The organism is Streptomyces sp. NPDC045968, from assembly GCF_056430475.1.
Genome location: NZ_JBWKLF010000016.1, coordinates 1 through 89,888, shown reverse-complemented (window position 1 = coordinate 89,888; position 89,888 = coordinate 1). Strand labels below are relative to the sequence as shown.

The 89,888-nt window shown below is 70.6% G+C and carries 93 protein-coding genes and 4 pseudogenes; 51 read left to right on the top strand and 46 right to left on the bottom strand.

The features are described from left to right. Positions 1-131 precede the first annotated feature (131 nt). Positions 132-1,457, bottom strand: a complete 1,326-nt coding sequence (locus tag AC07FA_RS32610) for an MDR family MFS transporter (RefSeq protein WP_479079949.1) — start codon at positions 1,455-1,457, stop codon at positions 132-134. Positions 1,458-1,659: 202 nt separating this feature from the next. Between AC07FA_RS32610 and AC07FA_RS32605 the strand changes: the two genes are divergently transcribed. Next, a complete protein-coding gene (locus AC07FA_RS32605) occupies positions 1,660-2,421 on the top strand; it encodes a phosphoglyceromutase (RefSeq protein WP_479079948.1) in 762 nt (253 codons plus the stop codon). Between the two features lie 99 nt (positions 2,422-2,520). Here the strand turns inward: AC07FA_RS32605 and AC07FA_RS32600 are convergent, their stop codons facing one another. The 6 genes and pseudogenes from AC07FA_RS32600 to AC07FA_RS32575 all read right to left on the bottom strand — a co-directional run bounded on the left by AC07FA_RS32600 (position 2,521) and on the right by AC07FA_RS32575 (position 7,466). Then, on the bottom strand, positions 2,521-2,700 hold the full coding sequence (locus tag AC07FA_RS32600) for a hypothetical protein (protein WP_479079947.1): 180 nt from the start codon (positions 2,698-2,700) through the stop codon (positions 2,521-2,523). A gap of 440 nt (positions 2,701-3,140) precedes the next feature. Further along, positions 3,141-4,378 (bottom strand): annotated as a pseudogene (locus AC07FA_RS32595) (tyrosine-type recombinase/integrase). Next, positions 4,378-4,578: a helix-turn-helix transcriptional regulator gene (locus tag AC07FA_RS32590; RefSeq protein ID WP_479079946.1), complete on the bottom strand. Its 201-nt coding sequence runs from the start codon at positions 4,576-4,578 to the stop codon at positions 4,378-4,380. Before AC07FA_RS32590 ends, AC07FA_RS32595 begins: the two are co-directional and overlap by 1 nt. 2 nt (positions 4,579-4,580) lie before the next feature. After that, a pseudogene (locus tag AC07FA_RS32585) lies at positions 4,581-4,943 on the bottom strand (replication initiator); the annotation flags it as partial. Between the two features lie 302 nt (positions 4,944-5,245). Further along, positions 5,246-5,656: a hypothetical protein gene (locus AC07FA_RS32580; protein ID WP_479079945.1), complete on the bottom strand. Its 411-nt coding sequence runs from the start codon at positions 5,654-5,656 to the stop codon at positions 5,246-5,248. A gap of 220 nt (positions 5,657-5,876) precedes the next feature. Continuing rightward, positions 5,877-7,466 carry an MFS transporter gene (locus AC07FA_RS32575; protein WP_479079944.1) on the bottom strand — a complete coding sequence of 530 codons (1,590 nt, stop codon included), beginning with the start codon at positions 7,464-7,466 and terminating at the stop codon, positions 5,877-5,879. A gap of 116 nt (positions 7,467-7,582) precedes the next feature. Between AC07FA_RS32575 and AC07FA_RS32570 the strand changes: the two genes are divergently transcribed. From AC07FA_RS32570 to AC07FA_RS32560, 3 genes are all read left to right on the top strand, one after another. Next, positions 7,583-8,497, top strand: a complete 915-nt coding sequence (locus AC07FA_RS32570; RefSeq protein WP_479079943.1) for a TetR/AcrR family transcriptional regulator C-terminal domain-containing protein — start codon at positions 7,583-7,585, stop codon at positions 8,495-8,497. Between the two features lie 102 nt (positions 8,498-8,599). Further along, entirely contained in the window at positions 8,600-8,848 is a 249-nt protein-coding gene (locus AC07FA_RS32565) for a hypothetical protein (RefSeq protein ID WP_479079942.1), read from the top strand. An 86-nt stretch (positions 8,849-8,934) separates the two neighbouring features. Beyond that, positions 8,935-9,126, top strand: coding sequence for a hypothetical protein (locus AC07FA_RS32560; protein WP_382737363.1), 192 nt, complete (start codon positions 8,935-8,937; stop codon positions 9,124-9,126). A 76-nt stretch (positions 9,127-9,202) separates the two neighbouring features. Here AC07FA_RS32560 and AC07FA_RS32555 read toward each other — a convergent pair whose 3' ends face one another. The 3 genes from AC07FA_RS32555 to mshA form a co-directional block, all read right to left on the bottom strand. Beyond that, entirely contained in the window at positions 9,203-9,988 is a 786-nt protein-coding gene (locus AC07FA_RS32555) for a hypothetical protein (protein ID WP_479079941.1), read from the bottom strand. 228 nt (positions 9,989-10,216) lie between these two features. Then, positions 10,217-10,726 carry a type III secretion system chaperone family protein gene (locus AC07FA_RS32550; RefSeq protein ID WP_479079940.1) on the bottom strand — a complete coding sequence of 170 codons (510 nt, stop codon included), beginning with the start codon at positions 10,724-10,726 and terminating at the stop codon, positions 10,217-10,219. Beyond that, a complete protein-coding gene (gene mshA, locus AC07FA_RS32545) occupies positions 10,719-12,071 on the bottom strand; it encodes a D-inositol-3-phosphate glycosyltransferase (RefSeq protein WP_479079939.1) in 1,353 nt (450 codons plus the stop codon). The genes AC07FA_RS32550 and mshA overlap by 8 nt, the downstream gene beginning before the upstream one ends. A gap of 190 nt (positions 12,072-12,261) precedes the next feature. On the opposite strand from mshA, the gene AC07FA_RS32540 reads away from it, so the two are divergent. From AC07FA_RS32540 to AC07FA_RS32530, 3 genes are all read left to right on the top strand, one after another. Next, positions 12,262-13,077: a class I SAM-dependent methyltransferase gene (locus AC07FA_RS32540; RefSeq protein ID WP_479079938.1), complete on the top strand. Its 816-nt coding sequence runs from the start codon at positions 12,262-12,264 to the stop codon at positions 13,075-13,077. 251 nt (positions 13,078-13,328) lie between these two features. Next, a complete protein-coding gene (locus AC07FA_RS32535) occupies positions 13,329-14,390 on the top strand; it encodes a C40 family peptidase (RefSeq protein WP_479079937.1) in 1,062 nt (353 codons plus the stop codon). Between the two features lie 385 nt (positions 14,391-14,775). After that, positions 14,776-16,101, top strand: a complete 1,326-nt coding sequence (locus AC07FA_RS32530; protein ID WP_479079936.1) for a PP2C family protein-serine/threonine phosphatase — start codon at positions 14,776-14,778, stop codon at positions 16,099-16,101. Here AC07FA_RS32530 and AC07FA_RS32525 read toward each other — a convergent pair. From AC07FA_RS32525 to AC07FA_RS32510, 4 genes are all read right to left on the bottom strand, one after another. Beyond that, complete coding sequence (locus AC07FA_RS32525; RefSeq protein WP_479079953.1) at positions 16,083-16,421, bottom strand: DUF2516 family protein; 339 nt, start codon at positions 16,419-16,421, stop codon at positions 16,083-16,085. The genes AC07FA_RS32530 and AC07FA_RS32525 overlap by 19 nt on opposite strands. Before the next feature lie 143 nt (positions 16,422-16,564). Further along, complete coding sequence (locus tag AC07FA_RS32520) at positions 16,565-17,173, bottom strand: hypothetical protein (RefSeq protein ID WP_479079935.1); 609 nt, start codon at positions 17,171-17,173, stop codon at positions 16,565-16,567. 28 nt (positions 17,174-17,201) lie between these two features. Further along, positions 17,202-17,744, bottom strand: a complete 543-nt coding sequence (locus AC07FA_RS32515; RefSeq protein ID WP_479079934.1) for a helix-turn-helix domain-containing protein — start codon at positions 17,742-17,744, stop codon at positions 17,202-17,204. Between the two features lie 138 nt (positions 17,745-17,882). Then, positions 17,883-19,001, bottom strand: a complete 1,119-nt coding sequence (locus AC07FA_RS32510; protein ID WP_479079933.1) for an FAD-dependent oxidoreductase — start codon at positions 18,999-19,001, stop codon at positions 17,883-17,885. Positions 19,002-19,054: 53 nt separating this feature from the next. Here AC07FA_RS32510 and AC07FA_RS32505 point away from each other — a divergent pair, with 53 nt between their 5' ends. Next, positions 19,055-19,747, top strand: a complete 693-nt coding sequence (locus tag AC07FA_RS32505) for a TetR/AcrR family transcriptional regulator (protein WP_479079932.1) — start codon at positions 19,055-19,057, stop codon at positions 19,745-19,747. 218 nt (positions 19,748-19,965) lie between these two features. On the opposite strand, the pseudogene AC07FA_RS32500 reads toward AC07FA_RS32505, so the two are convergent. Further along, positions 19,966-20,442 (bottom strand): annotated as a pseudogene (locus AC07FA_RS32500) (hypothetical protein); the annotation flags it as partial. Positions 20,443-20,673: 231 nt separating this feature from the next. On the opposite strand from AC07FA_RS32500, the gene AC07FA_RS32495 reads away from it, so the two are divergent. The 8 genes and pseudogenes from AC07FA_RS32495 to AC07FA_RS32460 all read left to right on the top strand — a co-directional run bounded on the left by AC07FA_RS32495 (position 20,674) and on the right by AC07FA_RS32460 (position 26,402). Then, positions 20,674-21,267, top strand: coding sequence for a dihydrofolate reductase family protein (locus tag AC07FA_RS32495; RefSeq protein ID WP_479079931.1), 594 nt, complete (start codon positions 20,674-20,676; stop codon positions 21,265-21,267). A gap of 128 nt (positions 21,268-21,395) precedes the next feature. Then, positions 21,396-21,779 (top strand): YciI family protein, encoded by a 384-nt coding sequence (locus AC07FA_RS32490; RefSeq protein ID WP_479079930.1) that lies wholly within the window; start codon positions 21,396-21,398, stop codon positions 21,777-21,779. A gap of 130 nt (positions 21,780-21,909) precedes the next feature. Next, complete coding sequence (locus AC07FA_RS32485; RefSeq protein ID WP_479079929.1) at positions 21,910-22,242, top strand: deoxyxylulose-5-phosphate synthase; 333 nt, start codon at positions 21,910-21,912, stop codon at positions 22,240-22,242. 130 nt (positions 22,243-22,372) lie between these two features. Then, positions 22,373-22,861, top strand: a complete 489-nt coding sequence (locus AC07FA_RS32480; protein WP_479079928.1) for a MarR family winged helix-turn-helix transcriptional regulator — start codon at positions 22,373-22,375, stop codon at positions 22,859-22,861. A gap of 170 nt (positions 22,862-23,031) precedes the next feature. Continuing rightward, the gene (locus AC07FA_RS32475) at positions 23,032-24,516 is read left to right on the top strand and encodes an MFS transporter (protein ID WP_479079927.1); all 1,485 of its coding nucleotides are present in this window, start codon (positions 23,032-23,034) and stop codon (positions 24,514-24,516) included. Positions 24,517-24,556: 40 nt separating this feature from the next. Next, on the top strand, positions 24,557-25,078 hold the full coding sequence (locus AC07FA_RS32470; RefSeq protein WP_479079926.1) for a TIGR03618 family F420-dependent PPOX class oxidoreductase: 522 nt from the start codon (positions 24,557-24,559) through the stop codon (positions 25,076-25,078). 55 nt (positions 25,079-25,133) lie between these two features. Continuing rightward, positions 25,134-25,757, top strand: a pseudogene (locus AC07FA_RS32465) (HAD family hydrolase); the annotation flags it as partial. A gap of 30 nt (positions 25,758-25,787) precedes the next feature. Then, on the top strand, positions 25,788-26,402 hold the full coding sequence (locus tag AC07FA_RS32460) for an HAD family hydrolase (RefSeq protein ID WP_479079952.1): 615 nt from the start codon (positions 25,788-25,790) through the stop codon (positions 26,400-26,402). A 193-nt stretch (positions 26,403-26,595) separates the two neighbouring features. Here AC07FA_RS32460 and AC07FA_RS32455 read toward each other — a convergent pair whose 3' ends face one another. After that, positions 26,596-27,237, bottom strand: coding sequence for a TetR/AcrR family transcriptional regulator (locus AC07FA_RS32455; protein WP_479079925.1), 642 nt, complete (start codon positions 27,235-27,237; stop codon positions 26,596-26,598). A gap of 104 nt (positions 27,238-27,341) precedes the next feature. Between AC07FA_RS32455 and AC07FA_RS32450 the strand changes: the two genes are divergently transcribed. Next, positions 27,342-28,328 carry a zinc-binding dehydrogenase gene (locus AC07FA_RS32450; protein ID WP_479079924.1) on the top strand — a complete coding sequence of 329 codons (987 nt, stop codon included), beginning with the start codon at positions 27,342-27,344 and terminating at the stop codon, positions 28,326-28,328. 135 nt (positions 28,329-28,463) lie between these two features. Here AC07FA_RS32450 and AC07FA_RS32445 read toward each other — a convergent pair whose 3' ends face one another. Continuing rightward, positions 28,464-29,240 carry a TetR/AcrR family transcriptional regulator gene (locus AC07FA_RS32445; RefSeq protein ID WP_479079923.1) on the bottom strand — a complete coding sequence of 259 codons (777 nt, stop codon included), beginning with the start codon at positions 29,238-29,240 and terminating at the stop codon, positions 28,464-28,466. 88 nt (positions 29,241-29,328) lie between these two features. On the opposite strand from AC07FA_RS32445, the gene AC07FA_RS32440 reads away from it, so the two are divergent. Then, positions 29,329-30,300 (top strand): ATP-binding cassette domain-containing protein, encoded by a 972-nt coding sequence (locus AC07FA_RS32440; RefSeq protein WP_479079922.1) that lies wholly within the window; start codon positions 29,329-29,331, stop codon positions 30,298-30,300. After that, positions 30,293-31,066, top strand: a complete 774-nt coding sequence (locus AC07FA_RS32435) for an ABC transporter permease (RefSeq protein ID WP_479079921.1) — start codon at positions 30,293-30,295, stop codon at positions 31,064-31,066. The genes AC07FA_RS32440 and AC07FA_RS32435 overlap by 8 nt, the downstream gene beginning before the upstream one ends. Before the next feature lie 89 nt (positions 31,067-31,155). Here the strand turns inward: AC07FA_RS32435 and AC07FA_RS32430 are convergent, their stop codons facing one another. The 3 genes from AC07FA_RS32430 to AC07FA_RS32420 all read right to left on the bottom strand — a co-directional run bounded on the left by AC07FA_RS32430 (position 31,156) and on the right by AC07FA_RS32420 (position 34,245). Then, the gene (locus tag AC07FA_RS32430) at positions 31,156-32,406 is read right to left on the bottom strand and encodes a GNAT family N-acetyltransferase (RefSeq protein WP_479079920.1); all 1,251 of its coding nucleotides are present in this window, start codon (positions 32,404-32,406) and stop codon (positions 31,156-31,158) included. A gap of 72 nt (positions 32,407-32,478) precedes the next feature. Next, positions 32,479-33,468 carry an asparaginase gene (locus tag AC07FA_RS32425; RefSeq protein WP_479079919.1) on the bottom strand — a complete coding sequence of 330 codons (990 nt, stop codon included), beginning with the start codon at positions 33,466-33,468 and terminating at the stop codon, positions 32,479-32,481. A 48-nt stretch (positions 33,469-33,516) separates the two neighbouring features. Next, the gene (locus tag AC07FA_RS32420; protein ID WP_479079918.1) at positions 33,517-34,245 is read right to left on the bottom strand and encodes an RsiG family protein; all 729 of its coding nucleotides are present in this window, start codon (positions 34,243-34,245) and stop codon (positions 33,517-33,519) included. 114 nt (positions 34,246-34,359) lie between these two features. Here AC07FA_RS32420 and dtd point away from each other — a divergent pair, with 114 nt between their 5' ends. Then, positions 34,360-34,809 carry a D-aminoacyl-tRNA deacylase gene (gene dtd, locus AC07FA_RS32415; RefSeq protein WP_479079917.1) on the top strand — a complete coding sequence of 150 codons (450 nt, stop codon included), beginning with the start codon at positions 34,360-34,362 and terminating at the stop codon, positions 34,807-34,809. Positions 34,810-34,840: 31 nt separating this feature from the next. On the opposite strand, the gene ygfZ is transcribed toward dtd, so the two are convergent. From ygfZ to AC07FA_RS32385, 6 genes are all read right to left on the bottom strand, one after another. After that, on the bottom strand, positions 34,841-35,806 hold the full coding sequence (gene ygfZ / locus AC07FA_RS32410) for a CAF17-like 4Fe-4S cluster assembly/insertion protein YgfZ (RefSeq protein ID WP_479079916.1): 966 nt from the start codon (positions 35,804-35,806) through the stop codon (positions 34,841-34,843). Positions 35,807-35,842: 36 nt separating this feature from the next. Next, positions 35,843-36,286 carry a Fur family transcriptional regulator gene (locus AC07FA_RS32405; protein ID WP_479079915.1) on the bottom strand — a complete coding sequence of 148 codons (444 nt, stop codon included), beginning with the start codon at positions 36,284-36,286 and terminating at the stop codon, positions 35,843-35,845. A 45-nt stretch (positions 36,287-36,331) separates the two neighbouring features. Beyond that, on the bottom strand, positions 36,332-36,904 hold the full coding sequence (locus AC07FA_RS32400; RefSeq protein ID WP_479079914.1) for a heme-binding beta-barrel domain-containing protein: 573 nt from the start codon (positions 36,902-36,904) through the stop codon (positions 36,332-36,334). 236 nt (positions 36,905-37,140) lie between these two features. Continuing rightward, positions 37,141-38,046: a hypothetical protein gene (locus AC07FA_RS32395; RefSeq protein ID WP_479079913.1), complete on the bottom strand. Its 906-nt coding sequence runs from the start codon at positions 38,044-38,046 to the stop codon at positions 37,141-37,143. Continuing rightward, positions 38,043-38,864 (bottom strand): hypothetical protein, encoded by an 822-nt coding sequence (locus AC07FA_RS32390; RefSeq protein ID WP_479079912.1) that lies wholly within the window; start codon positions 38,862-38,864, stop codon positions 38,043-38,045. The genes AC07FA_RS32395 and AC07FA_RS32390 overlap by 4 nt, the downstream gene beginning before the upstream one ends. Continuing rightward, positions 38,861-39,745 (bottom strand): hypothetical protein, encoded by an 885-nt coding sequence (locus AC07FA_RS32385; RefSeq protein WP_479079911.1) that lies wholly within the window; start codon positions 39,743-39,745, stop codon positions 38,861-38,863. Before AC07FA_RS32385 ends, AC07FA_RS32390 begins: the two co-directional genes overlap by 4 nt. A gap of 106 nt (positions 39,746-39,851) precedes the next feature. Between AC07FA_RS32385 and AC07FA_RS32380 the strand changes: the two genes are divergently transcribed. Next, a complete protein-coding gene (locus tag AC07FA_RS32380) occupies positions 39,852-40,214 on the top strand; it encodes a DsrE family protein (protein WP_479079910.1) in 363 nt (120 codons plus the stop codon). Positions 40,215-40,237: 23 nt separating this feature from the next. Here the strand turns inward: AC07FA_RS32380 and AC07FA_RS32375 are convergent, their stop codons facing one another. The 8 genes from AC07FA_RS32375 to AC07FA_RS32340 all read right to left on the bottom strand — a co-directional run bounded on the left by AC07FA_RS32375 (position 40,238) and on the right by AC07FA_RS32340 (position 45,632). Then, positions 40,238-40,498 carry a DUF3099 domain-containing protein gene (locus AC07FA_RS32375; RefSeq protein WP_479079909.1) on the bottom strand — a complete coding sequence of 87 codons (261 nt, stop codon included), beginning with the start codon at positions 40,496-40,498 and terminating at the stop codon, positions 40,238-40,240. A 100-nt stretch (positions 40,499-40,598) separates the two neighbouring features. Continuing rightward, positions 40,599-40,886, bottom strand: a complete 288-nt coding sequence (locus tag AC07FA_RS32370; protein WP_003968135.1) for a DUF1416 domain-containing protein — start codon at positions 40,884-40,886, stop codon at positions 40,599-40,601. Between the two features lie 50 nt (positions 40,887-40,936). Further along, positions 40,937-41,782: a sulfurtransferase gene (locus tag AC07FA_RS32365; RefSeq protein ID WP_479079908.1), complete on the bottom strand. Its 846-nt coding sequence runs from the start codon at positions 41,780-41,782 to the stop codon at positions 40,937-40,939. 147 nt (positions 41,783-41,929) lie between these two features. Then, positions 41,930-42,010, bottom strand: a complete 81-nt coding sequence (locus AC07FA_RS32360) for a putative leader peptide (protein WP_350310325.1) — start codon at positions 42,008-42,010, stop codon at positions 41,930-41,932. Positions 42,011-42,253: 243 nt separating this feature from the next. Continuing rightward, positions 42,254-42,943 carry an LmeA family phospholipid-binding protein gene (locus tag AC07FA_RS32355; RefSeq protein WP_479079907.1) on the bottom strand — a complete coding sequence of 230 codons (690 nt, stop codon included), beginning with the start codon at positions 42,941-42,943 and terminating at the stop codon, positions 42,254-42,256. A 179-nt stretch (positions 42,944-43,122) separates the two neighbouring features. Continuing rightward, on the bottom strand, positions 43,123-44,439 hold the full coding sequence (locus AC07FA_RS32350) for a hypothetical protein (protein WP_479079906.1): 1,317 nt from the start codon (positions 44,437-44,439) through the stop codon (positions 43,123-43,125). A gap of 10 nt (positions 44,440-44,449) precedes the next feature. Further along, the gene (locus AC07FA_RS32345; protein WP_383780905.1) at positions 44,450-44,704 is read right to left on the bottom strand and encodes a MoaD/ThiS family protein; all 255 of its coding nucleotides are present in this window, start codon (positions 44,702-44,704) and stop codon (positions 44,450-44,452) included. A 40-nt stretch (positions 44,705-44,744) separates the two neighbouring features. Then, positions 44,745-45,632, bottom strand: coding sequence for an alpha/beta hydrolase (locus tag AC07FA_RS32340; protein WP_479079905.1), 888 nt, complete (start codon positions 45,630-45,632; stop codon positions 44,745-44,747). A gap of 300 nt (positions 45,633-45,932) precedes the next feature. Between AC07FA_RS32340 and AC07FA_RS32335 the strand changes: the two genes are divergently transcribed. The 5 genes from AC07FA_RS32335 to AC07FA_RS32315 all read left to right on the top strand — a co-directional run bounded on the left by AC07FA_RS32335 (position 45,933) and on the right by AC07FA_RS32315 (position 51,291). Next, on the top strand, positions 45,933-46,739 hold the full coding sequence (locus AC07FA_RS32335) for a response regulator transcription factor (RefSeq protein ID WP_479079904.1): 807 nt from the start codon (positions 45,933-45,935) through the stop codon (positions 46,737-46,739). 24 nt (positions 46,740-46,763) lie between these two features. Further along, positions 46,764-47,807 (top strand): LacI family DNA-binding transcriptional regulator, encoded by a 1,044-nt coding sequence (locus tag AC07FA_RS32330; protein ID WP_479079903.1) that lies wholly within the window; start codon positions 46,764-46,766, stop codon positions 47,805-47,807. Between the two features lie 99 nt (positions 47,808-47,906). Next, complete coding sequence (locus AC07FA_RS32325; protein ID WP_479079902.1) at positions 47,907-49,046, top strand: S1C family serine protease; 1,140 nt, start codon at positions 47,907-47,909, stop codon at positions 49,044-49,046. Between the two features lie 83 nt (positions 49,047-49,129). Further along, entirely contained in the window at positions 49,130-49,861 is a 732-nt protein-coding gene (locus tag AC07FA_RS32320) for a response regulator transcription factor (protein WP_479079901.1), read from the top strand. Next, positions 49,858-51,291 carry a sensor histidine kinase gene (locus AC07FA_RS32315; protein ID WP_479079900.1) on the top strand — a complete coding sequence of 478 codons (1,434 nt, stop codon included), beginning with the start codon at positions 49,858-49,860 and terminating at the stop codon, positions 51,289-51,291. Before AC07FA_RS32320 ends, AC07FA_RS32315 begins: the two co-directional genes overlap by 4 nt. A 37-nt stretch (positions 51,292-51,328) precedes the next feature. Here the strand turns inward: AC07FA_RS32315 and AC07FA_RS32310 are convergent, their stop codons facing one another. Both AC07FA_RS32310 and AC07FA_RS32305 read right to left on the bottom strand, forming a co-directional pair. Beyond that, a complete protein-coding gene (locus AC07FA_RS32310) occupies positions 51,329-52,222 on the bottom strand; it encodes a phosphatidylinositol-specific phospholipase C (protein ID WP_479079899.1) in 894 nt (297 codons plus the stop codon). 122 nt (positions 52,223-52,344) lie between these two features. After that, a complete protein-coding gene (locus AC07FA_RS32305; protein WP_479079898.1) occupies positions 52,345-54,150 on the bottom strand; it encodes a bifunctional metallophosphatase/5'-nucleotidase in 1,806 nt (601 codons plus the stop codon). Positions 54,151-54,448: 298 nt separating this feature from the next. On the opposite strand from AC07FA_RS32305, the gene mshD reads away from it, so the two are divergent. From mshD to pstB, 11 genes are all read left to right on the top strand, one after another. Then, positions 54,449-55,372: a mycothiol synthase gene (mshD, locus tag AC07FA_RS32300; RefSeq protein ID WP_479079897.1), complete on the top strand. Its 924-nt coding sequence runs from the start codon at positions 54,449-54,451 to the stop codon at positions 55,370-55,372. Positions 55,373-55,464: 92 nt separating this feature from the next. Beyond that, complete coding sequence (locus tag AC07FA_RS32295; RefSeq protein WP_479079896.1) at positions 55,465-55,875, top strand: GntR family transcriptional regulator; 411 nt, start codon at positions 55,465-55,467, stop codon at positions 55,873-55,875. Next, positions 55,872-56,771 carry an ATP-binding cassette domain-containing protein gene (locus AC07FA_RS32290; protein WP_479079895.1) on the top strand — a complete coding sequence of 300 codons (900 nt, stop codon included), beginning with the start codon at positions 55,872-55,874 and terminating at the stop codon, positions 56,769-56,771. Before AC07FA_RS32295 ends, AC07FA_RS32290 begins: the two co-directional genes overlap by 4 nt. Further along, the gene (locus AC07FA_RS32285; protein WP_479079894.1) at positions 56,768-57,751 is read left to right on the top strand and encodes a hypothetical protein; all 984 of its coding nucleotides are present in this window, start codon (positions 56,768-56,770) and stop codon (positions 57,749-57,751) included. Before AC07FA_RS32290 ends, AC07FA_RS32285 begins: the two co-directional genes overlap by 4 nt. Positions 57,752-58,034: 283 nt before the next feature. After that, positions 58,035-60,287 carry an RNA degradosome polyphosphate kinase gene (locus AC07FA_RS32280; protein WP_479079893.1) on the top strand — a complete coding sequence of 751 codons (2,253 nt, stop codon included), beginning with the start codon at positions 58,035-58,037 and terminating at the stop codon, positions 60,285-60,287. Then, positions 60,274-61,281 (top strand): CHAD domain-containing protein, encoded by a 1,008-nt coding sequence (locus tag AC07FA_RS32275; protein ID WP_479079892.1) that lies wholly within the window; start codon positions 60,274-60,276, stop codon positions 61,279-61,281. The genes AC07FA_RS32280 and AC07FA_RS32275 overlap by 14 nt, the downstream gene beginning before the upstream one ends. Beyond that, the gene (locus AC07FA_RS32270) at positions 61,278-61,691 is read left to right on the top strand and encodes an NUDIX hydrolase (protein WP_479079891.1); all 414 of its coding nucleotides are present in this window, start codon (positions 61,278-61,280) and stop codon (positions 61,689-61,691) included. The genes AC07FA_RS32275 and AC07FA_RS32270 overlap by 4 nt, the downstream gene beginning before the upstream one ends. Positions 61,692-62,078: 387 nt before the next feature. Further along, on the top strand, positions 62,079-63,215 hold the full coding sequence (pstS, locus tag AC07FA_RS32265; protein ID WP_479079890.1) for a phosphate ABC transporter substrate-binding protein PstS: 1,137 nt from the start codon (positions 62,079-62,081) through the stop codon (positions 63,213-63,215). A 121-nt stretch (positions 63,216-63,336) separates the two neighbouring features. Continuing rightward, on the top strand, positions 63,337-64,329 hold the full coding sequence (gene pstC / locus AC07FA_RS32260; protein ID WP_479079889.1) for a phosphate ABC transporter permease subunit PstC: 993 nt from the start codon (positions 63,337-63,339) through the stop codon (positions 64,327-64,329). Beyond that, entirely contained in the window at positions 64,326-65,408 is a 1,083-nt protein-coding gene (gene pstA, locus AC07FA_RS32255; protein ID WP_479079888.1) for a phosphate ABC transporter permease PstA, read from the top strand. Before pstC ends, pstA begins: the two co-directional genes overlap by 4 nt. 40 nt (positions 65,409-65,448) lie before the next feature. Further along, on the top strand, positions 65,449-66,225 hold the full coding sequence (pstB, locus tag AC07FA_RS32250) for a phosphate ABC transporter ATP-binding protein PstB (RefSeq protein ID WP_479079887.1): 777 nt from the start codon (positions 65,449-65,451) through the stop codon (positions 66,223-66,225). A 109-nt stretch (positions 66,226-66,334) separates the two neighbouring features. Here the strand turns inward: pstB and AC07FA_RS32245 are convergent, their stop codons facing one another. Continuing rightward, on the bottom strand, positions 66,335-67,333 hold the full coding sequence (locus tag AC07FA_RS32245) for an inorganic phosphate transporter (protein WP_479079886.1): 999 nt from the start codon (positions 67,331-67,333) through the stop codon (positions 66,335-66,337). Between the two features lie 5 nt (positions 67,334-67,338). After that, positions 67,339-67,959, bottom strand: a complete 621-nt coding sequence (locus AC07FA_RS32240) for a DUF47 domain-containing protein (RefSeq protein ID WP_073720505.1) — start codon at positions 67,957-67,959, stop codon at positions 67,339-67,341. Between the two features lie 198 nt (positions 67,960-68,157). On the opposite strand from AC07FA_RS32240, the gene AC07FA_RS32235 reads away from it, so the two are divergent. After that, positions 68,158-68,538: a metal-sensitive transcriptional regulator gene (locus AC07FA_RS32235; RefSeq protein ID WP_479079885.1), complete on the top strand. Its 381-nt coding sequence runs from the start codon at positions 68,158-68,160 to the stop codon at positions 68,536-68,538. 65 nt (positions 68,539-68,603) lie between these two features. Here the strand turns inward: AC07FA_RS32235 and AC07FA_RS32230 are convergent, their stop codons facing one another. Both AC07FA_RS32230 and AC07FA_RS32225 read right to left on the bottom strand, forming a co-directional pair. After that, positions 68,604-68,762: a hypothetical protein gene (locus tag AC07FA_RS32230; RefSeq protein ID WP_479079884.1), complete on the bottom strand. Its 159-nt coding sequence runs from the start codon at positions 68,760-68,762 to the stop codon at positions 68,604-68,606. A gap of 107 nt (positions 68,763-68,869) precedes the next feature. Then, a complete protein-coding gene (locus tag AC07FA_RS32225; RefSeq protein ID WP_479079883.1) occupies positions 68,870-69,754 on the bottom strand; it encodes an SCO4651 family lipoprotein in 885 nt (294 codons plus the stop codon). 177 nt (positions 69,755-69,931) lie between these two features. Between AC07FA_RS32225 and AC07FA_RS32220 the strand changes: the two genes are divergently transcribed. Further along, a complete protein-coding gene (locus tag AC07FA_RS32220; protein WP_479079882.1) occupies positions 69,932-70,249 on the top strand; it encodes a hypothetical protein in 318 nt (105 codons plus the stop codon). Between the two features lie 177 nt (positions 70,250-70,426). After that, complete coding sequence (locus tag AC07FA_RS32215) at positions 70,427-71,989, top strand: FAD-binding oxidoreductase (protein ID WP_479079951.1); 1,563 nt, start codon at positions 70,427-70,429, stop codon at positions 71,987-71,989. A 29-nt stretch (positions 71,990-72,018) separates the two neighbouring features. Here the strand turns inward: AC07FA_RS32215 and AC07FA_RS32210 are convergent, their stop codons facing one another. From AC07FA_RS32210 to AC07FA_RS32190, 5 genes are all read right to left on the bottom strand, one after another. Continuing rightward, positions 72,019-72,750, bottom strand: coding sequence for a phosphatase PAP2 family protein (locus AC07FA_RS32210; RefSeq protein ID WP_479079881.1), 732 nt, complete (start codon positions 72,748-72,750; stop codon positions 72,019-72,021). Positions 72,751-73,015: 265 nt separating this feature from the next. Further along, a complete protein-coding gene (locus AC07FA_RS32205; RefSeq protein WP_479079880.1) occupies positions 73,016-74,026 on the bottom strand; it encodes a C40 family peptidase in 1,011 nt (336 codons plus the stop codon). Positions 74,027-74,126: 100 nt separating this feature from the next. Continuing rightward, positions 74,127-74,630 carry a hypothetical protein gene (locus AC07FA_RS32200; RefSeq protein ID WP_479079950.1) on the bottom strand — a complete coding sequence of 168 codons (504 nt, stop codon included), beginning with the start codon at positions 74,628-74,630 and terminating at the stop codon, positions 74,127-74,129. A 32-nt stretch (positions 74,631-74,662) separates the two neighbouring features. Next, complete coding sequence (locus AC07FA_RS32195; protein WP_479079879.1) at positions 74,663-76,450, bottom strand: alpha/beta hydrolase; 1,788 nt, start codon at positions 76,448-76,450, stop codon at positions 74,663-74,665. Beyond that, positions 76,447-76,836 (bottom strand): hypothetical protein, encoded by a 390-nt coding sequence (locus AC07FA_RS32190; protein ID WP_479079878.1) that lies wholly within the window; start codon positions 76,834-76,836, stop codon positions 76,447-76,449. Before AC07FA_RS32190 ends, AC07FA_RS32195 begins: the two co-directional genes overlap by 4 nt. Before the next feature lie 288 nt (positions 76,837-77,124). Here AC07FA_RS32190 and AC07FA_RS32185 point away from each other — a divergent pair, with 288 nt between their 5' ends. From AC07FA_RS32185 to AC07FA_RS32135, 11 genes are all read left to right on the top strand, one after another. After that, complete coding sequence (locus tag AC07FA_RS32185) at positions 77,125-77,961, top strand: AraC family transcriptional regulator (protein ID WP_479079877.1); 837 nt, start codon at positions 77,125-77,127, stop codon at positions 77,959-77,961. 114 nt (positions 77,962-78,075) lie between these two features. After that, a complete protein-coding gene (locus AC07FA_RS32180) occupies positions 78,076-78,546 on the top strand; it encodes a cupin domain-containing protein (RefSeq protein WP_479079876.1) in 471 nt (156 codons plus the stop codon). Further along, positions 78,543-79,262, top strand: coding sequence for an SGNH/GDSL hydrolase family protein (locus AC07FA_RS32175; RefSeq protein ID WP_479079875.1), 720 nt, complete (start codon positions 78,543-78,545; stop codon positions 79,260-79,262). Before AC07FA_RS32180 ends, AC07FA_RS32175 begins: the two co-directional genes overlap by 4 nt. A 397-nt stretch (positions 79,263-79,659) precedes the next feature. After that, the gene (locus AC07FA_RS32170; RefSeq protein WP_479079874.1) at positions 79,660-80,475 is read left to right on the top strand and encodes a hypothetical protein; all 816 of its coding nucleotides are present in this window, start codon (positions 79,660-79,662) and stop codon (positions 80,473-80,475) included. 120 nt (positions 80,476-80,595) lie between these two features. Further along, positions 80,596-81,498 (top strand): aldo/keto reductase, encoded by a 903-nt coding sequence (locus AC07FA_RS32165; protein ID WP_479079873.1) that lies wholly within the window; start codon positions 80,596-80,598, stop codon positions 81,496-81,498. A gap of 417 nt (positions 81,499-81,915) precedes the next feature. Further along, positions 81,916-82,224 (top strand): hypothetical protein, encoded by a 309-nt coding sequence (locus AC07FA_RS32160; protein WP_014047394.1) that lies wholly within the window; start codon positions 81,916-81,918, stop codon positions 82,222-82,224. Between the two features lie 181 nt (positions 82,225-82,405). Then, positions 82,406-83,272, top strand: a complete 867-nt coding sequence (locus AC07FA_RS32155; protein ID WP_479079872.1) for a DUF8175 domain-containg protein — start codon at positions 82,406-82,408, stop codon at positions 83,270-83,272. Further along, entirely contained in the window at positions 83,262-84,617 is a 1,356-nt protein-coding gene (locus tag AC07FA_RS32150) for a hypothetical protein (RefSeq protein ID WP_479079871.1), read from the top strand. Before AC07FA_RS32155 ends, AC07FA_RS32150 begins: the two co-directional genes overlap by 11 nt. Next, on the top strand, positions 84,614-86,164 hold the full coding sequence (locus AC07FA_RS32145; RefSeq protein ID WP_479079870.1) for an SCO6880 family protein: 1,551 nt from the start codon (positions 84,614-84,616) through the stop codon (positions 86,162-86,164). Before AC07FA_RS32150 ends, AC07FA_RS32145 begins: the two co-directional genes overlap by 4 nt. A gap of 104 nt (positions 86,165-86,268) precedes the next feature. Continuing rightward, positions 86,269-87,687 carry an ATP-binding protein gene (locus AC07FA_RS32140; protein WP_479079869.1) on the top strand — a complete coding sequence of 473 codons (1,419 nt, stop codon included), beginning with the start codon at positions 86,269-86,271 and terminating at the stop codon, positions 87,685-87,687. A gap of 1 nt (position 87,688) precedes the next feature. Next, positions 87,689-89,173, top strand: coding sequence for a type IV secretory system conjugative DNA transfer family protein (locus AC07FA_RS32135; protein ID WP_479079868.1), 1,485 nt, complete (start codon positions 87,689-87,691; stop codon positions 89,171-89,173). An 18-nt stretch (positions 89,174-89,191) separates the two neighbouring features. Here AC07FA_RS32135 and AC07FA_RS32130 read toward each other — a convergent pair whose 3' ends face one another. Next, positions 89,192-89,749, bottom strand: a complete 558-nt coding sequence (locus tag AC07FA_RS32130; protein ID WP_479079867.1) for a GNAT family N-acetyltransferase — start codon at positions 89,747-89,749, stop codon at positions 89,192-89,194. Between the last annotated feature and the right edge of the window lie 139 nt (positions 89,750-89,888).

Genomic DNA, 89,888 nt, shown 5'->3' with positions numbered 1-89,888 from the left:
CTCCCGCACCCCCTCGTTCCCCCCCCCCCCCCCCCTCCTCCCCCCCCCCCCCCCACCCCCCCCCCCCCCCCCCCCCCCCCCCCCCCCCCCCCCCCCCCCCCCCCCCACCGTGCGGGGCGTGGGCCGACCGGTCAGCCGGCGGCCTGCCCGGCCGCCGCGCTCTCCGCCTTCACCACCACCACCGGTACGCCGGCGGGCGCGGGGTCCCCGCTCTCCACGACCGTCGCCTCCCCCGCGACGCCCTCCTGCGGCAGGTTCCGTGTCAGCAGCCAGTAGCCCGCCGCCGCGACCGTGCCCAGTACGGCGCAGGCTCCCCAGAGCCACTCGGCGCCGTACCGGTCGATCACGAAGCCGGACATCAGCGGGGCGACCAGGGCAGCCGCCGACCAGGCCATCGTGTACATGCCCTGGTAGCGCCCGCGCCCCTGGTCCGGTGACAGCTGCACGACCAGGCCCGTCTGGGTCGGCGCGTTGATGATCTCGGCGAGGGTCCACACGCAGACCGTCAGCGCGTACGCGGCGATCGATCCCGCGAACGCCGTCAGCCCGAATCCGTACCCCGCGAGCAGCGACGAGATGACGAGCAGCTTGCGCGGGTCGCGGTGCTGGATGAAGCGCGTGACCGGGATCTGGAGCGCCACGATCAGCACACCGTTGACGGCGATCGCGGTGCCGAAGTCCGAGGCGGAGAAGCCGTCCGTGCCCATGGCGACCGGCAGGCCGACGTACCCCTGCTGGAAGATGAGCGCGATCACGAACGACAGCCCGACGACGCTCATGAACCGTCCGTCGCGCAGCACGGTGGAGAGCCGGACGTCGTCCTGGGCGTTCCTCTTCGTGCCGGGAGCGACGGGCGCCCTCTCCGGCCGTGACTCCGGCACCTTCATGAAGACGAGGACCGCGCAGACGAGTGTCATCGCGGCCTCACCCATGAACCCGGCGAGATAGCTGTACTCGGCGATGAATCCGGCACCGGCCGACGAGACCGCGAAGCCGAGGTTGATGGCCCAGTAGTTCAGGGAGAACGCCCGCACCCGGTCCTTCGCCGGGACGATGTCGGCCATCATCGCCTGCACGGCGGGGCGCGAGGCGTTGCTCGCCATGCCGACGAGGAACGCGACTCCGGCGATGGCCACCGGATGCACCATGAACCCGAGCAGCGCCACGGACAGCGCGGTCGACACCTGCGCGATCAGCATGGTGGGTCGGCGCCCCAGACGGTCCGTCATCACTCCGGCACCGAGGGAGGAGACGACACCGCCCAGCCCGTGGAGGGCGGCGACGAGACCCGCGTACGAGGCCGAGTAACCGCGGTCCAGGGTCAGATAGAGCGCCATGAAGGTCGCGACGAACGCCCCGAGGCGGTTGACGAGGGTGCTCGTCCACAGCCACCAGAACTCCCTGGGGAGACCGGCGACCGTCTCACGTGCGGCCTTTCTGAGACCGTCGACAGACATGCGGATTCCCCCCGGGGACGTACGGAACTGGCGCGGACCGTAAGTGGCCCGATGGCAATCCGAATATTACGAAGCCGGGTTTTACGTACGCCACTGGATTGACGCCCCCCGTCAATCGACGCCCCACACCCCCTCCCCCGCCCGCTGTCCGCCCTGTGGCCGGGCGCGCGCGGGCCGCAGGGGTTCGATTACGCTCGGACTCATGGCCGACGCACCGTACAAGCTGATCCTCCTCCGCCACGGCGAGAGCGAATGGAACGCGAAGAACCTGTTCACCGGCTGGGTGGACGTAGACCTCACCGACAAGGGCGAGAAGGAGGCGGTCCGCGGCGGTGAGCTGCTGAAGGACGCCGGCCTGCTCCCCGACGTCGTGCACACCTCCCTCCAGAAGCGCGCGATCCGCACCGCCCAGCTCGGGCTGGAAGCCGCGGACCGCCACTGGATCCCGGTCCACCGCTCCTGGCGTCTGAACGAGCGCCACTACGGCGCCCTCCAGGGCAAGGACAAGGCGCAGACCCTGGCCGAGTTCGGCGAGGAGCAGTTCATGCTCTGGCGCCGCTCGTACGACACCCCGCCGCCGCCCCTCGCGGACGACGCCGAGTTCTCCCAGTTCAACGACGCGCGCTACGCGACGCTCCCGAGCGAGCTGCGCCCGCGCACGGAGTGCCTCAAGGACGTCGTCGAGCGCATGCTGCCGTACTGGTTCGACGGCATCGTCCCGGACCTCCTCGACGGCAAGACCGTCCTGGTCGCCGCCCACGGCAACAGCCTCCGCGGCCTGGTCAAGCACCTGGACGGCATCTCCGACGAGGACATCTCGGGCCTCAACATCCCGACGGGCATCCCCCTCGTCTACGAACTGGACGCCGACTTCCGCCCCCTGAAGCCGGGCGGCACGTACCTGGACCCGGACGCGGCGCGGGCGGCGATCGAGGCAGTGAAGAACCAGGGCAAGAAGAAGTAAGCAGAGCCGAAGAAGCCCCCCGCCTGCGGGTTCTCCGCGTGGTGGGGGGCTTTTTGGTGTGCTGGGCCGCCTGTGGGCCGTCAGATGCTCAACGAGCCGTCAGGCGCGTGGGCTCCAGCGGCGGATGCGGATGTCGAGGACGATCAGCAGTGCCACGGGGACGGCGATCTCAGCGGGGGCGTCAGCCCAGAGGGCGAGTGCGCCGCCGGCAGTGCCGATGAGCGCGATCGGCGAGTCACGAGGACAGATGTCGAGGGTGACACCTGTGCGTGGGACCATGAGACCTCCATCTGCGGTTGGTTCCTGGCTAGGGATTCCGAGTGCGGAAATGGAAACGAATGCCGCCCATGCACGGGCGGCATTCACATGTGGTGAGACTTTCGCACAGCTCGGCTTCACAGACAAACGTGCAGCTAGAAGCATGGCTGCTACAGCCACAGTAGAAAAGTCGCAGATTGCCGCACGTCGGCGTTGATTCCGTTTCACTGGATGGACGCCTTGTTGTACAGCTTGGACGGCTCGAACATCCCTCCCTAGGGAGGGATCATCCCTGGCCAGGAGGGATGCTCGAGTGACCTGCCGCCTCCCAGGCGTTCTTTTCGATAAACCGTAAGCTTCCTTCCACGGATGGAACTGCCCACCCAGGGAAGGATGCCGAGTTTCTGTACGTTGATTCAAGCCGTGTGCTCATTTTGTGAGCCTTGCTGGACTGCCAGAGTTCAGTTTCTACACCCTGAATTTTCGTATGCGTGCTCGATTGCCTTTCGAGTGCGTTCTTGGCTGGACGGCATCAGGTGCGCGTACACGCGCAATGTCAGGCCGGGATCCGAGTGCCCGAGGTACTCAGCGAGCGCCTTGACGTTCTCCCCAGCGTCCAGCAGCACCGACGCGTAGAAGTGCCGCATCGCGTGCATGCCGTTCTCGCGTGACTCGGCGTGCGGAGCGCCGGCCTCCGCGACGGGGATGACTCCGGCCGACACCAGAGCCGGTTTCCACGCCTCCTCGTTCAGCGAGGTTCGCCAGACGTGACCACCGCGCGGTGCCGTGAAGACGAGCCGCTTGGTCACCAGCGGTCCGCCCGCGACCTTCCACGGCAACGTGATCTCGACCGGCGGGAACTGCTTCATGTGTGCCCGCAGCGCGTCCGCGACAGGGCCGGGAAGCGGCACGTCCCGCAGCTTGCCGCCCTTGGGCGGAGCGAAGACGGGCTTGCTACGGCTCAGCTTGAGCTGCTGAACGACGTGCAGCGTGTCCGAGCGGAAGTCGATCGCGTCCACCGCGACGCCGAGGATCTCGCCTTGCCGGAGGCCACAGCCGCCGCCCAGGTCGACCATCGCTTGGTACCGGTCGGGCATAGCCGCGCGCACCGCGAAGAGCCGTTCCGTCGTCCAAGGCGTGACGCGCTTGGTGTCAACGGTCGGCGGCCGTACCGATCGGGCAGCGCAAGGGTTCCGAGGAAGGTGCCCGTCGTCCACGGCCGCACTGAGAGCTGCCCTCACATTGGAGTAGATCGTCCGGGCGTACGAGCCACGGACACCGTTCGCCTGGAGCTGCTGCACCCAGTCGCGGATGTGCGCCGGCTGGAACGAGCCGAGCGGGCGCGTGCCGAGGTACGGGAACGCGTGGAGCCGGAGCTGCGACTCCATCGAGGCTTGCGTGTTGGGGTCGGCCCCTTGCGTGGACACCCAGCCCTCCGCGTACTGCTGGAAGGTGTCCGTGCGGCGCGAGGATCGATGTACTGGCCCCGCGCCATGTCCGCTTCGGTGTGGGCCAGCCACTGATCAGCGAGCCGCTTCTGTCGGTCCGGGAAGCTCTTCGACTTCTCCGTGCCGTCCGGCCCGACGTAGCGCGCGCGGTAGCGGGACCCCAAGCCGTAGCGATCCGACTTCACCTTGCGCGGCTTGCCGTCAGGACCGGTCACGGTCACGAACCAACGGTCCTGCACGTGTCCGGCCATCAGGCGGCCACCTCGCCCCGACGGGAGTCGACCCAGGCCCGTACGTCGTCGGGGTCGAAGCGGAGGTGCCGGCCGACACGAAACCCGCGGGGACCAGTCCGCTTCCGGCGCCACTGGTAGACCATCTCGACGCTGGGCAGCTCGAATATCTCGACCAGGTCGTCAGGCGTCAGGTAGCGGCTCGGCAGCGGATGCGCCATGGTCACCACTCCCCCTCGTCGACCAGCTCCGCCATGGCTTCACGGGCGGTCTCGCGATTGAGCTGGAGACCACGGGCGATGGTCGCGGCGAGGACGGATTCGCCGGGTGAGTGGCCGTGGCCGGCGTACTGCCAGTCGGTCAGGACGAGCACGGTGTCCGGGACGCGGTCCGCCAGGCCGAGGGACTGCTGTTCCTGCGCGGCGCGAAAGTCGGCGCGGGCCTGGCGGAGTTCGCCGAGGGTGGTCGAGTAGCGCCGGGACTTCGAGGAGAAGTGCCCCCGGAACCCGAGCATGTGCGCCCAGGCCCACAACCGACGTTCGGGATAGAGCGGATCCAGGAGGTGACACGCGGCAATGAGGCGGCGGGCGCAAGCGCAGCGAGCGTGAGTGAAATTCCTGAAGCGGTGCTCGGACCCGCCTCATGCTGGGCCGTCTCTGGGCCGTCCGAGGTTGCTCGACAGCACCCGATGAAGACCAATGGCGACCGCTCACCCAGAGTCGATCAGTGTCTCCACCTGCGAAAACCCTGGTCGGCGAGGTCTACCGCAAGACCCAGGGCAAGAAGAAGTAGCACGAACTGAACAAGCCCCCTGTCTGCGGATGTGCCGCAAGCAGGGGGCTTGTCGTTGTACTGGGGCTGTCGCTGGGCCGTACGGTCCTGCGCGCCCTACGCGGCGCCTGCCCGGGGTCCTTTGTCTCGTTTCACAGAGACGATCACGGCAGAGGCGGCGGCGGTCACGAAGAAGCTCCCCATCATGACCATCCCCACGCCGATCACGAAAAGGCCGCTGGAGTCGTCCGACCAGTCGTAGAAGGCGGCGGCGGTCAGGCCGACCGTCGTACCGAGCACGGCGCCCGCGATGTAGCGTCGGGACGCCGCCCAGTACACCGCTGCCAGCAGGGTCAGCACCAGCCCGATCACCTGCCACGCCTCGTACGGGCCGGTCTCCGAACCATCGGGTTGCACGTCACGGTGCTGGTCCCAGCCCAGCCAGGCAGCCCATGCCGCGAGCGTCACCACAGCCATCATGAGGACCATCAACAGCTGGGGAACGAGTTTCATCGGTCGTCGTCGCATGGCCCAAGCGTTCCGGCTCGCCCAGGAGTCGACCAGAGCGCATGTACTCAGTTCTTCGCTGGGCATCTCGTCGGCCTGCGTTCACCTTGTGGCAGAGGTGCGGTTGATCCTCGGCAGGGCTTCGCTCCGATGCGGTTCGGCGTCTGAAGCCCGGGAAGCGTAAAGGCATTTCGCGGATGCGACGGAGCGTTGCACGCAACGCTCCGTCCGCGATCCCGGGTCAGTGCGGGCCGACCGCGTCCGCCCGCTGCTTCCCACCGTCGGGGTGGTCGGAGTGGGAGGCGTCGGCGGCCGCGCTCTCCGTCTTCGCCGTCCCCCGCAGCAGCACCAGGGACATCGCCGCGGCAGCCGCCATCGTCGCCGCGGCTCCCACCCCCGCGTAGCTCATCCCGTGCGTGAAGGCTTCGCGGGCTGCCGTGAGTACCGTGTCCGCCGTTGCCTTCGGGAGGTGGGAGGCCACTGCCGTGGCGCCGCCCAGGGTCTCGCGTACCGCGTCGGCGTCCCGAAGGCCGGGCGGCAGGGTGTCCGCCATGTCGCGGCTGTACACCGCCGCACCGATCGAGCCGAGGATGGCCATGCCGAGGGCGCCGCCCAGTTCCTGGCCCGATTCGAGTACCGCCGCCGCCGAGCCGGCGCGCTCGGGCGGGGCGGCGCCGAGGGCGAGTTCGTTGGCCAGGGTCATCGCCGCGACCAGGCCGCCCGCGTAGACGGCGCCGCCGGTGAGTGTGAACCACAGGGCCGAGTCCGTACGGATCTGGGTCAGCCAGAGGAAGCCGCAGGCGGAGACGAGGAACCCGCCGCACATGACGTACGCACGGTCGAACCGCTGCGCGAGTACCGCGCCGGTCGGGGCCATGACCGCGACGCCCGCGGCCGGCACCAGGCTCCACAGGGCCGCCTCCAGGGGTCCCATGCCGAGGACGGACTGCAGGTACTGCGTGAAGAAGACGGCCATACCCACCGTGGCGAAGATCGCCAGCAGGTTCGTGCCGACCGCGCCCCCGAAGGCGCGCTGCCCCAGCAGTCCGAGGTCGACCATCGGGTGCGCCAGACGCCTCTGGCGGCGGACGAAGAGGTATCCGAGCACGAGTCCGCCGCTGATCCCGAGGGCCGGCAGGGGCGCGTAGCCGTGCCGGGCGAGTTCCTTGATGCCGTAGATCACCGGGAGCAGGGCGGCCAGCGAGAGCACCGCGCTCAGCAGGTCGAACGGTTCGCGGTCCTTCGACCTGAACTCCGGTACGAGGAACGGGACCAGGACCAGCAGGAGCAGCATCGCGGGCAGGTTGATCAGGAAGACCGAGCCCCACCAGAAGCGCTCCAGCAGCAGGCCGCTGACGACCGGTCCGAAGGAGACGCCCGTGGTCATGACGGCTGTCCAGACCGTCACCGCCTTGGCGCGCTGCCGCGCGTCGTGGAAGAGGTTGCGGATGAGGGCGAGGGTCGACGGCATCAGGGCGGCGCCACCGAGGCCGAGCAGTGCGCGTACGGCGATGAGCGCCTCTGCGGACTGGGCGTACGCGGCGGCCACCGAGGCGGCGCCGAACACCACGGCCCCGGCGAGCAGCACGGTACGGCGCCCGAGCCGGTCGCCGAGCGCGCCCATGGTGATGAGGAGCCCGGCGAGTACGAAGCCGTACATGTCGAGAATCCACAGCTGCTGGGTGGCGCTCGGTGCCAGATCCTCGCTCACGTACGGGATGGCGAAGTAGAGGACGGACACGTCCATCGAGACGAGGAGCAGGGGCAGCATCAGGACGCCGAGGGCGATCCATTCCTTTCGGCCCGCGCGGGGGCCGGTGTATGTCTCCATGAGTCATGACGGAAGCGGGTCCGTGCGTACACCGCAAACAGCTGCCTAGTGCACCTGACATGCATCCCATGGCCTGGACGGGAGACAGCGGTTGAGTGCACTAGTACAGTGCCGCCATGGCCAGCGATCCGCCCTACCTCCGCATCGCTGCGGACATCCGCCGCCGCATCACCTCGGGGGAGTTGTCGCCCGGCGATCCGGTCCCCTCGACCCGGCGCATCACGCAGGAGTGGGGGGTCGCCATGGCCACCGCCTCGAAGGCGCTGGCCGCCTTGGCGCAGGAGGGGCTGGTACGGGCCGTGCCCGGGGTCGGCACGGTGGTCGCGGAGGTCCGGCGGGAGGGGGGCAGGGCTGCGCCGGGCCAGGGCCTCACCGCCGAACGGATCATCCGCACCGCGATCGAGCTGGCCGACGTGGAGGGGCTCGGCGCCGTGTCGATGCGCCGGATCGCGACGGAGTTCGGTACGTCCACCATGGCCCTGTACCGGCATGTGCCCAGCAAGGCCGAACTCGTACGGCTGATGTCGGAAGCCGTGTTCAGGGAGGAGCCCACGGGCCCTCCGGCCGGCTCATGGCGCGTCCGACTCGCCCTGGAGGCACGGTGGTTGTGGGCCCGGTACGAGCGTCACCCCTGGCTGGCGCGGGCGATGGCAGCTCTCACCCGGCCGATGGCCTCACCCCACGCCATGCGGTACACCGAGCGCGTGCTGGCCTCCCTCGCGGGGCTGGGCCTCGCTCCGTCCCAGATGCTCCACACGCATCTGACCCTGCTCGGGTTCGCCCAGGGGATCGCGATGGCGATGGAGCTGGAGTCGCAGGCGCGGCAGGACACCGGTATGACGCCGGACGAGTGGATGGCGTCCAACGAGCCGCGGATGGAGGCCATCCAGACGTCCGGGGCCTATCCGGTCCTGTCGACGCTCTTCGGCCCTGATGAGTTCGACCTCGACCTGGACGCGCTCTTCGAGTTCGGTCTCGAACGCGTACTGGACGGCGTCCAGGTGCTCACCGAGCAGGCCACGACCCTATGATCGTGCGCGTCGTGGACTGTCCCTGACACACCCGCTGGTACGCGCGAACGTGCGCGAGAAACCGAACGGGCGTGAAGAGCAAGGAGATCGGGGAGAACGATCATGGGCGAGCCCCTGAAGACCTACGTCGGCGGCACCGAAGTCGACGTGCCCAACAGCATTCCGGACATCCGCACCGCCCTGCCCGAGGACAGACGCACCGAGTTCGACCGTGCGATCAACGCGGCGGGAGTGGACGAGATCCACGCGGTCATGCGGCACTGGATGCTGGAGGCCGTGCCCGATCCGGAGGCCGAAGGCATCCTGGTCCGGCTGGCGCAGGACGAGGCCGAGAGGCGGCAGGTCCTTTGAGCCGCCACCGCAGGGACCGGAGCCGGCCGGGTGCCGGTGCGTTCCGCATCTCGTACGCGCCGCCGGCGGACGACACGCTGGCCAAGATGCGGGACGGCGATCCGTTCCGCGACGAGATGGCCCGCACGCTGGGCCGTGATCCGTACGGACACGGGTCGTGCGCCGTCAAGAGCGAACACGACCGCCGCGAGGCGACGGTCCTGGGCGCCATCGTCCTCTACTACGTCTCCGGGTCGGTCCTGACCGTCACCGTGGTGAGGCTCGTACCGCTGCCCTGAGAGGCGTGCCACCGGCCTGGAACACGGACGCGCCCCACCTTTCGGGCAGGGCGCGCCAGGTCGTGGCGGGCGGTGATCAGGCGAGCTTCGCCGCCTGGGCCGCGACCACGGCCGCCGGCAGTTCGAGCGTGCCCTTGCCGCTGGCCGCCGCGAGGTTGAACGAGGTGAACGTGGCGACCGTGCCGCCCTGGCGCAGCGCCACGAGCGTCAGCGGGGCGCTCTCGCCGTCCTGCTCGGCCAGCAGCGTCCAGGCGAGGGCTTCCTCGCCACCGGTGACCTTCGCCTCGGTGATCTTGGTGACCTTCTGCGTCTCACCGGCCGCGGTGATGCTGAAGCCGCCGGCGCAGTCGGTCGCGGCCTTGCGGAGCGCGGCGATGTTGCCCTCGGCGGTCGCACTGTCGTAGGAGGAGAGCGTCAGCAGCGTGGACGTCAGGTCGAAGGCCGACGTGAGCGAGTCCTCGACGTCCCCCTCGGTCATGTCGCCGCCGTCGATCTTGGGCTCGCTGATCACCTGGCGCTTGGTGCTGGCGGTCGGCTTGCCCTCCTCCGCGCCGTAGAACGCGCGGGCCAGGGGGGCGCACGCCTCCTTGTCCGAACTGACGTCGGCGGCCGCGACCGAGTCCTCGGCACCGGCCTTCGTGATCTTGTGCCCCTCGACGTCACCCTGGGCCAGAGAAGCCTTCTCCAGCTCGGCGGCGGTCAGCGCCTTGACGGCGGGCTTCCCGGCGGCGCCTTCCTTGGCGCCGTCCTTGGCCCCGTCACCCTTGCTGCTGGAGTCCGAGCCTCCGCAGGCCGTGGCCAGCAGGGCCAGGGCCGCCACGGAAGCGGCGAGGGCGGTACGGCGTACGGCGGTGGCGCGCATGGTTCATCTCTCCGTCTCATGGAACAACGACCCTTGTCCGGCGCGGCAGTTAGACGCCGCTCGGGGTAGGTCGTCGCAGTGCGTCACACTCTAGATTCGGACACCTGTCCGGTGATCGGCTTGACCAGTCACGGGACGCGATTGTGATTCGCCTGTGATCACTCTGTGAATACGCCGACGTGCCCGGGAGGGCTCGGGGAGCGAGGGTGACCGCGCCGACGGGGCGCTTCAGGCGGTCGGACGCTGGGTCAGATGCGCGAACGCGTCCAGATTCCGGGTGGACTCGCCTCGCGAGACGCGCCACGCGTACTCCTTGCGGATCGCGCTCGCGAAGCCCAGCTCAAGGAGGGTGTTGAACGATCCGTCGGCCGCTTCGAGGACGGTGCCGAGCAGCCGGTCCAGTTCCTCCGGAGTGACGACGCCCAGCGGGAGTTTGCCGGCCAGGTAGATGTCGCCGAGGGGGTCGACCGCGTAACTCACGCCGAAGAGGCGGAGGTTGCGCTCCAGCAGCCAGCGGTGCACAGCGGCGTCGTTCTCGTCCGGATGGCGGATGACGAAGGCGTTGATCGAGAGGGAGTGCTTGCCGACGAGCAGGGAACACGTGGTGAACAGCTTGCGGGTGCCGGGCAGCTTCACGACGTAGTTGCCGGGCTCCGGGCTCTCCCATTCGAGCTCCGCGTCATTCAGCGTCGCCTCGATGACCTGCGCCACTGCTGCTTCGTCGGGTACGTCAGCCATGGTGCGAGCGTACGTGACGGCGGTGCTCGTACATCGCTGCCGTGTACACATCGGATGTCGCCGCCGCCGCCGTGTCCCAGCCGAACGACTGGGCGTGCGCGGCCGCTGCCGCCCCCATCCGTCCCACCAGCTCCGGTGTGTCCACGAACCGGCCCAGTGCACCGGCGTACGCCTCCGGGTCGTGCCCGGGTATCAGGAAGCCGCTGACCCCGTCCCGTACGGCCACCGGGAGACCGCCCACGGATGCCGCGACGACCGGGGTGCCGGCCGCCTGGGCCTCAATGGCGACGAGGCCGAAGGACTCGCTGTACGAGGGCATGACCAGCACGGACGCGGCCCGGAACCAGTCGGCGAGCTGGTCCTGCCCGACGGGCGGGTGGAACCGTACGACGTCGGCGATGCCCAGCCTCGCGGCCAGCTTGTGCAGACCCTCCGGCTTGGCGAGCCCGCTGCCGCTCGGCCCGCCGACGACGGGTACGACCATCCGGTGACGGAGCGAGGGGTCACGGTCCAGGAGCACCGCGACGGCTCGCAGCAGGATGTCGGGGGCCTTCAGCGGCTGGATGCGGCCGGCGAAGAGCGGAATGAAGGCGTCCTGCGGCAGTCCGAGGCGGGCGCGTGCCGCGGCGCGGCCGTCCGCCGGGCGGAAGCGGTCCAGGTTGACGCCGGGGTGGACGACGGCGACGTTGCCGTGGTCCGCCTCGTAGAAGCGCACCAGCTCGTCCGCCTCCTCCGCCGTGTTCGCGATGAGCCGGTCCGAGGCGCGCACGATCTGCGTCTCACCGATGACGCGGGCGGCGGGCTCGGGGGTGTCCCCCTCGGCGAGCGCCGCGTTCTTGACCTTCGCCATGGTGTGCATGGCGTGGACGAGGGGAACGCCCCAGCGCTGCGCGGCCAGCCAGCCGACCTGGCCGGAGAGCCAGTAGTGGGAGTGGACGAGGTCGTAGTAGCCGGGGCGCTGGCCGGCCCAGGCCTGCATCACGCCGTGCGTGAAGGCGCAGAGCTGCGCGGGCAGCTCCTCCTTGGCCAGGCCTTCGTACGGCCCCGCGTCGACGTGCCGGACGAGGACGCCCGGCGACAGCTCCACCGCCGGGGGCAGGGCGCCGGTCGTGGCCCGGGTGAAGATCTCGACCTCGATGTTGATCGCGGCGAGGCGCTTGGCCAGCTCCACGATGTAGACGTTCATACCGCCGGCGTCGCCCGTACCGGGCTGGTGCAGCGGAGAGGTGTGGACGGACAGCATCGCGATGCGCCGCGGCTTGCGGTGCGTGCCCGGGAAGCCTCCGGGGAACCGGATACGCGGGGTCACGCGGCTGCCCCCGAGCCGGGAGACGTACTGGCTCACGTCGTCCGTTCCTCCTCACTCCGGGCATGGCTGCTCAGGGGCGCACAGGTCCCTGCGAAGACGAGAACAGCGACATGCGGCCGTTCATTCCGCTTTACCGAACCATGACCGGGCCGCGCGCCGGGGGCGGCCCCGGGCGGGCACCGGCCGACCGTCTTCCCCCTTTCCGGCTTCGCATACGCTCGCTGTCATGCGCCAGCGCCCCATCGGCACCGCGACCCGCGGGACCACGAACCCGAACCGGCTGCGCCGTATGGACCGCTGGATCGCCGCGACCCACGGCCCCGCCCTGCGCCGCTCGGACTCTCCCCTCGCCGTCGACCTGGGCTACGGGGCGGCCCCCTGGACGGCCGTCGAGCTGCTGGCACGCCTGCGCACCGCCGAACCGCGCACGGCGGTGGTCGGCATCGAGATCGACCCGGAGCGGGTGGCGGCGGCGAAGCCGTACGAACGCGAGGGGCTCACGTTCGTACACGGCGGCTTCGAGATCCCGGTCCCGCCGGGCACCGCACCGGCCGCCGATCCCGCCGGGCGGCCTTCCCTGATCCGGGCGGCGAACGTGCTGCGGCAGTACGACGAGGGCGAGGTCGCCGCGGTGTGGCGGCGGCTCTGCGCGCGGCTGGCTCCCGACGGCCTGCTCGTCGAGGGCACCTGTGACGAGATCGGGCGCCGTCACGTGTGGGTGGCACTGGGCCCGGAGGGTCCGCGCACGGTCACGTTCGCGACCCGGCTGGGCTCGCTGGAGCGCCCGTCCGATCTCGCGGAGCGCCTCCCCAAGGCGCTGATCCACCGCAATGTGCCGGGCGAACCCGTCCATGCCTTCCTGCGGGACTTCGACCGGGCCTGGGCGGCGGCCTCCCCGTACGCCTCGCTGGGTGCCCGGCAGCGCTGGATCGCGACGGCGCGGGCCCTGTCCGGGGAGTGGCCGCTGACGGACGGGGAACGGCGGTGGCGCCAGGGCGAGATCACGGTGCGGTGGGACGCGCTGCGGCCCGGCGATGCGTGAACGGGGGCCGCCGTACGGGTACGTCCGCCCGAGACGTCCCTCCGAGACACCCGTCCGACACGCCCGTACGGCACACTGCGGGAACACCGACGGCTCACCGTTCGTCGACACGACGGGGCGGTGTCGGCCTCTGTTGCTTTACGGGCCGACATGGCACGATCTCGACGTTGCTGAAAAGTTACTGACGGTAAGTCAGAAAGCCGTATTCGTACGGTCTGGCTTGTGTCGCTTTGTTCCTGGAGGGGGAGTCCGTGAACCGACGCCACTGTGCCGCTGCCGCGATCACTCTGGTCTGCGCGCTGGCTGTACTGGCCGCGCCGGTCCAGGCGATGGCCGCACCACTGCCGGAGCCCGCTCCCAGCGCTCCGGCGGCAGGGGGGAAGAGCCTCGAAGAGGTGCGGGAGGAGATCGACACCCTCTACCGCAAGGCGGGCGCGGCCACCGACGCGTACAACCTGGCCGAGGAGCAGACGGCCAAGCAGTCCGGCGAGATCATCAAGCTGGCCAAGGCGATCGTCGACGGCCAGGCGAAGATCGCCGAGCTCAAGAACAGAGCGGGCGCCCAGGCCCGCGAGCAGTACCGCAACGGAGGACTGCCGCCCGGCGCGCAGTTGGTCCTCAGCAACGATCCGCAGCTCTTCCTCGACGGTGTGAACCAGGTCAGGCAGGGCCAGCAGGCGTCCAAGAGCGTCCTGGCCGAACTGACGCGTACGCAGGAGGACTTGGAGACGTACACCAAGGACGCCAGCATCAACTGGGAGAAGCTCGAAGCCAACCGCCTCCAGCAGGCCAAGGCCAAGAAGAAGATCAACGCCCAGATCGCGGCGGCGAAGAAGATCGAGTCGCAGCTGGCGAAGGAGGAGCGGGCGCGCCTGCTCAAGCTCGAGGAGCAGGCGCAGTACACGGCGCAGACCGCCTGGCTCGGCTCCGGAGCGCTCAGGGACATCAACCGCGAGGCGAGCGCGAGCGGCAAGCAGGCCGTGGCCTTCGCGACCGCGCAGATAGGAAAGCCGTACGTATGGGGGGCCGAGGGCCCCGACACGTACGACTGCTCGGGGCTGACCTCCCAGGCCTGGGCGGCGGCGAAGCGCCCGATCCCGCGTACCTCGCAGGAACAGTGGCGCCTGCTCCCGCGCATCGCCATCAAGGACATGCGCCCGGGCGACCTGATCATCTACCACGCCGACGCCAGCCACGTCGGGATGTACGTCGGCGACGGCGCGATCGTCCACGCACCGCGCCCCGGGCGGAACGTCACGCTGACGGGTGCGGGATCGATGGCGATCCTGGGAGTGGTCCGCCCGGACAAGTGAGCGAGGCGGGGCGCGGCCGGGCGAACTGGGTGGCCGGGCAGGCGGGCAGGGCTGGATGTCCAGGCAGGCGGGCTGTAGGGCAGGACGCCGGGGCACGCGACTCCCGGTCCGTGAGCCACGCCACCCCGCCCCCGCTCCACGACGTGAGCCGGACCACGCGGCGGCACGGAGGGCGGGTGATGTTTGTCATGGCCCACACCCCCCGCAGGGCGCGCACATCTCGCCGGTTCCGTGACAGGAAGCGGCTTATGACTGCGCATATGACGGAGGCCGAGTTCCGTTCGCCATTCCGTTCCCCTGCCACGGACCGCTATCGTCCCCGTCTGGCGGGTCGTCGATCGTCGTCCCGCCGCGCCCTCGGGGGGAGGGAAGGAAACCAGAACCGATGCCCGTACCCGAACCGCAGCACCGTGCCGTGACCGCTGCGGACGCCACCTATGGCGCCGACCTCACCCTTCTGGTGATCGAGGCCGACCCCACGGGCACCTTCAGCGTCCCCGAGCTGCCGTCCGCCGCCGGGACCCGGGTCCGCGTCCGCTCGGCCCGCAACCTCACCGAGGCGGGCCGGCTCCTCACCGACGACGTCGACTGCATCCTGCTGGACCTGGCCCTTCCCGTCGGCTCCGAAGCACGGGCGGAAGCGACACTGGCGGACGGCCTCGCCACGCTCAAGCACGTACTGCGGATCGCGCCCCGCCACGCCGTCCTCGCGCTCACGGCGGAGGACGACGCCGAGCTGGCCGCGGAGGCCGTACGGGTCGGCGCACAGGACTATCTCTTCCGCGGCGAGCTGGACGGCCGGCTGCTGAGTCGCGCCATCCGGTACGCCGTCGAGCGCAAGCGCGCCGACATCGCCCAGCACCAGCTGACCGAGTCCCGGCTGCGTGCCCAGGAGAACGCCCGGCTGGAACGCGGCCTGCTGCCCACGCCCCTTCTCCAGGGCTCGGACCTGAGCTTCGCCTCCCGTTACCGGCCGGGCCGCAGCCGCGCCCTGCTCGGCGGCGACTTCTACGACACGGTCCGTACGCCGGACGGCACGGTCCACGCGATGATCGGCGATGTCTGCGGCCACGGCCCGGACGAGGCGGCGCTCGGCGTCGAACTGCGCATCGCCTGGCGGGCGTTGACGCTGGCGGGCCTGTGCGGGGACCAGCTCCTCTCCACGCTCCAGCAGGTGCTGGAGCACGAACGGGAGAGCGAGGAGATCTTCGCGACGCTCTGCACCGTCGACATCTCCCCCGACGGCCGCCGCGCCGGTCTCTGCCTGGCGGGCCACCCCGCACCGCTGATCACCCGCCAGGGGCGTGCGGCGCATCTGCTTCCGTACGAGGACGGGGGGCCCGCCCTCGGCCTGCTGCCGCGCGCCCGCTGGCCGCGCCGACAGGTCGAACTGGGCGGCTCCTGGAGCCTGATGATGTACACGGACGGGCTCATCGAGGGGCGCGTCGGCCCGACCGGCACCCAGCGCCTCGGCCAGGACGGCATGGTCGCCATGATCAACCGTCAGCTGGAAGAGGGCCTCCGCGGCGAGGACCTGCTGGAGGCCGCGCTCGCGCAGGTGCAGGAGCTGAACGGTGGCGAACTCACCGACGACGTCGCGGTCCTGCTGCTGGACCGCGACGAGGACGTCATACGCCGACGGGGGCGGGGTCTCCCCCGCCCCCGCTCCGCCTCGGCCGCGACCTCGACCGCTCAGCGCCCGCCGTTGTAGGGACCGTACGGCCCGTCGCTGCTGGACCCACCGCCTCGGCGTCCGCCGCCACCGCCCGAGATCTGCCGCACGGCGGGCCGCACGTCGACGATGTACACGATCGTCGCGATCAGTCCGATGATCGGCAGGAACGACATGATCGGGAAGAGCCAGATCACCACGAACGCGATCGCGAGGATGATCAGCCAGAAGGGCTTGGTCTGCTTGTCGGCCGCGCGATAGGCGTCCTCACGCCGAATGATCGCGTCCACCAGAGCGAAACCGCTCAAGAGGATCAGCGCCAAGCTCAAGAGGGACATCAGCCCCGCGAAACCCTGCATCAGCACAGTGCCCACCGCCTGTCAGACCGGCCATAACGTGGCCACGCTACCGGGAGAACGGACCGGACACCGCGAGGGTGCCCGAGCCGTGACCCTGTTCTTCGCTTCTCAGCCGTTCACCGGCGCATCGCTTGCGCCCGGGGTCACTTACCGGCGGGCGGCGTGGTCTTCTTCGCCACCGGCTTGCGCGCGGGCGCCTTCTTGGCGGGCGCGGGCGCCGCCTTGGCGTCCGCCTGCTTCGGTACGGGCTTCGCGGCGGGGGCCGCGGTCTCCGCCTTCGGCTTCGGCTTCGCCTTGGGCTCGGCCTCGACGACGGCGGCGATCTCGACGATCTCGTCGGCGGTCTCGCCGCGCCACGTCCTGACGCTCTGCTCGCCGTGCTCGGCGACCCGCTCGTACGCCTCACGGGCCTTGACCGCGTACTCGGCGGCCACGCCCACACTGCGCAGTGCCAGGTCCTGAGCGGTCTCGCCGAGCTTCTTCAGATCGGTGTCGAGCGCGCCGATGACCTCGGTGACCTTCGCCTGAACGGTGGCCTGCGCCTCCCTGGCCTGCGCGGTCACCTTCTCCTGCACGGCCTTGGGGTCACTGTTGCGCACGGCCTCGATGCGCTCGGGCGCGTCGGCCCGCAGCTGCTCGATCAGCGCCGGGACCTTACGCGCCTGCTGGACGGCGAGGTCGGCCGTACCGGCGGCGAAGTAGAGGGGGGTCGGGTCGGTGAGGGTCTTGCGCAGGTCATCGGTGATGGCCATGACTGTGGTCCTCCCGGATCATCAGAAGTCAGCTTGAGGGTGTGCGTGCATCACTGCCGCCGGCCGTGCGGGGCCCGCGGGCATCCGCGTCGGCGTCGAAGTCCACTGTGTCGCCCACGGCACCCGGAACGCCGTCACCGGCGTGTCCATCGGCGCCTGTGTCGCGGGCCGCGCCGTCGCCACCGGCCTCGGACCGGGGCTCGACATCGGCTTCGGCTTCGGCTTCGAAGCCGTTCTCCTTGCGGAAGGAGTCGTAGATCTGGAGCAGCACGTTCTTCTGCCGCTCGTTGATGGACGGATCGGCCAGAATGACCGCCCGCGTCTCCAACTCGTCCCGCTCCCGCTCGTCCAGAATCCCGGCCCGCACGTAAAGCGTCTCGGCGGAGATCCGCAGGGCCTTGGCAACCTGCTGCAGAACCTCCGCACTGGGCTTGCGCAGGCCACGCTCGATCTGGCTGAGATAGGGATTGGACACCCCGGCGGCATCGGCGAGCTGCCGCAGCGAGAGCTGCGCCGTGCGGCGCTGCTCACGCAGGTACTCACCGAGACTGCCGACGTTGAGTGATGCCATGACTCGATACTGCAACACCCTTGCTAACTTTTGCAAGCGCCCGCTTGCAAAAGTGTTCCCGCGGCCCTGCCGCCGTTCCCCGGCGAGTCTCGTGAAGCCGCGGCGAGCTGCTGATGCTGGTGCTCTCGCGCTTGGCAGTCAGGATGGCTGGACTTCGTCGAAGAGGGCCAGGGCTTCGGCGGGGTCCGGGCTCACGAGGCGTTCCAGACCGGCCGTCGTGATCTTCGCCCACCTGCCGGCCCGTGCCCACATCTGTTTCTCGAAGGCGCGGACGGTCTCGTCCAGATCCTCAGGGCCGGCGGCGACGGACTCGGCGAGTTCGGCGCCTTCCAGCATCGCGAGGTTCGCGCCCGCCCCCAAGGGAGGCATCAGGTGGGCGGCGTCGCCCAGGAGCGTCACCCCGGGAACGTGGGTCCAGGTGTGGGACACGGGCAGGACGTGGAGGGGGCGGTGGACGAAGGCGGTGCCGTGACGGAGGAGGTCGAGGACAGGAGCGGCCCAGCCGTCGAACAGAGCCAGCAGACTCGATCGCACGGCCTCGACGTCGGCCAGGTCCACGTTCGCGTGCCAGTCCAGAGGGGCGCGGAACTGGGCGTACACCTTGACGTGGCCGCCGCTGTTTCGCTGGGCGACGAGAGCCCGGTTCACGCCGTACACCGCCACGGAACCGTCGCCGACCAGCCGGGCGAGGTCGGGATGGCGGGTGTCGACGTCGTCGAGGGAGGTCTCGACATAGGTGACCCCGGTGTAGTGCGGCGTCGCCGACGAGACCGCCGGGCGAACCCGGGACCAGGCACCGTCCGCGCCGATCACCAGGTCGAACGTCTCCCGCCGCCCGTCCGCGCAATGGATTAGTACGCCGTCCCGGGTCCCTGGCACCACCTGCGTCACGCCCCGGCCCCATCGGACGTCGAGAGGGCCGAGCAGCAGATCACGGAGTTGCCCCCGGTCGATCTCGGGATGGGCCCGGTCGTCCGGACGGGGTCGCCAGTCGCGTAGGACGGTCCCGTCCGTGCCCAGGATGCGCATGGCCTGCCCCTCGGGACGGGACAGCGCCTGGAACTCCGCCAGCAACCCCGCCTTGTCCAGCGCGAGCTGGCCCAGCCCTTCGTGCAGGTCCAGGATGCCGCCCGGGGGGCGGGCTTCCCTGGCGGGATCGCGTTCGAGGACGGTGACCGGGTGACCATGACGGTGCAGGACGCGGGCGAAGGTAAGGCCGGCAGGACCGCTCCCGACCACTGCGATGCGGTGTCTCATAGCGATACACCGTATTGCTCGTATACGGTGCATCGCAACGGTACGGTGTGAGCATGACTGTCTGGGACCGGCCGGAACCGCCGTCTCGCCCCGCGCCACTCGACCGGGAGCGAATCGTCGCCGCCGCCATCGCACTGGCCGACGAGGGCGGGCTGGAGGCGGTGTCGGTACGCAAGGTGGCCGCCCGCCTGGACGCGGGCCCGATGCGGCTGTACAGATACATCTCCAGCAAGGAGGAGCTGTTCGACCTCATGGTGGACGAGGTTCAGGCCGAGATCCTCCCCGAGGAACAGCCCGGTGACTGGCGGGAGGCGCTGCGCGTCCTCGCCCAGCGCACCAGGCAGGCCGCTCTCCGCCACACATGGCTGGCCGACCTGCTCGGCGGTCGCCCTGCCATGGGTCCGAACAGCCTCGCGGTGGCCGAGGCCACGCTGTCTTCCTTCGACGGTCTCGCCGACGTCGACACCGTCATGCGCGCCGTGGAGACGGTCAGTTCCTACTTCATCGGCGCGATCAGGCGCGAGACCGCGCACCTGCGGGCCGAGCACGCCACGGGCCTGTCCACGCACGACTGGCAGCGCGCCCACGGTCCCCACATGACGAGCATGCTGGCCACCGGCCGCTTCCCGGCGTTGGCCAAGGCCGTACACGACGGCACGGACGTGGACGCCGAGACATCCTTCGCAACCGGCCTGGACTGGGTCCTCGACGCCGTGGCCACCAAACTCGCCCGGCCGCCGGCGTGACGCTCAGCGCTTGCCGAATGCGAGCGAGGCCGGGGCCGGTGTCCACGGGCCGTGCGACCTGCGTGGCCACCATGAATCCTGCCGAAGGCCCCTCGCATCACCTCAGCGGTTAAGAGTCACGACCCATCGCCGGGGGATCGCGGCGGACTGTGCGCTCACTCGGACGAGGGGTATGGCCCTGTTCGCTGCCCAGTCCTTGCAGGTCCCCCGTTGTCCGCTCAGTCGTCAAAGTGGAGCTCAGGTCGGGTCCAGACGGTGAGGTCGCTGCTGGTGGCGACCGCCAGGGTCAGGCCGGAGGGAGAGAACCCGGCTGCGCGGAGTTCCGAGTGCTCGGAGTGGAAGATGTGCCACCACGACCCTCCCGCCGGGCCTTGGTGGGACCCGCCGTCGGCGGAGAGGATGACGCGCTCGTGGGGCCACTCGGGGCTGACGACATCCAGGGTCCAGCCGTCCGGTGTGGTGCTGTGCAGGCCGCCGCCGAAGAGCCCGGCGATGCGCACCGGGTCGCCTGCGATCGGGCCGAGCCCCGGGCAGGTGAGGTCCGGGTGGGCGTCGGGGGTGCTCGTATCGGGGTCAGGCTCCCGGTCGCGGGCAATCTTCTCGCCGGTCACCGCGTCGAAGAGTCCATGGCCGTCGCTGGACACGACCATGACCAGGTCGTGACCGCTGTCGGGATGAACGGCGAATCCGACGCCCTCGCTCGGAGTGGCCTGCTGCCCCGCATCTCCGCCCCCGTATCGCGGATTCTCCGTTGCGGTGATCGGTACGGAGCATCCGCAGAACACCGATCGGCGCCGGCGCAGCTCAGCCCACCGACGCGCGCCATGAGCTGGATCACAGTTCATGATCGACTGAGTGCGATGAATTTCGGACCGGGCCGCGGTCTTATGTGGCGTAACCCGCACAGGAAATGAGGAGCGAGTCCCATGCGCATCGTGATCACTGAGTTCATCAGCCTGGACGGCGTCGTGCAGGCCCCCGGCGGCAAGGGTGAGGACGAGGACGGGGGGTTCGCGCACGGTGGGTGGACGGCTCCGTTCTTCGACGAGGTCGTGGGCGGGGCGTTCGACGAGGCGACGGCGAAGGCCGGAGGGCTGCTCTTCGGGCGTCGTACGTGGCAGACGATGGCCGGTGCGTGGCCCGAGCGGGCCGGTGACCCGTTCGCCGACCGGATGAACTCCCTGCCGAAGTACGTCGTGTCCCGGACCCTCGGCGACGACGAGCTGACCTGGAACAACACCACGCTCATCCCCGGCGGCGAGGCCGTCGGGCGCATCCGCGAGCTGCGCGGCACCGAGGGCGGTGACCTCGTCGTGATGGGGAGCCCCACGCTCGTACGCACGCTCCTGAGTGAAGGTCTGGTCGACGAGCTGCGGCTCATGGTCATGCCGGTGCTGCTCGGCGGCGGTAAGTCGATCTTCCCCGACGGCGGCGCGCTGAACACGCTGGAACTGGTCTCCACGGTCACCAGCGGTACGGGTGTGAACGTGTGCACCTACCGCCCCGTCGCCGCCGGCTAGACGTCCGGCCGCGGAAAAGATTCTGGGGCGCGTGTCGATCCGGCCCTGTCCCGTTCGACGCAAGGGTGAAAGGCAGGGAAGAGCGCCACTGTGGCGGGACGCCCCGCCACCCCGACCGAGGAGTCACCATGCCGCGTTTCCTGACGATGATCCGTACCGACGAGCAGAACGTTCCCACCGAGGACCCCGGCCCCGAGTTCGGTGAGCGCATGGGCGCTCTGCTGGAAGAGATCACCAAGGCCGGGGTCATGCTGGAGACCGCAGGCCTCACCCCGACCTCCGACAGCACCAGGGTCACCTGGTCCGGCGGCAGGATGACGTACACCGACGGGCCCTTCACCGAGACCAAGGAAGTCGTCGGCGGGTACTCCATCATCCGCGCCAAGAACAAGGCCGAGGCCGTGGAGTGGGCCGACCGGTTCCTCCGGCTCCACCCCGAGAGCTGGTCCCTCACCGCCGAGGTCCGCCAGATCAACGACGACGACGAGGGCAACGAAGGCGACGAGGGCTGACCCGGCGCGCGGCCGTTCGCATCGGACCCCGGTCCGGGGCGCCCTGCGGGCCCGGGCCGGGTCGCGCGCGGCGCGACGGCCGAAGGTAAAGCGCTCGAACGCAGGGTGCGCGACGCCTTACCCTCGCCGCATGTCCCACGTGAAGACCGCGTACGTCTGTCTGCCGTGCCGGGCCTCGTACAAGCAGCCGTACGAGAGGTCACGCGCGCGCGTCTGCCCGCGCTGTGCCGGGCCGCTGATCCACGTCGGTTCGGCCTTCGCCGCGCCGAAGCGGCGGGACACCGCGGCCTGGCGGACGCTCTCCGTGCTGCTCCACGCGGGCATCCGCTTCCACAAGGACTGCTGCTTCGGCGGGCCCGGCTACCGGCCCCGCACACTCAGCGAGATCCGGGAGCGCACGGCGTACGCCGAGGCCAGCGGGGAGCCGTTCGCCACGGCCCTCCTCCGCCGCGAGCTCCCCTGAACGCCGCGGGCTCCCCAGAGCGCCGCGAGCCCCCCGACCGCCGCGAGCCCCCCGACCGCCGCGAGCTCCCCCGAGCAGGCCATCTCCTAACGGACAATCCGTCACGGACCTAATTGTTACGCTGGTGAGCATGACCGCCATGACTCCCGCCCGTACGGAACCGGACCTCTCCTTCCTCCTCGACCACACCAGCCACGTCCTGCGCACCCGGATGTCGGCAGCCCTGGCCGAGATCGGACTGACCGCACGCATGCACTGCGTCCTGGTGCACGCCCTGGAGGAGGAGCGCACCCAGATCCAGCTCGCCGAGATCGGCGACATGGACAAGACCACGATGGTGGTGACCGTGGACGCCCTGGAGGCAGCCGGGCTCGCCGAGCGCCGCCCCTCCAGTCGCGACCGGCGCGCCCGGATCATCGCGGTCACCGAGGAAGGCGCGCGGCTGGCCGTCCAGAGCCAGGCCATCGTCGACCAGGTGCACAAGGACGCGCTCGTCACGCTCCCCGAGGACGACCGCAAGGCCCTCCTCCGCGCCCTCAACCAGCTGGCCGCCGAACACCTGGCCTCCCCCGCGGAGAACCCCGGGGCGGTAAGGCGCGCCCGCCAGAGCAAGAAGTGACGTAGCGAGCGGCAGCAGCAGGCAGAGGGCGGGCAGACAGACAGGCAGGCAGGCAGAGCGGCAGACAGCCAGAGAACGGAGCGAATCGAAAGCGGGACCGAGATAGATAGTCTGCAACGAAACCATCTGCTACGGTTTCTCGTGTCGACCCAACCGACAGGAGACGCCCGATGCCTGCCACCGCACCCTCCGCACCCTCCGCGCCGCCCAGCCCCACGCCCGCCCCCTCCCCCAGCGCCATCCCCAGTCCCGCGCCCACGCTCCGCACCCGCCGACTCGCCCTCGGAGTGATCGCCACCGGGATGCTGATGATCGTCCTGGACGGCTCGATCGTGACCGTGGCGATGCCCGCCATCCAGCGCGACCTGGGGTTCACCCCCGCCGGCCTCAGCTGGGTGGTCAACGCCTACCTGATCGCGTTCGGCAGCCTGCTCCTGCTCGCCGGGCGGCTCGGTGACCTGATCGGCCGCAAGCGGATGTTCGTGGCCGGCACCGCCGTGTTCACCGCGGCCTCCCTGCTGGCCGGTGCCGCCGCCTCCCCCGCCGTACTGATCGCCGCCCGCTTCCTCCAGGGCATCGGCAGCGCGATGGCCTCCGCGGTCGGCCTCGGCATCCTCATCACCCTGTTCACCGACCCCCGCGAACGCGCCAGGGCCATCGCCGTGTTCTCCTTCACCGGAGCGGCGGGCGCCTCCATCGGCCAGGTGCTCGGCGGCGTCCTCACCGATGCCCTCGACTGGCACTGGATCTTCTTCATCAACCTGCCGATCGGGCTCGCCGCCCTCGCGATCGCCGTACGCGTCCTGCCCGGCGACCGCGGCCTCGGACTCGCCGCGGGAGCCGATCTCTTCGGCGCGCTCCTCGTCACCTCCGGTCTGATGCTCGGCATCTACACGGTCGTGAAGGTCGAGGAGTACGGCTGGACCTCGGCCCCCACGCTCGGCCTCGGGGCGCTCGCACTCGCCCTGCTCGCCGCCTTCGTCGCGCGCCAGGCCACGGCCCGCAACCCGCTCATGCCGTTGCGGATCTTCCGGTCCCGCAGCGTCTCGGGGGCCAACCTCGTCCAGGTGCTGATGGTGGCCGCGCTGTTCTCGTTCCAGATCCTGGTGGCCCTCCACCTCCAGAACGTCCTCGGGTACGGGGCCGCCGAGACCGGTCTGGCCATGCTTCCGGCCGCCGCCGTCATCGGAGCCGTGTCGCTGGGCGTCTCCGCCCGCCTGAACGCCCGTTTCGGTGAGCGTGGTGTGCTGCTGGCCGGGATCGCGCTGCTGATCGGCGCACTGGGGCTCCTCACCCGCCTTCCCGCACAGGCGGATTACGTCACCGACCTGCTGCCCGTGATGCTCCTCGCGGCCGGATTCGGACTCGCGCTCCCGGCCCTGACGACGCTCGGCATGTCCGGCGCGGGGGACGACGACGCCGGGCTCGCCTCGGGGCTCTTCAACACCACGCAGCAGATCGGCATGGCGCTCGGCGTCGCCGTGCTCTCCACCCTGGCGGCCACCCGCACCGACACCCTCCGCGCGGCCGGCCACACCCGGGCCGAGGCCCTGACCGGGGGCTACCACCTGGCCTTCGGTGTCGGCACCGGACTCCTCGTCACCGCCTTCGCCGTCGCCCTCCTCGTACTGCGGCGCCCCGCGCCCGACGCCTGACCCACCCACCCACCCGTCACGGACGAGAGGAACCCTCACCATGCGCGCGACGAACACGACGGACGAGCCGACCACCGCGAACGGAACGGACGACAAGCCCCGCGGCGGCCCCGCCCCCCGCGTCCTCACCGGGCCCGAGCTGTCCCGACTGCTGCGCGAGCAGCAGTTCGGGGTCCTCGCGAACGTCCGGAGCACCGGGCATCCCCACCTGTCGACCGTCCTCTACCACTGGGACGAAGCGACCCGCACCGTACGCGTCTCCACCACCGCCGAGCGGCTCAAAGCCCGCCTCGTGCGCCGCGGTTCGCCCGCCGCCCTCCATGTGCAGGGGCCGGACATCTGGTCCTTCGCCGTGGCCGAGGGCGAGGCCGAGGTCTCGGAGGCGACCACCGAGCCCGGGGACGCGGTGGGACGTGAACTGCTGTCCCTGACACCCGGTTTCGATGACCCGGCGGACGAGGCGGCGTTCCTGGAGCAGCTGGTCGCGGAGCGCCGCGTGGTGATCCGTATCCGGGTGTCCCGCCTGTACGGAACGGCCCTGGACATCCCGTCGGCCGAGTGAGCGCACCGGCCCGGCATACTCGACGGCTCAGCCACACAGCAGACGGAGATCCTCGATGCCCGCGAAGTACGTGCTGTTCGACGTCGACGGCACCCTCGTCGACGCCCTCGCCAACCAGCGCCGGGTATGGGGCACTTGGGCACGGCGGCACGGGCTCGACCCGGACGAGGTCTACCGGACGGCCCTGCGCACCCGCCCCTCGGAGACGTTCGCCGAGGTCGCGCCGGACCTGGACCCCGCCGCGTGTCTCGCCCTGCTGCACGAACTGGAGGACGAGGACGTCCTGACCGGCCACTACTCGGCCTTCGAGGGCGCCGCGGACCTGCTGTCCGCCCTGCCGGCCGGATCGTGGGCCCTGGTGACCTCCAACTACGAACACCGGGTGCGCGGCAGGTTCTCCCGTACGGGGCTGCCGATGCCGGACGTGGTCGTGGACGCGGCCTCGGTCACCAAGGGCAAGCCGTCCCCCGTGCCGTATCTGCTGGCGGCCGAGCGTCTGGGCGCCCGGCCCGAGGACTGCCTGGTCGTCGAGGACGCCCCGTCCGGTGTCCTCGCGGGGCTGCGGGCCGGGATGACCGTCTGGTCGGTGAACACGCCGTTCGCCTCGGCCGGCGCCCACCGGCACTTCACCGGCCTGCGCGAGGCGGCGCGCGACATCATCGGCTTCGCGACCGGCTCGGGCTCTCCGGCCGCGCGTCTCTTCGACGCGGTGCTCTGCGACCTCGACAACGTGATCCGCTTCTACGACACGACGCGACTGGCCGCCCTGGAACGGGCAGCGGGGCTCGCCGAGGGCACGACCATGGAGGTCGCCTACGCCCCGGAGGTCGATCTGCCGCTGCTCCTCGGCCGGATCACCACGGACGAGTGGGTCGCGACGATCGCCGCCGGACTCACGGGCCGGACGACTGCGCCGCAGGCCCACGCGTTGGCGAACGCGCTGGCTCAGGCCCCCTTCCGGGCCGATGAGGCGGTGGTGGCGTTGTTGCGCCGGGTACGGGAGCGGATGCCGCTCGTCCTGGTCACCAACGCGTCCGGCCAACTGGACCAGGATCTCGCCGTGCTGGGCCTCGACGACCTGGCCGACCACGTGGTGAGCAGCGCCCGGGAGGGCGTGGCCAAGCCGGACCGGGCCATCTACGAGACGGCGGCGGCCCGCGCGGGGGTGCCGGTGAACCGGTGCCTGTTCGTGGACGACCGCCAGGAGAACGTCGACGCGGCCGTCGCCCTGGGCATGACCGGTGTCCTCTACCGCGAACTCTCCGACCTGTTCGGACCGTTGAGCGCGGTGCTGGAGGACGGCGGCCACGAGGAGGCGGCGTGAGCGACCACGTCCTGTCCGGTGGCATGGCCAACGCGGGTGCGGTCATCCGTCGCGGTTCCGTCGTGGAGCGCCCGGCCCAGCCGCACACCGCAGCGATCCACGGGCACTGGAGGAGGGTGGCGGCTGGGAACGGTCATCGGGGCAGGACCCCCGCCGCCCCGCCCCAGCACCACCGGGGCCGGGCCCCCGCCGCCTACCCCAGCCCCGACCTCAGCTGCACAAACGCGAGTTCCGCCGCTTCCACCGCACCCGGATACACCTGCTCCGCGCTCTCCCCCGCGTCGATCCGCCGCCAGTTCTCCTCGGCCAGGATGCGCAGGACGGCCACGACCTGCCCCGCGGCGAGCCGTGCCGCGACCCCGCCGCCCAGGGCCCGGGCGAGCGCCGCCTCCGAGCGGCCCTGGTACGCGTACATCCGGGCGACCAGCGCGGGGGTGCCGTACAGCAGGCGATGGAAGGCCAGGACGTGCGGGTCGTCGCACAGGCCGGTCACCGGGTCGCGGCCGGCCAGCCCGGCGAGGAAGTGGCGGTGCAGCGCGTCCAGCGGCGCTTCGCCGTCCGCGCGGCCCGCGACGGTCCGGGCGGCCTCGTCCTCGTGATCGGCGAACCGGTGCAGCACGAGGTCTTCCTTGGCCGGGAAGTACCGGAACAGCGTCGGTTTGGAGATGTCCGCGGCGGCCGCCACCTCCGCCACCGAGACCTTGTCGAAGCCCCGCTCCAGGAACATCGCGATCGCCGCGTCGGAGACCGCCTGATAAGTCAGCTGTTTCTTGCGCTCACGCAGACCGACCGGCGCGTGCGCCGCCGCCCCGGACCTGGACTTCTCTCCGCTCATGACTGCTTAGCCTACGCCCTTGACCTCAAGTGGACTTGACGTCCCAGAGTGGTCCGCAGGACGCCGGAACGACCGGTGGCCGACACGGGAGAGGCGTGATCCGTATGCGTGTGGCACTGGTTCAGGAGTTCGGCGGCCCGGAGGTTCTGGTCACGGCGGAGCGGCCGGACCCGGTCGTGGCGGCGGGCGAGGCACTGGTGGACGTGGCGTACGTCGACACGATCTTCGTGGAGACCCAGATCCGCTCGGGCGGCTTCCGCGAGGTGTTCCCGGTCCGGGTGCCGTACGTGCCCGGCGGTGGCATCGCCGGCACGGTCCGTACGACGGGGGAAGGCGTGGACGCCTCCTGGGCCGGGCGCCGGGTTATCGCCTCGGTGGGCTTCTCCGGCGGCTACGCGGAGCGGGCCACCGTCCCCGCCGAGCTGCTCGTCCCCGTACCGGACGCCCTCGGCCTGCGTGAGGCGGCGGCGCTGGTCCACGACGGCGTGACGGCCCTCGCCCTGCTGGAGTCGACGGCCCCGAAGCCGGGTGAACGGGTCCTGGTCCTCGGCGCGTCGGGCGGCATGGGGACCCTGCTGGTCCAGCGGGCGCACGCGGCGGGCGCGCATGTCGTGGCGGTGGCGCGCGGCGAGCGGAAGACCGCTCTGGTACGGGAGTTGGGCGCCGACACGGTGATCGACGGGGCTGCGCCGGACTGGGTGGAGCAGACCCGTGCGGCCCTCGCCGACGCGGGCGGCCCGGCCGATGTGGTGCTGGACGGTGTCGGCGGCCGGGTGGGACTGGCGGCCCTGCCGCTGGTGGCGGACGGCGGGCGGTTCTCCGCGCACGGGGCGCCGACCGGCGGCTTCGCGCTCGTGGACCCCGAGGAGGCGGCGCGGCGTTCGATCACCCTGCTCGGCATCGCGGATGTGCAGCTGTCGCCCGCGGAGCACGTACGGCTGGCCGGGCTCGCTCTCGCGGAGGCGGCGGCCGGGCGGCTGCGGCCGGTGATCGGGGAGGTGTTCCCGCTGGAGCGGGCGGCGCGGGCCCACGCGGCGATCGAGGCGCGCACCCTGCTCGGCAAGGCCCTGCTCACCACCCGGACCGGCTGAACGCGCCTGGACGACGCCCGGGCGGGCCCCGGCCCGCCCCCGTCAGGCCCCATCAGGCCCGCTGTCCTCGCCATGCAGCATCGGTCCCGCCCGTCCCCGTCAGGCCTCGTCAGGCACCGTCGTCAGGCACCATCGTCAGACCCCGTCCTCCGTCCGCCGCACGAGCACCTCGATGCCGTCCAGGAGCCGGGCCAGGCCGAAGGTGAACTCGTAGTCCGGTTCGTCGGGCTCGCTCAGCACGCCGGACTCCCGCAGCCGTGAGAGCGCCGGATGCCGTACGGGGTCGACGAGCCGGTTCAGGGTGTGCTCCCACGCGGCCATCACCTCCTGCGCGGGCACGCCCCTCGCCTCGACGGCCGCGGCGAGGTCGCTCATCAGCAGCGCCTCGTTCCGTACGAAACCGGCGACGAGCAGGATCACGGAGATCTTGTCGCCCTCGTGGAGACCGCTGCCGTCCAGCGCCTGGAGCCCCTGTTCCCACCAGGCGACCGAGTTGGGGCTCGCGGGCGGGCCCGCGATCGGGATGCGGAGCATCCAGAGGTTGTGGTGGAACATCTCGCGCTGCGACCGGGCCCACTGGCTGATCGCCTCGCGCCAGCCCGCTCCCGTCTCCAGGGCGGGCAGCGGGGGCGGCGGCCCCATGGCCGCCTCCTGCATCAGGACGTAGAGCTCGTCTTTGGCGGAGACGTAACGGTAGAGCGCCATGGTCGACGCCCCCAGATCCTTGGCGACCCGGCCCATCGAGACGGCGGCCAGCCCCTCCGTCGCCGCGACCGCCATGGCGGCGGCCACGATGCGGTCCAGGGTCAGCCCCGGCTTGGGCCCCTTGACCGGGCGTGCGCGCAGCCCCCAGGCGGCCTCGATGCTGGCCGGCAGGCCCGTACCGCCCGGCGTGCCGTTCTTCTCAACCACCTGGACCCCACCTTTCCTTGACCGCCATCCTAGTTATGCGTAATGCTTACGCAATAACGCGTACGCCATACGCAGAAGAGGAGCGGTCATGAGCGATACCGTCCTGCGCGGTTCAGACACCCCGCCCGGCACGATCGAGGCGCACGGCCTCACCAAGTCCTACGGAAAGCCCGCGGTCCGGGTCCTGGACGGCATCGACCTGCACGTCGACCGCGCCACCGTCTTCGCCCTGCTCGGGCCCAACGGGGCCGGCAAGACCACAGCCGTACGCATCCTCGCCACGCTCACCGAGGCGGACTCCGGCACCGCCCGCGTCGCCGGGTACGACATCGCCACCGAGCGCGGCAAGGTCCGCCGGGCGATCAGCCTGACCGGCCAGTTCGCCGCCGTCGACGAGACCCAGACCGGCGAGGAGAACCTGCGCATGATGGCCCGCCTGACCGGCCTCTCACGCGCCGCGGCCCGGCACCGCGCGGACGAACTCCTCTTACGCTTCGGCCTCACCGGGGCAGCCCGCCGCCTCGTCCGTACGTACTCCGGAGGCATGCGCCGCCGCCTCGACCTGGCGGCCGGGCTCGTCGGCTCGCCGGAGCCCGGCGTCTTCTTCCTCGACGAACCGACCACCGGCCTCGATCCGCGCAGCCGCCAGGAGCTCTGGCAGGTGGTCCGCGACCTCGCCGACCGGGGCGCCACGGTGCTGCTCACCACGCAGTACCTGGAGGAGGCCGACCGGCTCGCCGACCGCATCGCGGTGCTCGACCACGGCCGGATCGCCGCCGAGGGCACCCCCGCCGCCCTCAAGGCCCGCGTCTCGGGCCACCGGCTCGACCTCGTACTCGCCGACAGCGCGGCCTACCTCCGGCTGGCCGGACGCGCCGTCCACCACTGCCCCGAGACGCTCACCCTGGGACTCCCCACGGACGGCACGGCGGCCCATGTCCGGGCGCTGCTCGACGAGATCGACCCCACCAGGACCGACGTCTCGCGCTTCACCGTGCACAGCGCGAGCCTCGACGACGTCTTCCTCGCCCTCACCGCGGAGGTACCGGCCCATGTCTGACGCACCGGGAGTCCTCGCGCACGCCACGGTCATGGCGGGCCGCAGCCTGCGCATCAGCCGCCGCACCATCGACGCCCTCATCACCTCGATGATGCTGCCGGTCATGCTGATGCTGATCTTCGTCTACTTCTTCGGCGGCGCGATCGAGACGGGGGCGGCCTACGACTCGTACGTCATGTACGTCGTCCCGGGCGTCCTGCTCCTCTGCGCCGGCTTCGGCGCCTCGACCACGGCGGTGGCCGTCAGCGAGGACATGAAGGCCGGCATCATCGACCGCTTCCGCTCCCTCGACGTCGGAGCCACGGCGGTCCTGGCGGGTCACGTGGCGGCGAGTACCGTACGCAATCTCGTCTCCACGGCCCTCGTCTTCGGCGTCGCCCTGCTGATCGGCTTCCGCCCGGCCGCCACCCCGGCCGGCTGGCTCGCCGTGACCGCCGTACTGCTGGCCTACATCGTGGCCCTGTCGTGGATCTCTGCGGCGGTCGGCCTGCTCGCCCGCACCCCGGAGGCGGCGGGCGGATTCACGTTCTTCATGTCGTTCCTGCCGTACCCGAGCAGCGCGTTCGTCCCGATCGACTCGATGCCCAGCTGGCTCCACGCCTTCGCCGACCACCAGCCGATCACCCCGGCCATCGAATCCCTCCGCGCCCTCCTGCTGGACCAGCCGGCGGGCAACGCCCCGTGGATCGCGGCGGCCTGGGCGACGGGCATCCTGCTGGTGGCGGTGGGACTGTCGGGGGCGCTGTTCACGGTCCGGACCCGCTGACGGCCCCGGCCGCCGACGCACCCACCCGGTGCCCGGTCACCGCGCACCCTCACCCAGCCACCGCGCACCCACCGGCCACCGACGCATCCTCAGAACATGTCCGGGCACCACGCCCGGCGGCCCGTCCGGAACGCCGCGTCGGCCACCGCGGCCGCGCCCGCCCGGTTCTCCTCGATCCGGTCGAGGTCCACCAGCCGGCGAACCGATTCGTCGCCCAGGTACAGCGTCCCCAACTCCCTTATGTCCAGGGTCAGATCAGCGCTCTCCTTCGTCGGTGCGCAGGAGGCGCCGGCCGGAGAGGCGTCCAGGCGGAAACGGCCGGCGGCGAGGCCCGCCGCGTCCCGGACCTCCAGGACCAGGGTGGCGTCGGTCGCGTACGTGCGGGCCTCCAGCGCGCGGGCGACGTCCAGGACCCTCAGCCACAGCCAGTCCGCCTGCGTCACGATGCGCGCGGCGCGGGGGTCCGGGAGCAGCAGGGGCAGCAGGTCGTCGGGGGCGCGGTAGCCCGAGCGGACCGTGGTGATCCAGTCGATCGAGCAGACGAACCGCCACAGCGCCCGCTCCGCCGCCGGGGTCACCGCGATCAGGCTCTTCACCGTCGCCTTGTTCAGGGGCTGCTTGGCATCGCCCCAGTGGTCGTCGGCGCGGTACACGACCAGCCCGTCGACCTCGCCGTCCGCCGAGCGGTGGACCGCGTAGAACGGGTCCGTCCACCCGTCGGCCGCCGGCACGCCGACGCCCGTGTTCAGCTGCCACCAGCGGTCGTCACGGCTGATCACACCGGGCGTACGGGCCGCCAGCCGGTCGTGGAGCGCGGGGCCGACCTTGCGTACCTCCGCGCCGTCCACCAGATCGATCCGGCCGCCGTCCGCCGCCGAAGGAACCGGGAGGCGCGGGTCCAGGCCCGCGCGCGTGACGTCGATCTCCCACTCCGTCGTCCACGTCGCGGGGCCGAAGCCGTACCGCCCGTAGATCGGATACTCCGCCGCGATCAGCGAGGCGACCACATCGCCCCGCTCCTTCGCCGCCGCCAGATCCGCCGCCATCATCCGGCCGAGGAGTCCTCGGCGGCGATGCGTCGGCGTCACCGTCACCGCGCTGATCGCGTCGGTCTGCACGGTGGCGCCCCCGACGACGGTCAGCTCCTGGGCGAACGACCGGAAGGTGGCCACACACCGCTCGCCGTCGAAGACGCCCCGCACACGGCTCAGATCGGTATGGGCCAGGCGCCCCTCGATCTCGTCGTCCCCCGGCGCCGTCGAACGCAGAAAACCGGTCCCCACGGCCCGCAGCCATTCGGGGTAGTCGGACGCGGAGACGGTGCGGAGGTCAAGGTTCATGGGCTCACGCTAATCACAGCCCCGCCGGGATGTCGCGCGCATTACGGACCTGCCCTGACCGGCACCCTTCCGTCAGAACGCGGCGCGGATCTCCCCGACTTCGGCGCTGCCGCCCAGCAGCGGCGCCCGGCCGATCCGCGAGACCACCGGGGCGTCGATGCCCAGCAGTTCCAGCGAGCGGGCCAGCACGGGCCCCAGGGCGCGCGTCGCACCGTCGTCGATCTTGAAGGCCAGGGCCCTGCCGTCCGCGAGTGCCACCGCCTGGACCGCCTCCGCCCCCATCTTCGAGAGCGTGCCCGGCACCTCCCGCATCAGCCAGGTGTCGGGGCGCCGCGTCCCCGCCACGTACTCGGGATGGGCGCGCATCGCGTCCGCGACCCGCCGCTCCGCCGTACCCGGCTCCGCCAGCACGAAGGACCTGAACGCGCGCGCCAGGCCCACCAGACCGATCGCCATCAGCGGGGCCCCGCAGCCGTCCGTACCGACCGAGGCGACCGGCTCGCCCGCCGCCTCCTCGACCACCTGGTGCACCAGCCGCTGGAGCGGGTGCGCCGGGTCGAGGTAGCTCGCCGTGTCCCAGCCATTGCGCAGGCAGACCGCGAGCATCGCCGTGTGCTTGCCGGAACAGTTCATCGTGAGCCGCTCCCGGACCTGCCCGGCGGCGAGGTACGACTCGGCCTCGACCGGGTCCAGCGGCAGATCCGGCGGGGTCTGGAGGTCGTCGGGCGTCAGGCCGTGCTCGGCGAGCATCGTGCGTACGAGAGCGAGGTGGAACTCCTCGCCCGAGTGGCTCGCCGCGGCCAGCGCCAGCCGCTCCCCGTCGAGATCCAGTCCGGCCCGCAGGATCGCGGCGGCCTGCATCGGCTTGTTGGAGGAGCGCGGGAAGACGGGCGCGGCCGGGTCGCCCAGCGCGTACTCCACACTGCCGTCGGCGGCCAGCACGACCAGCGACCCCCGGTGGAGGCCCTCGACGAAACCGGACCGTACGACCTCGGCCAGAACGGGCCGGGCGGGGGCTATGGCGGGCGAGGAGGGGGCGCTGGGGGCGGCGCTGGAGGTCATGGTGGCCTTCCGGGGACGGGCGGTGACCCACCCCCGGAAGGGATTGCCTCAGGCGAGCAGGTCGTCTACTTGTGCTTCCCCGTCACGGTACCTGCGGGCGATCTCCGCGCTGCAATCGTCGGCGGTGCGCTGGAGGCGGTGACGGCGCCGGGAAACCTGCTGCTCGTAGCGGACGAGCCGCCCCATGGCGGTGTGCAGCTCGTCGTCCGTCCGGGCGTCGAGGTCGGACAGCTCCACGTCGGCGAGCGTCTCCGCGGCCAGCTGCCGGTACTCGTCGCTGCGCGGCGTGGTGAGGGTGACATGCCGGGCGGAGGACCGGTGCAGGGACGGGGTGTCGGCGAGGATCTCCGAGAGCCGGTCGACCACGGGGGTCTCCGGGTCCCGGCGGCGGGCCAGCTCGGCCTTCAGGATGTCGATGCGGCCCTGGACCAGCCTGCGTACGTAACTGAGGTCGGCCTCGTCGCGCTGCGCGTCCTTGCGGAGCGTGCGCAGCTCCGGCAGGCGCAGGCCGCTGAACTCGGGCTGGGCGCGCACCGCGGACAGCCCCTCCCCCGCACCGGCCACGAGGGACTGTTCGGGCACGGACGCGGGTACGGGGCCGCCCACGGCCCCTCTCGCGGACAGGGGCAGGATCGGGGACGCCGGGCCCGCCGCAGGGACCGCGCCCTGCTGTCCGGGTCCCTGCGGGACACCGCTCCGCTGTACGGGTGGCCGCATGATGCCCGTACGGGTCGTCGGTACGGCACCGGGTGACTGCCCGGCTCCATATGTACTCATGCTGTTCCGTCCCCTCGACCGGTGCGTCGGCACACCGGCACGTGCATGGTGCCACCCCACATGCTTCCCACGCAGGTGCTCTGTACCCGTTCAGCCCAAGATAGGTTGGTCTGTATGCGTGCAGTGGTGCAGAGAGTGGACGGCGCGTCCGTCACCGTGGCCGGCGCCACGGACGGCGCGTCGGGGACCGGCGTGGTCGGCGAGATCGTCGGCGAGGGCCTGTGTGTACTGGTGGGGGTCACCCATGGGGACACTCCGGAGAAGGCGGCACAACTCGCCCGGAAGCTCTGGAGCGTACGCATTCTGGAGGGTGAGAAGTCCTGCTCCGATGTGAATGCGCCGCTTTTGGTCATCTCGCAGTTCACCCTCTACGGGGACGCCAGGAAGGGCCGCAGGCCCACCTGGAACGCCGCCGCACCCGGCGAGATCGCCGAGCCCCTGGTCGACGAGGTGGTGGCGCAGCTGAGGGCGCTCGGCGCGCAGGTGGAGACGGGCCGGTTCGGAGCGGACATGCGCGTCTCGCTCACGAACCACGGCCCGTTCACCGTACTGATCGAGGTGTAGCAGCGGCGGTGGACACCGACGCGTAGGAGAACTACGGCTCGACGACCGTCTCCTGGGCCGCCGCCGTGTCCCCCGCCATCAGTTCGGCGTCGACGGCCACGTTCCGCTTCACCAGGGCCAGCGCGATGGGACCCAGCTCGTGGTGGCGGGCCGACGTGGTGATGAAGCCGAGCTGACGCCCCTCGGGGCCGTCGGCGGCCAGCCGCACCGGCGTCCCGTGGCCCGGCAGCAGCACCTCGCTGCCGTCCAGGTGCAGGAAGACCAGCCGGCGCGGCGGCTTCCCCAGGTTGTGGACGCGCGCGACCGTCTCCTGACCTCGGTAGCACCCCTTCTGGAGGTGGACGGCGGAGCCGATCCAGCCCAGCTCGTGCGGGATGGTGCGGTGATCGGTCTCGAAACCGACGCGCGGCCGGTGGGACTCGATGCGCAGCGCCTCGTACGCGAGGATGCCGGCCGCCGGACCGTGCGCGGCGGCGTACGTCTCCAGGTCGGCGCGTGGCAGGAAGAGGTCCCGGCCGTGCGGTGTCTCCCGTACGGCCACGCCCTCGGGGGCCTCGGCGATGGAGCCGGCCGGCAGGTGCACGACTCCGAAGCTCTCGGTGCGGTCGGCGACCTCGACCCGGTAGAAGAACTTCATCGACTCCAGATACGCGATCAGCTCGCCCTGCGTGTCCGGTTCGACGTGCATCCACACGGTGTCGCCGTCGTCGACGAGGTAGAGGGCGTGCTCGATGTGCCCGTTCGCGGAGAGGATCAGGGCCTCGGTCGCCTGGCCGGGCGCGAGGTCACTGACGTGCTGGGTGAGCAGCAGGTGCAGCCAGGCGAGCCGGTCGTCGCCGGTGACCGTGACGATTCCGCGGTGGGACAGGTCGACGAGGCCGGTGCCGTCGGCGAGGGCGCGCTGCTCGCGGAACAGGTCACCGTAGTGCCCGGCGACGCCTTCGTCGCGGCCTTCGGCGGGGACGGCGCCGGGCAGGGACAGCAAGGGGCTCTTCATGCGCCCAGCCTACGGCCCGGGGGCAAACGGCAGACCTCAGGCCGGGTCCGGCTCCGCGCCGGCCTTCGCCACGCAGTCCGCGCAGCGGCCGAAGATCGCGAAGTGCTTCATGTCCGTCTCGAAGCCGAAGGTGGTCCGCAGCTTGGCGGTGAACTCGTCGACCACGCCGACGTCGGCCTCGATGACGTTCGTACAGTCCCGGCAGACCAGGTGGATGTGGTGGTGGCGGTCGGCCAGGTGGTACGTGGGAGCGCCGTGGCCCAGGTGGGCGTGGCTGACCAGACCGAGTTCCTCGAGGAGCTCCAGGGTCCGGTAGACGGTGGAGATGTTCACGCCGGACGCGGTCCTGCGCACCTCGGAGAGGATGTCGTCGGGAGTCGCGTGCTCCAGCGCGTCGACCGCCTCCAGGACAAGCTGACGCTGCGGCGTCAGCCGGTAGCCACGCTGCCGAAGATCTGTCTTCCAGTCGGTGCTCACCACAGGCCCAGTGTAGGTGTCGGTGAGCACCGGCCCCAGGTTCCGCGCCTACTTGAAGAAGGCGATGCCGTCGTCCGGCATGTCACCGAGGCTCTTCGCCATCTCGGCGACCTCCTCCGGCGTGACGACCTTCTTCAGGTGCGCCGACATGTAGGGGCGCAGCTCGACGTCCGGGGTGGCCTTCTCGCCGACCCACATCAGGTCGCTGTTCACATAGCCGTAGAGCCGCTTGCCACCGCTGTACGGGCCGGAGGCCGCGGTGCGGGCCACCGCGTCGGTGACCAGGTCGATCTGCGGCTTCTTGTCGGCCAGCTCGCCGTACCAGATCTCGACGATGCCCTGGTCACGGACCATGACGACCTCGACCTTGCGGTCCTTGTCGACACGCCAGTAACCGGACTCGCTCTCCAGCGGGCGGACCTTGTTGCCGTCGTCGTCGAGCACCCAGGAGTGCGAGACGTACTCCAGGAAGTCCCGGCCGTCGTGGGTGAAGGAGACTTCCTGGCCGAAGTTGCACTTCTCGGCGCCGGGGAAGTCGGACACGCCCGCGCCCGTCCAGTTGCCGAGGAGGAAGACCAGCGGGACCAGGTCCGGATGGAGGTCGGACGGAATCTCGATCATGAGCGGCTCAGACCATCTGTGAGGGAGAGGCGGAGTTCGGCGAGGGTCAGCGCTGGCCCTGGTAGAGCTTCTTCACGGTCAGACCGGCGAAGGCGAGCACGCCGACACACACCAGGATCAGCAGGGCGGAGAAGAATGCCTCAAGCACGGGAGCTCCTCGGAACGAACGATATGGCCGCAGTACGGGGCCGGGCCCCAGCCTAATGGGTTGGGGCCCGGCCTTCTCGTTCAGGTCCTCAGCCGAGGAGCTGGTTCTGCAGGATCACCGACTGCTGGAACGGGATCCGCTCCGTGAGCGCCCTGCCGTCCCTGGAGTGCACGATCAGGGCGACGGTGTCCCCGGCGACGGTGTACGCCTGACGGACGTGCTCCTTGCCGAACGGCTTCTTCTCGCTGAACACGTACGACACGGTGTCGTGCACCCGCCCCGAGCTCTTCCAGCTCTCGTCGAAGTCGGTGTCCGGCGCCGCGGCGAGCGGCAGGCCCGCGGTCGCGCCCACGTAGAGCTCGTCGCGGAACGCCTCGGCGTACGCGGTCGAGTTGAACCGGAGCAGATAGATCCGGGACTCGGTGCCGTCCGGCATCGTCCAGCCGCGCGCCGCGATGTGCCGCAGGGCGGAGTCGCGGAGCGTCCGGGTGATTCCGGCGCGCTTCTCCGGCCGGTACTCGGACGCGTACCGCGCGGGTGTCACCCAGCCGCCGGTCAGCTCCTTGTCCGGCGTGGCTCCGGCCGGCACGGGCAGCAGAAGCTTCCGCAGGTCGGCGTGGTGGACCCCGGCGGCGTTGCCGTACGAGAGGGGCCTCGGCGCTCCGGACGGCAGGGCGGGGAGGGCCAGCTCGGGATAGTCCCAGCGGCCGTCGCCCTCGGTGGCGAGCCCGGGTACGTCGGTGCGCTCCATGGACGCGATGCCGTACGCCGTCCCGGTGCCGAGGCCCCCGCACACCAGCACGGCGGCGGTCCAGCGGGCGACGGCGCGCAGCACGCGGCGGGGCGGCCGGGCGGCTGTGGGCGGGGCGGGCCGGGCAGCCGCTTCGGCCGGGGACGCCGGCTGCTCGGTCGGCTCGGTCGGCTCGGTCGGCTCGGTCGGCTCGGTCGGCTCGGTCGGCTCGGTCGGCTCGGTCGGCTCGGTCGGCTCGGTCATATGTACTCCCCCGGGGACGCGATGTGGTCCAGCTGGTCCTTGAGCAGGTCCGCGACGGCGCTCGCGTCGAACGGCTCGCTGCCCGTCGCCGCGAGGAGCAGGAGCACCCCGCCGTCGTAGGCGACGCAGTGCATGCCGTCGAGGTCGCTCTCGGCGTCCTTGGGCATCCGGAAGCACGTGGCGTGCTTGTGGCCCTTGATCTTCGGACCGGCGCGGAAGACACCGACGGCGTCCATCAGCCCGGTCCGGAAGGTGTACATGTCGCGGACGGCCTTGCGGTCCTTCATCTTCACGATCTGCGTCTCCACGACGAGGTCGTCGGTGTCCACGACGTACGAGCGCCGCACGAGGCCCTCGATGTCGTACCGGTCGATCCGCTTCTCCAGTTCGCGGCGCTGCTTGCCCGCGAGACCCCGGCCCGACTCCTTCATCGCGGCCGCGGCCTTCCGGCCGCTCGTCTCGCTGTCGTTGCCGTCGGCGCCCATGTCGGGGCCGAGCCGGTAACCGGAGGGGACGGGCAGCAGCAGCTTGCTCAGCTCGGTGGTGGCGCGACCCCTGGGCGGATCGCCCGCCGGGTCCTTGGCGGGCTCACGGTCCGGCTTCTGCCAGACGGTGGTGGTGACGGTCCGGTCGGCGCCGTCCACGGTGGACTTCGTGTACGCGGCGGCTCCGCCGAGGGCGCCGAGCACCAGGACGAAGGGCAGGACCCCGAGAGCCACCCTGCGGGCCTTTCCGGGCCGTACGGGCATGGCCGCCGGGGCGGGCGCGACAGCAGGATCGGGTGTCACGGCCGGGACGGGTGTGGCGTCGTCGTTCACAGGCGCTCCAGCTGTCGCTCGGCCAGCGTGCGGATGTCCTTCTTGGCGATCGGCTTGGTGTCGTAGACGTCGATCTCCATCATCACGTCGCCCCGCTGGGCCACGGCACGGGCCCGGTGGAGCGGCAGATAACCCGGCTCGTTCTTGACCGGGTAGAGGTAGTAGCGGCCGTTGCCGCTCCCCCTGATGGCGTTCCCGGCGTTGCCCGCGCCGTTCTCGCTGCCGTCCATGTAGGACAGCTGGCCCTCGGCGTGGTCGACGGCCCCCAGCTCCGTACCGCTGCGGAACTGCACGAGCCGGATGTGGGCCTCGCGCTGACCGCGCTCCCAGCTCGCACCCGCGATCCGGCGCAGGTCCGTCGAGACGAGCTCTTCGTACATGTACGCCTCGTCCTCGAACTGCATGGCGTAGGCGTCCAGGCTCACCCAGCCGTCGCGGAGCGAGGCGTCGTCGAGCGCGTGCCAGCCCTTGGGCTCGGCGAGCAACAGCTTGCGCAGATCGCCGTCCGTCGCGACCTGGCGGTCCTGCGAGGCGGGCAGCGGGTCCGGGACCTGGTCCGCGGGCAGCGGCTTCGCCGGGTGGGCGAGGCCGGGCTGGGACAGTGCGGTCAGTGGCGTCGGCGGGCGCTCGGCCTGGATTCCGTATCCGACGGCCGTACCGCCCGCGACACCGAGCAGCGCGGCGGCGACGATCAGCAGCGTCGTGCGGCCTCGCGGGCGCCTGCGCGGCGGCGCGTCCGGGCCCGCGGCGGCTGCGGGAACCACCGGCGGCCCGGACGGCGGTACGGGCAGGGCTTCGGGCGGTACGGACGGCGCTTCGGGCGGCGCGGACGCGACCGCCTGCGCGGCCTGCCCGTCGGACATGGTGTCGTTCAGTTCCAAAAGGGGTCCCCCCACGAGACCTGAGGCGCAGATTCCGTTACCTGCGCACCCAACTGACCCTCAGGTACCGGGGGAGGTTGCACGGCCGCCCATTACAGTTCGGCATATGTCGAAGAAGCTCGTGATCAAGGTGACCGCCGGGGCCGACTCCCCCGAGCGCTGCTCGCAGGCGTTCACCGTGGCGGCCGTGGCCGTCGCCAGCGGTGTGGAGGTCTCGCTCTGGCTGACCGGCGAATCCGCCTGGTTCGCCCTGCCGGACCGCGCCGCCGAGTTCGATCTGCCGCACTCCGCTCCGCTGCCCGACCTCGTCGAGTCGGTCAGGGCGGGCGGCCTGATCACCCTGTGCACGCAGTGCGCCGCGCGGCGCGGCATCTCCGAGAAGGACGTCCTGGAAGGCGTACGGATCGCGGGCGCGCAGGTCTTCGTGCAGGAGATCATGGCGGACGGCGTGCAGGCCCTCGTCTACTGACACCGGCCGCCCCACCCCCGTCGCTACGGGCGGCGCTTCTTGCCGTCGAGCTCGTCCCACCACTCGTCGGACGTGCGGTCGCCGGAGGGGTCGTCCCACCAACGGTCCTCAGGGCCGCGCCGGTTGGCGACCATCGCCGCGACCGGCGGGATGACCATCGCGACGACGCACATCCCGACGGCGACCGGAATCGACCACAGGCGCACGAAGGCCCAGGCGGAGACGAAGAGGACGATGCATCCGCCCATCAGCAGGAAATAGGCCCGGCGGCGCCGTGCGTACATACCTCCAGCGTAGGTCCGGACGGCGCGAAGGGCCGCACCCCTGCTCAGGTGGCGTCCAACCCCCTGGGGTGCGGCCCTCCGGCCGGTCGTGCGCTACGCGTCACACAGCGATGGCGACCTCGGAGAGGCCTCCGGTCTGCGCGACGACCGTGCGGTCCGCGCTGCCGCCCGGGACGAGGGCGCGGAGCGTCCAGGTGCCCTCGGCCGCGTAGAAGCGGAACTGTCCGGTCGCCGAGGTCGGGACCTCGGCGGTGAACTCGCCGGTCGAGTCCAGCAGACGGACGTAGCCGGTGACGGGCTCGCCGTCACGGGTCACGCTGCCCTGGATGGTGGTCTCACCGGGCTTGATCGTCGAAGCGTCGGGGCCGCCGGCCTGTGCTCCACACATGGTGTTCTGTCCTTCTGGTCGGGTGACGTGCTGGTCGGTGGTCCGCGGACCTACTTGTTGGCGCCGAGCTCGATCGGCACGCCCACGAGGGAGCCGTACTCGGTCCACGAGCCGTCGTAGTTCTTGACGTTCTCCTGGCCGAGCAGCTCGTGCAGGACGAACCAGGTGAGCGCGGAACGCTCACCGATGCGGCAGTACGCGATGGTGTCCTTCGCCAGGTCGACCTGCTCGGCCTCGTAGAGGGCCTTGAGCTCGTCGTCCGACTTGAAGGTGCCGTCGTCGTTGGCGTTCTTCGACCACGGGATGTTGCGGGCGCTCGGCACGTGGCCGGGGCGCTGCGACTGCTCCTGCGGGAGGTGCGCCGGGGCGAGCAGCTTGCCGCTGAACTCGTCGGGCGACCGCACGTCGACGAGGTTCTGGCTGCCGATCGCCTTCACGACGTCGTCGCGGTAGGCGCGGATCGACTCGTCTTGCGGCTTGGCCTTGTACGTGGTGGCCGGGCGGGACGGGATCTGGTCGCCGTCGACGAGGTCGCGGGAGTCGAGCTCCCACTTCTTGCGGCCGCCGTCGAGGAGCTTGACGTCCTGGTGGCCGTAGAGCTTGAAGTACCAGTAGGCGTACGACGCGAACCAGTTGTTGTTGCCGCCGTAGAGCACCACGAGGGTGTCGTTGCCGATGCCCTTCTCGGACAGGAGCTTCTCGAAGCCGGCCTGGTCGATGAAGTCACGGCGTACCGGGTCCTGGAGGTCCTTGGTCCAGTCGATCCGGATCGCGTTCTTGATGTGGTTCTTCTCGTACGCCGAGGTGTCTTCGTCGACCTCGACGATGGCGACCTTCGGGTCGTCGATGTGGGCCTCGACCCAGTCGGCGTCTACCAGGACGTCTGCGCGGCTCATGTGTTTCTCCTCCGGGGCAGTGTGCGGCGGGGTGGTGCGATGTGCGGGGTGTACACGCGGATGCACCGGGGGGCGGTGCGTGTACGGAGGCACGGGGCGGGCCCTGACAACGGTCGAAGGGCCGGGGGAAACGGGAGGCGATCCCGCTCAGAAGGTGCGACAGAGCATGGCGGCGACGCGGCACAGGTCTACTGCCCGCCGCTTCGTGAGATCCGCCTGTCGCTTCATGGGTCCGATCGTAGGGACGTACGGGTGGAGATGTCACCGTCGTGTCGGATGATGAGACACGATCGTCCGCGATACGAGACGCCAACCAGGCCCCTCCCCGCCGCGAGCGGTCGCCGGGAGGTCCTCGCAGTACAGCCACCCGAGGGCCGGACGTGACTGTCTCAGTATGTGGATGAGCGGGCGTACGGGTGGGTCTGTGGCGATATGTCTACGAGGCGGTGTGCGAGGGCTGCGGCGCAGGCCCTAGCCGGCGAGTGCGACGTCCACGCCCGTCACCGAGATCTCCAGACCGCTCTCGGTGACCTCGATCTTCTGGAGCTCCAGACCGTTCGGCAGGCCGCCGATCTTGCGCTCGAAGTCCGTCTTCTGCCGGACCAGGCCCTCCAGGCCGGGGATGCCCTCGCCCGGAACCTCGTCCGCGTGCACCCGGACGGTGTCGCCGTCGACCAGCGTGACGGTGGAGAGCACACTGCGCGAGAGGGTCCGGCCGAGGACGCTGATCGAGCCGGTGACCTTCACCTTGCCGTTGCCGCCGTAGGCGACGGTGACGTCCTTGTCGGCCGCCTCGGTGAGGTCGTCGTACGAGACGACGGCCGTACCGGTGGCACGGGCGGCCGTCGCGCTGGTGTAGCCCGCGCCCAGGGCCACCTGGTGCAGGTGGGCCGTGATCTCACTGATCCGCAGCGTGCGGCCGGCGGCGTTCGCCTGGATGCCGGTCAGCTTGACGTCGACCTGGTCGAGCTGTGAACCGGCCACCTGGGTCAGGAACGGGAAGCCCTTGATCGAGACCTCCGTCGAGCCCGCCTCCGCACCGCTGAACCGCACCCGGTCCTCTGCCTCGGACTCGGCGAAATACACCGCGGCGCGATCGACGGCGACGAAGACCCCGCCCAGAACCACCGCGATGACCAGCAGTATCCGTAGTGCACGCATGCCTGTTCCTCCCCCACATGAGCGCTCGGACCCCCGGTGCGCGTGAGCCTACTGCTACCACGCAGTACGCCCGTGGTGATCGACGAACAGACCGCCCACCCGGTTCCCCCGGCCGCGGCGAACGGCCGGAAAGCGACGAAGGACATGCCGCCGCCGGGGGACTCGGGCGCAGGAGGGCGTCAGGCGATCGCGCGGCCGATCAGATAGACGGCGGGTGCCGCGGCGGTCAGCGGCAGAGCCACTCCGGCCGTCATGTGCACGAACCGCGACGGGTAGTCGTAGCTCGCCACGCGCAGCCCGATCAGCGCGCACCCACCGGCGGCGAGCCCGAGGAACGCCGCCTTGGAGCCGAAGTCGGTGAACCCGCCCGTCGCGACACCCGCACCGGCGGCCGCGAGCAGCGCCACGACGATCGAAGCGGCGCCCGGCAGCGGAAGCGCCCTGGCGAGCACGGCGGCGGCCACGGCGACACCCCCCACGGTCACCGCGTCGGGGATCGCCGCCAGATGTCCGGCCGCCAGGACGGCGAGCGCCGCCGACACGACGGTGGCCATCAGCCCGTACATCCGCTCGTCGGCGCCCGCGTGGCTGCGCAGTTGCACGACCAGGGTGAGCAGCACCCAGACGCCGAGCGCGCCGAGCAGCGCCGCCGCCGCGTTCTCACGGCCCGCGGCGAGCAGCGCGACGTCGGCGGCGAAGCCGCCCATGAACGCGAGCGCGATGCCCTGCCGGGCGGGCCACATGCCGTTGAGCCTGAACCATCCGGCAGCCGTCACCGCCTGGAGCAGGACGAGGGGCACGAGCAGGGCGTACGGCCCGATCGCCGCCCCGAGGGCGAGCAGCAGACCGAGGGCGGCGGTGATGGCGGCCGGCTGCGAACCGGGCGCGATGATCGGCGAACGTCCCTCGGCGCGGGCGCGCTGGGCATCGGTGACCCGGGTGTTGCCCACGGTGGTGGGCGAGCTGTAGCCGGCGGCCTCCGCCGCTGCGGCGGCGCCGTCCCGCACCGCGGCCGGTGCGGCCGGGGGAACCGGGGCGGCCGGTGCCTCGGGCGGCAGGGGGTACGCACCCGACGCGCCGGACGTTCCCGGCGGCGGTGTCTGTTCCTGGTACGCCTGCGACTGCTGCGGCTGGATGGTCGGCTGGTACTGGGTGTCCCAGGTCTGCCCCTGCCACGTCTGCGTCGCCCCCGGGTCGGGAACGCCGTGACCGGCGGCCGACGCGGGCTCCTGCGCCTGGTGCGCGGGCCAGGCGGACTGCGGGTCGTACGGGGCCGGGTCACCGTACGGCTGCTGGGGCTGCGCGGCGTACGGGCCGGGGTAGGACCCGTCCGCGTACGGATCGGCGTACGGCTGACCCGCGTACTCACCGGCGAACTCACCGGCGGGCGGCTGCTGTGACTGCTGTGACTGCGGCGGCTGCTGCTGCGCACCGGGATGCCCGTCCCCGTACGCGTACTGCTGACCGTACGGATACTGCTGATCGCTGCTGCTCATGGTCTGCGGTTCACCCTCCTGCGAACGGCGGGAGCACCTCAACCGTGCCGCCCTCGGCAAGCCGTACGGTCTCATGGCCACGGGTGCCCACGGGGTCACCGTCGATGAGGAACGAACACCTTTGCAGTACGCGGGTCAGCTCGCCCGGGTGCCGTTCGCGCACCGCGTCGAGCGCCTCGGCGAGCGTCGCCGCTGCGTATGGTTCCTCCGCGGTCCCCGCGGCGGCCTTGGCCGCGGCCCAGTAGCGGATCGTTCCCGCTGCCATGGCTCCACCCTTTCCTCGTGCGTCAGTTGTCCATCATCGGTCACGGCGCGGCCGCCCAGTCGGCGATGCGCGTGAGCAAGCTCTCGTCGGCCGCGTTCTCCGCGTGCCCCATGCCGCGCTCCAGCCACAGTTCGGCGCCGCCCCCGGCTGCCTCGGCCAGCATCCGCGGGTGGTCCAGCGGAAAGTACGGGTCCTGGTCGCCGTGCACGATCAGCAGCGGGGCCGGGGCGATCAGCGGGACGGCCGCGACCGGCGGGAGCGGCACCGGGTCCCAGTCCCTGCGGTCGATCCGGGTGCGGAAACCGTAGCGGCCGACGAACCGGCCCGCCGGGCGGGTGACGACCCAGTGCAGGCGGCGCATCGGAGCCGTACCCCGGTAGTACCAGCGCGCGGGGGCACTTACGGCGACCACCGCGTCCGTGTGAGCCGCGCCGCGCGCCCCTATGCGCCCCTTATGCGCCGCCACACCTCCGGCACCGGCGGACCGCTCCGTATACAGCGCGGCATGCCTCAGCACCACGGAACCGCCCATGGAGAACCCGACCGTAACGACCCGCTCATGCCCCAGTGAACGCGCCCACGCCACCGCCGCCGCCAGATCCTGGACCTCGCGGTCCCCCACGGTCGACACGCCGCCGGACCTCCCGTGCCCCCGGAACGAGAACGTGATCACGGCCGCACGCTGGGCGAACGTCCGCGCGGCGCGGCGCACGGCGGGCCGGTCGGCCGAGCCGGTGAAGCCGTGCGCGACGACGATCACCGTACCGGCGCCGCCGCCCCCGCGAGCGGCCCCGGCACCCGCCGTACACGGCTCGTACACCGCCTCGATACGGGTCCCGTCATCGGTGCGCAACGTGGTGCGCAGAGGAGCCCGCGTGATCAAGGGAACAGAAGAACTCGGAATCGGACCCTCGGCGACAGAACGCATGTGGGCTATTCTGCTTCGAAGAGGACTCGGGCAATGCAGCCCCCGGGTCCTTTTGTGCTTTCCACGCGTTGTTACGGAGACGTTTCAACAAGCTCAGCGGCCTCAGGGCGCGGGGCCGTACCAGTTAATCCCGTATGACGAGCGGTGAAAGCCACACGTCGTACGGCAGTACGAAGCAGTGCCGCACTACTCCCCCGGGTCCGACCCGGGAGTGCCCCTCTCGCAGGGAACGAGGAGGACTGACGTAATGGGCGAGCGAACCGTGCACGATCGACCGACGACCCAGGCAGGTGGGCGGCGATGAGTTCACTGCTGCTTCTGACCAATGCGCTTCAACCGTCGACGGAGGTGCTTCCCGCCCTCGGTCTGCTGCTGCACAGCGTGCGGGTCGCCCCCGCCGAAGGGCCCGCTCTCGTCGACACCCCGGGTGCCGACGTCATTCTGATCGACGGCCGCCGCGACCTTCCGCAGGTGCGTTCGCTCTGTCAGCTGCTGCGGTCCACCGGGCCCGGCTGTCCGCTGATACTCGTCGTCACGGAGGGCGGTCTCGCGGCCGTCACCGCCGACTGGGGCATCGACGACGTGCTGCTGGACACCGCGGGCCCGGCCGAGGTCGAGGCACGGCTGCGGCTGGCCACCGGACGTCAGCAGATCGTCTCCGACGACTCCCCGATGGAAATCCGTAATGGTGATCTTTCGGTGGACGAGGCGACGTACAGCGCGAAACTCAAGGGCCGGGTCCTCGATCTGACCTTCAAGGAATTCGAACTGCTCAAGTACCTCGCGCAGCACCCGGGCCGGGTTTTCACCCGCGCCCAACTGCTCCAGGAGGTCTGGGGATACGACTACTTCGGCGGCACACGGACGGTCGACGTCCATGTCCGGCGGCTGCGCGCCAAGCTCGGCCCGGAGCACGAGTCGCTGATCGGTACGGTCCGCAACGTCGGCTACCGCTTCGTCGCACCGGAGAAGGTGGAGCGTGCCGCGGCCGAGGAGGCCAAGGCTCAGGCGGCGACGAGGACCACCGCCGAACCCGTCACCCGTTCGGAGCAGTCGCAAAAGTCCGAGGTCACGGAAGAAGCCCCGGTCCGGCCTGCCGCCAGGTAGGTCGATCCGCGTAGACTGCCGCGCGTGGCCAAGGTGACGCGGGACGATGTGGCGAGACTGGCGGGGACGTCGACCGCGGTCGTCAGTTACGTCATCAACAACGGACCCAGGCCGGTCGCCCCGGCCACGCGCGAGCGGGTGCTCGCCGCGATCAAGGAGCTGGGCTACCGGCCCGACCGGGTCGCCCAGGCGATGGCGTCGCGGCGGACCGACCTCATAGGCATGATCGTGCCGGACGCCCGCCAGCCGTTCTTCGCGGAGATGGCGCACGCGGTCGAACAAGCCGCTTCCGAACGAGGGAAGATGGTCCTCGTCGGCAACTCCGACTACCGGGACGAGCGCGAGGTCCACTACCTGCGGGCGTTCCTCGGCATGCGGGTCTCCGGGCTGATCCTCGTCAGCCAGGGACCCAGCGAGCGGGCCGCGGCCGAGATCGAGGCGTGGGACGCCCGCGTCGTGCTGCTGCACGAGCGCCCCGAGGCGATCGACGACGTCGCGGTCGTCACCGACGACGTCGGCGGCGCCCAGCTCGCCACCCGTCATCTGCTGGAACACGGCTACGCGTACGTGGCGTGCCTCGGCGGCACCGAGGAGACCCCGTCGGTCGGCGACCCGGTCGCGGACCACGTCGAGGGCTGGCGCCGGGCGATGCACGAGTCCGGGCGGTCCACGGAGGGCCGGCTCTTCCAGGCCCCGTACAACCGTTACGACGCCTACCAGGCGGCCCTGCGGCTGCTGGCGGGACCCGACCGGCCCCCGGCGATCTTCTGCTCCACGGACGACCAGGCCATCGGTGTGCTGCGGGCGGCCCGCGAACTGCGTATCGACGTGCCGGGTGAGCTCGCGGTGGCGGGCTTCGACGACGTGAAGGAAGCCGCGCTCACCGACCCGCCGCTGACGACGATCTCCTCGGACCGTCCGGCGATGGCGCGGGCGGCCGTGGACCTGGTCCTCGACGACTCGCTGCGGGTGGCGGGCTCGCGCCGCGAACGGCTGAAGCAGTTCCCGTCGCGTCTGGTGGTCCGGCAGTCGTGCGGGTGCGGCGAGCCGGCGGCCCAGACTCCGTAGCCCGCGCCGCCCCGGCTTTACATGGGGCATACAGGGTTCTGCCGGGCTTCTCAGGACGCCCTCAGCCTGCTCTCATGTTCGCCGGACACGCTCGGGTACATGACTGAGAGCCACCGCCCGAGCGGCGAGTACCCGGAGTATCCGACGTATCCCTCGTACGGCAACGGCGCGTACGGCAACGGCGAAGCGGCCTACCCGCCGCCGCCCCCGTACGAGCCCGCGCAGCCGATCGCCGCGGGTCCCGGCACCACGGTGTGGCCCGGCGGCGGTGGCGACGCCGGTGGTCCCGGTGGCTATCCGCCGCCGCTGTCCCCGTCCGGGCCGCCGAGGCCCTCGCGCCGCGCCAGGCGCCCGGTCGCGCTGCTGGCGGCCGTGGCGATCGCGGCGTCCGTGGTCGGCGGAGGCACCGCGATGCTCGTGGGACAGCTCACCGACGGCGGTTCCGGCGGCTCCGGCTCCGGTGGCGCCGTCCAGGGCACGACCGTCTCGCGGAGCAGCGTCGGCACCGTCTCCGGTGTCGCGGCGGCCGTGTCGCCCGCGATCGTCGAGATCGGCGCGACGTCCACGGCGGGCCAGTCCACCGGCTCCGGTGTGGTCATCACGTCCGACGGCGAGATCGTCACCAACAACCACGTCGTCTCCGGCGCCTCCGAGATCGAGGTCACGCTCAGCACCGGCAAGAAGTACACCGCCGATGTCGTCGGCACCGACCCCGACAAGGACCTCGCGCTCATCAAACTCCAGGGGGCGAGCGGGCTGAAGACGGCCGCGCTCGGCGACTCCTCCGAGGTGAAGGTCGGCGACCAGGTCGTGGCGATCGGCTCCCCCGAGGGCCTGACCGGCACCGTCACCAGCGGCATCGTCTCGGCGCTCGACCGCGACGTCACGGTCGCCAAGTCCTCCGAGGACTCGGCGGGCTCGGGCCAGGGACAGCGGCAACAGGGCGGCAGCGACTGGCCGTTCGAGTTCGGCGGCCAGCAGTTCAACGGCGACACGGGTACGTCGAAGACCACGTACAAGGCGATCCAGACCGACGCCTCGCTCAACCCCGGCAACTCCGGCGGTGCGCTGATCAACATGGACGGCGAGATCATCGGCATCAACTCCGCGATGTACTCGCCCAGTTCGGCCAGTGCCTCCGGCGCCTCAGCAGCGGGCAGCGTGGGCCTCGGCTTCGCCATCCCGGTCGACACGGTCAAGGCCGACCTGGACACGCTGCGCGCGGGCAACGACTCCTGACCGCGGCACCCCACGTCGGCAGGCCGGCCGTGCGAGGCTGACGGCACCCCGATGAGGCCGGAACGAGAAGAGGACGACCAGCGATGAGCCCCGCCGAAGACGATCCGCAGCGCATCCTGATCGTCGACGACGAACCCGCCGTGCGCGAGGCCCTGCAACGCAGTCTCGCGTTCGAGGGGTACGGCACCGAGGTCGCCGTCGACGGGTACGACGCCCTCGCCAAGGCGGAGACGTACGCCCCCGACCTGATCGTCCTGGACATCCAGATGCCCCGCATGGACGGCCTCACCGCCGCCCGCCGCATCCGGTCCACCGGCACCACCACGCCCATCCTCATGCTCACCGCCCGCGACACCGTCGGGGACCGGGTCACCGGCCTCGACGCGGGCGCCGACGACTACCTGGTCAAGCCCTTCGAACTGGACGAGCTCTTCGCCCGCATCCGTGCCCTGCTGCGCCGCAGCTCGTACGCGGCCGCGGCGGGCGGCGACGTCCCCGACAACGACGTGCTGTCCTTCGCCGACCTGCGGATGGACCTGACCACCCGCGAGGTCACCCGCGGCACCCGCCGGGTCGAGCTGACCCGCACCGAATTCACGCTCCTGGAGATGTTCCTCGCGCACCCGCGGCAGGTGCTGACCCGCGAGCAGATCCTGAAGGCGGTCTGGGGCTTCGACTTCGAACCGAGCTCCAACTCGCTGGACGTGTACGTGATGTACCTGCGCCGCAAGACGGAGGCGGGCGGTGAACCCCGCCTCGTCCACACGGTCCGGGGCGTGGGGTACGCGTTGCGGCCGGGGGGTGGGGAGGGGTGACGGGTCTCGTACGCCGCTTCCGCGGCCTCCCGCTCCGCTCCCGTCTCGCCCTGCTGGTCGCCACGGCGGTGGCGGTGGCGGTGGCGGCTGTCGCGGCCGCCTGCTGGTTCGTGACGAAGGCGCAGCTGGAACAGCAGCTGAACGACTCGCTGCGCAGCTCCAAGGTCGACGAGACGTATCTGACCGACCTCTACGCGTACTGCAAGGGCGCCACCCTGCTTCCGCCCCGGCCGTTCGCCGGGGCGTACACCGTGCAGCTCGTCGACTCCCAGGGCACCGTGTGCATCGCCCCCGACAAGGCGTCGCAACTCCCGGTCAGCGAGTCCGACATCGCGGTGGCCAAGGGGGAGCGGCGCTATGCCCTGCACTCGTCGACCGCGGTGAACGGCACGCAGATGCGCGTGTACACCTACGAGCTGCAGCCCTCGCGGCCCGGCGCGCGGACCGGCCAGATCGCCGTCTCGATCGCCCGCCCGATGAGCGAGATCGACGAACCGCTCTCCACCCTGGCCTGGGTCCTCCTGCTCGTCTCCGGCATCGGCGTGGTCGGCGCGGGCGCCGCCGGCCTCTGGGTCGCCCGCTCTGGTCTGCGGCCCGTCGACGAACTCACCGAGGCCGTCGAACACGTCGCCCGCACCGAGGACCTCACCGTCCGCATCCCGGTCGAGGGCGAGGACGAGATCGCGCGCCTCTCCCGGTCCTTCAACTCCATGACCGCCTCGCTGGCCACCTCGCGCGACCGTCAGTCCCAGCTCATCGCGGACGCCGGGCACGAGCTGCGCACCCCGCTGACCTCGCTGCGCACCAACATCGAACTGCTCGCCCGCAGCGACGAGACCGGCCGGGCCATTCCGCCCGACGACCGCAGGGCTCTGATGACCTCGGTCAAGGCCCAGATGACCGAGCTGGCCTCCCTCATCGGCGACCTCCAGGAACTGGCCCGCCCCGACGCCGCCCAGCCCGGCCCCCTCCAGGTGGTCGCGCTGCACGACATCACCCGTACCGCCCTGCGACGGGCCCGGCTGCGCGGGCCCGAGCTGACGATCACGGAGGAGCTGGCCCCCTGGTACGTACGGGCGGAACCGGCGGCGCTGGAGCGGGCGGTCGTCAACGTCCTGGACAACGCGGTGAAGTTCAGCCCGCCGGGCGGCACGGTCGACGTCACGCTGCACCGGGGCGAGCTGACCGTCCGGGACCACGGCCCCGGCATCCCCGCCGAGGAACTCCCCCACGTCTTCGAACGCTTCTGGCGCTCCCCGTCGGCCCGCCAGCTCCCCGGCTCGGGCCTCGGCCTCTCCATCGTGGCGCGCACGGTCCAGCAGGCGGGCGGCGAGATCACGCTGCGCCCGGCGGCCGGCGACGAGGGCACGGAGGCGTCGATCCGGCTGCCGGGAGCGCCGCAGCCGCCGCCGGAGGCACCGCAGGTCTGACGCCCGCCCTGGTGCGGCCGTGGGCTCACCGAGCGGGTCAGCCCACGGGATTGTGCCGTATCAGGGATTCCACCAGCCCCGGGCGGGTCGCCGGATAGTCCAGCGGGACGATACCGAGACCGGTCCAGCCCGCCGTCCCGGCCCCGTCGAGGAACCCGTGCACCTGCGGGTTGAGCCGGTCCGCGTTCCAGCGGGGCGGCATCAGGGCGGAGGTGCTCACGTAGTTCATGAAGAGCTTGCCGGGCTGCTGGACCGCCTTGCGGAACTGGGCCTCGACCTGCGGGTACTTCGCGAACGGCTCCGCCATGTAGTCGTCCTGGATGTCGAAGACCGCCGGGTCGGCGTACCGGACCCCGGGCAGCCCTCCGTTGTCCGCGAGGAGCACCACCTTGCCGCGCGCCCCGCCCAGCGTGGGCAGCGTGGGGTCCAGCCGGAACAGCGACCGCCAGCCCTTGGCGTCGAGGTACCGGTCGAAGACGCTCCGGAACGCGGCGTCGCTCTCCTGCGAGTACTCCTGCTTGACCCGCATCAGCACCGTCTCGGAGGGCCGGGCGGCCAGGAAGTCCCGGCAGGCGATCAGGACGTCACCGAACATCATGTTCTGGTAGGCGGCTCCGTGGTGGATCGCGAACGAGTCGCCGGTGATCCGGCAGCGTATGTCGAGGAAGCGGATCCCGCTGCCCAGCTGCTGGGCGATCGTGGTGTTCTGGCACTCCGCCCAGGGTCCGCCGTACCGCGCCCCGGAGTCGTGCGAACCCGGGATGGTGAGCCGCTGGAGCGCGGTGGCGTCGGGGAGGGCACCCATCCAGTCCTGCGTACCGAGGACTCGGCGCGAGGCCGCGGTGGCCGGCGCGCCACCGATGACGACGGTGGCGGTGGCGGCGAGGGCGCCGGCGAGGAAGTTCCGGCGGGTGGTGGTGTACGGGCTCATGCGGGGGTGCCTCCGTCAGCCGTGGGATCAGGCTGGGATTATGACGGGTACACCTCAATTGCGGAACAGGAACGGGGCGGAGGGCCCGCCGGCCCTCCGCCCCGTCCCGCACGTGTCGCGCACTACTTGATGATCGTGATCCGGTCCGTGGCCGGCGGTGCCAGCGGCGCGGCGGCCGTGGAGTGCGCCGCCAGGTAGGCGTTGAACAGGTCCAGGTCGGAGGCGCCGACCAGCTTGTTCGTGCCCTGGCCCAGGGCCGGGAAGCCGTCGCCGCCGCCCGCGAGGAACTCGTTCATCGCGACGCGGTAGGAGGCGGCCGGGTCGATGGCCGCACCGTTCAGCTTCACGCTGTCGACGACCACGCGGGCCGCACCCGACTTGGTCATGTCCAGGGTGTACGTGAGGCCCCTGGAGACCTGGAGGATCTTCGGGGACGCCTCGTTGGAGCCGCTGACCTGCTGCTGGAGCGCGGCGATCAGCTGCGCACCGGTCAGGTCGACGACGTTCATCATGTTGGTGAACGGCTGCACGGTGAACGCCTCGCCGTACGTCACCACGCCGTCGCCCTCACTGCCGGACGCGGCGTGGACGAGGTCGGAGCGGATACCGCCCGGGTTCATGAAGGCGACCTGCGCCCCGCCCTTGTCCGCCGGCGCCAGGCCCTCCAGCTGCGCGTCGGCGATCAGGTTGCCGAGCGGCTTCTCCGGAGCGGTGGAGCCGCGTCCGTTGATGTCGGCGGAGATGAAGCCCTGCGGCCGGTTGGCGATCGGCGCCGCGAGGGTGTTCCAGCGGGCGATCAGGGCCGTCATGTCGGTGGCCTTGGCCTGGTCGCGGGTCACCACGTGGTTCGCGGACTGCACCGACGTACGGACGATGTCCTTGGTGCGGCGGTCGTACGTGAGGGTGGTGTCCGTGTAGATCTTGCCGAACGACGAGGCCGAGGTGACCATGCGCGGCTGGCCCGCCGGGTCCGGGACGGTGCAGACGTACGCCTGGTGGGTGTGGCCCGTGACCAGGGCGTCGACCTTCGGCGTGATGCCCTTGGCGATGTCGACGATCGGCCCGGAGATGCCGTCACCGGCGCCGGGGCTGTCGCAGTCGTAGTTGTACGCGGTGGAGGCCGGGGCGCCGCCCTCGTGGATCAGCGCGACGATGGACTTGACGCCCTGGCGGTCCAGCTCCTTGGCGTACTTGTTGACCGTCTCTATCTCGTCGTGGAACTTCAGGCCCTTGACGCCGTTGGCCGTGACGATGTTCGGGGTGCCCTCCAGGGTCACTCCGATGAAGCCGATCCTGACGCCGTCCTTCTTCCAGACCGTGTACGGCTTGAGGATCGGCTTCCCGGTCTTCTCGTTCGTCACGTTGGCCGCGAGGTACGGGAAGTCGGCGCCCTCGAAGGTCTTGCCGGGCTCGTAACAGCCCTCGACCGGGTGGCAGCCGCCGTTCTGGAGGCGGCCCAGCTCCGTGGCGCCCTCGTCGAACTCGTGGTTGCCGACCGCCGTCACGTCGAGGTCGAGCCCGTTGAGCGCCTCGATGGTGGGCTCGTCGTGGAAGAGACCGGAGAGCAGGGGGCTCGCGCCGACCATGTCGCCGCCGGCCGCGGTGACGGAGTATGGGTGGCCCTCGCGCGCGGTGCGCAGCGAGGTCGCCAGGTACTCCACGCCACCGGCCGGGACGGCCTTCGTCGTGCCGTCGGCCTGCTTCTCGGTGACCGAGCCGGCCGAGCCGGCGGGCGGCTCCAGGTTGCCGTGCAGGTCGTTGAAGGACAGCAGCTGCACGTCGACGGTGCGCCCGGAGGCGTGACGGTCCGCGCCGCGGTCATCGGCACCGGCCGGCATCGCGGCGACGAGCGCGCCGACGGTGGCAAGACCGGCCGCGGCGGCGAACACCCGCCGGGACGCCCGGTTCTTCTGCGAAGTCGCTGACATCGGTCCCCTTTGAGTTCAGCAGGAGGGTTTGGGAGTGGTGGGAAAGGTGAAGACTTCCGGACGCAGCCTAGAGTCAACGCGCGTAGCGCGACAGGGTTTTCGGGTTACGACCGGGTTGCTTCCCGGTCGGTACGGGGACGAGCCACCACACATCCCCCCTTCGGCGCACATAGCCGGGCAGAAACGTCACGGCACGCAGGCGTGTCACCAGCCGGTACGCCCCGGTCGGCCACCGGTCACCCGCCGACCCGCGCCGCACCCCCACCTCCGCCACCCCGCCCGCCGTACGCTCGTACACATGACGACAGACGTACCCCTCCCCTCCCCCGGACGCGAGATCCAGACCCTCGACGCGCTCAACCCCGAGCAGGCCGAAGCCGTCCTCGGCCTGCTCGCAGAGGCCGCCCTGTCCGACGGCAGGCAGGCGGTCTCGGAGCAGGGGCGTCTCCAGCTCAGGGGCGGGCACCGCGAAGGCGTACGGCACTTCCTGCTCACCGTCGACGGCGTCCTCGCCGGATACGCGCAGCTGGAGGACACCGACCCCGTCGAGGCGCCGGCCGCCGAGCTCGTCGTGCATCCCGTCCACCGGGGCCACGGCCACGGGCGCGCGCTCGGCGCCGCGCTCCTCGCCTCGACGGGGAAGCGGCTGCGGGTCTGGGCGCACGGCGGCAAGTCCGCGGCCCGGCATCTGGCCCAGGTCCTCGGCCTCTCCCTCTTCCGCGAACTGCGCCAGCTCCGCCGTCCCCTGGCCGGGTCCGCCATCGCCGAACCGGTCCTGCCGCCGGGCGTCACCATCCGTACGTTCGTCCCCGGCCAGGACGACGCGGCCTGGCTCGACGTCAACCGCGCCGCCTTCGCCCACCACCCCGAGCAGGGCTCACTGACCCAGCGGGACCTGGACGACCGCAAGGGCGAGCCCTGGTTCGACCCGAAGGGCTTCTTCCTCGCCGAGCGCGACGGCGAGCTCGTCGGCTTCCACTGGACGAAGGTGCACGCCGATGAGCGGGTCGGCGAGGTGTACGTGGTCGGCATCCGCCCCGACGCGCAGGGCGGCGGCCTCGGCAAGGCGCTGACCGCGATCGGTCTGCGCCACCTGGCGGGCGAGGGCCTGCCGACCGCGATGCTGTACGTCGACGCGGACAACGTGGCGGCCCTGAAGGTGTACGAGCGGATGGGCTTCGTGACGCACGAGGTGGACCTGATGTACCGCACGGAGTCCTGAGCTGCCACAACTCCCCCGGGGGCGGCGCCGCTTGACGCCGCCCCCTCCTTACGCCACCCTTTCACTACTCAATTAGTGAAAGGGTGGTGAACATGGCAGAGTCCGCAGCGGTCGAGTTCCGCATCGACCGGCGCAGCGGCATCGCCACGTACCTCCAGATCGTCCAGCAGACCAAACAGGCCCTGCGCCTGGGCGTGCTGGAACCGGGCGACCGACTGCCCACCGCACGCGAGGTCGTCGAGGCCACGGCCATCAATCCCAACACCGTGCTCAAGGCCTACCGGGAGCTGGAGCGCGAGGGCCTCGTCGAGGCGCGCCGCGGGCTCGGCACCTTCGTCCGGCGCACGCTCGGCAGCGTGGCGACCGCCACCGACGCGCCGCTGCGCTCCGAACTCACCGACTGGGTCCGCCGGGCCCGCACCGCGGGACTGGAGAAGGACGACGTGAGCGCGCTCTTCACCGCCGTACTGGACAGCACCTTCAAGGGGGACAAGGACCGATGACAGGCTCCGCGATCGAGGCGAACGGCCTCGGTATGAAGTACGGCCGCGGGGCGGGCGGGTGGGCGCTGCGCGACTGCTCGTTCCGGCTGCCCGCCGGACGGGTCTGTGCCCTCGTCGGGCCCAACGGCGCGGGCAAGTCCACCCTGCTCGCACTGACGGCCGGCCTGCTCCGGCCGACCGGGGGATCGGTCCGGGTCCTCGGCTCCGGCACCCCGGGCGAGACGCGCGACCGCATCGCCTACGTGTCCCAGGACAAGCCCCTGTACCCGCAGCTCACCGTGGCCGACACGCTCTGGGCCGGCCAGGAGCTCAACCCCGCGCGCTGGGACCGGGCCGCCGCCGACCGGGTCGCCGCGTCCCTCCCGCAGGACGCCAAGGTCCGTACGCTCTCCGGCGGCCAGCGCACCCGGCTCGCCCTCGCCCTGGCGCTGGGCAAGCGGCCGGAGCTGATGCTCCTGGACGAACCGATGGCCGACCTGGACCCGCTGGCCCGCCACCAGTTGATGGGCCTCCTGATGGCGGAGGCCGCCGAGCACTCCACCACCATCGTGATGTCCTCGCACATCCTCACCGAGCTGGAGGGCGCCTGCGACTACGTCCTGCTCGTCGACGGCGGACGCGTCCGGCTCGGCGGCGAAACGGACGACATCGTCGCCGCGCACGCCGTCCTGACCGGACAGACCCGCGATCTCGCCCCGCACACGGTGGTCGAGTCCCGCACGACGGGCCGTCAGCTCACCGCGCTCGTACGGACGGAGGGCCCGGTGGACCTCGCCGCCTGGGACGTCACGGAACCCTCCCTGGAGGAGCTGCTGCTGGCGCACCTGCGCTCGCCGGACGCGCCGCCGCTGCTCACGCCGAGCGCGCACGCCCGCAAGGAGGTGGCCACGGTATGAGCGTGTACGCCCTTCGCGGCCCCACCCGCGTCGTCGTCCGCCAGCACCGGCGGCCCCTCCAGGCCTTCGGCGCACTCGCGGTGCTGATGATCGCCGTCCTGGTCAGCACCTGGCTGTGGGCACATCACACCGCCGACTCGTTCGCGGCATCCGGCTGCGTGGTCGAGAACACCACGCGGGCATGTGGTGACACGGTGCGCGGCTACCTCGACACGATCACCTGGGCCCGCTCGCTCCAGTCATGGTCCGGGCTGCTCATGATCGCGCTGCCCGCCGTCGTGGGCGCCTTCACGGCGGGCCCGGTGATCGCCCGCGAGCTGGAGAGCGGCGCCTACAGAATGGCGTGGACGCAGTCCGTACCGCCCGCCCGCTGGCTCGCCGCCAAGCTCGCCGTCCCCGCCGTCGTGACGCTGGCCGCCGTCTCCGTACTGTCCGCCGCGTGCGCCTGGTACTGGTCGCACGGGCTCAGTTACGGAGGCTTCGTCAACAGCGGCGGGTGGTACGAACGCACCGTGTACGGCGCGATCGGCACCGTCCCCGTGGGCTACGCCCTGCTCGGACTGGCGACCGGCGCGCTGGTCGGACTACTGGTGCGCCGCACCGTCGCGGCGATGTCACTGACCGTGCTCGTCGCGGGGCTCGTCGCCCTGGCCATGAGCACCGTACGCACCATGCTCTGGCCGGTCCGGACGGCGAACTTCTCGCCGTCCGGCCGCTACCCCGTCCCTGACGACTCCGAGCTCGTCACCACGGGGCTCGTGACCGCCGGGGGCGAGCGCCTGCCGGCCGACGTGTGCGCCCGCACGTTCGAGGCCCGCGAAAGCTGTCTCGCGGACCACGGGGTCACCGGGCACTTCGTCGACTACCACCCGGCCTCGCATTTCTGGCCGCTCCAGCTCGTCGAGACCGGCATCCTGCTCGTCCTCGCCGCTCTGGCCCTCGCGCTCGCCTTCCGGGTGCTGCGCCGCCGCCACGGCTGACGGGCCTCCCGTCCCTGTCCGGGCTCCGGGGGGAGCCCGGACAGGGACGGGGCGGCGTACGGTGGACCCCGCCCACCCGCGCCGCGCCCCGCCGGGTCCACACACCGCAGCCTGCACGTCATGTCGCCGTTACCGGCCATTCAGACACGCTTGCGACCCTCACGGGATGCAGCCAGCTGTGCCCGCCCCCCGCAACGGCAGACCTCGTGGGTCCACCGGGCCTTCCGCGATCTTTCCCGGCTCCGACGCGCCTCAGGAGCCGTCCACGCGGAACAATAGGTCCATGAGCCAGCAGCCCAGCTCCGAGGTCCCGGTCCAGCCCACCCAGCCGTCGGTCGGCTCACTCGCCGCACACCGGCCACGCGCCGTCGCCGACTCGTCGTCCTCCCCTGCCGGCTTCTCCACAGCCGCCGACCTGGACCCCGATCTCGACGCGGACGCGGACGCGTACGAACCCGACAGGGACGGCGACGAGCTGCCCCAGGGGCGCTTCCTCGACCGGGAGCGCAGTTGGCTCGCGTTCAACGAACGGGTCCTCGAACTGGCCGAGGACCCGGCGACCCCCCTCCTCGAACGCGCCAACTTCCTCGCGATCTTCGCGTCGAACCTGGACGAGTTCTTCATGGTCCGGGTCGCCGGCCTGAAGCGCCGTATCGCCACCGGGGTCGCCACCCGCTCCGCCTCCGGACTCCAGCCGCGCGAGGTCCTCGACCTCATCTGGACCCGCTCCCGCGAGCTCATGGCCCGGCACGCCGCCTGCTACCAGCAGGACATCGCCCCCGCCCTGTCCGACGAGGGCATCCAGCTGATCCGCTGGCCCGAGCTGACCGAGAAGGAACAGGCCCGCCTGTTCACCTTCTTCCGGCAGCGCGTCTTCCCCGTACTCACCCCGCTGGCCGTCGACCCGGCGCACCCCTTCCCGTACATCTCGGGACTCTCGCTCAACCTCGCCGTCGTCGTACGCAACCCGGTCAGCGGCCACCGCCACTTCGCCCGGGTGAAGGTGCCGCCGCTGCTGACCCGGTTCCTGGAGGCGTCGCCGCAGCGGTACGTCCCCATCGAGGACGTCATCGCGGCCCACCTGGAAGAGCTCTTCCCGGGCATGGAGGTCCTCGCCCACCACATGTTCCGGGTCACCAGGAACGAGGACCTGGAGGTCGAGGAGGACGACGCCGAGAATCTGCTCCAGGCCCTGGAGAAGGAGCTCATGCGGCGCCGCTTCGGCCCGCCCGTCCGGCTGGAGGTCGAGGAGTCCATCGACCCGTACGTCCTGGACCTGCTCGTACGCGAGCTGAAGATCTCCGAGACCGAGCTCTACCCCCTGCCGGGACCGCTCGACCTCACCGGTCTCTTCGGCATCGCGTCGCTGGACCGGCCCGAGCTGAAGTACCCCAAGTTCATCGCGGGCACCCACCGGGACCTGGCCGAGGTCGAGTCCGCCTCCGCGCCCGACATCTTCGCCGCGCTGCGCGAACGGGACGTCCTGCTGCACCACCCGTACGACTCGTTCTCCACCTCCGTCCAGGCGTTCCTGGAACAGGCGGCGGGCGACCCGGACGTCCTGGCGATCAAGCAGACGCTGTACCGCACCTCCGGGGACTCCCCGATAGTGGACGCCCTGATCGACGCCGCCGAGTCCGGCAAGCAGGTCCTCGTCCTCGTCGAGATCAAGGCCCGCTTCGACGAGCAGGCCAACATCAAATGGGCCCGCAAGCTGGAGGAGGCCGGCTGCCACGTCGTCTACGGCCTCGTCGGCCTGAAGACCCACTGCAAGCTGTCGCTCGTCGTCCGCCAGGAGGGCGACACCCTGCGCCGCTACTCCCACGTCGGCACCGGCAACTACCACCCCAAGACCGCCCGGCTGTACGAGGACCTCGGCCTGCTCACCGCCGACCCGCAGGTCGGCGCTGACCTCTCGGACCTGTTCAACCGGCTCTCCGGCTACTCACGCCGTGAGACCTACCGACGCCTCCTGGTCGCCCCGAAGTCCCTGCGCGACGGGCTGGTCGCCCGGATCAACAAGGAGATCTCCCACCACCGCGCCGGCCGCCCCGCGTACGTCCGTTTCAAGGTCAACTCGATGGTCGACGAAGCGATCATCGACGCCTGCTACCGGGCCGCGCAGGCGGGCGTCCCCGTGGACATCTGGGTACGCGGCATCTGCGCGATACGCCCCGGCGTCACCGGCCTCTCCGAGAACGTCCGGGTCCGCTCGATACTCGGCCGCTTCCTGGAACACTCCCGGGTCTTCTCCTTCGGCAACGGCGGCGAGCCCGAGGTCTGGTTCGGCAGCGCCGACATGATGCACCGCAACCTCGACCGACGGATCGAGGCACTGGTCCGGGTCACCGACCCCGCCCACCGCGCGGCCCTCAGCCGGCTCCTGGAAACAGGCATGGCCGACACCACCTCCTCCTGGCACCTCGGTCCCGACGGCAACTGGACCCGGCACGCCACCGACGGGGACGGGCAGCCGCTGCGACACGTACAAGAGATGCTCATTGACGCCCGGAGGCGCCGGCGTGCGACGCCCTGATCATCAGACGACGACGCGGGAGACCGCGGAACTCTCCGCAGGAGGGGTCCTCGGACCGTACCTCCAGGCCCAGGCCGGAGACTTCCTGCGCAGCCTGCGGCTTCACCGCGAGCACAGTGCGCCGACCGACGGCGGCAGCCGCGGCGCGGAGGAGGCGGCCGGTGCGCTGCGCCGCTCGGCCCGCCGGATCGGCGGTTCGCTGCACACGTTCCGGGGGCTGCTCGACGCGAACTGGGCCGACCAGCTCCGTACGGAACTGGCCTGGCTCTCCGGCACACTGGCCCGCGAGCACGCGTACGCCACCCGGCTGACCCGGCTCCTCGAAGCGCTGCACGCACTGTCGGGCACCACGCTGCCGGCCGCCCGTGGCGCCGCCCCGGGTCCCGACGCCCCCACCGACAAGGAACGCGCCGCGCTCGGCGTCGGCGCGGCGCGGGCCGGGGCGCTCCTGGAACGGCAGCTGACCCTCTCCCGCACACGCGCCCACTCCGCGGCGCTCCAGGCGCTCGGCTCCTCCCGCTTCCACGCGGTCGCCGACGCCGTCGCCCTGCTCGCCTCCGACGTCCCCCTGGCCGCCTCGGCCGCGGCTCCGGCCGACGAGGCGCTGTACGGCCCGGTGGAACGCGCCGAGAAGCGGCTGCTCGGCGCGGTGGCGGCCCTGCCGCCCGACGAGACGGTGGAGCCGTACAACGAGGCGCAGGACGCGCCCTGGCACCAGGCCCGTCTGCTGCTGCGGCTGCACCGGTACGCCGACGAGGTCGTGAAGGGCTCGCCCGATCCGGTCCTGGCGGGGGCCGGGAAGGCGCTCGATCTGCACCGGGACGCGGCGGAGGCGGCCGCGGCCGCGGCGGCGGCGGCCCGGACCCCCCGGATCGCCCCGGCGACGGCGTACGCCCTCGGGGTGCTCCACGCCGACCAGCGGCACGAGGTGGAGGCGGCGCGCGGTGTGTTCCGGGAGACCTGGCCGTACGCGGCGGCCGTGACGGGACCATGAGCGAGCCGGTACTGGCGGCCGGCTGCGTCCTGTGGCGCCGCTCGCCGTACGACGGGGGACTGGAGATCTGCCTCGTCCACAGACCCCGCTACGACGACTGGTCGTTCCCGAAAGGCAAGCTGAAACGCGGCGAGACGGCGCTCACGGCGGCCCTGCGCGAGGTCCTGGAGGAAACCGGCCACCACTGCACGCCGGGGGCCCGGCTGCCCACGTCCCGGTACGAGGTGGACGGCCGGCCGAAGGAGGTCGCGTACTGGGCGGCGGAGGCGACGGACGGCACCTTCACCCCGAACGACGAGGTCGACCGCCTGCTCTGGCTCTCCCCCACGGCGACCCGCAACCGCCTGACCCGCGCCCGCGACCACACCCAACTGAACGCGTTCCTGGCCACGGGACCGCCCTCCACCTGACCGGTGGGTGGCCGGGTGGGGGCCCTCCGGAGTGTCTCCTCGGGACGGGCGCGGCACCCGGGTCCGTCAGGGACCCTGCTCCTACGCCCGCCCCTGCGGGGGCCCTCCGGAGGGGCCCCGACCACCCCGAACGGGCGAGCCCGGACCGGGGCGCCACACACAGCCCGTCCGGCGCTTGAGGACAGAACCCCGCCAAGGACCCGGCCCCCAGAACCAGCCCGTCCGACACGGTTCACCCTCCGTTCACCCTGCCCCGTAGGCGGCTTCACCTGTTCTGCCTAATTTCGGACGTACACGGTGCGCGGCGCCAAGCCACCGCACCATTCCTCATCGCACGCCGTCGTAGAACGAGACCACCACGGCGGCTCCTGGAAGGAACACCCGAAAGTGAAGCTTCAGCGCAAGAACCGGCTTCGTGCCACCGCGCTCGGTGCCCTCGCCGTCTCCGGCGCCCTGGTCCTCACGGCGTGCGGTTCGGACAACAACACCGGCAGCGAGACGGGCGGCACGGGCGAGAAGACCAGCGCCGCGTCGAACATCAAGTGTGACGGCGCCAAGGGCCAGCTCCTCGCCTCCGGGTCCAGCGCGCAGAAGAACGCCATGGACCTCTGGATCAAGAACTACATGGCCGCCTGCTCGGGCGTGGAGATCAACTACAAGTCCTCCTCCTCCGGCGAGGGCATCATCGCCTTCAACCAGGGCACCGTCGGCTTCGCCGGCTCCGACTCGGCGCTGAAGCCCGAAGAGGTCGCCGAGTCGAAGAAGATCTGCAAGACCGGCCAGGGCATCAACCTCCCGATGGTCGGCGGCCCCATCGCCATCGGCTTCCACCTGGAGGGTGTCGACAGCCTCACGCTGGACGCCCCCACGCTCGCCAAGATCTTCGACAACAAGATCAAGAAGTGGAACGACCCGGCGATCGCCAAGCTCAACGACGGCGCCAAGCTGCCGGACAAGGCCATCCAGGCGTTCCACCGCTCCGAGGACTCCGGCACCACGCAGAACCTCGGCAAGTACCTCGGCGCCGCGGCGGCCGACGACTGGAAGTACGAGGCCGAGAAGAAGTGGCCGGCCCCCGGTGGCCAGGCCGCATCCGGCTCCTCCGGTGTCGCCGCCCAGGTGAAGCAGGTCGACGGCTCGATCGGTTACTTCGAGCTCTCCTACGCCTCCTCGCAGTCCATCTCCACCGTGGACATCAACACCGGCGGCGCCGCCCCGGTGAAGGCCACCTCGGAGAACGCCTCCAAGGCCATCGCCGCCGCCAAGATCAAGGGCACCGGCAAGGACCTGGCGCTCGACCTGGACTACACCACCAAGGCCGAGGGCGCGTACCCGATCGTCCTGGTGACGTACGAGGTCGCCTGCGACACCGGCAACAAGTCCGACACCCTCTCCACCGTCAAGTCCTTCCTGACGTACACCGCCTCCGAGGAGGGCCAGAAGGTCCTGACCGAGGCCGGTTACGCACCGATCCCGAGCGAGATCAACGCCAAGGTCCGCGAGACCGTCGCCGGCCTCTCGTAACACCCGGCAACACCCCGGCAGGCCGGTCCGGCGCACCCCTCCGGACCGGCCCGCCACCAGCCCCATCCGGTGCACCGCCGCCAGGGGAGCCACTCGCTCCCCCACACAGACCGGAAAGACCATGGCTTCCATCACCCCGATAGACACACCACCGGCCCCGTCGGCCCAACGAAAGCGCGCCAAGTCGACCGGGCGCGCAGGCGACAAGATCTTCCTGGGCCTCTCGCAGGGCTCGGGCATTCTGCTGCTCGTGCTCATGGCGTCCATCGCCGTGTTCCTCAGCTACCGCGCCGCTCTCGCCGTCTCGAAGGACGAAGGCAACTTCTTCACCACCTTCGACTGGAACCCGGCCGGCGACCCGCCGGTCTTCGGCATCGCGGTCCTTCTCTTCGGCACCGTCGTCAGCTCGATCATCGCGATGGTCATCGCGGTTCCGATCGCTGTCGGCATCGCCCTCTTCATCTCGCACTACGCGCCCCGCAAGCTGGCCGCGCCCCTCGCGTACGTCGTGGATCTGCTCGCCGCAGTGCCGAGCATCATCTACGGCATCTGGGGCGCCCTCTTCCTCGTGCCGTACCTGGAGGGCCTGAACCTCTGGCTCGACCAGTTCCTCGGCTGGACGTACATCTTCGAGAAGACCGAGGTCGGCGTCGCCCGCTCGCTCTTCACCGTCGGCATCCTCCTCGCGATCATGATCCTGCCGATCGTGACGAGCGTCAGCCGCGAGGTCTTCCTCCAGGTCCCGAAGATGAACGAGGAAGCCGCACTCGCCCTGGGCGCCACCCGCTGGGAGGTCATCCGCCTCTCGGTGCTGCCGTTCGGCCGCTCCGGTGTGATCTCCGCCTCGATGCTCGGTCTGGGCCGCGCGCTCGGCGAGACGATGGCCGTCGCCACCGTCCTGTCGCCGAGCTTCCTCATCTCGCTGCATGTGCTCAACCCGGGCGGCGGCACGTTCGCCCAGAACATCGCCGCGAAGTTCGACGAGGCCAACCAGCTCGGGCGTGACGCCCTGATCGCCTCCGGCCTGGTCCTCTTCGTCCTCACCCTGCTGGTCAACGGCGCGGCGCGCCTCATCATCGCCCGCCGCAAGGAGTACTCGGGGGCCAACGCATGAGCACCACACACACGAGCGTCCAGGAACACCCGACGCCGACACCGCCCGCCGCCAAGAGCACGCTGCGCAGCCGGTCGCTCCCCCGCTGGGCCCCGCTCGGCTTCGCCGCCGTCTCGGTCGCCCTCGGCGTCGGGATCGGCTCGGCGGCCGGCTGGGAGAGCCGCATCCAGTGGGGTCTGATCTCCGCGCTGCTGTTCGTGGTCATCTCGTACACCGCGACGACCGCGGTCGAGAATCAGCGGCAGGCCAAGGACCGTCTCGCCACCAGCCTCGTCTGGGTCTGCTTCCTCCTGGCGATCGTCCCGCTCGCGTCCCTGATCTGGACGACGGTCAGCCGCGGCGCGAAGGTGCTCGACGGCTACTTCCTCACCCACTCCATGGCCGGAGTGCTCGGTACGGAGCCGGGCGGCGGCGTCTACCACGCGCTGGTCGGCACGCTGGAGCAGGTCGGCATCGCCACCGTGATCTCCGCCCCGATCGGCCTGCTGACCGCGGTCTACCTGGTCGAGTACGGCAAGGGCGGGCTGGCCAAGGCCGTCACCTTCTTCGTCGACGTGATGACGGGCATCCCCTCGATCGTCGCCGGTCTCTTCATCCTCTCGATCATGCTGATGGCGGGTCTCCAGCCGTCCGGCCTGATGGGCGCGCTCGCCCTGACGATCCTGATGATCCCGGTCGTGGTCCGCTCCACCGAGGAGATGCTCAAGCTCGTACCGAACGAGCTCCGCGAGGCGTCCCTCGCCCTCGGCATCCCGAAGTGGCGCACCATCCTGAAGGTGGTCATCCCGACCGCGATCGGCGGCATCACGACGGGCGTCATGCTCGCCGTCGCCCGTATCGCCGGTGAGACCGCACCGATCATGCTGCTCGTCTTCGGCTCCCAGCTGATCAACCCGAACCCCTTCGAAGGCGCCCAGTCGTCACTCCCCTTCTACATCTGGGAGCAGTACAGGATCGGCAGCGAGGCGTCGTACGACCGCGCCTGGGCCGCCGCACTGGTGCTGATCGCCTTCGTCATGCTCCTCAATCTGGTGGCTCGCGGCATCGCCCGCTGGAAGGCCCCCAAGACCGGTCGCTGACGCGGCCAACAGCGACCTCCCGAAAGAAGCAGTGATCCACATGGCCAAGCGCATCGACATCGGCGGACTCACCGCCTACTACGGCAGCCACAAGGCCATCGAGGACATCTCGATGACCGTGGAGCCCCGCTCCGTGACCGCCTTCATCGGCCCGTCCGGCTGCGGCAAGTCCACGTTCCTGCGCACCCTGAACCGGATGCACGAGGTCACCCCCGGTGGCCGCGTCGAGGGCAAGGTGCTGCTGGACGACGAGAACCTGTACGGCCCCGGCGTCGACCCCGTCACCGTGCGCCGCACGGTCGGCATGGTCTTCCAGCGCCCGAACCCGTTCCCGACCATGTCGATCTTCGACAACGTCGCGGCGGGCCTGCGGCTGAACGGCAAGTACCGCAAGAGCGAGCTGAGCGACACGGTCGAGAAGTCGCTGCGCGGCGCGAACCTCTGGAACGAAGTCAAGGACCGGCTGAACAAGCCCGGCTCCGGCCTCTCCGGCGGCCAGCAGCAGCGCCTGTGCATCGCCCGCGCCATCGCGGTCGAGCCGGACGTCCTCCTGATGGACGAGCCCTGCTCGGCGCTCGACCCGATCTCCACCCTCGCGATCGAGGACCTGATCGGGGAGCTGAAGGAGCGCTTCACGATCGTCATCGTGACGCACAACATGCAGCAGGCGGCCCGCGTCTCGGACCGTACGGCGTTCTTCAACCTCTCGGCGGTGGGCAAGCCCGGCCGCCTCATCGAGATAGACGACACGGAACGGATCTTCTCCAACCCGTCCGTCCAGGCCACGGAGGACTACATCTCCGGCCGCTTCGGATAACCCCCTGAACGCCTGTGGGTGCTGCATGGCGGTGCCACCCATACGGCAAAGGGTCCGCCCCGCTCTCCCTGAGGAGAGCGGGGCGGACCCATATCGTCTTTCAAGCCCGTCACCCGAACAGCAGCACGACGACCCCGTAGCTCAGCGCAGCGACCAGCGCCGCCGCCGGCATGGTGATGAACCACCCCAGGATGATGTTCTTGGCGACACCCCACCGCACGGCGTTCACCCGCTTCGTGGCACCCACACCCATGATCGCGGACGTGATGACGTGCGTGGTGGAGATCGGCGCGTGGAACAGGAACGCCGAGCCGAACATGATCGACGCCCCCGTCGTCTCGGCCGCGAACCCCTGCGGCGGGTCCAGCTCGATGATCTTGCGGCCGAGCGTACGCATGATGCGCCAGCCGCCCGCGTACGTACCGAGCGAGAGCATCAGCGCACAGGCGATCTTCACCCAGACCGGAATCTCGTCGTTCGGTCCCTCGACATCCGCGATGACCAGGGCCATCACGACGATGCCCATCGTCTTCTGCGCGTCCTGGAGACCGTGACCGAGCGCCATGCCCGCCGCCGAGACCGTCTGCGCGATACGGAAGCCGCGCTTGGCCTTGTGGGGGTTGGAGTTCCGGAACATCCACATGATGCCGACCATCACCAGATAGCCGACGATCAGACCGACGAACGGCGAGATGAACATCGGGATGACGATCTTCTCCAGCACACCGTCCCAGTGCACCATCGTCCCGCCGGCCAGCGCCGCGCCGACCATGCCGCCGAACAGGGCGTGCGAGGACGAGGACGGCAGACCGTAGTACCAGGTGACGAGGTTCCAGATGATCGCGCCGACCAGCGCCGCGAACAGGATTCCCATCCCCTTCTGCCCCTCGGGCGTGGCGATGAGCCCTTCGCTGACGGTCTTGGCGACCCCCTGGCCCAGGAAGGCGCCTGCGAGGTTCATCACGGCGGCCATCGCCAGGGCCGCACGCGGGGTCAGCGCCCGGGTGGAGACCGAGGTGGCGATGGCGTTCGCCGAGTCGTGGAAGCCGTTCGTATACGTGAAGCCGAGCGCGACACCGATGGTCACGATCAGCGCAAAGGTGTCCACGAGGTTCAGGACTCCTTGACCGCGATGGTCTCCACGGTGTTCGCGACGTGCTCGAACGCGTCAGCGGCCTCTTCCAGCACGTCCACGATCTGCTTGAGCTTCAGCACCTCCATGGCGTCGTACTTGCCATTGAAGAGCTGCGCGAGCAGCTTGCGGTGGATCTGGTCGGCCTGGTTCTCCAGACGGTTGACCTCGATCCAGTACTCGGTGAGGTTCTCCATGGTCCGCAGACTCGGCATGGCCTCGGCGGTCAGTTCCGCCGCCCGGGCCAGGACCTCGATCTGCTGCTCGACACCCTTGGGGAGCTCTTCGACCTGGTACAGAACGACCAGGTCGACGGCCTCCTCCATGAAGTCCATGATGTCGTCGAGCGACGAGGCGAGGTTGTAGATGTCCTCGCGGTCGAAGGGCGTGATGAACGAGGAGTTGAGCTGGTGGAAGATCGCGTGGGTGGCATCATCCCCCGCGTGCTCCGCTGCCCGCATACGCTCCGCGATCTCGACTCGGGAGGCAGAATCCGCCCCGAGCAGTTCCATCAGGAGCTTCGAGCCCGTGACGATGTTGTCCGCGGATGCGGAGAACATGTCGTAGAAGCTCGTCTCCCTGGGGGTCAGACGAAAGCGCACGTGGGGTCCTCGGGATGCTTTGGATTCGGTCAGGCTGATGCTAGGCGCATCATCCGGCCACGGCTAACCGGCGTTCTTCAGTGTCGCCCATCGGGCACAGTGATCAGCACGGACCCCCGGTCACGTTTCGGCTGGATTCGGTACCATATACCCGGCGGGGGTATATGGAGGCAGGGCTACAGACAACGGGAGGATGCAATGACCACCACCGAGGCCACTGAGGCAGCCGGTTCCACGGGCGCGGAGCCCGGCACGGAAGCCGGTGCGGCCACCGTCGTCACCGACCACGACCGCGGTATCCACGGCTACCACCACCAGAAGGACGAGCACCTCAAGCGCCTGCGCCGGATCGAGGGCCAGGTCCGCGGCCTCCAGCGGATGGTCGACGAGGACGTCTACTGCATCGACATACTGACCCAGGTCTCGGCATCCACCAAGGCCCTCCAGTCCTTCGCGCTCCAGCTCCTGGAGGAGCACCTGCGCCACTGCGTCGCCGATGCCGCCGTCAAGGGCGGCGAGGAGATCGACGCGAAGGTCGAGGAGGCCACGAAGGCCATCGCCCGCCTGCTCCGTACCTGAGCCGGCGCCACGACCCCCGCGACGTGCGCGAAGTCACCCCCGGCGGCCCGCCAGCCGGGGGCCGGCTACCGGTCGCCGGTCCTGACGTTGAGCACCTCGTCGATACGGTCGGGACTGAGCCGGTCCTCACGGGCGGCCGAGGCCGCGATCATGAGCTCGCCGCAGAGTTCGATCTCGGCCAGGGCCAAACAGTCCTGAACGTTCGGGGCGCTGAGCGTCACCACGTGCGTCACCTCTCTCTGCCGTCGCCGACTCCTGGCGCACCGGCTTCCTAGCGTAGGGAGCGGACCACGCACCGCGCATGGCACGGACGGACCATTTCGCCCCCCTCCTACCGGTCCCCTCCGCCGCCCTGCCCCTGCTGGATCAAACCCGTGTAGATGTCGCCCCGGTCCGGCAACCGCACGGTGACCGGCACCCCGAACCCGTACAGCAGCATCGTGGACACCACCGCCACCGGCGGCCCCTCGGAGGCGAAGCTGAAGCGGTGGCGCACCTTGCGCAGCCGTCCGTCCTCGTCGAGGTACGCGTCGAACGGCACCGTGTCCGTGCTGAACCCTTTGGCTGCCGCGGCCAGCGCACCCCGCGACCGCTCGGACGCGGCGCGCGCCGCCCGCCCGAGGTCGGCGGTCCCCCGGTAGTGATGCACCGTCACCCCGGCGAGCTCCGTCTTCCCCACGTACGTCACCTCACGGGCCCCGCGCAGCAGTTCGGCGGCGGCCATCGGATCGGTCACCCCGCCCGTGACGAGATTCCCGTCCTCCAGCGCGGTCGTATCGACCCGCACCCACTTCTCGTCGGGCACCCCGGCACCACGGTTCTTCATGTACAGCGCCCCCGGGGCCAGCAGCTCGGTGATCGGCCGGTGCCCGGCCTCCCCGGCGGCGTCCCTCGGCAGGACGACCTTGATACGCCCCAGCTGCCCTCGGAAGTCGTACGCCCCCTCGCCCCTGATCGTCACCCGCGTCCCGCCGGCCGAGGTCTCCATCGACGTACGCATCTCCGCGCTGCCCGCGGCGGCTAGCACGTCCGCGGCCCGTCGAAGCGTTTCACTCGGGCCACCGGCTCCGGGCGCCCCGGCCCGGAGTTGCCCCCCGCGCCCGTCACCGCCGCCGCTCCCGCCGGAGCACCCGGCGGTCACCGCCATCACACCCGCCACGGCGAGGGCGCAGACAGCCAGGGCCCCGCCTCCGCACCTGTGCTGCTGCACCACCATCGCCTGCCAACCCCCAACGACCAACCCTGCATGAGCCCCCCACCCGCCCCGCCTAACGACCACCGGGGTTCCCCGTCACGCCGCCCGCGCCCGCCCTTGTCCGCGGGCGCCCCCCTCCGGCACATCGATCGGTGCACCGGCCCGCCGTGACGGGGCCGCCGCCAGTACCGTGGACGCGTGCATGAGGAAGCCCCCACCCAGGCCCCGGACCACTCCCGCATCCCGGCCCTCCACACGGCCGGCCGGACCACCCCGCCCCAGCCAGGCACCACGTCCGTCGACGGGCAGGGCGCCGTTTCGCCGCACGACGCGCTAGACAACGCGCCACACGACATGCCGCACGACGTCACCACGACCGAACGGGGTTCGTTCTGTCTGGCCCACTGCACCTGCGGCTGGCGGGGACCCGCACGCCGGTCCCGCGACCGGGCCCGTACCGACGCCGAACAGCACCTGTCCATACCCGAGGACGCGCCGGAATCCCGGGGCGCCTGACACCTCACCGCCTCACCGCCTGATCAGCCGATCGGCCGGGGCCCGACCCGGAGGCCGCCCATGAACCGGCCGCACAGCCCGAAGGCCCCGACACCACCGATCCCGCCGGCCGGACCCGCGCTCTCCCCGGCCGGCCCCGCACCCCAGCGCCGTACCGTGCTCAACGCCGCACTGGCCATGGGCGCGGCCGCGACGCTGACCGCGGCCACCGGCTGCGGCGCGGGCGGCGACCACGGCGCGGGCGGGGCATCGGCCACCCGCCTCCCCGAGACCCCCGGCCCCACCCCGGCACCCCCCGCCTCACCCGGCCCCGGCCCCTCGGCCGCCGACTGGCCGGCCCTCGGCCACGGCCTCGACGGCCTCCTCGTACGCCCCGGCGACTCCGCGTACGCGAGCGCCCGGCAGCTCTACAACACCCGGTTCGACCCGCTGAAGCCCGCAGCGGTCGCGTACGTACGGCACGAGGACGACATCCGCGAGTGCCTGGCCTTCGCCCGCAGGACCGGTACGCCCGTGGCGATCCGCAGCGGCGGCCACTCGTACGCGGGCTGGTCCAGCGGCAACGGCAGGCTGGTCATCGACGTCTCCTCGCTCGCCCGCGTCGACGGCGACGGCACCATCGGGGCAGGCGCGAGACTCGTCGACGTCTACCGAGGGCTGGCCCGCCACGGCAGGGCCGTCCCGGGCGGCTCCTGTCCGACGGTCGGCATATCGGGCCTCACCCTCGGCGGCGGCCACGGTGTCGCCTCACGCGCCTACGGCCTGACCTGCGACAACCTGACATCCGCCACCCTGGTCACCGCCAACGGCACCACGCTCACCGCCGACGCCGACCACCACCCGGACCTCTTCTGGGCCCTGCGCGGCGCGGGCAACGGTCACTTCGGCGTCGTCACCGAACTCCGCTTCCGCACCCGCCCGGCCCCGCAGACCGTCAGCGGACACCTCTCCTACCCCTGGTCCCGCGCCCACGCGGTGCTCGCGGCCTGGCAGGAGTGGGGCCCGGAGCAGCCGGACGAGATCTGGTCCTCCGTCCACCTCGACGCGGGCCCGGGCGGAGAGACACCGACCCTCTCGATCGCCGTGTTCTCACTCGGCACGTACGGGGATCTGCAGAACGCCGTGGACCGGCTCGCCGAACGCGTCGGCGCCTCGGCCTCCTCCGTAACCCTGCGCCGGCGCGGCTTCCTGGAGGCGATGCTCGTGTACGCGGGCTGCTCGGGTCTCACGGACGCGCAGTGCCGCCTACCGGGCCCGACGCCGGGCCGTGACGAGGGCGGGGCGCTCCAGCGCGAGGCGTACGCGGCGGCCTCCGACTTCTTCGACCGGCCGCTCCCCGGGGCGGGCCTGCGGGCGCTGATCGACCGGGCGGAGGCCTTCACCCGGATTCCGGTGGAACAGGGCGGCGGCGAAGGTTCCCTCGTCCTCACCGCGCTTGGCGGGGCGATCAACCGGGTCGACCCGCGGGCGACCGCGTTCGTCCACCGCCGCTCACGGGTACTCGCCCAGTACGTCGGCGCCTGGCGGCCGGGGACCTCCGGAACGGCCCACCAAGGCTGGCTGAAAAACACCCATGCGGCGCTGCGCCGGTACGCGTCCGGGGCCGCGTACCAGAACTACGTCGACCCGAATCTGGCCGACTGGCGGAAGGCGTACTACGGCACGGCCGCCGACCGGCTCACCCGCCTGAAGACGCGGTACGACCCGGACCGCCTCTTCACCTTCCCCCAGTCCCTCTGACCTTTGGGCCCCTGGACCCCTGCCGCCCGTCAGGCGGCGAGGTCCTTCTCTCCCGCACCACCGCCGCCCGACCCGGGCCGCGGCTCGGGGATGCCGAGCGCCCTGCCCCGGTCGTCGGCCGAAGCGGCGACCGGCCTGCTGGAGCGGACGAGGCGGCCGACCCGGCCGGACCGGGACACCGCCGTCACGACCGGCGTCAGCAGGGCCATGGCGAGCGGCGCGAGGAGCAGTGCCACCGCCGTACCGAGAGCGAACCCGCCGATGACGTCCGTCGGATAGTGCACGCCCATGTAGACCCTGCAGAGGCCTTCGGTGAGCGCGAGGGCGAGAGCGGCGAACCCGAACTTCCGGTTGGCCACGAAGAGTCCGACGGCGATCGCCATCGCCATGGTGGCGTGGTCGCTGACGAACGAGAAGTCCGTCTTTCCCGCCACGAGGACGTCGAGTCCGTCGTGATCGTTGAACGGGCGTGGCCGCTCCACGAAGCCCCGGATCGGGATGTTGATGAGCAGGGCGATCCCGGCGGCCAGCGGCGCCCAGACGATGCCCGCGACAGCCGTCACCGAGTCCTCGACGGTCCCACGCCGGCGAACGCTCCACCAGCACCACAGGGCGACCAGGACCATGCCGAGCATGATCCCGTACTCACCGACGAACTCCATGACCCGGTCGAACCAGGCGGGAGAGGCCTTCGCCAGCCCGTTGATGTCGTAGAGCAGGCTGACGTCGGGGTTCGACCCATCGAGTGCGAGTCCAGCCATCTGCCGCGGCCCCTTGCCTTGTCTGCTGCTGCGGCGCACACAGACGTGCGCTGCTTCGGTCGACCCCCGTGTTCGGTGCGATACCGCGTGTACCGGGCAGCGCCGCATGGTCAGTGCGCATGCTGCCCCAGTCCAGGAAACGGTCTGTCAGCTGCGTACGTTCCGACCTCCACCGAATGATCACCATGACGTTATCGAAGAGAGACTCATCGTCGCAGCTCAGGGCCCAGGCTTCACAGAGAGTTCCGGCCACGGCAACGCCCCGTCAGGCTTGCGGGAGGTCGGTCGGAAGAGCCGCCGCGCCGTCCTTAGTGACCCTCGTCGCACCGAAGTAGTCGGGGGTGTCGATCTTGTCGAACCGGATGACGGACCCGGTGTACGGAGCGTTGATCATGTACCCGCCTCCGACGTAGAGCCCCACGTGACGGATGGTCCGCGAGTTGGTCAGATCGTCGGAGAAGAACACCAGGTCCCCGGGGAGCAGTTCATCCCGCGAAGGGTGCGGCCCGGCGTTGTACTGGTCGTTGGCGACGCGGGGCAGCTCGATACCGACGGTCCGGTACGCGGCCTGCGTCAGCCCGGAACAGTCGAACCGCCCGCCCTGCTCGGCCGTGCCGTTGCCACCCCAGAGATAGGGCGTGCCGAGCCTCTCCTGCGCGAAGTAGATGGCCCCGGCCGCCTGCCGCGAGGGCGCGACACGGCCGACGGGCCTGGCGAAGCTCTTCTCCAGCGACCGGATGATCCTGACGTAGTTCTGCGTCTCCGAGATGGCGGGCACCCCGCCCGCCCGGATCACCCGGTAGGCGCCGGCGTTGTAGGCCGCCAGCATGTTGTTGGTCGGGTCGCCCGGAACCTTCTTCACGTACCCGGCGAGCTCGCAGTCGTACGAGGCGGCGGACGGAATCGCATCGGCCGGGTCCCACACGTCACGGTCCCCGTCATTGTCCCCGTCGATCCCGTGCGAGGCCCAGGTCCCGGGGATGAACTGCGCGATGCCCTGAGCGGCGGCATGACTCTGGGCCCTCGGGTTCCAGCCGCTCTCCTGGTACAACTGCGCTGCGAGGAGGGCGGGGTTGATGGCGGGACAGAGGTTGCCCCACTTCTCCACCAGGGGCTGATACCGCGCCGGAACGGCCCCCTTGGCCAGCCCGACGACCCCTCCGCCCCCACCCCCGGCGAGTCCGGCAGCGGCGGAGTACGTACCGACGACGAGCAGCGCCACGAAACACAGACACAACCCGATCCCACCGCCGACAACCACCCAGTATTTCCGCACCCCTCAACCATCCCCCATCCGGGCACGGTTCATGGGCCGATTCGCTGGTGTGTACGGGTGGGAGGGGGCGTGACGGGGGTGCGGGGGGCGTGACGCGGGGTCAGGAGGCTCCGGCTGACCAGAAGTCGGAGCGGATGTTGGGGCGGGGGATGTGCTCCATGCCCTCATAGGTGGGGGCGGTGGGCTTGGTGGTGGAGTCGGCAACCTCCGATTCCATCACGCAGGGGCTGTTAACTCGGAAGAACGCCTGCCCCTGGCCGCCGAATCGGAGGCTCACCGCGAAATTCTCCTTGGTCTGAGCATAGATCGCCGGGAAGTCGGCATCGTTATTGATCGCCTTGATTCGATACCCCTCTTTCCGCCAGAAACGATCTACGAGGCCAAGGAAGCTCCCCCTGCGCTCCGGTGAGATCACGGTCATGATCGTGCGCCGACGGGACACGTCACAAATTCCCGTGGTGGTTGGGCCATGGGTCCAATGCACTTCCGGTCGCACCTCATGGAGCACTGCATTAAGAATGCCGTCAGAATGGTCCGCCGCATCTTGCATATTCATGCCATCCGCCTCTTCGCTCGCACAGCCGGGCAACGTGAAGGCCAACATCACTGCCAACGCAATAGCTTGAAATCGACGCCTCACCGCGGCTCCTCCAACTTGATCTTATGAGCCCTGCCAGCAGCAATCAGAGCGATGCTGTCCGCCGAATCAACATCCAATTCCGGATCAAAGTATTGAGAATGCGCATCAGATGAGATCCCATGAGTGCCGATAACTCGCGGTCCATCATCCACACGGAAGCGCCTCGCCCCAAATGCTTCACTCGCCGGGTCCTTGCCGAACCACCGGTCGTCATCCCCTCGATCTGCCAGCCCGCCAGCCACATACCCGACGGGACCGAAAGCTGCACCGAGATTTCCCTGCAATTTGGATGGAGCCTTTGTCACCACATCATTTTCCGCCGATCCGACAAAGACGTGGTCCCTGCCCACGCCAAGGTCCTCAGCGCGGTCCACACCGACCCCAGGGCTACCAACGAGCACAATGTCGTCAACTCCTGGCACCCCAGATCCCTCCTGCGCGGCCGCACCTACAGTCCGTGACCCGTACGAGTGCCCAATGGCCGTCATATGCGGATCCTCGTTTTCGTTAGTCGCTACCAGGCCGCCCATAAATCCGCTGAAGGAACGCCCACCCTTCTCCGCTCGTTCATCGCCCATCACTGCGAGGCTATCCAACCCATCAGGCGCCTGTGGCGCGTCGTATCCCAACCAGGCGATCACTGCACTGGAACTATCGATATCGCGGATAGCGACGGCGGTGTCGCGCGCACGTTTGAGATCACCCTTCGCGAACTGCTCATCCAGGGACGTGTTCAACCCCGGCACGTATGCCGACACATTCCTAGACGTATCCGGATTCCCATACGCCACGATCGCCCGACCGTTCCCCTGATCCCCGATGCCCAGCAAATACATCGGCGGCTCGCCAGGTTTGGGAACCGCCTGCAACTGCCGGTCGATCTCCCGCAACCCCGCCAGCTTCGTCACCGCGTCCTCGTCGTCCCGCCCCTCCAACTTGCCGATCAGAAGCTGAAGGTTGTCCCGGTTGGCCGAGTCGCGTACGAGGGCCGGGATCCCGTCCAGGTTGCCGATCTGGTCGGGGTACACCGCGAGGTACTCCTCACGCTGCTCCTGCGTCAGGCCGGCCCACCACGCGCCGCGTTCGGCAGGAGTCGCGCCCAACGGGATGGCGTCCTTCAGATACCCCCGCGCCGCCCCCCGCACCGCAGCCGCGTCCCCCGCCGCGTCCGTCCACGTCGAGTCCGGGACCTTCAGGCCCTCCTCCGCCTTCAGCCTCCGCAGAATCCGCGCGTACCGCCAGTCGATCTCGGCCGCCGTCCGCACCGCCTTCACGACCCGGTCCGCGATGTCCTGCGCCTTCGCCGCGTTCGGATTCGGCGCAACGAGGCCGGACGGCGCCACCAGCCCCGGCACCCCTCCCCCGGACGCCGTCCCACCCACCAACGGCTTCCCCTCGACCAGCCCCTCCCCCGCCGCCGGATACGTCACCGACCCATCCGCGTGCACCGTGAACTTCAGCGCGCCCGCCTCGTCCAGCGCATCCGCCAACACCCGCTGCTGCGCCCTCATCTCGTGGGCCAGGCTGTTCAGCGTCGTACGGAGCAGGCCGCACTCCGTATAGACGTACTGGAAGTTCCGGCTCAGCTGCCGCAGCCGCCCCACCGCCGCATCCGCCGCCTCGCCCTGCTCCGTCTCGCGCAAACCGTTCAGCAGCTGCTGCTCGATCCGGTCCCGAGCCGCGTCGGCCCGGTTGCTCGCCCGGCCCCAGCCGTCGGCCGCCCCCTCCAGTTCGCCGCACTTCAGGTCCCGTAACTTCGCCCACGTCAGCACCGACCCGCTCACCGCGCCCTGCCCCCGCCCTCGCCCGCCACCGGCGCGAAGGACGAGCGCACGGCCTCGTTCGTCTCGCCCTGCGCACGCGCCACGGCCCGCAACTTCCCCGCGAGGCTCGCGCACTCGCCCTGCGCGGTCGCGATCCTCCGCTCCCACGACTCGCGTACGGTGCCCAGTTCCGCCAGCGCGGTCAGGTCGCCGGCCCCCGCCAGCAGCCCTTCGTGCGCCGCCCCCAGCTCGGATTTCACCGGCGCCAGATGCGTCCGCATCGCCTCCGCGCCCCCAGCGGCCCGCGTCCACGGCCCGTCGCTGTGCTTCAACGTCCGGCTGCCACCACCGCCACGCGGACCTGCCAGGTCACTCAGCCTCTGCCCCACCACGGCCACACCGCTCACCCCGCTCCTTGATCGTGGAGCGGCACTGTCCCAGATCCGCAGTGCGCGACACGCCCCGCGCTCGCCGCGCGGCGAGGGCGCCGAGCCCGTCCGGCCCCCAGATCCCTGGCGCCGCCATCAACGCACCCCTCTCCCCGATTCACTCGATCGGTGGAGGAGCGGCCACAGGGGGGTTGCACACGAGGAGCTCACCGCCACGCCAGGTGCGGTTCCCTGATGGGGACCGTGGCCCGGGCACGAGCTGTCGTACGTCGTCTTCCTGGGCCGGGCGGCTCGTACACTGCCGAAATGGAGGACCACACGGCCACCGGGATCAGTGCACGTCCGGCGCCCCTCTTGCGGGAGTACGTCGACTCGTATGTCGGCTTCGACCTCCGCGGGCTCCCGACGGGGGTGCACTGCGGCCCGCCGAGCCGCGCACTCACCGCGGTGATCAGCCTGTCAGATCCTTTGGAGGTGGCGGCGGGCGTTGACGACGGGTCACCGGTCACCCGATTCGGCAGCGTGGCCGGCGGTCTGATGTGCCGGTCCGTCGCGATTCACCACGACGGACGCCAGCAAGGTGTCCAGGTATCGCTGACACCGCTCGGGGCCCGGGCCATCTACGGCATGCCGTCCGCCGAGCTCGCCCACCGACTGGTCCCACTTGACGAGCTTCTCGGAGCGCTTGCCGTTGAGTTGGTCGACCGGCTCCGATCGGCGACAACGTGGGCGGCGCGGTTCACCGCGCTGGACGAATTACTCCTCCGAGCTGTCGGCCGTGGCGCCCGCGGCGACCATGTGCGTGGGGTGCGCCCCGAAGTAGCCGAGGCATGGCGCCGCCTCGTAGCCGCGCGGGGTTGCGTCCAGGTTGGCGCGGTCGCCGCGGAACTCGGCTGGAGCCGTCGGTACCTCACCGAGCGGTTTCGCGGTGAGGTGGGCCTGTCGCCGAAGACCTTCGCCCGAGTCCTGCGCTTCGAGCACGCGCACGACCTGGCGGCGGCGCAGGACCCACTCCCGTGGGGCGATGTGGCAACCGTCTCCGGCTATGCCGACCAGGCCCATCTCATCCGGGACTGGCGCGAGTTCACGGGCCGGTCGCCGACGGCCTGGCGTCGCAGCGAAGTCCTCCTCGGAGCCGGGTAGCCGGGTAGCCGGGTAGCCGGGTAGCCGGGTAGCCGCCAACCGTCCGCCCTTCGCGTCGGCTTCTCTTCCCATTTCTTCAAGACCGCCCGATCGCTGTCGTGGACGATCGTCGGCATGAGACTCGTCAACCACGAACGCAATGCCGTGGACCTGCGGACCACCCCCGTGCACCTCGGACTGGGATCGAGAGCGCAACCCGTCGAGGGTTTCACCTGGGACCCGGAGGTGCTCCAGGCCTACAGCGCCGCCGTCGCGGCCGACGGCGCCGAGGGCCGGATGGTGATGATCTTCGACGGCGACGGGCTCGGCGACCATTGGGAGAGCCACCCCGCAGGCGACGAACTGGTCGTTTGCCTCAGCGGGTCCGTGACGGTCACCCGCGACGTGGACGGGGTGCCCGAGCCCGTTCTGCTCGGGCCGGGCGAGGCCACCATCAACCCGGCCGGGGTATGGCACGTGGTCGACATGGAGGGGCCGACGTCCCTCCTGGCCATCACTGCCACCCTCGGCACCGACCACCGTCCTCGGACCGACACCCGCCCGACCGAACGCGTCGGCGCGCTCAGCCCGGAGGAAGCGCCGTGACGACACGCATCGCGTGCCTCGGCGACAGCCTCACCCGCGCGCAGTTCAGCGTCGACTACCTGGATCTCCTCGGACGACGCCACCCTCCCGGTGACATGCAGCTTGCCCGTTTCGGCGCCAACGGCGACTTCGCCTACAACCTCTTGCAGCGCCTCGATACTGTCGTCACGAACCCACCCGATGTGATCACCGTGTTGATCGGGACCAACGACGCCCGAGCGAGCCTTGCCGGCTACCCCGTCGAGCAGGCCATGAAGCGCAAACAGCTCCCCGATCGCCCGTCGGCCGGCTGGTTCCAACAGTGCCTGGGAGCCGTCGTCGAACGGCTGCGAGCGGAGACCGACGCGACGATCGGTCTGCTGTCGCTACCGGTACTCGGCCAGCAACTCGACGGAACGGCGGCACAGGCATCGCAGGCGTACAGCCGGATGATCGCCGAGGTAGCCGCCACCAACGAGGTGGCCTACCTTCCGCTCCACGAACGCCAGATCGAGGAACTGCGTCAAGCGGACCCGCCGCCGATTTCATACCGGGAGGTGACGCCCGCAGCGGTCGTCGGCGTCCTCCTCCAGCACGCAGTGCTGCGCCGCAGCCTCGACACGATCTCGCGGCGGCGAGGTCTCGTGCTCACGACCGACCACATCCACCAGAACAGCCGCGGCGCCACCCTCATCGCCGAGGTCATCGACGCCGGTCTGCTGACCCGGAGCGCGTAGCTGGTACCGGCGCCCGGCCAGTCGGTTGCCATCTACCGCGCGGAGATGGCACGGCTTCGGGCAGTGGCTCGGTACCGACAGGCAGGACGCCGTGGGCTGCTCGTCCGAGGCACGGGACAAAAGCGCGTCCAGCGTGATGCCCCGCTCGCCCGCTTCCCTCAGAAATTGTGTTTCAGGGACAGTCCCCCAGGGATAGCCAACTGCACCGCATCGAGACCGACACCGCACCCGGGAGCGCCAACGCCCGCCAGTGACGCCTGGTACCGCCCTCTCACACCCTGACCGTCCCCCCTCGCGCGTCATGCCCATGCCGCTGATAACCTGCCGCCCCGCCCGTCGGTGCCACGTGCCCCGGCGGGCGGTTTCGCATCCCGTACACGCAGCAAAGAGGTGTGCATTGAAGGCAGGCAGCAGAACCGGCACCGTGGCCGCGATCGTGGGGGCCCTGGCCCTCTCGGTGTTCAGCGCCCCGACGGCCCAGGCCGCGGACACCGGCGTCACCGTGTCATCGGTGGTGATCAACGGAGGAAAGCCCATCGTGGTGGGCACCTCGGACGAGAAGACCCCGCCCGTCACCTTCCGAGTCTCCCTCCCCTCCGGCTACAACACCGACGATCCGTTCGCCTGGCAGGCGGAACCGTTCCTCTTCCACGGCACCACCCCCGCCAAGGGGGCGAACAGCGGCGGCCTCCACATGGGGTCGTACACGTGTTACGACGAGAGCTACCGGGTGGCCCGCTGCGAGGGCGAGCTCACGATCGACCCGCGTTACGACCTCGACTCGAACGGCGACGCCACCACCTGGAAGATCGGCATGGCGGCCAGCCTCTTCACGTCCAACGGTGGGCTCAAGACCGAGGAGTACGCGACGCTTTCCGGCGGCGTCCAGATCAAGCGATGGGCGAAGGCCACAGCCAACGCCGGCCCCGAACCGGTCAGCAAGGGCAAGGCCCTCACCGTGACCGGCAGCCTCAAGCGTGCGGACTGGGTGAAGCACTCGTACACCGGTTACGGCAGCCAGTCGGTCAAGCTCCAGTTCCGCAAGAAGGGCACCTCCGCCTATTCCACCGTCAAGACCGTGACGGCCGGCTCGACGGGCGCCCTGAAGACCTCCGTCACCGCGTCCACGGACGGGTACTGGCGCTGGATCTTCGGCGGAACCTCCACCACCGGCCCCGCCACCAGCTCGGGCGACTTCGTCGACGTGCGCTGACCCACGCGTGAGCCACGCCGTGCCGACAGCCCCGCCAGGAGCTGCCGGCACGGCCGAACACCGGCGGGCACTCGGCCGGATACCTGCGGGCCCCACACCCCCAACTGGCAGAATCCGCTGATGACCTCAGAGGAAACGATCAACGCAGCAGCCGCAGGCACCTGGAAGCTGGGCGACCTTCCGGTCAACCGGATCGGATTCGGCGCCATGCGCCTCCCCCAGACCGGCGAAGCACTCACGGCCGAGGCCACGCCGAGCGACCGGGGACGCGCGATCGCCGTACTGCGCCGCGCGATCGAACTCGGTGTGAACCACATCGACACCGCCGCCTTCTACTTCTCTCCCCTGCGCTCCGCCAACGAACTGATCAACCACGCGCTCGCTCCCTATCCGGACGACCTCGTCATCGCCACCAAGGTCGGACCGGGCCGCGACCCCGCGGGCGACTGGATAGACCACGCCGCCACCCCGGAGCAGCTGCGCGGCCAGGTCGAGGAGAACCTGCGCCAGCTCGGCCGCGACCACCTCGACGTCGTGAACCTGCGCATCGTCGGCACCGGGTCGATCGCCGAGCGCTTCGGCGCTCTGGCCCGCCTGCGCGAAGCCGGGCTCATCCGCCACCTCGGCCTCTCCAACGTCACCGCCGAGCACCTCACCGAGGCCCAGGCCATCGCGCCGGTGGTGTGTGTACAGAACCAGTACGGCATCGGCGCCCGGCCGGAACAGGAAGCGCTCCTGCGCAGGTGCGGCGAGGAGGGGATCGCGTTCGTGCCGTTCTACGCGATCGCGGGCGCCGGGCGCGAGGCGGGCATGGGCGCCGGTACGACGGAGAGCGAGCAGGTACGCGCCGTCGCCCACGCGCACGGAGTGTCCCCCGCCCAGATCCGGCTGGCGTGGACCCTGCACCGCGGACCGCACGTCCTGGCCATCCCCGGCACCGGCAACCCGGACCACCTGGTCGACAACGTCGCCGCCGGCGCGATCGAACTCTCCGCGGACGACCTGGCCCAGCTCTCCTCGTGACCGGCCCCCACGACGGCCCTCGGTCCACGGGCGCCGGGCGGAGACCGAAACGCGCCACTGACGCGCGCCGCACCGTGCTCTGACGCCACGTCGGCCGAAAGTCCACCGGCGCGACAACGGCTCTCGAACGGCGCGTACGAACGGGACGCCCTGACCGAACGCTGCAACCGCATCAGGAACCCGGGGCCATCGTCGTTGCTCGTGGTCACACCCCGTGATACACAGAGTAACCATGCATATGCACGGAGATGTGGACACGAGCCGCAGGTCAGGGTGGTCGTCCCGGTCAAACGTGCGAGATCCGGGTAAAGAGACACGGGAAGGCGTCGTACGGGCGCGGTTTCATCAGCGAAGATAGAAGGCGACCCGTGCCGGACGGTACGGGCGGCGAACTACCCAACAGGGGCGGTGACTTACATGATCCTGGCAGCTGAAAAGGGCGACATCACCACCATCATCGGCGGAATCGCCCCGAACTGGGGGCCGTTCGGCACCCTCGGCAACGAGGCACGCATCATGATCGAGGTGGTGATGGCCGTAGCCATCCTGCTCTGTCTCGGCATCGCCATCTGGGGCGCGGCCAAGCAACGCATCGGTGCGACGGCCCTGCGCGACACGTTCAGCGCCGAACAGGGCAAGGGCCTGATCGTGGCCGGACTCACGGGCGTCTTCATCATCGGATCGCTCGGCACCCTGTTCACCATCGTGTACGGCATGGCGGTCTGACCCGACGTCATCCGTTCCACCCCGGGCCGTCCCCGCCCACCTCACACCATCCGTCCGTCGTGCCCACCGGCTGAGGTTGCGTCTCCCTGATGTCCAGTCACCACACCGCGCACGCGCGGCAACCAGCACAGCTACCGTCGTACTACGCGGCACTGCAGACGGCTGAGGGGGCTTACGCGGCATGAGCCAGGGCGACGATCACGGTTACCGCGGCGATACGGGCGGTCGCGGCGACGACCCGTACAGCACGCTGGGCGGCACGCGCCAGACCCGCACACGCCTCCCCGACGGCGACGGCGGCGACCACGGCCGCCGCCCCGCCCGCGCCTCCCGCTCCCTCGTCATGGTGGTGGGCGTGGTCGTCCTCCTCATCGCAGCGATCGCGTTCGCGAACCGCGGCGGAGGCAACAACGAGGACGCGTCCGGCGGCACCACGAAAAAGCCGGGCACGACGGACACGGGCCCCACAGCCGCCACCGGCACGAAGCCGGTCACAGGCAAGAACGGCACCATCGCCTCGGGCTTCGCACATGACGAGCAGGGGGCGCAGAGCGCGGCGGCGAATTATGCGGTGGCGCTGGTATCAGCGGAGATCCTCAAGCCCGATCGCCGGGGCGAGATCGTGCGCCAGATCTTCGTCGCACAGCGGGTTGGTGAGCTGGAAGCCAAGTTCAACGAGGCTTACAACGATGAGTTCCTCGGCAAAGTCGGGCTCGACCAGAACGGCAATGCCGCCGAGGGCCTGACATACGTCTCAAGAACCACTCCCGTCGGAACCAAGGTGACCGCGTACTCGGCCAGCTCCGCCACCGTCGAGGTCTGGTGCACCGGTGTCTTCGGCACGGCGGGCATCAGTTCCACCAATCCGGTGAGCAGCGACTGGTTCACCATGACGCTGCAGCTCCAGTGGGTGACTGACGACTGGAAGGTCGACAGCTTCGCTCAAAAGGAAGGCCCCGCCCCGGTCAACACAGACCGTACGGCTTCCAACGCTGACGAGATCGCCAGGGCAGTCCAGGAGTACGGAGGGTTCACATATGCCCGCTAGCACGCGCCACGTACTCAAGATCGGCACGATCCTCGCCGGCGCTCAGGCCACGCTGGTGATCCTGGCGACTCGCGCCGCCGCTGCTCCGTCTCCAACGCCGACACCGTCCGGCAAAGACGACTGCGACCTCATCGTCGGCCCCGCCAAGGACTACTGCGAAGGCGACGACGCCGCCGGCTCCGCCCGCCGCGCCCCCACCACCACCGACGACGCCCTCGACCCCCTCTCCTCCCTCGCCCGCGGCTGCGCCGACGCCGCCGCCTGGATCGTCGGCAAGCTCAGCGAGGCCGTGAAGAGCACGGCGAACGTCGACTTCACCAACCCCACGTTCCTCCAGCAGTACGCCGTCGTCTTCGCGGCCTCCACCGTCCTGACCCTCGTCCTGTGGCTGCTCGCCGTCGCCAAGCGCGCCATCCGCGGCGTTCCGCTGGCCACCGCCGTGTCCGAGGCCGTCGGCTTCCTCTGGCTGACGGTCCTCGCCTCCGCCTTCACCCCGCTCATCCTCTACACCATCGTCTCCGCCACCGACGGAATCACCGAAGTCATCTCCTCCGCGAGCGGCAGCGAGACGGACGTCTTCTTCGGATCGTTCGCCAAGGCCCTCGAAAAGGGTGACGACATCGGCGGCGGACCGATCATGCTGATCGTCGTCTCGCTCGTATCGATCCTCGCCGCCGGAGTCCTCTGGCTGGAGCTCGTGATCCGCGCCGCCCTGCTCTACGTCGGCGCGCTCCTCGGAGTCGTCGTCTACGCCGGGCTCGTCGACAAGAACATGTGGGGCCACGTCCGCCGCTGGGCAGGCATCATGATCGCGGTGATCATGGTCAAGCCGGTCATCGTCATCGTGCTCGGCCTCGCCGGAGCCCTCTCCGAGGACGACGGGCCGAACGCCTTCTCCGCCGTCGTCTCCGGCCTCTCCATCATCCTGCTGGCCATCTTCGCCTCCGCCATGATCTACCGCTTCGTCCCCGGCTTCGGCGACGAGATCCAGGGCGCCCGCACCAACCGCAAACAGGCCACCGACGGCTCCCAGGCCGCAGCCCTGATCAGTTCCCCCGCCGCCCTCGTCTCCCAGGGCATCAAGACCCACAGCGGCCGCAACGACCAGAACAGCGGCGGCGGAGGCGGAGGCGGAGGTGCCCGCTCCGCCAACCCTGCCAGCGGCGGCGTCGCCGCCCACAGCTCCCGCGGCACCGGCGGCAGCGGCAGCGGCGGGTCCGCCGCCGCGCCCCCGCCCCGCAGCGGTTCCGGTCCCACCTCCGGTACACCCCACAGCAGCCGCTCCCCCCGGGGCGGCAGTTCAGGCAGCACAGGTAACAACAGCACAGGAGGTGGAGGGCGTTGACGACTCAGTCCCACAACATCGCGCCCCGCCGTACGTATCTCATCGGCCGCGCCCGGCCCAACGCCATCGTCGGCAAGAACCGCGAGACCGGTGAGATCGCGCTGATCATCGTCGGCGCGTTCCTCGGCATGATGAGCGGGCTGATCGTCCCCGTCCTGTCCCTGCGGATCGTGCTCCTCATGGGCTTCCCGCTGCTGGCCCTCGCCATCGTGTACGTCCCGTACAAGCACCGGACCTTCTACAAGTGGTTCGAGATCAACCGCAGCTTCAAGCGGTCCCTGCGCCGGGGCACCGCCTACCGTTCCCCCGCCATGGAAGCCGGCGTCAGCGCCGACGGCCGTGAGGTCGAGATCGGCCCGCCCCCCGGCATCGGCCGGATCAGCTGGCTCGCGGCCCCCTTCGGCCCCGACGAGATCGCCGTACTCCTGCACGCCGACCGGCGCACGGTCACCGCCGCCATCGAGATCGAGGGCCCCGGCGTCGGCCTGCGCGACAGCGAGGACCAGGAGGCTCTGGTCGACCGTTTCGGCACCCTCCTCAAGCACGTGGCCAACGGCGACGGCTTCGTGACCCGCCTCCAGATGCTGGCCCGCACCCTGCCCGCCGACCCCGACGCACACGCCAAGGACGTCGCCCAGCGCGGCGACGCGACCTCCCCCGGCTGGCTCCAGGAGTCCTACGACCAGCTCCAGTCGATGGTCTCCACCTCCAGCGAGCAGCACCGCGCCTACCTCGTCGCCTGCATGCACTACAGCCGCGAGCTGGCCGCCGAGGCCAACGCCATGGCCCGCGCCGCCCGCCCCCACGGCGGCCGCAAGCTCGACCGCGACTCCGGCCTCGCCGTGGTCATGGCCCGCGAGCTCACCGACATCTGCGCCCGCCTCGCCGAGGCCGACATCCGGGTACGCCAGCCGCTCGGCCAGAGCCGCCTCGCCTCCCTCGTGCACTCCATGTACGACCCCGACCACCCCATCGACCACATCCAGGCGATGACCAAGCGCAACGCCTGGCCGGCCGAACTGGACGCCGTCGAGCCGACGTTCCTCCAGGCCAAGACCCGCGAGTCCACCACCCGCGCCCCCTGGTGCCACGCCACGGCCTGGGTGAAGGAGTGGCCGATGACGCCCGTCGGCGTCAACTTCCTGGCCCCGCTGCTCGTACACACGCCGGACGTCATCCGTACGGTCGCGGTCTGCATGGACCTCGAACCCACCGAGGTCGCCATCGAGCGCATGCTGACCGAGAAGACGAACGACGAGGCCGAAGCGAGCCGCCAGGCCAAGATGAACCGGACCGTCGACCCGCGCGACATCGCGGCCCACGGGCGACTCGACCAGCGGGGTGAAGATCTGGCCAGCGGCGCGGCCGGAGTGAACCTGGTGGGGTACATCACCGTGTCGTCCCGTTCACCCGAGGCCCTCGCCCGCGACAAGCGCACGATCCGGGCCTCGGCCGGCAAGTCCTATCTGAAGTTGGAGTGGTGCGACCGCGAGCACCACCGCGCCTTCGTGAACACCCTGCCGTTCGCCACCGGCATCCGCCGCTGACGACGCACCCCGCCCACCGCCCACCACTCACCGACGCCCAACACGCACCACTCACCACACACCGCACCGAGTTCCGCGAGACCGAGAGGGAGGTCATTCACGCCATGCGAGATCCGCTGTCCGCGTTGTCGGACGCCTTTACCGCCTTCCTCTTCGGGAAGGTCGAGACGACCCGGCTGCCCGTCCGTACGTCGACGGGCCAGGCCCAGGCCGTCTATCTGCCGACCGCAGCCCCCGGGCTCGGCGACTCGGGCGTCATCATCGGGCGCGAGGTGTACTCGGGCAAGGGCTACATCTACGACCCCTTCCAGCTGTACGGACAGCAGCTGCCCGCCCCGCACTGGCTGGTCCTCGGCGAGTCCGGCAACGGCAAGTCCGCGCTGGAGAAGACGTACGTGCTCCGCCAGCTCCGCTTCCGCGACCGCCAGGTCGTCGTCCTGGACGCCCAGGGCGAGGACGGGGTCGGCGAGTGGAACCTCATCGCCCAGGAGCTGGGCATAACCCCCATCCGCCTCGACCCGACCGCCGCCCTCAACGGCGGCATCCGGCTCAACCCCCTCGACCCGGCGATCACCACGACCGGCCAGCTCGCCCTGCTCCGCACGATCATCGAAGTCGCCATGGGCCACGGCCTCGACGAACGCTCCGGCTTCGCGCTGAAGGTCGCTCACGCGTTCGTGAACGAGACCATCACCGACCGGCAGCCGGTCCTCATGGACATCGTGGAGCAACTGCGCCACCCGAAGCCCGAGTCCGCCGAGGCGATGAACGTCGACATAGACGACGTACGGGCCTGGGGCCTGGACGTCGCCCTCGTCCTGGACCGCCTGGTCGACGGTGACCTCCGCGGCATGTTCGACGGCCCGACGACGGTCGGCATCGACCTCGACGCCCCACTGATCGTCTTCGACCTCTCACACATCGACCGCAACTCGATCGCGATGCCGATCCTGATGGCGATCGTGGGCGTGTGGCTGGAACACACCTGGATCAGGCCCGACCGGAAGAAGCGCATCTTCCTGGTCGAAGAGGCCTGGCACATCATCAACTCCCCGTTCGTCGCCCAGCTCTTCCAGCGACTGCTGAAGTTCGGCCGCCGTCTCGGCCTGTCCTTCGTCGCCGTCGTCCACCACCTCAGCGACGTGGTCGACGGAGCCGCCGCCCGGGAGGCGGCCGCGATCCTCAAGATGGCGTCGACACGCACGATCTACGCCCAGAAGGCCGACGAGGCCAGAGCCACCGGGAAGGTGATCGGCCTGCCCAGGTGGGCGGTCGAGATCATCCCGACCCTCACCCCAGGCATCGCCGTCTGGGACGTCAACGGCAACGTACAGGTGGTCAAACACCTCATCACCGAAGCCGAACGTCCCCTCGTCTTCACGGACCGCGCGATGACCGAGGGCTCGTCGAACGACCTGCTTCCCGAGGACGTACGAGCCGCGGAGCTGGAGGCGGAGCAACGGGCGGCCCGGATCGAGCACCAGCAGCGGATGAACGAGTCGTCCGAGTCCACGGTGGCCTGACATGGCAGCGAACCGAGAGGAACGCGGCACCGGAGGCCTCCCCGACGGGCTGCTGGTCGGTCTCCTGGGCCTCCTGTTCGGCCTGACCGTCCTGGGCTGGACAGCCACCGGCCTGGCCGGCCTGTTCGCCCACGGCGCCTGGCCGCAGGGGGTCACGTTCACCGGGACACCCCTGGCCCTGCGTGCACTGGCCACCGATCCGCAGAACCTCCCGGGCGCCTGGCCCGCCACCCCGCCGGGCGACCTCTCCGGGTACGGGCTGTTCTGGGGCCTGTTCATCGGCGAGCTCATGGTGCTCCTGGTGCTGACGGTGTTCGTCCTGGGGGCCGTGGCCCGCTGGCGCGTCGTACGGGAGACCCGCCGAAACGAACGCCACGCCCAGGTCCAGGTCCAACCCCAGCCCCAGACCCAGGCCCCTACGTACGAAGCCCCCGCGCCGGTACAGGCGCGGCCCGCCCCGGCCCCCACGTACGTCGAAGCCGTCCCCGAGCCGACACCCACCCCCACGGCCCCCGCCGCCCCGGCCCCGCTCGTCCCCTCCCCCCGCGCCCCACACCTCGTGTACGGCCCCGCCGCCACCCGCCGCCCCGCAGCCGTCCAGGCCATCCAGGACGCCGAGGGACCCGTCCTCGTGGTGACCTCCGACCCCACGGTCTGGGCCGAGACGAAGGACGCCCGCGGCAAGCTCGGCCCCGTCCTCGTCTACGACCCAGGCCACCTCTGCGACACCCCGGCCCGTCTCCACTGGTCCCCCACGGCCGGCTGCGAAGACCCCGACGTGGCCACGGCCCGCGCCACCGCACTCCTCGCCCCCGTGCGTCCGCAGGCCCGCATGGACGCGGCGACGGCGGACACCGCGGAGACACTCCTGAAGTGCTGGCTGCACGCCGCGGCCGTCGACGGCCGCCCCTTCCGCCAGGTCCACCGCTGGGCCCTCGGCGGCAACGCCCACGAAGCGGTACGTCTCCTCCGTACGCACCCGAAGGCCGCATCCGGAATCGCCGGCCTGCTGGAGTCCGCGCTCACCGCCCATCCCGAACGCCGCGAACTGGCCCAGGAACTGACGGTACGGGCGTTCGCCGCCCTCTCCTCGGTCCACGTCCGCGAGGCCTGCACACCGAACCGGGCGGATTCGCTCGCACTGGAATCATTCACGCGTGAAGGGGGAACGCTGTATGTGGTCGGTGAACCCATCGAGGACCCCCGTTCCCGCCCCGGTGCAATGCCCCTGCTCACTGCACTGTCCGCGCACGTGGTCGAGCACGGCCGCCGCCTGGCCGCACGGTCAACCGACGGTCGGCTCGACCCACCAATGACGCTCGTCCTCGACGACGTCGCGGCCGTTGCTCCGCTTCCCCAGCTTCCGGAGCTGCTGTCGACCGGTCAGGACCAGGGCCTGCCGCCTCTGGTCCTGCTCCGCTCGCCGGAACAGGGCCGCGCCCGCTGGCCCCGGCCTCTTGAGGTGCCCAGCACGGGCATCCACTAGGCCGACGCACTCACGACGTCACGGCCGGTCCCGCTCGATCACGTACTCCAGCTCCTGGGAAGCCGGGTCGTGCGGAACTGGCACGGTCTGCCCGGACGGTACGAACCCGATCCTGCGGTAAGCGGCCGCGGCACGCGGATTTCCCTCGTGCACATGGAGCCGCACGCGCTCGATACGCGGATCGGTCAGCGACCAGGACCAGTCGATCGCGGTACGGAACAGCTCGTCCGTCAGGCCCTTCCCCCGGTCCTGCTCGTGCACGAAGACACCGACCAGGTGGGTCTGGTCGACCTCGGCAGCGGCCCCGAACCGCGTATCGCCGTCCGGCCGCTCCACCAGGACCGTCACGGTGCCCGCGAGGCCGCCGTCGGGCCGTTCGGCGATGAACTGCCGCGCCACGACACCCTCGGCCGCATCGGCGGTCCGCTGCTGCCAGAACGCGTCGGGCTGGGCCACGCCTTGCTCGTACGTCTCAAGAAAGGCGACGGGTGCCATCGGGTCCTGGAGAGCTGCCAGTCGAAGTTCCTTGGCCAACTGCCAGTCCTCGGCGCGAACCCCTCGAATCACATAGTCCATTGGAAGATCTTGCCCCGCCGGCCGTGACCGCGCAAACAGTATGTGAACGCAGAAAAGCCCCGTGCCACAAGGGCACGGGGCTTTCCCGGAATAATTGTTCGGCGGCGTCCTACTCTCCCACAGGGTCCCCCCTGCAGTA

Excerpts from the sequence above, each read along its gene's own strand:
- AC07FA_RS32610 (WP_479079949.1), bottom strand. The coding sequence starts at position 1,457 with ATGTCTGTCGACGGTCTCAGAAAGGCCGCACGTGAGACGGTCGCCGGT.
- AC07FA_RS32605 (WP_479079948.1), top strand. The coding sequence starts at position 1,660 with ATGGCCGACGCACCGTACAAGCTGATCCTCCTCCGCCACGGCGAGAGC.
- AC07FA_RS32600 (WP_479079947.1), bottom strand. The coding sequence starts at position 2,700 with ATGGTCCCACGCACAGGTGTCACCCTCGACATCTGTCCTCGTGACTCG.
- AC07FA_RS32590 (WP_479079946.1), bottom strand. The coding sequence starts at position 4,578 with ATGGCGCATCCGCTGCCGAGCCGCTACCTGACGCCTGACGACCTGGTC.
- AC07FA_RS32580 (WP_479079945.1), bottom strand. The coding sequence starts at position 5,656 with ATGCGACGACGACCGATGAAACTCGTTCCCCAGCTGTTGATGGTCCTC.
- AC07FA_RS32575 (WP_479079944.1), bottom strand. The coding sequence starts at position 7,466 with ATGGAGACATACACCGGCCCCCGCGCGGGCCGAAAGGAATGGATCGCC.
- AC07FA_RS32570 (WP_479079943.1), top strand. The coding sequence starts at position 7,583 with ATGGCCAGCGATCCGCCCTACCTCCGCATCGCTGCGGACATCCGCCGC.
- AC07FA_RS32565 (WP_479079942.1), top strand. The coding sequence starts at position 8,600 with ATGGGCGAGCCCCTGAAGACCTACGTCGGCGGCACCGAAGTCGACGTG.
- AC07FA_RS32560 (WP_382737363.1), top strand. The coding sequence starts at position 8,935 with ATGCGGGACGGCGATCCGTTCCGCGACGAGATGGCCCGCACGCTGGGC.
- AC07FA_RS32555 (WP_479079941.1), bottom strand. The coding sequence starts at position 9,988 with ATGCGCGCCACCGCCGTACGCCGTACCGCCCTCGCCGCTTCCGTGGCG.
- AC07FA_RS32550 (WP_479079940.1), bottom strand. The coding sequence starts at position 10,726 with ATGGCTGACGTACCCGACGAAGCAGCAGTGGCGCAGGTCATCGAGGCG.
- AC07FA_RS32540 (WP_479079938.1), top strand. The coding sequence starts at position 12,262 with ATGCGCCAGCGCCCCATCGGCACCGCGACCCGCGGGACCACGAACCCG.
- AC07FA_RS32530 (WP_479079936.1), top strand. The coding sequence starts at position 14,776 with ATGCCCGTACCCGAACCGCAGCACCGTGCCGTGACCGCTGCGGACGCC.
- AC07FA_RS32525 (WP_479079953.1), bottom strand. The coding sequence starts at position 16,421 with ATGCAGGGTTTCGCGGGGCTGATGTCCCTCTTGAGCTTGGCGCTGATC.
- AC07FA_RS32520 (WP_479079935.1), bottom strand. The coding sequence starts at position 17,173 with ATGGCCATCACCGATGACCTGCGCAAGACCCTCACCGACCCGACCCCC.
- AC07FA_RS32515 (WP_479079934.1), bottom strand. The coding sequence starts at position 17,744 with ATGGCATCACTCAACGTCGGCAGTCTCGGTGAGTACCTGCGTGAGCAG.
- AC07FA_RS32510 (WP_479079933.1), bottom strand. The coding sequence starts at position 19,001 with ATGAGACACCGCATCGCAGTGGTCGGGAGCGGTCCTGCCGGCCTTACC.
- AC07FA_RS32505 (WP_479079932.1), top strand. The coding sequence starts at position 19,055 with ATGACTGTCTGGGACCGGCCGGAACCGCCGTCTCGCCCCGCGCCACTC.
- AC07FA_RS32495 (WP_479079931.1), top strand. The coding sequence starts at position 20,674 with ATGCGCATCGTGATCACTGAGTTCATCAGCCTGGACGGCGTCGTGCAG.
- AC07FA_RS32490 (WP_479079930.1), top strand. The coding sequence starts at position 21,396 with ATGCCGCGTTTCCTGACGATGATCCGTACCGACGAGCAGAACGTTCCC.
- AC07FA_RS32485 (WP_479079929.1), top strand. The coding sequence starts at position 21,910 with ATGTCCCACGTGAAGACCGCGTACGTCTGTCTGCCGTGCCGGGCCTCG.
- AC07FA_RS32480 (WP_479079928.1), top strand. The coding sequence starts at position 22,373 with ATGACCGCCATGACTCCCGCCCGTACGGAACCGGACCTCTCCTTCCTC.
- AC07FA_RS32475 (WP_479079927.1), top strand. The coding sequence starts at position 23,032 with ATGCCTGCCACCGCACCCTCCGCACCCTCCGCGCCGCCCAGCCCCACG.
- AC07FA_RS32470 (WP_479079926.1), top strand. The coding sequence starts at position 24,557 with ATGCGCGCGACGAACACGACGGACGAGCCGACCACCGCGAACGGAACG.
- AC07FA_RS32455 (WP_479079925.1), bottom strand. The coding sequence starts at position 27,237 with ATGAGCGGAGAGAAGTCCAGGTCCGGGGCGGCGGCGCACGCGCCGGTC.
- AC07FA_RS32450 (WP_479079924.1), top strand. The coding sequence starts at position 27,342 with ATGCGTGTGGCACTGGTTCAGGAGTTCGGCGGCCCGGAGGTTCTGGTC.
- AC07FA_RS32440 (WP_479079922.1), top strand. The coding sequence starts at position 29,329 with ATGAGCGATACCGTCCTGCGCGGTTCAGACACCCCGCCCGGCACGATC.
- AC07FA_RS32435 (WP_479079921.1), top strand. The coding sequence starts at position 30,293 with ATGTCTGACGCACCGGGAGTCCTCGCGCACGCCACGGTCATGGCGGGC.
- AC07FA_RS32430 (WP_479079920.1), bottom strand. The coding sequence starts at position 32,406 with ATGAACCTTGACCTCCGCACCGTCTCCGCGTCCGACTACCCCGAATGG.
- AC07FA_RS32425 (WP_479079919.1), bottom strand. The coding sequence starts at position 33,468 with ATGACCTCCAGCGCCGCCCCCAGCGCCCCCTCCTCGCCCGCCATAGCC.
- AC07FA_RS32420 (WP_479079918.1), bottom strand. The coding sequence starts at position 34,245 with ATGAGTACATATGGAGCCGGGCAGTCACCCGGTGCCGTACCGACGACC.
- dtd (WP_479079917.1), top strand. The coding sequence starts at position 34,360 with ATGCGTGCAGTGGTGCAGAGAGTGGACGGCGCGTCCGTCACCGTGGCC.
- ygfZ (WP_479079916.1), bottom strand. The coding sequence starts at position 35,806 with ATGAAGAGCCCCTTGCTGTCCCTGCCCGGCGCCGTCCCCGCCGAAGGC.
- AC07FA_RS32400 (WP_479079914.1), bottom strand. The coding sequence starts at position 36,904 with ATGATCGAGATTCCGTCCGACCTCCATCCGGACCTGGTCCCGCTGGTC.
- AC07FA_RS32395 (WP_479079913.1), bottom strand. The coding sequence starts at position 38,046 with ATGACCGAGCCGACCGAGCCGACCGAGCCGACCGAGCCGACCGAGCCG.
- AC07FA_RS32380 (WP_479079910.1), top strand. The coding sequence starts at position 39,852 with ATGTCGAAGAAGCTCGTGATCAAGGTGACCGCCGGGGCCGACTCCCCC.
- AC07FA_RS32375 (WP_479079909.1), bottom strand. The coding sequence starts at position 40,498 with ATGTACGCACGGCGCCGCCGGGCCTATTTCCTGCTGATGGGCGGATGC.
- AC07FA_RS32370 (WP_003968135.1), bottom strand. The coding sequence starts at position 40,886 with ATGTGTGGAGCACAGGCCGGCGGCCCCGACGCTTCGACGATCAAGCCC.
- AC07FA_RS32365 (WP_479079908.1), bottom strand. The coding sequence starts at position 41,782 with ATGAGCCGCGCAGACGTCCTGGTAGACGCCGACTGGGTCGAGGCCCAC.
- AC07FA_RS32360 (WP_350310325.1), bottom strand. The coding sequence starts at position 42,010 with ATGAAGCGACAGGCGGATCTCACGAAGCGGCGGGCAGTAGACCTGTGC.
- AC07FA_RS32355 (WP_479079907.1), bottom strand. The coding sequence starts at position 42,943 with ATGCGTGCACTACGGATACTGCTGGTCATCGCGGTGGTTCTGGGCGGG.
- AC07FA_RS32350 (WP_479079906.1), bottom strand. The coding sequence starts at position 44,439 with ATGAGCAGCAGCGATCAGCAGTATCCGTACGGTCAGCAGTACGCGTAC.
- AC07FA_RS32345 (WP_383780905.1), bottom strand. The coding sequence starts at position 44,704 with ATGGCAGCGGGAACGATCCGCTACTGGGCCGCGGCCAAGGCCGCCGCG.
- AC07FA_RS32340 (WP_479079905.1), bottom strand. The coding sequence starts at position 45,632 with ATGCGTTCTGTCGCCGAGGGTCCGATTCCGAGTTCTTCTGTTCCCTTG.
- AC07FA_RS32335 (WP_479079904.1), top strand. The coding sequence starts at position 45,933 with ATGAGTTCACTGCTGCTTCTGACCAATGCGCTTCAACCGTCGACGGAG.
- AC07FA_RS32325 (WP_479079902.1), top strand. The coding sequence starts at position 47,907 with ATGACTGAGAGCCACCGCCCGAGCGGCGAGTACCCGGAGTATCCGACG.
- AC07FA_RS32320 (WP_479079901.1), top strand. The coding sequence starts at position 49,130 with ATGAGCCCCGCCGAAGACGATCCGCAGCGCATCCTGATCGTCGACGAC.
- AC07FA_RS32310 (WP_479079899.1), bottom strand. The coding sequence starts at position 52,222 with ATGAGCCCGTACACCACCACCCGCCGGAACTTCCTCGCCGGCGCCCTC.
- AC07FA_RS32305 (WP_479079898.1), bottom strand. The coding sequence starts at position 54,150 with ATGTCAGCGACTTCGCAGAAGAACCGGGCGTCCCGGCGGGTGTTCGCC.
- mshD (WP_479079897.1), top strand. The coding sequence starts at position 54,449 with ATGACGACAGACGTACCCCTCCCCTCCCCCGGACGCGAGATCCAGACC.
- AC07FA_RS32295 (WP_479079896.1), top strand. The coding sequence starts at position 55,465 with ATGGCAGAGTCCGCAGCGGTCGAGTTCCGCATCGACCGGCGCAGCGGC.
- AC07FA_RS32290 (WP_479079895.1), top strand. The coding sequence starts at position 55,872 with ATGACAGGCTCCGCGATCGAGGCGAACGGCCTCGGTATGAAGTACGGC.
- AC07FA_RS32285 (WP_479079894.1), top strand. The coding sequence starts at position 56,768 with ATGAGCGTGTACGCCCTTCGCGGCCCCACCCGCGTCGTCGTCCGCCAG.
- AC07FA_RS32280 (WP_479079893.1), top strand. The coding sequence starts at position 58,035 with ATGAGCCAGCAGCCCAGCTCCGAGGTCCCGGTCCAGCCCACCCAGCCG.
- AC07FA_RS32270 (WP_479079891.1), top strand. The coding sequence starts at position 61,278 with ATGAGCGAGCCGGTACTGGCGGCCGGCTGCGTCCTGTGGCGCCGCTCG.
- pstC (WP_479079889.1), top strand. The coding sequence starts at position 63,337 with ATGGCTTCCATCACCCCGATAGACACACCACCGGCCCCGTCGGCCCAA.
- pstA (WP_479079888.1), top strand. The coding sequence starts at position 64,326 with ATGAGCACCACACACACGAGCGTCCAGGAACACCCGACGCCGACACCG.
- pstB (WP_479079887.1), top strand. The coding sequence starts at position 65,449 with ATGGCCAAGCGCATCGACATCGGCGGACTCACCGCCTACTACGGCAGC.
- AC07FA_RS32235 (WP_479079885.1), top strand. The coding sequence starts at position 68,158 with ATGACCACCACCGAGGCCACTGAGGCAGCCGGTTCCACGGGCGCGGAG.
- AC07FA_RS32225 (WP_479079883.1), bottom strand. The coding sequence starts at position 69,754 with ATGGTGGTGCAGCAGCACAGGTGCGGAGGCGGGGCCCTGGCTGTCTGC.
- AC07FA_RS32215 (WP_479079951.1), top strand. The coding sequence starts at position 70,427 with ATGGGCGCGGCCGCGACGCTGACCGCGGCCACCGGCTGCGGCGCGGGC.
- AC07FA_RS32210 (WP_479079881.1), bottom strand. The coding sequence starts at position 72,750 with ATGGCTGGACTCGCACTCGATGGGTCGAACCCCGACGTCAGCCTGCTC.
- AC07FA_RS32200 (WP_479079950.1), bottom strand. The coding sequence starts at position 74,630 with ATGTTGGCCTTCACGTTGCCCGGCTGTGCGAGCGAAGAGGCGGATGGC.
- AC07FA_RS32185 (WP_479079877.1), top strand. The coding sequence starts at position 77,125 with ATGGAGGACCACACGGCCACCGGGATCAGTGCACGTCCGGCGCCCCTC.
- AC07FA_RS32180 (WP_479079876.1), top strand. The coding sequence starts at position 78,076 with ATGAGACTCGTCAACCACGAACGCAATGCCGTGGACCTGCGGACCACC.
- AC07FA_RS32165 (WP_479079873.1), top strand. The coding sequence starts at position 80,596 with ATGACCTCAGAGGAAACGATCAACGCAGCAGCCGCAGGCACCTGGAAG.
- AC07FA_RS32160 (WP_014047394.1), top strand. The coding sequence starts at position 81,916 with ATGATCCTGGCAGCTGAAAAGGGCGACATCACCACCATCATCGGCGGA.
- AC07FA_RS32155 (WP_479079872.1), top strand. The coding sequence starts at position 82,406 with ATGAGCCAGGGCGACGATCACGGTTACCGCGGCGATACGGGCGGTCGC.
- AC07FA_RS32150 (WP_479079871.1), top strand. The coding sequence starts at position 83,262 with ATGCCCGCTAGCACGCGCCACGTACTCAAGATCGGCACGATCCTCGCC.
- AC07FA_RS32140 (WP_479079869.1), top strand. The coding sequence starts at position 86,269 with ATGCGAGATCCGCTGTCCGCGTTGTCGGACGCCTTTACCGCCTTCCTC.
- AC07FA_RS32135 (WP_479079868.1), top strand. The coding sequence starts at position 87,689 with ATGGCAGCGAACCGAGAGGAACGCGGCACCGGAGGCCTCCCCGACGGG.
- AC07FA_RS32130 (WP_479079867.1), bottom strand. The coding sequence starts at position 89,749 with ATGGACTATGTGATTCGAGGGGTTCGCGCCGAGGACTGGCAGTTGGCC.